This window comes from Morganella psychrotolerans (genome assembly GCF_965118875.1).
In the GTDB taxonomy this organism is placed as follows: Bacteria; Pseudomonadota; Gammaproteobacteria; order Enterobacterales; family Enterobacteriaceae; genus Morganella; species Morganella psychrotolerans_C.
Map to the genome: position 1 here is coordinate 1 of NZ_CBCPJD010000018.1, position 115,343 is coordinate 115,343.

A 115,343-nucleotide genomic window follows, 5' to 3' on the forward strand; every position below is an offset into this window, starting at 1 on the left:
AATAGTGTCTGAATGTTGCATAATAGACTCCTGAACGGGCAGCCCGGAGGCCGCCCGGATGAGGACAAAAAATTAACGGATGGTGTAGCGGATATGGACGATAATATCGCTCAGAGTGAGCAGCAGAGCTTTCTGCTTATCACCTGCCGCCCCCGGGAAGCTCAGGATCAGACTGCCGCTGTTATCCACCGGGATCCCTTCAAACGGCAGCCAGTGGCCGTCATTGAAATCCAGTTGGAACTGACCGCTGTCATTCATCCCGTGGGATACCGCAATGGCTTTGCAGCCGTCCGGCAGTTTCACATCACCGCCGTAACTGAGCACGGCACGCACATCCTGATACGGACCGGCCAGGGCCGGTAAGGTCACACTGATCTGTTTGATACGGCGTGTTTTGCCCAGGCCGGCAGGATAGTCATCTGCAATGTTCAGTGCTTTCAGACTGAACGCGGCATGCAGTTGTTTATCCTTCGTCATTGAGAGCCCGGTTGATGCCGGTGTATCCCCGGAACCACTGCCTTTTAGCAGGTCAGCAATTTTATCTGCCAGGTGCACGTCGTCAGCGCTGTACACTTCCGCCAGGGAAACGGTACGTGTGACTTTCAGTGTACGGTGATTCCATTTCAGCCATGCCTGCTCCATCTCGGTCAGGTTCAGCAGCAGAGACTCCCCGGCCATCAGCCCGGCATTACTGCTTTGCCATGCACCCGGTTTGATGTAGCGGGTAGTCTCTCCGGTCTGCCATGTAAACGCGGCTTCTGCCATCATGCAGCGGGCTGCAGTCAGGTCGTAGAAGCGGTAATAGATGGATGCCAGACGGCCACGCAGCCAGCTGTAGAGTGCTTTGTTGCTGAATTTGCGTTGCAGGAACTCCAGTTGTGCCTGTGTCTGCGCCTGCTGAATTTCCAGATGTTCACGCTGCATGTCTGTTGCCGTGCGGCGCACAATCAGGGCGTCCAGCTGTGCATTAATCTGTCTGACGTCAGATTCGGCACTGTTTTTCTGGATTTCCCATTCCTGACGGCGGCGGCGCCATGCTTCAGACTGGCTGATATTATCGGCGGTGATTTTGGAGGCCGATGCGGCCAGTGCGATACCGGAACCAATCGCTTTCGGAATACCGCCCCAGCGGCTGCCGCCCACAGCCACACCGAAGATATTGGGTGCCATATCAGCAACCGCTTCCGCCATACTGAGTGCCTCAATGGACGTGCTCAGCACAGAAGACGAGAGATACAGATCCATGGTGCGTTTTTCAGCGGCACTGACATTTTCATCATACAGATTGCGATAACTGTCAACGCGGGACTGTGCACCGGTACGGCTCTGCTCCAGCACGTTTTTCTCAGCATCCAGTTCGGCAAGAGTTTGCTCCTGCATGCGCAGGGAAGAGAGCATCAGCTCACCGGCCTGGTTTTGCAGCAATTCACTCATGGCTTCCGCATCCCGGCGCTCAATCAGCCCCTGGAGTGTAGAGCCGAACTGCATCAGTTGCCCGGTCAGCGAACGGGCGCTTTCCAGCGCCTGCGGGAAGCGCATTGCCGGAATGGCGACAGACGGTAAGGTTTTACCACCACCGGACGCAGCGGCGGCGGCACTGAGCAGGGCTGCCGGGTCTGCCGGTGCGGCAAAGATTGGCAGAGAGAGCGGCTGACCATCTATTGACAGGTTATTACGCAGATTAAACAGACGCATTTCCAGAGTCTGCCAGTATCCGAGCAGTTTTTCGTTCTGCTGCGGCAGGAACAATCCGGTCAGTGTATTGGCGGTGCGGGTTTCCGGCAGCAGTCCGCCGCTGCGGATACGGCTGATTTCATCATGGAACTGTTTTGCTTGTGTCTTATCCGCCGCGTCACTCAGTGCCGGGTTACCCCAGCCGTTGCCGATAAGGGTGACTGGTTTATCACCCAGTAAACCGAGTGCCTGCATATACCACATTTTTGCTTCATTAAGGGTATCGCGCTCCAACATGCGGTAAGCACTGTCACCACGGGCAACCAGCAGATCCAGCAGTTTCATCAGGGTGCTGACTTTATAGTGCATCGGGTCATTCTGGGCGACCGCATCCGGGTCAACCGAATCCATCGGATCGGCGTTCCAGGACGTATCTTCTTTCAGCGGACGTACCCGCCAGTCACCGGCACCACTTGCGGCCGGACGCCAGATATAGCTTAACCAGCGGTTGGCTTCGGTAAAGTTCTGCTCCTGCAACAGGCGCATGGCGACCATCATCGGGGTGTAATAAAACAGTTCCCAGAAATAGAGGGCATTGGCGCCGCTGAAGTCCATGGGTTCATCGGGCTGTGACAGGCCGGAGACGGACCCAAGGCCCGGGAACGTGCCGCTTTTATAGCCTTTATCAAGAGTCCAGCCATGCGGATTATTTTTATCGGTTGTGGTACGGTGCAACCGGATCCAGTTTGTGGTTTGTTTCTGGTATTCAGCGTTGAGATATATATTGTCTTTTTCGCCCTGTGCGGCGTCCATTCGCGGAATAAACAGTTTTATCTCTGTATTACCGGCAACACTGAGTGTGCCACTGTAAACCGGAAATTTGTCTGTTCTGGTGAAAATATCACCGTAATAAAGTGTAAATTTCCGGTCAGTGCCGTGAATTTCTTTATTATACGGTTTTAGTGTCAGTGTGACATAGGTACCCTGTCCCGGTTTTGGTTCACGCAGATTCTGGGTTTCCGGTGACAGTACCGCCTCAATCCCGCGGTTGGCACGCTCAATTAACTGGCGGGCAAACAGGGTGTTGAGGCGGGTGCGGTAAACATCCCATTCCATGTATTGGGCGCCGCTTTTATCGGTGTACAGGGAGATAAAACGGGTACTGACTTCGGGGGTTTTTAGCTGCAGGTTATACTCGCAGCTTGCGGACTGGCCTGTCGTAAGTTTAAAGTTGGCTGTAACGGTTAAATTTAGTGTGCTGTTGTTGTTTTCTAAACAATCAGTTACATCAACTATTAATTTTCTGAATGGAAAATTCATAGTTCCGTTATCTGATTCAGGAAATCCCGGAACAGTGATGCCGATATTATTGCCACTGATTGTTTGGATGATATTTTTATTACTGGAAAATCTAAGTGTAATATTATCAGCGGTGGCCGGTGTTATTTTTTTTATCTGCTTATCAATGTCAATTTCTGCGATAGAATCACCCGGATAATGGCGCAACGTATATTTTTTTTGATCTTCAATAAACGTACTGCCTGACTCCACTAAAGTCTCGCCTAACCCGATATATACGTAGCCTAAATCGTCATACTGTTGATGTTCAAAATAAAGCTGCCAATTAGTCTGTTCTTGATTTTCTGCGCGTAATAATGATAAGAGGACATGTTTACTGCTTTCTTCTTCGGCAGGAATAATTAGCGTAGCAGTCGATTTTCTATCTGAGTCTACAATGAATATCAGGGTACATTTTCCATCCGGCATAAGTTTGCCTTTTGGGGTGTATTTAGTATTCTCAGGCATATAAATATCACAGCCTGAATTAACTTTTTTTATGTAATGTTTACGATATGGGTAATTGGTAAACTCAAAAAGCTCAGTAGTATCAACATGAATGTGTACTTCAGGGTTTATGACAAGCTCAAATCTATCCTTGTTTCTGGTAAGGAAGAACTCTCCGGATGAAATCTGAGGATGGAGTCCGTACGCGTTATCTGATGATACACTTGTAAAGCTTGAAGAATAGCTGCCGGTTAATAGCATATTCACCCTGGTAACAGACTCAGTATCTAATTGATGAGTAACGGCAGTTATGACATCCATTATCTCCGGTGAGCTTGCACGGGCCATATTCTGCTGAATACGCAGCCCGAAGAAGTCAGCAGGGGGTGTAACACTTTGCATTTTTTCATTTTCAGGCTGTTTTTTATAGCAGGCAACCGTCAGGGTGTTATCTTCCTGATTGGCGGTGCAGTACAGACCTATTTTCCCCCAGCCGGGGTTGAATTCAGCAGTAACATCATAACTGAACGGTGACGCCCAACTGCCGTCATAGTTAATATGCGTCAGTTTCAGGCTATAGGCAGGAATACCTTTTTCGCTGTCTTTATCTTTTTGTATCTGTTCTTCAATCCATAACAGATAAAGACGTGAGCGGTAAACCACCGGACGGATCATATCCTGATACGGATTCACCGCGCAGGTGATTTTTTTCCAGTCACTCCAGGCGTTGGCAGCAAAACGGCCGTTTTTACATTTACTGTGCTCGGCCTTGCGCCAGTAGTATTTTTTCGGCGTGGTCTGGCTGGTACCGATAAACCAGGTGTTACCCTCATCAATATCAACCGCATCATGATAACCGCTGACCACGGTCAGGTTAGCGACCTGTTCAAAGGCGGTGAGATACTGGCGGAAACCATTTTCCAGGGTATCGCTGTTGAGCTCACTCTGTGAAAGCTGCTCCAGCATGGTGTTCATCATCCCGGTCTGACCAATGCGGAGGGTCGGGTCAATGAAGTTTTCCGGGTAATAGACTAACTGAGATACACCCGCCCAGGTGCTGTAGCGTTTATTATAGGTGTCCCAGTCTTTAAAGAACTGCCGCCCAAGCACGTCGCTTTCCGCTCCCGGTTCATCACCGGCAATGGTGCGGTTGATATAGAGCTGAATACCGGCAATGGCATCCGCCAGCCGCGTGGTGGTGATGGCGGCACTGACTTTGCCGTCAATCAGCAGATTACGCCAGATATCATCACGGTTCGCCAGCGGTTTACCCATGATGCGAACACGGTATTCACCACTGAGGGCTTCACTGCGGCGCGGCTCCGACTGGTTTTGCAGCTGTGCTGTCTGCTGTTCATTCAGACCGGCCTGTAAAAGCCCGGAGAGGGTGGAAAGGTCTGCATAGGAAGGTGTCGCATTTTCAGACACTGTCAGCAGATTGGTGATATCTTTCGGGGTGATATGAAGGATGTCTGCCAAATCCAGCCGTGCCGGCAATGTGGCTAACTGTTGCCATGTAGTCAGCTCAGGTTTCTGCCCGGCCTGTGTCAGTGCCTGGGTAATCACATGCTCTGACAGATTCAGTGCTTTTGCCAGAATGGCGACAGTCAGGGTACCGCTTTGCAGTGCATCCAGTACCGTTCCGGCCTGTTCGCCACAGCGGTTAATCAAATTATGGAAATCACTGATTTCACGCAGTGCGGAAACCGTATCGGCGGACGCACCTTTTGACAGCACCTGAAGTTCGGCAGCACTGAAGGCAAAAGTACGGATAGCCAGCACGCGCTGCGCCAGTGCCTGACACCAGGCGGCGATTTTTTTCTGCTGATCGGCAGACGGTTTTTCTGTGGTGATGAGCGGCCAGATATCGTTTGTCACCGGCACGCTATCAGGGTGGTTATTATCCAGCCAGCGCAGCAGGGCTTCTCCCTGTTCCGGGCTTTCCATCTGCATGGCGGCGGCAATCACCGGCGCTATGGTAGTGCGTAATATATCCGCATCAGTGCTGTCAATGCCGCCGTTACGCAGGGCATCAAGCAGGGAGTTCATCTCTTTGGTCGGTACAGCCGGGGCGTCTGTTGTCAGCAACATAACCAACTGTTCAACAGTGATATTCTGTGCATTCAGCCACTGAGTGGTCTGATACAGGAAGTTAATCAGTTCCCGGCGTATTTCGTCAGTTATCCAATAAATAATGGTTGTTTTGTAAGGTGATATCCGCAGCAGGGCATCCAGTTGTGCGACAGTCAGGTTGTTAACATCCGCCAGCAGTCGCGCCAGATAGATGCAATTTAACTCGGTTAACTGGTTATTAGCTAATTTATCCTTATCAGTCTGGTCATTGATATTAAATATCTGCCATAACCCGGTGTTATCCACGCGGAAAGCCCGTTTCAGTACTTCACGGCGAGGATCTTCAGCATCCGGTTTCATCGGAATACCATTACCGCCTAACGTATAGGTTACACCATTAAGCGGCGGGTTATTAAACAGGTGGTCAAACTGGCTGAGTTGCCCGTCATAGCTGACGGTGCTGATAGATGCTTTGCACAGCATTAACGCGGTTTCAGTATCAATACAGTAGCGATTGCGGTAGTGCAGGGCTTCACAGACGCGATGCAGTATAGTAGCGTCTGAATCTGTGTCTTTCAGTTTCAGGCGGGTTAATGCGCGCTGGGTTTCCAGCGGGGTTAGTCCGGTGGATTTGGCCAGGCGCAGGGTTTTGTTGAGGGTGGCTAGTAAAGGAACGGTTGTTTTGGTGACAGCAAATGTGCTGCGTCCATACCAGCCTACGCTATTATTGGTGTAAACCGAAATGGTGATTTCTGGTATTATTTCAGCATTAATGGTTACCGGGATGCTGTAGTGTTTCCCTTCCTCCATTCTCACTTTACTATCTGAATAAAGATCTTCCGGATATTGAGGTGAGGTTGGTGACAGGATTCCGATATATATACCGTGAGCACTGCTGTCTAAATGACTTATACTAAAATTAATACAAAATTGGTTGTTATTCAGCGGAATAAGGTCAATATATTCGAAAGTCACGTAGCTTGAAGCTTCATTGTGCAGCTTAGTGTGGGTTAATGTATAAAGGATATTACTGCCTGCGTCCTTTGCTTTTATTTTCTGTGTTTTATTTTTTCCGTACAGATTGCGCGTCTCTTTCAGTGATGAACCGGACGGAAAGTTTGATAAATCGATGTAGTCACTAAAATCTATTCCCGTTAATGCCTGAATCTCATCCCTTGGCAGCCCATAATAATTGGCCAGCGCATCAAGGTTCATCAGGCTGTCGGTATCCACCCCCGGGAAGTTTTTCTTCAGCAGTGCTTCTGCTTCTGCCTCACTTAATCCGTCCGTTTTTTCCGTCAGAATCTTATATAATTCCGGTGAAATACCGGCGGCCAGCGCAAGCTGTGCCGCAGATTCTGCACCTTTGCTCAGCACATGGTCCGGTAGTACAAAATCCTGCTGTGCCAGGGCTTCGCGTATTCCCTCAAACGGCGCGTTATACGGTGTGACACCACTGTGGCGGGAGGTTGCCAGGCTTTCATAGTATTTTGTTTTCTCACTCAAACCGGCTTTCGCCATCAGCGCCGTTTCCAGCTGATCATTGGCCAGTGACAGAGTGGAGATTTCTTTATCCAGGTTTTCCTGAGAGAGAACCAGTTTTGCCAGGTCCGGACGGCGTGTGTCCAGGTTATTGATACTGCCTTTCTGATGCAGACCACGGGCTTCACGGTAAAGTTCTGTCAGATAACCGGCCGGGGAAAACATAGAGGAAACTGCACCGGGTGCGGCAAATTCATCCGCGCGCGGCATGATAATGTCATCATAGCCATACGGGATGGCACCGTGATGGCGGGCAACGCCCATCTCTTTTCTCAGCAGCGGGTTGGCGCGGGTCAGTGAACGGGCGGCATACAGAATGTTGTTCTGTTTTTCTTTTATCGCAGCACGGTGAAGCAGTTGCGCTTCTTCCCGTGACAGGCGGCTGCCTGCTTTGTTACGCACTTCAGCAAGGGAAAGCGGCATAAGATCTGCCAGGGTTATCTGTTGGTCGCTGTAATTCAGGTTCAGCTTTTCAAGGGCTCTCGTTACTTTTTCCATTAATGATATACCTTATAAATATGAAATTTACATAACGTTGACTGTTTTATTGAGTTAATATCCTGAAAAATGGCAAATAAGAAGATTTACACCGCAGAGTAATTGTATTTACTCAGAATATATAACTTAATTTCATATTTATCGACTATGGGAAAAGAGTCAAATAAAACCATTAACATGATGTGCTAATTTTGCAATATATTTTTTATTTGTTTGATTTCTAACATATAACTAATTTTATTCCCCATGGTTAATGATAGCTTTGAAGTATGAGTTGCTATTTTAATATGGGTTAAGTTGATGGGTTTTAGATGTATCAGAGAAAGCGCTCTTTGTGTTGAGCGAATATGGGTATTTACATGGTTGAATGAAGTGCTGACAGGATTTTGACGGATGTTGGTGTTGAATTTAATCCCCCGAACACATGGGAATAACCTTATTTTTTCTTTTCATCTTTACTTAGCTTGGCACCAAAACAGATTAGACCAATAGCGAGTATCGTTTCAACGGTGTTACAGATAACTTCGTGGGGTTTATCAAACCATCTCATACCTGCGATAAAGAGCAATATTACGCCGGCGAAGATAAATTTAAATGATTTTTTCTGAAATGGGTTTGGTGTATTTTTAGTCATTAAAGGTCTTTTTCAATAGTATTCATAGGTGTATTTAGTTTTTCTTATCTGTGTAGATTCAAACCCTGAACGAGTACCCATCATTATGTCTGTTAAGCAATTACCATGTGAATCTTTTTCCAGGCACTCAGTCACAGTTGTGTGCTCAAGTTTGCCATTTTCGAATAATTCAATGGTCGTTTTATCTATAAATCCGTTTGCGTCATAGCTATATTTTTTATTGGTTAAATACATATCCATAGGCTTGTTTGATTCACTATCAATAACACTGACTAGTTGTTGAAGAGGATTATAATTGTACTGAAATGATATTTTTGCACCGTAGCTCTTGCCTGTTACGGTATCAATCAATCCATCTTTCCAATTAACAATTGAGGTGGATGATTTTTTATCTGAGTCAGTTGATAATTCACTGCGTACATTGTGTTCATCTTCATCTTCATCTTCATCTTCATCTTCATCTGAATAATATTTATTTATAGTCGTAATATCTTCCTGCTGCTTTATTATTTTTCCTTTTTTATCAAAGGAATAAACATAGATTCCGCTATCGTTGCTGGTGTTGCTAAGCGCCTCAAAGCCAGAAGAAAACGTAATGTGATATGGATTATGACCAGCCAATTCCCCTTTTATAAAGGAAATCACAGGACCTGACGTTGATACCACCCGCTTAGCGGTCCGGTGATAACTAATTAATTTTGTTCCATTATCACGTTTGCCATTTTTATTTTCCGGCATTTCGTGAGTTGCCTGCATGGATTTCACGGGGCCAAAAAGAATATCTTCAGTCATAATATAGGTATTTTGAGCGTTAATACTTCTCTGTTCATCAGTGCATGTTTCGGAGGCTTGTGCATTTGCCATAATAAAAGGGAGTAAAGAGATTAATACTTTATAACTCATAGCGCGAATACCTCAATAATATAAGTTAAGTCTGTACCTAATGTCATTTATACCCTTATTCATTCAAACTACAGGTTCGTTGGCTGCACTCAGATAGCCGGGTCACATAGTTTATCTATGCTCCCCGTCTATCTTCCTTTGCCGCCTGCCTGCATCTTGAATGACGTTGGGTATAGATTATAGTGCAGATAATCCGGGATGTTTTTAACGCCGGAATGAACGTTTCTTTGAGTTGAGAGTCTGTAGCATGTAGAATGCTGGCAATATGTCTGTCAACCAGCAATATAGAGTGTTGGCTTTGTGTCCATATTCGTGTCCAAAGCTAGTTTTATAGGGCATTTTAAAGAAGAATTTTATCTTGAAAACCAACCATATACGAAATTTTTCCATTATTGCTCATATCGATCACGGTAAATCAACGTTATCGGATCGCATTATTCAGATTTGCGGTGGGTTATCCGACCGTGAAATGGAAGCGCAGGTTCTGGACTCGATGGATCTGGAACGCGAACGCGGTATTACGATCAAAGCGCAGAGTGTGACGCTGGATTACACTGCTCAGAACGGTGAAACCTACCAGTTGAATTTCATCGACACCCCGGGCCATGTTGACTTCTCTTATGAAGTTTCCCGCTCACTGGCGGCATGTGAGGGTGCGCTGCTGGTGGTCGATGCCGGGCAGGGTGTTGAAGCGCAAACTCTGGCGAACTGTTATACCGCCATGGAAATGAACCTGGAAGTTGTTCCGGTTCTTAATAAAATTGACCTGCCGGCAGCTGAACCTGAGCGCGTGGCAGAAGAGATTGAAGATATCGTCGGTATTGAAGCGGCAGACGCAGTGCGCTGTTCGGCGAAAACCGGCGTGGGTGTTATCGATGTTATCGAGCGACTGGTGCGTGATATTCCGCCACCAAAGGGTGATCCTGATGCACCATTGCAGGCGCTGATTGTTGACTCCTGGTTTGATAACTATCTCGGCGTGGTGTCACTGGTTCGGATTAAAAACGGCACACTGCGCAAAGGCGATAAAATCAAAGTCATGAGCACCGGTCAGGTCTATAACGCGGATCGTGTGGGTATTTTTACACCAAAACAGGTGGATAAAGATATCCTCAGATGTGGCGAAGCGGGCTGGGTCGTCTGTGCAATTAAAGACATTCTGGGTGCGCCGGTCGGGGATACCTTAACAGGTGCGCGTCAGCCTGCGGAAAAAGCGCTGCCGGGCTTTAAAAAAATCAAGCCACAGGTGTATGCGGGTCTGTTCCCGGTCAGTTCTGATGATTATGAAGCCTTCCGTGATGCACTGGGTAAACTCAGCCTGAATGATGCCTCATTATTCTATGAGCCGGAAAGTTCCACAGCACTGGGCTTTGGTTTCCGCTGTGGCTTCCTTGGTCTTCTGCATATGGAGATTATCCAGGAGCGTCTGGAGCGTGAATATGATCTCGATCTTATCACCACCGCGCCGACCGTTGTGTATGAAGTGCTGACCACCGGCGGGGAAACTATCTATGTTGACAGTCCGTCCAAATTACCGGCACTGAACAATATCGAAGAGCTGCGTGAGCCGATCGCAGAATGTAACATGCTGCTGCCGCAACAGTATCTGGGTAATGTAATCACCCTGTGTATTGAAAAGCGCGGTGTGCAGACCAACATGGTATATCACGGTAATCAGGTTGCGCTGACCTATGAAATTCCGATGGCGGAAGTGGTTCTGGACTTCTTTGATCGTCTGAAATCCACCTCGCGTGGCTATGCGTCACTGGATTATAACTTCAAACGCTTCCAGACATCTGACATGGTTCGTGTTGATATTCTTATCAATAATGAGCGGGTTGATGCGCTGGCACTGATCACGCACCGCGAAAATTCGATGTACCGTGGTCGTGAACTGGTTGAGAAAATGAAGGAGTTAATCCCGCGTCAGCAGTTTGATATCGCGATTCAGGCGGCTATCGGCATGCATATTATTGCTCGTTCAACAGTGAAACAGTTGCGTAAAAACGTCCTGGCAAAATGCTACGGCGGTGACGTCAGCCGTAAGAAAAAACTGTTGCAGAAGCAGAAAGACGGTAAAAAACGCATGAAGCAGGTCGGGAATGTTGAGTTGCCGCAAGAGGCGTTTTTAGCCATTCTCCATGTCGGTAAAGATAATTAATTCATCAGGTTGTAAGGAAATCTAATGGCAAACACCTTTGCGCTGATCCTGACCCTGGCAACATTGGTTACCGGGATTGTCTGGGCAGTGAATAAGTTTAAAATTCAGCCTGCCCGCAAGAAAAAACTGGCGCGCATGGCGGAGTTGACTGAAGGGACAATGGATCAGGCGCACCTTGCCGCGACGGTGGCGAAGCCGACGTGGGTGGAAAGCACCGCATCATTGTTCCCGGTTCTGGCAATTGTTCTGATTGTCCGCTCATTTATTTATGAGCCGTTTCAGATCCCGTCCGGCTCAATGATGCCGACGTTGTTAATCGGCGATTTCATGCTGGTGGAGAAATACGCGTACGGATTAAAAGACCCGATCACGCAAACCACACTGATTAAAACCGGTGAACCAAAGCGCGGTGATATTGCTGTGTTTAAATATCCGGAAGATCCGACGCTGGATTATGTCAAACGCGTGATTGGTCTGCCCGGCGATAAACTGGTATACGACCCGTATACCAAAGAATTACAGATTTATCCTGCGTGTAATAAAGGGCAGGATAACTGCGAAACTCTGCCGGTCACCTACGGTCAGGAATATGAAAGTGAATGGGCAAACCACTGGGAAAAATCCCCGATGGGCGGCGCATTTATGAATGGTTCACGCCAGTTCCCGATTGAAGATGACATGGAAATAGGCTATCGCCGGCAGGCTGAACGCATTGAAAACCTGGGACCGGTGGCTCACCACATTCTGACTGTACCTGAAATCACACCACAGAGTATCGGCGAACAGCGTCTGTTCCGCCAGCCGGGACTGCCGGCGTATACCTGGGTTGTACCGCAGGGGCATTACTTTATGATGGGCGATAACCGTGATAACAGCTCTGACAGCCGCGTCTGGGGATTTGTTCCTGAACAGAACCTGGTCGGCCGTGCGAGTTTCATCTGGTTAAGTCTTGAGAAGCAGGAAGGCGAATGGCCTACAGGCCTGCGCTTCAGCCGTTTCGGACGCATAGAGTAGAAAAACGAGAATTTGCTGAGCATTACTGCGTATCACAGTGTAGAATATGCCCGCTAAATGACTGGCTCTCCGGCAACCGGAGAGCCAGTGCAAACGCAACAGTTTTGTATTACGGTTTTTCCGTCGCTACAGGTCTGTTGCGTGTGCCTTTTATAAACTCCACACTCTTTATTTGGTCGCACATGAACCCGATAGTAATAAACCAGCTGCAACGTAAAATCGGCTATACTTTTACACAACACGATTTATTAATGCAGGCGCTGACACATCGCAGTGCCAGCAGCAAACATAATGAACGCCTGGAGTTTCTGGGTGATTCCATTTTAAGTTTTGTCATTGCCAATGACTTATATCACCGTTTCCCTAAAGTGGATGAAGGCGATATGAGCCGTATGCGCGCTACATTAGTGCGCGGAAATACCCTGGCAGAACTGGCCCGTGAGTTTAATCTCGGCGAATGTCTGCGCCTGGGACCCGGCGAGTTGAAAAGCGGCGGCTGCCGTCGTGAATCAATCCTCGCGGATACCGTCGAAGCACTGATTGGCGGTATTTTTCTCGACAGTGATATTCAGACCGTTGAGAAAATTATTCTCAGCTGGTACGAGTCCCGGCTCAGTGAAATTTATCCGGGCGATAAACAAAAAGATCCGAAAACCCGGTTACAGGAATATTTGCAGGGGCGTCATCTGCCTCTGCCGAATTACCTTGTTGTTCAGGTGAAAGGTGAGGCTCATGATCAGGAGTTCACTATTCACTGCCAGATAAGTGGCGTAGAACAACCGGTTAAAGGTAACGGTTCCAGCCGTCGGAAAGCCGAACAGGCCGCGGCGGAACAAGCATTAATTTTGTTGGAGCTTGAATGAGCGAAGAAAATACCTATTGCGGATTTGTCGCAATAGTCGGACGCCCTAACGTGGGCAAATCCACCTTACTGAACCAGTTACTGGGTCAGAAAGTCTCTATTACCTCGCGTAAACCGCAGACCACGCGGCATCGCATTATGGGGATCGACACACAAGATAATTACCAGATTATCTATGTGGACACCCCGGGGCTGCACATTGAGGAAAAACGGGCAATTAACCGCCTGATGAACCGTGCAGCCAGCAGCTCCCTCGGTGATGTGGAGCTGGTGATTTTTATGGTTGAAGGCACCCACTGGACGCCGGATGATGAGATGGTACTGAATAAAGTCCGCACTCTGCATTGCCCGGTGCTGCTGGCCATCAACAAAGTCGATAATGTGGAAGATAAAAGCAAGCTTCTGCCACACATTGCCTTTTTAAGTCAGCAGATGGATTTCCTCGACGTCGTTCCGCTGAGCGCCGAGAAAAAAATGAACGTGGATACCATCGCGAAAATTGCCCGCAAGCATATTCCGCAGGCACCATTCCATTTCCCGGAAGACTATATTACTGACCGTTCACAGCGCTTTATGGCCTCAGAAATCATCCGTGAAAAACTGATGCGTTTCCTGGGCGATGAACTGCCGTACTCTGTTACTGTTGAAATTGAACGTTTTTTAGTGACAGAAACCGGGTTATTCCATATCAATGCGCTGATCCTTGTTGAGCGTGATGGCCAGAAAAAAATGGTTATCGGCAACAAAGGCAGCCGCATCAAAACGATCGGAACGGAAGCCCGTCACGATATGGAACGCATGTTTGAAGCCAAAGTGCATCTGGAACTGTGGGTGAAAGTCAAAGCCGGCTGGGCAGATGACGAACGCGCACTCCGCAGTCTGGGTTACACTGACGACCTGAAATAATTCAGCGATGGACGGCTGGCAACGCGCCTTTGTGCTTCATAGTCGCCCTTACAGTGAAACCAGTCTGATACTGGATGTGTTCACTGAACAGGAAGGGCGGCAGCGCCTGCTGGCGAAAGGGGCGCGCCGCCGCCGTTCTCATCTGAAAGGGACGTTACAACCGTTTACGCCCCTGCTTATCCGCTGGGGCGGGCGGGGCGAACTGAAAACTCTGCGCGACGCAGATCCCATCTCCCTCGCGTTACCCCTGTCCGGCTCTGTGCTCTACAGCGGATTGTATATCAACGAATTACTCTCCCGCCTGCTGGCAAACGGCGTTATTTACTCCGCACTCTTTTTTGATTATCTGCGCTGCCTTCAATACCTCGCGGCGAGTGAAACCACACCTGAACAGGCACTGCGTCAGTTTGAACTGGCACTGTTGCACCACATCGGCTATGGCGTGGATTTTTTGCACTGCGCAGGCAGCGGGCAGGAAGTATCTGACACCATGACGTACCGCTACCGCGAAGAAAAAGGATTTATCGCAAGCATGGTGGTGGATAACGGCAGTTTTACCGGACGTGAATTGAAAGCCCTTGCCGCAAGGGAGTTTCCGGATGCGGAAACATTACGTGCCGCCAAGCGCTTTACCCGTATCGCTTTAAAACCCTATCTGGGCGGAAAGCCCTTGAAAAGCCGTGAATTATTTCGCCAATTTGTGCGCCCGGCACCGGTTTCGAAAGAAAATAGTCACAGTAGTTCCTCTTCGGTTGAAAAAGGTTAAACTGAACAATAAAAGTTACCCTGAGGATTAAAAAATGAGTGAAGTTTTATTGGGCATAAACATTGACCACATTGCTACTGTCCGTAACGCACGCGGCACCAACTATCCGGACCCGGTTCAGGCGGCATTTATCGCAGAGCAGGCGGGTGCAGAAGGGATCACGGTCCACCTGCGGGAAGATCGCCGCCATATTACGGATCGTGATGTCGAACTTCTCCGACAAACTATTCAGACCCGCATGAATCTGGAAATGGCGGTGACGGATGAAATGGTTGATATCGCGTGTCGTATCAAACCGGTATTTTGCTGTCTGGTGCCGGAAAAACGCCAGGAAGTTACAACTGAAGGCGGGTTGGATGTCGCCGGACAAAAAGAGAAAATCGCACGTGCTGTTAAGCGTTTGACCGAAGCCGGAATTAAAGTTTCTCTGTTTATCGACCCCGATCATACCCAGATTGATGCCGCAGATGATGTTGGCGCACCTTTTATTGAAATTCATACTGGTGCTTACGCTGATGCGGTGACCTCACAGGAAGAAGATAAAGAATTTTTCCGGATAAAAGATGCCGTTGCGTATGCTGCGGGTAAAGGTCTGAGTGTTAATGCCGGACACGGTCTGAACTATCATAATGTTCAGCGTATTGCTGCACTCCCTGCCATTTATGAGCTGAATATCGGTCATGCCATTATTGGTCGTGCAGTATTCAGCGGACTGGCTGCTGCTGTTGCAGAGATGAAAACATTGCTGAGAGAAGCCCGTCGTTAATGGCTATTGTTGGCATTGGTACAGATATTGTTGAAATAAGTCGCATTGAAGCGGTCATCGGGCGTACCGGTGACCGCTTTGCAAAACGTATCCTCAGTGAAGCGGAATGGGATGTTTATTTACAGCACAAACAGCCTGTCCGTTTCCTGGCAAAACGCTTTGCTGTCAAAGAAGCCGCCTCAAAAGCCCTGGGAACAGGGATCCGACAGGGACTGGCGTTTAACCAGTTTGAAGTCAGTAATGATTCGCTGGGAAAGCCGAACCTGACCTTTCTCGGCTATGCCGGGGAACTGGCAGCTGCCCGGGAAGTGACGCACTATCATGTCTCAATTGCGGATGAGCATAACTACGCCTGTGCCACCGTGATCCTCGAAACAAACCCAATTTAATGTAGTGCGCCTGTTTACAGGCGCGCTTACTTAATTAGTTTACCTCTGTCAGATTTTATCTGCGTGATGTATCAACACAAATTTATCCCACAGCATTTCCTGAGTCTCTGTATGCACAGGGTCGATAATAATCGTATTCGTTATCGGGCAAACAGACTGGCAGGTCGGCTTATCATAATGTCCGACACATTCAGTACATAAGTCAGGATTGATTTCATAGATAGAATCACCCATTGAAATTGCGTCGTTAGGGCACTCAGGCTCACACATATCACAATTGATACAACGCTCAGTAATCAGTAACGCCATAGTCGCTATCACCATATAAATCATTTAAAATTCAGCAACTTATATCTTGCACTTATACGTTACTATTAGCCCTTACGTGTAAATATAACCAGTATCAAAACATTGTATTTACCGGCTCAGCAACACAAAATAGCAACACAAGCCTTTACTCCTGCCCTAAAATACCCTGGTTTGTGAGCCGCGCTATAAGTGACTGCAAAATAAGGAGTTTTATGAAACTTTGTGTTACGAATGACCCCGCAGACGCCGGTGAGGCTGATTATATAACCGCGTTATCACGCTGGGAAGCCAGTAAACCCCCCTATACAAGCCGGGACATGAAAATTTGTGTTACTGCTGCTGTCACTATCTTAAATTATCTCAAAAAATCCCGCAGAACGAAGAACGAAGTACGAAAGAGACAATTTTTTGCGGCTCGATTTTAGCCGTGGCGGTAAGGTTACCATTTATGGAGAGTTTTCTGAAGTAATGTGGCTCAACGGGTGTACTTACAAATCCACTTGCTCCTCTGAGCAAGTGGAAAGTCTGAGCGCGAAAATGATACCTGAATTCAGGTTTTCCGGGAACGTAATCACTTCAGGCTCGACGTAATAGTTAATTGAGATTTCTCGTTTCGGACAATGAAGCCGAAAATTTTTGTTCAAATGGCCTATTGAACAGTAAAAAAAATCAAGGATGAAGATAGCTATTAATTGCAATAGAAATTGCCGCAGCAGACGTATCTTTCATGCCATCAATATACAAAATATTTGGATAATGGTTTTTTGTTGTATTATCATATGCACGATATAATTCCCAATTTGCAGTAGTAGCTAACTGAAGGATACTTGACCAGCAACTTATTGCATTTATAGCACTTTGTGTAAGTGTCCATGAAAGTAAGAAATGTCTCCCTGGTGTTTGTTTGTTCATTTTTTCAGTTTGATCGCTGATCATATAGCTTACATCCTCTGTATCGGAATAACTATTATATGTATTAAAATCAGAGTGATAGAAAAACCCTAATCCCTCTTTATTTCCAAGATCTATGTTTTTTCCCTCAAATATTAATAAAACGGATGCCTGTTTGTAGATGAAACTATTTAAATATTTCTCTGTAAGATCTTGTTTTTTATAATTTTCAATACAATAAAGATTCTTGATTGAAGAAAGTTTAGCTATCAATTTATTCCAGTCATCTTTAGTAAAGTCCCAATAATTATTATCTCTGTTTAGAGCGTGTGAAAAGTTCAGAATAATTAATTCCTTGTGTGATGCCGTGAAGGAATTAACTTCATTAATTATCGAACTGATTGATTGACCATTAGCTCCCTGCCATCCTACTGGTGTATTTGTGTTACCATAGTGGCCGGTGTAAAAATCATTCTTGTAAAGAACAGGTCGGACATCAAAGTATCTGGCACCCATTTCTAATTGTTCGAATATTCCTTTATATTGTGTTACCGTATTGCAATGCCTGGCATGTGTAGTGTCGGCGGTATAAAAACTCATTCCTGAGTCATGAGTTCCCGGCATACAAAGTTCTTTTAATTTTGTGTTTTGTACTTGTAATGGGCTATTTTGCATCCAGTCTGAAGCAATTAAGTCACAGCTGGATATATAGCTCCTTTCGATATAGGAAAGTACAAAGTAAACCGTACCATTATGTTCCCAGCCAATTTTACATATAGAGCCTTTGTCATGGCTGGTGGTACTTATATTTTTAAAATGTACCTGTAAGAAAAATTCATTATTCACACATCTGGCCTGGATGGTGAATGACATCGCGTTAGTTGTTCCTTCTAATTCATAAGTTACCTCTCCGGCGTCATTATTTATATCATTACCAAAAGTGGTATTAAATTCAATGTGTGTACCTGCACGTGCTCCTCTGTCGATAATTTCCGGAAACGACCATTCATCCATTTGGTAACTATGTTGATGAATTTTGTACCATTTCGATGTAGTACCATTGATAATTACAAGATTACCGCCGTTAGATGTTTTAGGTGATATTTTAGGTGACATTTTAATTCTCTTTTAGAAGATAAGTAAATAATATAAATTCAAATTAAAATGTACCATAAAAAACTTGAGATGGTTGAATGATTCTTAATATTAATTGAGAAAAATCAACTTTACATAATGTTAGCCTAAAAAACTCTGGTTTAATGAAACGTAAAATATTTATATGTGATTATTTTTTGATGATATTATAACTATATGGATGGATGGTGGGTATTTCATATCGTTATCAATCAGTGAAACAGAAACTTCCTGTGAATTATTAAATCAAAGTAATTGGTATACAATGAAAATATTAACAAGCTAAAGTAAATCATAAATGTGCTGCTAATGCCCTTCTTTGAAAAAGGGACAGTTAATCAGTAATAACTATTTATTTCATTAATATTTCTCTGAGGCACAGATTTAAATAAGAGATTTATATCCGTTCAGTAAATAAGGTGCTAAATGCCAGATCGTATCATTACCGGTAAATTGTACATTCATTTTCAGCAGCATATTTTCTGAAAGACAAAACGGGAAAAAATGATACAGATGCATTGTAAACATAAATACATCACCGGGGTTATCAAATTTTTCCGGATTTAATGTCATTGTCAGAGAAAGACAGCGGTAGGGCTTGCCTTTCATCAATCGATCCTCAAGGGCGGTATTAATATCAGTCAATCCTTCAAGATGCTGATTAATTTGTTTACTGCGTTGCCGGTCATTCTCCTGATATAAAATATAGTCGCTGACCATTTGCTTAACAGATTCAACAGAAGAAAGCATAAATCCATTCGCACTGTAATGAGATAACAGGTTCCAGTAGTATTTGTTATCCGTTATCGGGGGATAGCAGGGTGTGCATGCTGTAATATTTTTAGCTGCAAGCAGATCGGGCAGTAACGGGCTTAAATGACAGATATCACCGGGATTACTCTGTGGGTTATTAATGATACAACGGTAAAAACACCGGAAATGAGGTCCGGGCGGGGTAGTTATCACTTCACCCTGACTATTATAAAAATGTATATAATAATTATTTTTTCCGGTGATCGTTTTATCAATACTGAGCGCATAAAACCAGGCGTCTTTATATTTTGGCAGAAGCCGCGATGATGGAGTGAGATGAGTAACAGAATAAAAATCAGCGACTATACCCCGTTGTTCATCATTATTACCCTGAGTCACTTTGTAACGACCCCGGTAGCCGAGACACAGGCAGAGCCAGATAAATTCAATCAGATCCAGATAACGTTTTGGTTCGCCAAGCAAGCGTTCAATCAGGACAAAGACTTTTCCCCCGCCCCGGGATTCATTATGAAAATGGACCAGTAATGATTTTTTCACCCATCTGTTATCGGTATTCCATCTCAGTCCCAGCGCGGTTTCATCGATGAATGTGCACAATACGTAACGGAATGACACAATGGCGCCCGGCTCATAGCCCTGAGATTGAAGTTGCTGCTCAATCGCCTGAATATCCGTGACAACCTGCGGGTACAACTTCTCCGGGAGCGGGGAACCTGACAAAGTACGCATACGCATCACCATTCCGAGCAACGGTGTGGCGGCATCGATCATCGGGTTAATATTTGCGCCGCGCAGCGGGATCCGGTACTGCTTATTTTCTGCCGGCTGTTGTATATTATGCAGGGTCTGGTTCGCCGGTCATGCATCACCCCCGTTACGGGTGGCCCGGAACTGAATGTCCAGCTCAGGGAAATTACCGGAGACGTGGAATGCAATCGACCCGTTTTGCTGAATTTCCTGCCATGCATTTCCCTGGCGGTCAAGGCGGAGATTGTACAATTTCAGGCGAAAATTCAAAATATTCCAGCAATTCTGATTTCGTTGCGTGGATGATATTAACTTTGATATTTTCACGAAAATCAGTGCGGTCTACCAGCGGCTTCAGTGAGCGCCATGAGGACTCAATTTCCTGAAGCTGATTGTTGTGCAGGATTTCATCCATCTGCACGCTGAGTTTCTTGTCCGGTTCAATGAGCATTTTATCAATCAGCAGCTTATTAATTGGTTCTTCTTTTGAATCTCCGGCAAGAGTATGACTGATAAATGCAGCAACCCCTTGCTTTGCAATATCATAAGCTTCCGTTTCCGGTGTCATCCGGGATTGAGACATAATTTCATCAAGCAGTGATGTTCCGGTATTAACCAGACCGGCTTCCTGTTTTGCATTTACTGTTGCTGTAGACATAACACCATTCCCACCAATTATTTATTACTGACGATATCCAGTTCTTTTAACAGTTGCTCACGGGTCACTTCATTATCCAGCAGAGCCTGAAGTTTTTTCCGGAAAGCAGGAATATTACCGAGCGGACCTTTTAAAGCGACCAGCGCTTCCCGCAACTCAAGCAGTTTATTTAATTCAGGGATCTTCTTGGCAATATTATCCGGTGAGAAGTCACGAAGAGATTTAATATCCAGATTAACCGAAATTTCTGAATCACTTTCTTCTTCGAGATGATTTTTGACGGCAAATGTCAGGTTGATATCGGCATTTTCCATAACTGAATTAAAATTATTCTGATCAATGGAAACCGTTTTGTGTTCTTCAATTGGAGTATCTTCTTCTTTGTTCTTAAAGTCACCAATAAGCAGAAGATTATGAGGAAGTTCAATTTCAGCCCGACTTCCTCCGTCATGAGGGGTGTATTTGATATTAATTCTTTCTTTTGGTGCAACGCTGCCAAGCCTGTTCTTACTCATTGGATATCCTTAATATTACACTTTCGCAAAAAACAGCCACACGCATGTAAATAGTAGATTTCAACATGTCTCTTTTTTTATTAATGTTTTAATTCATATATTTAACTTGGTTATGTAGTTAATGTGTGACTGAATCATTCTATTTTTACATCCGATTTTTGTATGATATCTTATGGCGGAATTTAAGTGGAATAATATAAATAGTGCCGGATAGAACCAATTAATAATGATACATATTGTTAATAATAAGAAGGTAATATGAGAGGGGGAATAAATCAGCAGAAAATCATCATTGAAAATGATAGTGCCAATATAAATGGAACTGTATTAAGCAGACATCTGTTTGCCAAACAGAAAGAAGAAATAGCCTGTTTGGGGGATGCTGTTTATTGCCCGCGATGTGATTCAACCGGTGTTATCACTGAAGGTAGCCCTATGATGAAAATACAAGGAGTTTCCGTAGCACTGGAAGGGCATCATGTGAACTGTGGTTGCTCCGGGGGATGTATACTGGTAGTAAATAATTAGGGCTGTGTGATAAGAAATTAAAATCTATATAAAATAGTAATAACCTGCTGTTGTATTGTGTATTATTTATTATTTATTATTTATTATTTATTATTTATTATTTATTATTTATTATTTATTATTTATTATTTATTATTTGTCTGAATACAATTGTTGTTATTACTTTATACAAACAAGATGATTTTTTGGTGTGACTAATTACCTTTATTTTATAAAGGCAAATGATGTTAATTTGAGGTGGAATATGAGTTCCGGTATTTATACCGTGAGTTGCTTTACTGACGGAACTCCCGGTCTTGCAAGGAACCCTTTGCGTTGCAGAAAAAAATGGGAGATGATGAGAAAATAGTCACTGACAAAAGGTAATATAACTATGTTTCCGGAATATCGTGATTTGATCTCCCATCTGCGCCAGAATAATCTTAACTTTCGTGCGCTTTTTGATAAGCATAATCAACTCGACCATGAAATAGCCCGGTTAGAGCACTCTGACAGGAGAGGCTATGGCGATGAAGTTGTGGAATTAAAGAAACAGAAGTTACGATTGAAAGAGGAAATTCATCAAATCCTCAAAAATCCGCCTGAAGATGAATAAACGCTGTCTGTAGCCATCGGTTAAACCGGTGGTTTTTTTTATGTATCAGTATAAATCGCAGTGAGACGAATTTCCGTTCTGTATTGCCGGTATTGTGCCTCCGGTTTATACCCTTATTCATTCAAGCTGCAGGTTTATTGGCTTCACTCAGCCAGCCTGGTCACATAGTTTATCTATGCTCCCCGGCGGTCAGAGCTTGCCGCCTTCCTGCATCCTGAATGATGTTGGGTATAGTAAAAGGCATAAAATAGCCACCAAAACGGAGACAATATGATCCGCTACCGACTGATGACAAAAGAAGATTGCGCGCAGGTCGCTACATTATTACAGGCTAATGCACAGTCCCGGAAGGGGGGCTTGCTCGGGGAATATCCCCCGGAAAAGGTGAAAAGTATGTTTATGCATTCTCTTCATACGGTTGTTGCAGAAATCGGAAATACCCTTATCGGTGTGCTGTTTAGTTTTTCGCCCGGGGCTGCATCGGTTTCGCCGGTTACACAACAAATATCACGACAGTTTAATGAATTGCTGAAAAATAACTGGTTTTACGGCCCGGTTTGTATTGATGCGGATTATCGCGGCCAGGGCGTTCTTCAGTCTCTTTATAAAACAATGTGTGAGCTGAATAAAGGAAAGCCGGTTGCGTTTATTAATCAGGATAACGTACGGTCTGTTCAGGCACATCTGAAGTCAGGAATGAGAGAGGCGGGCCGGTTTACCTGTGATGGAGTTCCATATTTATTGATGGTTGGCAGTAAATAAGTACATTTCTTTATTAATCGCATATCAATTATTCTGCGGAAACGGTTCGTTTTTTGTAAAAAAGAACCATTTATCTTTTTTTAGTTATCTATTTCTCCTTTTTACGTAGTATTAACTATACTGTTGGAGAAATAACGAATGTCCGCTTTAACATGATTTTCAATTCAAGGAGCTTGTTATGGGGTATTACGAATTAAAGAAATCCACGAAAGATACACCACAGCCGTACTATTTTGTTCTGAAAGCCGGAAACCATGAAATCATTGCAACCAGCGAAATGTATGCCTCAAAGCAGGGTGCATTAAACGGGATTGCATCAATACAGAAAAACGGATCATCTGAGGTTATTAAAGACCTTATCTGATAAGGTTTTATCTTAAATCTATAAGGCTCACGCGGGGTGTTGTTAACCGTGGTGAGCCTTATTTTTTGTATTTTATACCCTTATTCATTCAAACCGCAGGTTCGTTGGCTGCACTCAACCAGCCGGGTCACATAGTTTATCTATGCTCCCCGTCTGATTTCCCTTGCCGCCTTCCTGCATCTTGAATGACGTTGGGTATATATCTGTAGTCATGTGTCCGGAATGATAAAAATCAGGGGATATTAGTACGGCAGAAATATAAGCGCGGTATTCTCTGGCTGAAACACAATGATGGTTGTCTTATATGCAAAAGATTATTGCAGGACTGCCGTTTATAGTGTGATTACAGTTATGATTTCCGGGTTGAATACAATGATTTTACTGTTATTAATATGCGGATGTATTGTCGGGTCGACAACGGTGTTATTTGGTTTCGGTGGCGGTTTTTTTATTGTTCCGCTGCTGTATGCACTGTTAACCACGGGTATTGACAGCAGGACAGGAGACGCAGCAATGCATATTGCTGTGGCGACATCTACCTGCGTTATGATATTCAGTGCATCAATGGCAACTTCCCGTCAGCATCGTGCGGGAATGATTGACTGGTGCCTGGTTCGTCCTCTGATCGGCTATATTTCATCGGGCGCTGTTTTGGGGGCTATATTTGCCATATCGCTGCAAGGTATATGGGTAAAATGGATTTTTATCAGCTATTTGATCATAACGTTGCTTGATAGTTTTTTCCGTCCGGGTTTTATGACACAGGTAGCGGATTCTGCCCGCCCTGTGTCGGAGGGCGTGACGGCAATTACCGGCACAACAATCGGCATTGTTGCTGCATTTTTGGGGGTTGGCGGTAGTGTGATGACCGTTCCGCTGATGCGCAGGCGTGGTGCAAAGATGGCACAGGCAACAGCAATGGCGAATCCGCTATCCCTGCCGATGGCGCTGGCGGGAACCATCACTTACATCGTGATGGCATCGAATGATACTTCGGAGTTTGGTCGCGGTTTTGCTGGTTATGTGGATATTCAGGCGTGTATTTTATTGGTTGCCGGCTCCTGGCTGGGGCAAAAATTAAGCTCGCCGCTAATTGGTCATATTCCTGACAGATTCTATGCCAAATGTTATCTCGGGCTGCTGGTTTTTGTTCTCTTGGTGATGCTCGTTATTTAGAACAATATCGGTAAAATTGGCGATCTGTTACTAAAATACAATAAAGTGGCTTTTTTGCTTTATTATCTGGTTTTGTGATCTATAAGCTTTATTTATATCTTCTGTTGCCTTTAAATAGTTAGCGGGTTCTTTTTTAAGACTCAGGCTATAAAATACTAAGCAAGGTTTACAGGAGGTCTGATCATGATGCCAATCACGAAAAGTACAATGGTATACCCTATTAGTTTCTTCACCTGCATGGCAGTCGTTATCTTTATTATTGCGTTATTGATTAAATAACAAGGTAATACGGATGAAAAACCTCCCGGAAAACGGGAGGTTTTTATATCGCCTTATCAGGCGTTTGAATAACCCATGGATAACAGTTTAATAATGATCAGATCGCGCCCTGTTTGTCCTCTTTAGTTTTTGTACTTTTTTTCCCTTTCTCACTTTTTACTTTAGCGTCATGCTTAATAATCTTTGTGTTATTTTCCGCTTTAGAGGCGGAAATACCGGAGTGTGCTGCTGAAACAGCCGGTGCAGATGTAGATGCCATTGCGCCATAAGAAAGTAAGCTGGCCAGTGTTGCGACAATAATAACAGAACGTTTCATTTTGATATCCTTAGTGTTGGGTTGATACCGGCGTTTGCGGGTATGGATGAAACATATTCCTGTTTTTTTTGCCGCACAACAGAATGTACATAAACAATGATAATATTTTCAATTCTAAATAAAATTGACAAATACTGATGATTTTACATAAGGCAAATAAAGCAAATCATCATAATAAACAACAAGTTAATTTATTTTTTGTAAGATATTAAATGGTTTATAAAATGTTGGTTTTATTTTGTTATGCGTTTTTTTTATTATTAGTAACTTAACTCACTTACTGTCATATATGCCATATTAACTTAAGTTAATTTTAATTTAACTCAAAATATCCGGATTTATAGTAAAAGGATTTATCTCTCACAGCAGAACAGCAGCAGTGTATTTCTGCTGTTCTCTGTATTAATCATTGCGGGTGTTATCTTCTTTTTCTCCTTTAAAACGACCTGATAATACGTCTGATACAAATTGATCCGGTTGTATATCCGGATGATCACACACCCAGGCTTTGACGGACTGTTTTCGGGCAGAAATAAAGCCGGCTAATTCACGGAAAATACGCTTTTCAACATTACACAGTCCGCCTTCTCTCATCTCCATAGGATGGATAAGCACAGCATAACTTTGCGGTAAGAGTTTTTTCCATAACGGGCGGGGAGGGTCCAGTTGTAAAACGGCTTTTTGCAGTGTTTTTACCGCAGAGAGCATATCCCCCACAAGCAGACGACTGGTCGTAAATGGTACTTCAGCTGTTTCTGTCACTTCTCTGTGTGCACAGACATCCCGGATAATCATTTTATTTGGATAAAGCCGGATATAGAGATAAGTTGTATTCATTTTTAGCTTTTTGTGCGCAATTATTCGTAAGTATTATTCTAAATTAGCAGATAAAACAATCAATTGATTTTTCCTGATTCTGTGTCGTCGTGATCATTTTTGATCTTATGATTGACGCTTTTCTGTGCATTGACTACGATATTAATTCATTCAAATGAATTAATTTTTGAGGTCGATAATGAAAACATTACGTTCTGCTATACCGGATAGTTTTTCTTTACAGGAGCGGGATCGCCGCTGGAAGCTGGCACGTGACATCATGCGTCAGCGTAATTTAGATGTTTTGATTGTTTATGGTGACCGGGAATCAGCGGCACCTGCGCCTTTCTGTGTGGATCACTATTTTACCAATGACCGCCTCGGGTCGGTGGTGATTTTTTATCAGGATAATGACCCGATCGTGATGACATTTGCGCCGATGATGATAGCCGACCACATGCAGGCCGCTATGCGGGGAGATAGCCAGTGGTTGTCTCCTGAGCAGATAATGGTCGGGAAAACCGGGCGTAATATCGGCGCATTACTGAAAGAAATTAATGTCCCGGCGACAGCACAAATCGGGGTTATCGGACTTGAGCCATATCCGCCGTTTTATTTTGATGGTGCGATGCCGTTCAATACCGTAACCGGAATTAAAGAAGCTTATCCGCAGGCGGCGATTGTGCCGGTTTACCGGGATTTTTTTGTTCGCGCATCAGTAAAAAGTGAGGAAGAACTGGTACATATCCGCCATGCGGCTGCCATTGGCGAGGCAATGAGTGAAATTATGCGTGTGACAGCAGTGCCGGGTAACAGCGAGGCTGATATTGCTGCGGCAGTGACGGCAACATGCCTTTCTGCGGGCGGCTTCACGGCTGAAATTCTGCTTGGATCAGGGCCTGAATATATCGGTTGGGGACAACCTGCCTGGCAGTATCGTTCTCAGCGTCCACGGGAAATTGAGCGTGGTGATATTGTATTGTCAGAGATTTTTGCACTGTATGGAATGTATGAAACACAGCACCAGGCCGCTGTTGCAGTCGGTAAAATTCATCCGGAACTGGAAAAAGCAGCGCAAGTCGCGCGGGAATGCTATGAAATAGGCGTAAACTATCTGAAAGAGGGCGTGACATTCGGGGAAGTGGTTGATGAGATGGAAAAACCATTACTTGCTTCCGGTGGCTGGCATGTGCATCCACTCATTCACAGCATCAATCCTTACGGGCCAATCGGTTTCGGGACAGCTCCGGGCATTGAATCTCTGCCGCTGGTAAGTCGTTACCGCAAAGTTGAGCGTTTACCAAATCCTGGCCGTGAACTGGTTCTGCAGGCAGGAATGAGCTTTGCATTTGAACCAAACTGCGCCTTTGGCTATCATCTGTGTAACTTAGGCGGCACAGTGATTGTCGGGAAAAACGGCGGGATTGAACTCAACGATAACCCGACCAGGCTGATGCGCGCTGATATCTGACATTCTGATGGGTAATCGCAGTATATGCAAAAAACAAATAAGCACACCACATCATCGGAACACACCAAAGAGAAACTGATACAGACAGGGATCCGCCTGTTTGGGCTCTACGGGCTGAATGGTGTCCGTACCCGGCAGTTGGCGGAGGAAGCGGGTGTTAATCAGTCGGCTATTCCGTATCATTTGGACGGAAAGCAGGGCGTGTATGCCGCGGTTATCCGGAAAATTACAGATGATTTGGCAGCGATGACAAATGCACCGCAGGCTGATGCCGCATTGCAGCAGCTTGCGCAGCAGCCGGGACCGGACAAAGAGTCACTCAGGCGCGTGTTAGTCAGTCTGATGAATGGGTTGGGACAGGCGTTACTGTCGCCGGATCATGCACTGTATGCACAATTGATCCTGCGTGAGCAACTGGAGCAGACTGAGCATTATGATGTTATCTATCATGCATTTATTCTGCCGGTTCACGAACGGCTGACAACCCTTATCCGTCTGGCTGAGCCTGAAAAAGATATGCAGACTGCCATTATTACTGCACATGCACTTATCGGGCAGATTCTGGGATTTGTGGTGGCAAAAAAAGCCTATCTGCGCCGCAGCGGGCTTGAAATGATTAGTGATAATGAACTGCCGCTTATTCTGCACCAGATAACCGGCTTATCCTGTCGTGCGCTGGGACTTTGATGGTAGCGGACTGTCGTGCCGGTTTACGGCACGACAGGTTTGTTTATCACCAACCCGGCACTGCACCGCCGTTAAATAATGTTTCGGCAGCTTTGGCCACTTCAGGTGACTGATAAGATTTAATAAATTTCTGCACATTTTCCGCATCTTTATTATCTTCACGGGTCACAATAATATTGACGTACGGAGACTCTTTATCCTCGATAAAAATACTGTCTTTTACCGGAGATAATCCGGTTTGCTGAAGATAGGTTGTACTGATAATGGCGACGGTGACTTTTGGGTCTTTAATCACCCTTGGTAATTGTGCGCCTTCCAGCTCCATAATATTCAGTTTCAGCGGGTTATCGGTAATATCAAGTGCGGTCGGCAGTAATCCGGTGCCGGATTTTAATTTTATTAATTTCTCTTTTTCCATTAATAATAATGCCCGCCCCAAATTTGTCGGGTCATTTGGCATAGCGACGGTATCTCCGGTTTTTAATTCACTGATATTTTTAATTTTATCGGAATATCCTGCCATTGGAAAAACGAATGTATTCGCGACCGCCACAAGATTATAACCACGGGCATTATTGTCCTGAGCTAAAAACGGACGGTGCTGGAAGACATTAGCATCGAGATCACCATTGGCAGTCGGGTCATTCGGCAGCAGCGAACCACTGAAGCCGACAAGTTCGACATCCAATCCGTATTGTTCTTTTGCCACCTTTTTTGCGACTTCGGCGACATCTTGCTCGGCGCCGTTAATCACGCCAACTTTAATTTTCGACATGTCCGCATCGTTATTATCACATCCGGATAATAAAATGCTCAACGCAATAATAATGCCGGGAAAAAGCCTGAAAGGTCGTTGTTTCATTATGATCACCGTTATGTTTGCTGAATGTATTTATCAGTAAATAGCGGTAAAAAGAGGAAAAGGTCAACGGGGAGGATGATGCAAAAATTTCATCTTGACAAGATAAAAAAAAAGCCCGCAATCCTGCGGGCATAATCACAACATTTCTTCAGGGGTACTCTCTACTTGGATGTGATAACTATACCGTACCAGATGTGTAGTAGTGTCCGGCCTCTTAAAGCTTGTTTAATGTATTATCGTTTTTTGTCAGCAAAGTATGACTAAATGTGACAAAGCCCCTGTTCCGGTATGAAACAGAATAAGAAGGAGAAAAAAGGAATAAGAAATGAAATATAATAACCGGGGATTTAATATTTCATTACAAAATACACGATTATTGACCTGTTCATAAAAGTGTATTCAGATATACTTACTTCATAAGCATCTGTAATATATATTATTCTAATAAATATCCCTTCCCCCCTGTTTACCAGTGAAAAATGGAGTAAACATATGCCGGGTAAGATTTTTTCACCAAAACATAATTCTGTTGAGCGCGTTGCTTTTGATATGGCGCTGGCATTAGCATCAAAAATTGAATCAATCAGAACACCGGAGCAGTTAATGGCAGAGATAGCCGCATTGTATCCGGAGTGCTATGAAGCCGCAGAAAACCACCGTAAGATGGAATACCTCGGCTCTCATGTGAAACTGCATTCAGTCGGACAATACGGTTTCACTAAGTATTAATATCTATAAAACGTCTCTTTACAGAGGCGTTTTATTTTTTCAGCGATTATAAACATTCGTACAGAGATGTTCATTATCTAATTGAATAATTGGTTTTATACGATAATGCAAATGTAATTATGGGAATGTTATGGCATCGTGGGTTATTTAAAACAAAGAGACAGGGGTATAAAAAATAAAATCATGATATTATAGGGTAATGTTAATAAACCCATGAAGGTTGTATGAAAGTAAAATCTTTTTTTATTTATTCCACTATTGTACAAACGGTATTAATCACTCTGATATGGAGTGTCATGTCAGGAGCACTTAGTTATTTTTATGTTCCTAATGCTGATAATGGTTATAGAATACAAAAATTGATTTTATTGAAAAGTTATGCTGAAATATTAAATGATGAAATATTAATGCCTGAGCAGTTTACTATAACATCTAATAAATTATTAGGGTTGTACGTGAACTTGATGACTAATGGATTAGGCAGAGAGTACTCACCTGCCTTTATTGTGAAAAACAAAAAAGGTGATATTTTATATTCAAACAGAACGATTGAAAATACATTAAGTAATGATGCCGATTTAATAGAGGTGAAATACAAGGATCCGAAAAGTTCTCTGGAATTGATAATAAGAGACTCAAAAACAGATGTGAGGGATATTATCGGTGATCCTTTCTGGGATACAGTTATTCCGTTCATGTTAATATTGGGCGTCATGATATCAGCAACTGTTATTTCATCATATATCTGTACCCGTTCATTAAGAAGAGAGTCTCAATATATTGCACACAGGGCTGTAGGTGATTTTGCACCAATTAATCTGGATAACCAGTACTTCGAGATAAAACCTCTGGTAAAAGAAATTAATAAATTATTAAAGCGGGTTGAAGAGGCAACAGCAAAGGAACGGCAACATATAACGGATTCAACACATGAGTTAAGAACACCGATTTCTGCAATAGTTGCACAATTACATATTTTAATGATGACGGATAATGAAAATGAAAAACTAGAAGTAATTAATGAAATGAATGAAACGTTGAAGCGCGTTACGTTGCTTTCGCACCAATTAATTTACTTATCTAAACTTGAAGAAACAAAAGATGTTGCTAAAAAAGATAATGTGGCTGTTTTTAATATTATCAGTAACTCTATTTTGGTTTTGGCATCAAAGGCCAGTTCTAAAAATATAGCTATAACAACAGATATTCCAAAGGATTTTATAATAAAAACAGATGGGGATATTTTGACTCAGATAATCATTAACATTATTGAAAACTCAATTAAATATAGTCAAAAAAATGCAATGATTGAGATTGAATATCAATCATCAAAAAATGAAGTCTCTCTTATTATCAGTGATAATGGGCCGGGTATTCCGGCAGATGTACAGAGCAGAGTGTTTGACCGGTATTACAGAGTAAATAATACAAATGAAAACGGAAGCGGGCTGGGGCTTTATATTGTAACAAAGCTGGCTGCGATGATAGGCGCGGAAATAACTATTGTAAATGGCCTCAATGGTGCCGGTGTGGGCTTTAAAATATCATTTGGTATTGAAAGTTAGTTTTTAGATGTATAGTAAAGTGGCAATCTAACAGGTAGATTGCCATCAGAAATCAGAAGCGATATGTGTAACCTACGGAGGAGAGAAAACCATATTTTTTTTCTGTAAGAGGACTTTTAGCCGCATCGCCAAGCAGATGGTATGCACCAAAACCAAAATTTAAGGATGAATTATCAGTTAATTTGTATTGTAATATACTAAGCGCGCTAACATCTTTAAATCCTGCTGCAGGCGCATATTCGTCAAAATCAGTATTTTCGGACTGAAGTTTAGTGACACCAAAATAGGCCTGATTAAAATCTTTATTTGCCCATGTGGATGCCAGGTTATAGCCAACAGACCAACTGTTATTTAATGGATATATGCCATTTAATCCCATTTCAACTGTTGTTGCATTATTGATTTTTTGTCCGCCATATGTCCTGTTCCGGAGAGCCGTAAGTGATGATAAGTATATTTTACTAATTCCGAAGCTATAATTAATCTCTGCTCCGGCAGCGGCAGATCCTTTGAGTTTACCCATTCCGGCGAAGGTGTCATCTTTCTTACCAAAATACCCGATTTCTTCATCTCTGCCATTAATATAGGTGCCCTGAATTGCCATATTGAACCCCGGAGTATTGCCGGTTTCCCAGCGGATCCCCCCGGTGCCAGCTTCAATATTACCGTACCCTTTACTGTGGTGGGAGTAATTAGCTTCAATGGATGGTGTAGCTTCATATTTTCCGGAACCTTCATATTTTGGTGAAAAATCTGTTCCGATGCCTAATGTAAGCTCATTTGCGCTGGCATGACTACAGCCAAGTATAATTGCAGCAACGATATAAGACAAACGGGAATAAACATTCATAAAACTAAACCTCGTGAAAGTAAGAGGCTTATAATCTAATATAATGATTTTACCAAACCTTACGTATCCGTGAGTTACATTTAATGGAACATTAAGATTCACAATCCGGGCAGAATTATAATGCAACGAAATCAGAGGGGGTGTTATGAAAATACTGCTTGTTGAAGATGATATGTCTTTAGGGAAATCACTGGCAAAAGTGCTTGATCTGCATGGTAACGACACTGTTTGGGTAAGAGATTTATCAAGAGCTTCTGACGCTTTAGGGAGTACGATATTTGACCTGATATTGCTGGATTTATCATTACCTGATGGGTTTGCGACAGGGAGCATAAAAAAATGGAGAGATACAAATATACACACGCCTATTATTGTTCTGACTGCATTTAATGAAGTTCAGATTTTAGTTATGGCACTTGATTTAGGCGCTGATGATTTTATCTCGAAACCTTTTGAGATAGATGTACTGATATCCAGGATACGAACAGTTGTCCGGAGGAGTTGTCATAACAAAGAGAATAAAAACGGAATTATTGTTATAGATGAATTAACATTCAATCCTAATTCACATCAGGCATACCTGGGTAATTACTTGCTTGGGCTATCACCGACAGAATTTACACTTTTGGGTTTATTACTCAAAAATGCCGGAGTACCTGTAAGACGAAGTGAATTGGAAGATATTCTGTACAGCACTGACGCTGATGATGAAACACCTTGCAGTAATTCTTTGGAGGTTCATATTTTCAATTTGAGAAAAAAATTAAATAATAATAAAATAAGAACAAAAAGAAATATTGGCTATCTTTACCTGAAATGAATTTCATCTTATTTTTTCGGGAATAAAATACAAAAACCAAATTAACCAACAAAGTGATAACGCCTCAAACCAGTATGTATTTCCGCTGAATGCAGCCATGGCATCCTCAAATTTATAAAATCCGATAAATCCTGTAAATCCAAGATACCACCGTTTTCTGAATTGCATGTTCCCCCCTGGTTTTTATAGCTTGGTTTATATTTTCAATTAATTATCGGTCACAAACCTTAAATAATCGTTAAGTTAGTGGCGGTAATACAAAAAATCATTATATCCTTATTCATTCAAACCGCAGGTTCGTTGGCTACGGTCAGCCCGCCGGCTATATTTCCCGGGTATTACGGGAGCCATGAACCTGAAGGATATTAACGGGATGGATATCTTGTCGTGCAGAAAATGTACACCATCTTTGATGGTACGTGATATTACCGTAGCAACCCGGTGGAAGAACGGGTTTATCGGATAAACCGCGAACGTCATTACCTATCGTCCTATAGTGCGAATCTTAATGCCATAGTACACTTATTATAGTGAGTATTTTACCAACACTTGACCCGAAACAAAAATATCACGGGTTATTACTCCTATAATTCTCAGCTAACTTCCTTATTGATACCGATGTGATTGTATGGCTGACAAATTGAATCTTAACTGGCCTGAATTTTTAGAAAAATACTGGCAAAAAAAACCGGTTGTATTGAAAAATGCATTTCCTGACTTTGTTGATCCTATCACGCCAGATGAGCTGGCAGGCCTGGCAATGGAGCCTGAAGTTGACAGCCGGCTTGTCAGCCTTGACGACGGGAAATGGCAGGCAAGTCATGGTCCGTTTGAGGACTATAGCGGGTTAGGCGAAACCGGTTGGTCATTGCTGGTACAGGCGGTTAACCATTGGCATATGCCTTCTGCTGAATTGGTGCGGCCATTCCGGGTACTGCCTGAGTGGCGTCTTGATGACCTGATGATTTCGTATTCGGTTCCGGGGGGTGGTGTCGGGCCGCATATTGATAACTATGACGTTTTTATTATTCAGGGAATGGGCCGCCGTCGCTGGCGTGTGGGTGATGCAATACCGATGCGCCAGTTCTGTCCGCATCCGGCATTGCTGCATGTTGACCCGTTTGAGCCAATCATTGATGTCGAAATGTCACCGGGTGATATTCTGTATATCCCACCGGGATTCCCGCACGACGGGTTTACGTTCGAAGATACAATGAACTACTCCGTCGGTTTTCGCGGACCAAACGGGCGTGATTTGCTGAGCAGTTTCGCGGACTATGCGTTGGAAAAAGATTTAGGTGGCGTGCATTACAGTGATCCTGATCTGACAGTGCGTGACAGTGCGGGAGTTGTAGAAGCGCAGGAAATTGAGCGTCTGCGCGCCATGATGGTTGAGATGATAAACCAGCCGGGAGATTTTGAGCAGTGGTTTGGTCGTTTTGCTACCACCGCCCGCCATGAGTTGGATATTGCACCTGCCGAGCCTGAGTATCTGCAGGACGAAGTATTGAGTGCGTTGAATGCCGGTGAACATCTGACCCGCCTGAGCGGCCTGCGCGTAATGCGTATCGGCGATAGCTTCTTTATTAATACAGAAGCCTGGGCTGCCGCAGATGCTAAAGGCGCAGACGTACTATGCCAATTCACCGAACTTGGAATAAACGAATTAGGTGATGCATTACAAAATCCGGCTTTTGTCGCTGAATTAACTGAATTTATCAATCAGGGTTATTGGTACTTCGGGGAATAAAGCGTTTTTTGTCATTGCTACTGTAGTAAAGGTGATCGCTCAGGCGATCACCGAACTTAATAATAAAACAGCTCATGGCAAGCTGCCGGTCTGAAATACTTTATATTTTTTATTGCCTGTCGTTATTACCTGCCTTCATGGTCGGAGTGAACATATCAAAACAGGCAATCATATAATTTAAATTACAGGCTCAATTTTTGCTGAACAATGAGTCAACAAAATGGCCCACCGGTTTCGGTAATAAATCCTGCGGATGATCACCACCGAAAGTTGCCAGACCGCTTTTGCCGTCAATCGTGACAGAAGAAACCGGTTGTCCGCTGACTACTGAAATCACTGTGATTTTTACGGTGACTCTGTCCGGTCTGGCTGACCATTCTGTTGCCCTGTCTTCCCAGTGAAGAATGGAAGAATAAAACACATAATCAGCTTTATTTTGTCTGGCTGACGTCAGTGCCGTCCCATCATCTTCGGGTGTTGCAGCAACCTCAACTTTTATAGTGTGCTTCAGTAACGCTGTTTTTATAATCGTCGCCAACTGTTGACCTGATTTCTTATATGTTGTGTCTCCATAAGATCCATTTTCAGGTAATGAAACATAAATATCACTCATTTTTGGAATTATAACAGTACTATATGAGGCGTCGGGTATTATTTTTGTGCTATCCGCGCAGCCATAAAGAAATATTGTGCTGAGAATAATGGCAATAATTTTTTTCATGTCATCTTCCGCTTATCTAACAAATGAAAAATATAATAGATTCTGATTAGTTATCGGATCTTATCCGGATAACATTATTATTTTTATTCAAATGGTTGTCCTGCATACATATATTGTTATATCTGAACAAAAAACACAATGCATAAGTTCAGCGATCAGGATAGAAATCCTGACTGGCGGTGTAAGCACTTCTTGTTTAACCCAATTTCAGCCAACAGCTCGGAATATCAAAGAACAAAAAATGAATATTATATAAACGTATCCGGAACCATTAGGGCTTCTTGTTTTCTTTTGCTACGTCGCGGGTTGGATAAATAACCAAAAGCCCCGGTAACAATTGTGCAGTGGTTGGATTCATCCCGATTTTGTTGAATATGATAGTATCAATTTACGTTGGAATGGGTCGCAGGCTGATTAACGTTGTTGTTATGAAAGGTTTATTATTGGTTATGCTGAATTTGTACCAGGCACTGGTACGGAGTAGCTGGTGTCCCCTGCAGGAATCGAACCTGCAACTAGCCCTTAGGAGGGGCTTGTTATATCCATTTAACTAAGAGGACTCTGTTTGTATCGTCAGAAAAAAGCGTGCTTATCTTACTCAGTCAGCATGAAATAATCAAATTTTTAGCGTTTACTTGTTCATTTTCAGTACAATAAAAAATATTAAAACGACACCGGTGCAAAATTGCGGGGTGCCGTTCCGTTATAGTACCGGTTATTTTCGGCTCATTTCCTGTGATTTTTCAATTGCGCTGCGCACGCCCGCAATCACTGACCGGCGCAGTCCGGTTTCTTCCAGTTTCGCGACCGCTTCAATAGTGGTGCCGCCCGGGGAGCAGACCATATCTTTCAGGTCACCCGGGTGTTTGCCGGTTTCCAGTACCATTTTAGCGGCACCCATCACTGTTTGCGCTGCAAATTCGTAAGCTTGTTTGCGGGGCATTCCGCCTGCGACGGCAGCATCAGCCATGGCTTCAATAAACATAAAAACGTAGGCGGGGGCTGAGCCACTGACGCCAATTACTGCATCAATTAATGATTCCGGTACTATTTCTGCGCGTCCGAAGCTGCGGCACAGTGACATGACAAGTTCGGTATCTGCTTCCGTTAAAAATTTATTGGGTGTAACGGAGGTCATACCCGCATTAACCAGTGCCGGGGTATTCGGCATCAGGCGAACGATTTTACAGGATGCCGGGACTGCGGCTTCCAGTGTGCTGAGTGTGACACCGGCAGCGATGGAAATAATAATGCTCTCTGTTTTCAGATAAGGTGCAATTTCCTGTAAAATTCCGGTAACAGCATAGGGTTTTACACCAATAAATATAATATCAGATTGTTCTGCGACGGTGGTGGTGTTTGCTGTTCCGTGGACACCGAACTCAGCAGCAACCAGGGCGGTACTGGCCGGGCTGTAATTATGGACGAAAACGGCGTCAGGTGTGAGGATCTGCCCTGAAATCAGTCCGTTCAATATCGCCTTTCCCATATTTCCGCAACCAATAAATCCGACTTTCTTATTCATCATAACCCCTTTATTACCGATGATAACTGACCGGAAAGGCAGGATACCACTCTCTGCCGGTAGGGTAACGCAATAATTTCGGCATCATTTACATACACAAATGTGCTAATACCGGATAATATTGAGTTTATAGATACGTGAAACTGTAAAAAATAACTCACGTTTTGGCATGGAGAAACTTATGAAGTATCAAGTAAGTGGCCTGACACTTGCTACGGTGCTGCTGATTGGCGGATGTGCAAGTTCGGATCAGTCACCGGGAACGCGCAGTGATCCGCTGGAAGGGTTTAACCGCACGATGTTTGATTTCAACTATAATGTGCTGGATCCTTACCTGCTCAGACCAGTTGCAGTTGCCTGGCGTGATTATGTACCTACTCCGGCACGGAACGGTACAATTAATTTCCTCGGAAACCTTGAAGAGCCGGCAAGCATGGTTAACAGCTTTCTTCGTGGCGATGTTTACCAGGGATTCAAGCATTTTAACCGGTTCTTCCTGAATACGGTCTTTGGTCTGGGCGGTCTTATCGATGTCGCATCGATGGCGAACCCGAAACTGGCCAAAGCGGAGCCGGTTCGATTTGGTAATACGTTAGGAAACTATGGTGTCGGTTATGGTCCGTATGTGGTCATTCCGGGCTATGGTGGCTGGACACCGCGCGTAGACGGCGGGGATTGGCTGGATACCACGTATCCGATGCTGAGTTATCTGACTATCTGGATGGGTGTTGGTAAGTGGGCGATTGAAGGGATTGATAACCGCGCACAGTTACTGGATTCTGAAGGCGTTTTACATAACTCCAGTGATCCGTATCTGATGATGCGTGAAGCCTATTTCCAGCGTAATGACTTCCTGGCATCCGGCGGGGAGCTGAAAGCGCAGGTAAACCCGAATGCGGCTGCAATTGCTGATGATTTGGATTCTATCGACGGCGAATAATTGCTTTTACAATTAATCGCAATAAAAAGTTCTGGCTGTTGACCAGAACTTTTTTTATGCATAAAAAACCTGAAAATCAGAACGTATAGTTGAGATTAATACCGTATAACCAGGCTTTACCGGATGAGCTGAACTCATAATTAGGCATCTGCATGTTCGGATTACCCAGCTTGGTGCCGATAGTTTTAAGTTGGTCTTTAGTCAGCAGCGGCTCAGAAATATCGACTTTACGTCCATGCATATAGGCAACACCAACATCCACAGACATATCTTTATTAAAGGCGTAGGTTGAACCAAGGCTAAACCAGATACGATCCTGATCAGGAATAGAAATGGAGCGATTTTCAGCGGGAACAGGGCTGTCATCGAATGCCACACCGCCACGGAATGTCCAGTTATCATCGTGATAATAAGTTGTTCCCAGCGCTACGCGGTACGCATTGCTGAAGCCTTCATGTTTTTCAAACAGAACGTCACCGCTGCCGTTGTCTGTTGCTTTCAGCTCTTTAAAGGTATCCCAGCCTGTATAGGCAAAGGTATAGTGAACCGCCCATTTTGGTGCAACTTTGTGATAGGCTGAGAATTCCCAGATATCCGGCAGGTGGAGATCCAGACTGCCTTTGGTTGAACGATCAAGCAGACCCGGGATATTTTGAGTAAAATCACCGTCTTTAAATTTTACGGTTACTTTTGAACGGTAAGTTAAGCTGAAACGGTTATCTTTATCCAGTTCATATAACATACCGGCATTCCAGCCATAGCCCCAGCCATCACCTTTGAGTTTGGCAAGATTAGAGTTTGCCGGAATTTTTCCCAGTTCAGGTTTGCCGGTAAGATGTGCGGCAACAGATCCTAATTCACCGGTATGGCGTGAAATTTCCGCATCCGCATAAACGGCATTCAGTCCGAGACCGAAACTGAAATTGTCATTCAGGCGATAAGCGCCGGCAAGGTTAAAATTGGCGGTCATCAGGTCAGTTTTACCGGCGATGGCACCTGCCGTGTAGCTATCATTAAACTCAGTTGCCAGGCCAAAGTTTGATGTGGCGGATGCCCCGACAGACCATTTATCATCAACCGGCATAACAAAATGCAGATTCGGCACCACTGCACTCGGGGCAATATCACTGGCATCAGTACTGTTACCTGTGAGAGGGGATTTACCTTTAATATCCACGCCCGGGTTAATGTAAATCGCCCCTGCAGAAAATGAAGGGCGGTCAAATAATGTCATTGCTGCAGGATTACGACTGCCGACGCTGGCATCATCTGCCACGGCACCTTCCCCTGAAAAAGCACGTCCGAGTGCAGAAGTTGAATACTCATTTAATTGAAAACCCGCTGCAAAGGCATTCGATGCTACTAAAGAAACTGCCACTGCCAGTGCTGAACGAGTGAACAGGTTTTTCTGGTTCATGACCAAAACCCTCTTGTTTATTTTGTTTATGTACTACTTTGATAGTCAGAAGTAGCGCTGGATTGTATGTTTGCTTGTGGATATGACAAATCAGACCAGTTGAGAGAGTATAGGATCAGCACATCTGAATGTTATTTTTTTGTACTAAAATAAGCGAATTAAGATGTCAAAATGAGATTCACTTAACATTATTTTAACAAATAAGGGCGTTTTTAGGGCAAAAAATGGCTTTAGCCCGAGTAGATCAAACAATAGATTGAAATTTTATGATTTACTTTGATAAATGGTATGATTCAGCATTGAGATAGTAAGCTATTTTTAACTAACGGGAGATTGAAATGGCTGACGCAAAAAAACTGTGTAGCGCAGAAGAAACCGCCGCATGTTGCTGTGTGGACGTAGGTACTATTATTGATAACGAAAGTTGCACGTCTTCTTTCGAGCGTGTTTTTGCATCAAAAGCAGAAGCAGAAAAAATGCTGGAAACGCTGACAGCCAAAGCTAAAGCAGCAGCTTCTGAGCCTTGCGAAATGCACAGTGAGTTCAAAGATACAGCTGAAGGTGTTGAACTTAAAGCTGATTTTACATTCTGTTGCCAGGCGGAAACGCTGATTTTTGAACTGGGCTTACGTTAATTCGTCAGAAGAATACGTAATCTGAATTCAGGCCTCCGTTGAATACGGGGGCTTTTTTTATACCTGAAATTCAATCGGAGTCTTTAAAAAAAATCATTTCTCTGCGCGGCTTCGCATTTTTTATTAATTTGCATTGCGCAGATGCAACATGATGTTAACAATAATGGCAGGTCAGACCACAGTATGTCGGAATAACCGTTCATAACGTAAGGATAAACGGATGAAACTTGCGCAGGCAGAACGAATTGCAATTATTGACGGATTACGAACGCCGTTTGTAAAACAATCAACGGTTTATCGTGATGTTCCGGCGATTGAGCTGGGTCGCACTGTTGTGCAGGAATTACTTTTCAGGCAATCATTTTCCCCGGAACTTGTTGATCTTGTCGTTTTCGGACAGGTGATACAAATGCCTGCCGCACCCAATATTGCCAGGGAGATTGTTCCCGGGGCCGGACTTGCGGTAACAACAGATGCCTATTCGGTTACCCGTGCCTGCGCCACCAGTTTTCAGGCGATTGCAAGTGCGGCACAGGCTATTCAATGTGGCCAGAATCATATTGCGGTGGCAGGTGGGGCAGATTCCTCGTCTGTTTTACCTATTGGTGTATCCCGCAAGCTCGCCGGGACGTTACTGGATCTCAGCAAAGCCCGCTCTCTTTCACAAAAACTCAGGTTACTGATATCGCTGCGCCCGCGCGATCTCCTGCCTGTCGCTCCGGCGGTGGCAGAGTACTCCACAGGTTTGCGCATGGGCGATACCGCAGAACAGATGGCGAAACGCTACCATATTACCCGTGAAGCCCAGGATGCCTTTGCTCACCGCTCACATCAGGCCGCCACACAGGCATGGGCCTCCGGTGTGCTGCGTGATGAGGTTATGACGGCACGGTTTGCGCCGTTCACACACGTCTGTGAAGAAGATAATACGCTGCGGAAAAATTCACTGGCAGGCAGCTATGCACAACTGAAACCGGCATTTGATAAACGCCACGGCACAGTTACCGCCGCGAACAGTACGCCGCTGACTGACGGTGCGGCTGCGGTACTGATGATGTCTGAGTCCCGTGCACGCGAACTGGGGCTGGTTCCGCTGGGCTTTCTGCGCAGTTATGCGTTCACCGCCGGGAGTATGCGGGAAGATATGCTGCTGGGACCGGCTTATGCCGCGCCTGCCGCATTGACGCGTGCGGGATTGTCATTATCTGATTTGACACTCATTGATATGCATGAAGCATTTTCCGCTCAGGTGCTGGCAAACCTGCAATGTTTTGCCAGCGATGCATTTGCCCGCGAAAAACTCAATCGCTCAAAAGCAATCGGTGAAGTAGATCCGGATAAATTTAATGTACTCGGCGGTTCCATCGCTTACGGTCATCCGTTTGCGGCAACCGGTGCGCGGATGGTCACTCAGACTCTGCGGGAACTGAAACGGCGCGGTGGTGGTTTTGCCATGACAACCGCGTGTGCCGCAGGTGGTCTCGGGGCGGCGATGATCTGGGAAACGGAATAGGCGGAGGGAATAATAATGACTGATTATAATAAAACACGTTCTGATGAAACATCCTCTGCTTTTCATCTGACAGTTCGTCCGGATAATGTCGCGGTGATCACCATGAGTGTACCGGGTGAAAAGGTGAACACCCTGAAAGCAGAATTTGCCGCTCAGTTTGAAGCCATTTTATGTGAAGCACGGCAAATCTCCGGGCTGCGCGGAATGGTCATTATCTCCGGAAAGCCAGGTAATTTTATTGCCGGAGCGGACATTAACATGATTGCCTCGTGTCGGGATGCGGCGCAGGCACAGGCGCTGTCTGCCGCAGGCCAGCAATTATTTGATCTGATCGAAAATTATCCTCTGCCGATTATTGCGGCTATTCACGGTAGCTGCCTCGGTGGCGGGCTGGAGCTGGCAATGGCCTGCCACAGCCGGATTGTGACTGACAGTGATAAAACCCGGCTTGGTCTGCCGGAGGTGCAGTTAGGGCTGTTGCCGGGCTCTGGCGGAACACAGCGGCTGCCGGGGCTGACCGGGCTGATAACGGCACTGGACATGATGCTGACCGGACGACAGTTACGTGCAAAACAGGCATTTAAACTGCGGCTTGCGGATGACATCGTCCCTGAAGATATTTTACTGGAGACGGCGGCCGCAAGGGCATTGTCCGCTCATCCTGCACGGCGGGCTCCGGAATCATTGTGGCAGAAAACTCAGCGGATGAAGGGTGTCCGTTACATTATTCTGCGCATAACCCGTAAAACAGCGCAACGCCTGACTCACGGACACTATCCGGCGGCAGAACAGATTATCAATGTTGTGCAGTGTGGTCTGGATAAAGGGCGGAGAGCAGGATTTCAGGCGGAATCAGCCGCATTCGGCAAACTGGCAGTAACGGCTGTGTCCGGCGCGCTGCGCCATATTTTCTTTGCGGCATCAAAACTGAAAAAAGACGGGGCAGGTGATGCAAAACCGGCAGAGTTACATCATGTGGCTGTTCTGGGCGGCGGACTGATGGGCGCGGGAATCGCGGCAGTCACCCGTCAGCGTACCGGGTTACCTGTCAGGATCAAAGATATTTCACAGGATGGTGTCAGTAAAGCGCTGGCTTTTTTCTGGCAGCACCTGAGTAAACAGGTAAAGCAACAGCGGCTCTCCCCGCGAGAGCGGACACAATTGATGGGGGACATGACCGGCACAACGGATTACCGGGGTTTTCACCGTATTGATTTTGTCACTGAGGCTGTTTTTGAATCTCTGGCGCTGAAACAGCAGATGGTTGCTGAAATTCAGTCCGTCACGCCGCCGGAAACTATTTTTGCCACGAACACATCATCATTACCTGTCCGCGATATTGCTGAAAACGCATTACGACCGGAAAAAATTATCGGGCTGCACTATTTTAGTCCTGTGGAAAAAATGCCGCTGGCAGAAATTATTCCGCATGCGGGAACAGATGCGGTCACGCTGGCAACAACACTGCAACTGGCGCGCAGACAAGGGAAAACCACGATTGTAGTCGGTGATAAAGCCGGGTTTTATGTTAACCGTATCCTTGCCCCCTATATTACAGAGGCGCTGCATTGCCTTATTGAGGGGGAGCCGGTGGAGAAAATTGATAATGCACTGACAAATTTCGGTTTTCCGCTGGGGCCGGTCGCGTTACTGGATGAAGTCGGTATTGATGTCGGGACAAAAATTATGCCGGTGCTGGAGGCGGAGTTTGGTGAACGCTTTGCCTTACCGGCACAGTTGCAGGCAATTTTTCAGGATAACCGGCTCGGTAAGAAAAATGGCCGCGGATTTTATGATTATTCACCACTCCCGTTATGGCGCCGGTTCGGGCGAAAAGCTCCCCGTAAAGCAGATAAACAGATTTACGACTTACTGGGGGCGGCGGCACAAGGACAGCTCACTGCACAGGCGATTGCAGAGCGCTGTGTGATGATGATGCTGAACGAAGCTGTCAGGGTACTGGATGAACAGATTATCCGCTCACCTGCGGACGGGGATATCGGCGCGGTATTTGGTATCGGGTTCCCGCCGTTTTTGGGGGGGCCGTTTTATTATATGGATACATTATCACCACAGGTTGTGGCGGAAAGACTGACGGCGCTTGCAGCCCTTCATGGTGATCGCTTTACACCTTGTGAGGCATTGATGCGACGGGCAGAAGATAATTTACGTTTTTTCTGATGAAGACCGTATTCAGATAAAAATACCGGATATTGATTTTATTTTACTGAGCAGGATCAGCGCAGAATTCGGGTTTATCTCTGTGCTGAATCATTTTAATTATAGTTAATTTAAGGCAGAATGCCTTTGCACCCGAAAACGGGGCAGCAGTAATAATGAAGATAACGATAATGTTAAGCAGTTCATTCTTTGACGTGATGCGGTCCGTGAACTCAGAAACGGTCGTATCCGTCCTGTTCAGACGGTGACGTATGCAAGTTTTGATTATGCGACATGGCGATGCGGCTTTAGCCGCAGCCAGTGATTCAGTCCGGCCCTTAACTGAAAAGGGAATTACAGAGTCCCGTAATATGGCACAGTGGCTTGCCACGCAACATCTGCAAACTGATACTGTGCTGGTCAGCCCTTATCTGAGGGCAGAACAGACACTGACCGAAATCCGCCATGACCTCAGTTTACCAGCAACCGATGAGGTAATGCCGGGTCTGACACCATCGGGTGATGCGCAGATGGTCGCGTCTTATATACAGGTTCTGGCGGAGGAAGGGCATCGTGGCGTGCTGGTTGTTTCTCATCTGCCGCTGGTGGGGTATCTGGTGGCAGCATTGTGTCCGCAGGAAACCGCGCCGATGTTCGCGACATCCTCTGTTGCCTGTATTGAACTGACGGATGGTTGCGGTACATTGTGCTGGCACCGCGCTCCCGGTCAGTTAACCTGATTATTCACGCCGGGCGGTTTCGTCAATTTCGATAAGCAGCAGTAATGCAGCTGTGCCGCCCCATTCCTTTGGTGCCTGATAAAATGCAATAACATCAGGGTGTTGTGCCAGCCACAGCGGTGTCTGTTGCTTCAGAACATGTTTACCGTGCCCGTGCATGATACAGACACAATAGGTATTTTCGCGGCGGGCGGCCGCGACCAGTGCGCCTATTTCCTGCTTCGCCTGAAGCTGTGTTAAACCGTGTAAATCAAGAAACAGTTCCGGTACATAATCACCCCTGCGCAGTTTTTTCAGTTCATACGGACTGGCATTTTCGCGCAGATAGCGGGTCGGGCCGTCCATATCCAGATTCGGGCGGTATTCATCCGAAAAATAAAAACTGGCGTCAATCTGATCCTGCAACAGCCGCTCCGGGGCAATTTTGGTTACATTGGCCCGTGGTTTCGGATGCACCACATTATCCTGCCTGATTTTACGCGTACCGCTGATAGCTTCTTTAAACAACAGCAGGTCATCATCGGTTAAAGGCGGCTTCTTTTTCATAATATCCCATCAGAAATAATTTTCGATAGTGTAACCGATTTCTTTAGTGATGTTGACGTCATCCTTGCAGGTCATGTAATGACGGAGGATCAGGGAGAAAAATTCGTGTGTATTACGCAAGATATGCTGATTTAGCGGCGACTTCGTGGCAAACTATGTCATCAGATATCTTATTTTGGTTTACCCCGCCGGAGGCACTTTTGGATAAAATTTACGTTGATGAAGCCGTTGCCGAGCTTCACACGCTACAGGACATGCTGCGCTGGGCGATGAGCCGCTTTAATGCTGCGAATATCTGGTATGGACACGGAACGGATAATGCCTGGGATGAAGCACTCCAACTGGCGCTGCCGACACTATTTCTGCCTCTTGACCTGCCTGCGGAACTTTACCAGTCCCGGCTGACATCATCTGAGCGCCAACGCATTGTTGAACGGGTGCTGCGCCGTATTACGGAGCGCGTTCCGGTACCTTATCTGACCAATCGCTCCTGGTTTTGCGGGCATGAATTTTATGTGGATGAGCGGGTGCTTATTCCCCGTTCACCGATTGGTGAGCTGATTAACAACCATTTTTCCGGGCTGCTTGATGCTGAACCGGACACCATTTTGGATCTCTGTACCGGCAGCGGTTGTATCGCTATCGCCTGTGCGTATGAATTCCCGGATGCAGAAGTGGATGCCGCAGACATTTCAGCCGATGTGCTGGATGTCACAGAAATGAACATTGAAAATCACGGGTTATCCCATCGCGTGGTGCCGATACGATCAGATCTGTTTAATAATCTGCCGGCAGTGAAATATGACCTGATTGTGACTAATCCGCCGTATGTGGATGCGGAAGATATGAGCGACCTGCCGGATGAATTCCGGGTAGAGCCTGAGCTGGCGCTGGCTGCGGGCAGTGACGGACTGAAACTGGTACGCCGGATACTTGCGAATGCCCCGGATTTTATGTCTGAGGACGCGGTGCTGATTTGTGAAGTTGGTAACAGTCAGGTACATCTGATTGATGAGTTTCCGCAGGTGCCGTTCATCTGGCTCTCTTTCGATAACGGCGGCGATGGCGTATTTATGTTAACTCGTGATCAATTAACAGAACATCATGACGCATTTAAGCTTTTCAAATAGATAATCCTCATGTAGGAATAGACGCATAAAAATAGGTTAAAACCATTCACTTGCACACATTCAGAGACAGGAAAACAGGATGGCCGGAAACAGCATCGGAGAACTTTTTCGCGTAACGACCTTTGGTGAATCACATGGCCCTGCGCTGGGCTGCATTGTTGACGGTGTTCCGCCGGGACTTGCACTGACTGAGGCAGATTTACAGACTGACCTCGATCGCCGCCGTCCGGGAACCTCGCGCTATACCACACAGCGCCGTGAGCCGGATCAGGTCAGAATTCTTTCAGGTGTATTTGACGGAAAAACGACCGGCACCAGTATCGGGCTGCTGATTGAAAATACCGATCAGCGCTCGCAGGATTACGGAGAAATCAAAGATCTTTTCCGTCCCGGACATGCCGATTACACGTATGAGCAAAAGTATGGCTTTCGCGATTATCGCGGCGGCGGACGCTCATCAGCCCGTGAAACGGCAATGCGTGTGGCGGCAGGGGCGATTGCCAAAAAATACCTGAATGAGAAATTCGGTGTGATTGTCCGTGGCTGCCTGACTCAGATGGGGCATATCAAATGTGATATCCGCGACTGGTCACTGGCAGAGCAAAACCCGTTTTTCTGTCCGGATGAACGCCAGTTAGAGGCGCTGGATGAATTACTGCGCGGCCTGAAAAAAGAAGGGGATTCTGTCGGGGCGAAAGTGACCGTTGTGGCAGAGCATGTTCCCGCAGGTCTTGGTGAGCCGGTCTTTGATCGCCTGGATGCAGATTTGGCGCATGCGCTGATGAGTATCAATGCGGTGAAAGGTGTCGAAATCGGAGACGGTTTTGGCGTGGTTAACCTTAAAGGCAGTGAAAACCGGGATGAGATTTATCAGTCCGGGTTTACCAGCAATCATGCAGGCGGTATTCTCGGCGGCATCAGTAGTGGCCAGCCAATCATTGCACATATTGCTCTGAAACCGACATCATCGATTACTGTTCCCGGTAATACGCTGAACCGGCAGGGTGAAGAGGTGACTATGATCACCAAAGGGCGTCATGACCCTTGTGTCGGGATACGTGCTGTGCCGATTGCGGAAGCGATGACAGCGATTGTGCTGCTTGATCACCTTTTGCGTCATCGCGGACAATGTGCGGATGTAACCCCGCCATTACCGGACTGGTCATGATATAACATGTTGTTATCCCGGATACTCACCCGGGATTTTTATTGGCAGGTATAAAATGGAATGGTTTCAGTTCGGGGTTGAAATCTATGTATTGCTGTTTTTTGTTGCACTGATAGCCGGGTTTATTGATGCAATTGCCGGGGGCGGTGGGTTACTGACCATTCCGGCTTTGCTGGCTGTCGGCATTCCGCCGGTACAGGCACTGGCGACCAACAAACTTCAGGCTGTCGGCGGCTCATTTTCTGCCAGTTTTTACTTTATCCGTCGTAAGGCAGTGGATCTCTCCGGGCAGCGGATACCGATAATCATGACGCTGATTGGTGCGGTGATTGGCTCCGGGCTGGTTCAGTTTGTGAACCCTGAATACCTGCGCCAGTTATTGCCTCTGCTGGTTATTGCTATCGGCCTCTATTTCCTGCTGACACCTTCAATTGGCGCAGCAGATCAGAAACAGCGCCTGATGCCGCTGGCTTTCGGCTGCACAGCAGGGATTGGCCTGGGTTTCTATGACGGGGTGTTCGGTCCGGGAGCCGGGTCATTTTATGCGCTGGCATATGTCACGCTGGCGGGATTTAACCTTGCAAAAGCCACGGCGCACGCCAAAGTCCTCAATTTTGCATCAAATGTCGGTTCGCTCTCATTCTTTATTTTCAGTGGTCATGTTATCTGGCTGCTGGGCTTTATTATGCTGGGTGGACAGCTTATCGGTGCACGTCTCGGTGCGCGTATGGTATTGAGCCGCGGACAAAAATTGATCCGTCCGATGCTGGTAACTGTCTCTTTTCTGATGAGCATCAAACTGCTTTATGACAATCACGGCGATACTATAAGTACGTGGCTGTCTCAGCTTTTTCATTAATTTTTAGTGGTTCATATAATCAATGAGTAAACATCATTTTCAGCAATTAATTGACGTTTTTGACGGCGAGTTTTCAGCTGATTTCAATACCCGCCTGGTTAAAGGCGACGAAGAACCTATCTACCTGCCGGCTGACAATAACGTGCCGTATAACCGAATAGTGTTTGCACACGGTTTTTATGCCAGCGGGATCCATGAGATTTCCCACTGGTGCATTGCCGGCAAGGAACGCAGAACACAGGTGGATTTCGGATATTGGTACTGTCCGGACGGGCGTGATGCAAAAACACAATCAGAATTTGAGGTCGTGGAAATAAAACCGCAGGCACTGGACTGGCTGTTTTGTCAGGCAGCGGGTTATCCGTTTAACGTCAGTTGTGACAATCTTGACGGCAATTTCGAGCCTGATCGCGTCAAGTTCAAGCGAATTGTTCACGGGCAGGTCATGGAATATTTTTCACAGAATTTATTACCCCCACGAGCCGCGCGGTTTATTAATGCCCTGCAATCGTTTTACAATACGCCACCGCTGACTGCGGACCAATTTCCATGGCCGGAAGATCCGTTTGCCTGACAAACTGATGTTGCGGACGACTGAACTCTAAGGAATAAACATGCTTGCGGATTATGAAACGCGTATTCTCGCTCAGATTGATGACATGGTTGAACATGCCACTGATGATGAGTTGTTTGCAGGGGGTTATTTACAGGGGCATCTGACCCTGGCGGTAGCGGAACTGGAAAAAAGCGGGGAGCACACTGTTGAGGCGCTGCACGATAAAGTAGAGATGAGCATCCGTCAGGCGATTAAAGCCGGTGAACTGACACCGCCGGATCAGGTACTGGTGCTTGAAACCTGGCAGCGTCTGCTGAAAAATGCACAGGTGCAATATTGACAGAGGCAACAAAATATACTATCCGCCGGGCCAGTCCCGCTGATGTTGCGGCAATGTCTGCGGCGGAGTCCTCTGCCGGACAACTGTTCAGTAGTGTTGCGGGCTACGAATGGATGGCGCAGAGTGAAGGTCACTCTGAATCAGCATTCGGTAAATTTATCATGAACGGTAATGCCTGGGTGGTGACAGACCGGGAAAATAATCCGGCCGGTTTTATCCTTGTATCTAATCTCGGCGCCGGGTTGCATATTGATGAACTGTCTGTTGCCGGTGCACATCAGGGACAGGGGTTAGGACGGCAACTTATTGAGCGGGTGAAGAATGTGGCACTGGCGCGTGGTTGTTCAGCACTGACGCTGACCACGTTCCGTGAGGTTGCATGGAACCGCCCGTATTATGAACGCCTCGGTTTTGAGTTGTGTGATGTCTCCCGGTTACCTGCATTGAAAGCCATTTTACAAAAAGAGGCAGATTACGGGTTACAGCTCAGCGACCGCTGCGCGATGGTGTACCGTTTCTTCTGATCGCAGAAAATAAATAAACTATAGATGTCATCAATTTGAAGAGTGCTTTGCACTCTTTTTTTGTGCCTATTTTTTGTGATCCGGATACGTGTATTTCTGAGATCACCGTCTTTTTTGTTGCAAAAAAGTCAACAACTTTGCGCGATCTTGATAAAATATCATTAAATATTAACTTGTCATTAACATTTATTCTGTCAGAATGAGCCTGTCCCCACAAAAACAGGTATTAAATTATGTTTGAATTACAACCGAAAAATACAGCTCAACAGGCTGTGACTATTTACACGAAGATAGCGGTTGCTGCCGTAGTATTACTGGCACTGTTATTTTCTTTCTGGTTTAAAATTGACGGAATGAGTGTAATTGAAAGAGCAGTCCCTTCAATCGGCATGATTTTATTTAGTGGTTTAATTATTTTTAATGCCAAACGGGAATTAGATTCGCTGTACCGTTCAGAGGAAAAACAGACTGAAAAAGTCATGGCTCTGAATGCCTGATAGTTCGGAAATAGTCCGGAACAGTCGCATTACGCGAATAGTAAAATATAAAGAAGATACGATCACGGGTCATCGGCAGAAATGCAGATGACCCATTTTACGTTAGGGATTACTGATATAGATCAGCTCCGGTTTCCTGTGCAATAAAACCAATAGCAGCCTGTGCTCTGACACTGTTACCGGCTTTATCCAGTGGCGGGGAATACACCGCAACTGCATATTTTCCCGGAACGACAGCCAAAATACCGCCACCAACACCACTTTTCGCCGGTATCCCGACCTGATATAACCATTCACCTGAGCCGTCATATAACCCGGCAATGGCCATTTCTGCCAGCACTTTTCCGGTATTTTCAGTACTCAGAAGCTGTTTTCCGCTGTATGGTGATTTTCCGTGATTGGCGAATACCGCGCCCATCTTAGCAAGATCAACGGTGGTGGCATCGACAGAGCACTGGCGGGTATAGAGATCAACCGCCACATCCGGGTCACCATACAATATGCCGTAAGAGAGCATCAGCCGCGCCAGCGCCTGGTTGTGCTGATTCGTTTCTGATTCTGAGCGATAGACTTCATCATTGATAACCAGGGTATTATCGGCATAGGCTTCCATGTTTTGCATAATCTGCTGCCAGCGGTCATCAGGATTTTCAGCATTGATCAGACTGACCGCACTGATAGCACCTGCATTAACCAGCGGATTTTGCGGACGATCAGGCCGCAATTCAATTGCCAGCCCGGAATTAAACGGCAGCCCTGTGGCATTTGCTCCTAATTTAGTCAGTACAGTTTGTGGTCCCTGCTGATTTAATACGAGGGCGAGTGTGAATATTTTAGACAGGGATTCGAGTGGAAAAAGCGTATCTTTATCTCCCGCACTGTAAATTTTCCCGTCGACAGTAGCGATAACGATAGCGTAATTATCCGGGCTGTATTTTGCCAGAGCCGGAATGTAATCCGCGACAGTGCCGGCTTTTTCTGTTTTAAATTTCTGATATGCTTGCTCAACAATAGTGTCATAGCGGATATTCTCCTGGACAGGATTATTTTTTGCATAGGCTGAACTGAAACAGAGCAGTGAAAATGTAAAGGCAATAACTATTTTATTCTTCATATTATTCTCCGGTTATTATTTCCGGATGAAGCGTAAGGGAATATTAAGTTTTATGTAAATTGATCATTGAGCAAAAGGATGTGCGGATTGCCCGGGAAATGAGTTTTTTTTTGTGGTGAAGAACACAAAACGGGTATTATTTGTGGCGGTGATCAACCTGTTACAGCACTGAAAACCGATTTTTTCAGCAGAAAAAATAATCAATACTGTGATGATAACCAAAAAAACAGATATTTGCATTGCCCTCCCGGTCATCAACTCAGAATCTGTTCTTCTGTTACAGTGCACCTTTGAGCAATTTACGGATATGAAAGCGGTTCGGGTGCAATTCTGCCAGTGTTTCATCATCCAGCGGCAGGGCTTCATCAAAAATCTGTGCCGCGAGCAATTCTGCCGCCAGCGGCGCGGTACATAATCCCCGCGAACCGAGCGCACCGATGATAAATAATTGCGGGATATCCGCAGCGCTGCTGACTGAATCCGGCTTGTGTTTCATCCTTTCGAGTTTTGCATATTGCACCACGAGTTGTGCAAAGTCCGGCACGTTACCGACAACAGGAAGATGATCGCGCACTGTACAGCGGATACCTGTGTGTGCCTCTTTTCCGCTGACATCCACCTCATGAGACCAGCTCACATCCGGCAGGGAATTGATCAGACGCTCTTTGTTGGCGAACTGTTCTTCTTCACTGTATGCGGTTGTGATGTCATTACGCCGGTGACTGGCACCGAGACAGTGCTGCCCGTCTGCCGGGTTCACCGGGGTCAGATAACCTTCATAACACAGCACGGCTTTCAGTTTGGTCATTTCAGGAACGGTCGGCACATGGCTCACCTGACCACGCACCGGTGTTACAGGTAGTGCAGCGGTCTGCGGATATTGTATGATGTGGTGACCATTTGCCAGCACAACCACATCTGCCTGTGCGGTGCTGTTATCGGCAAAACGGATTTGCCAGCCCTGTGCGATCTGCTCCAGATGCTCTGCATTGTGGTTCAGATACAGATGCAAACCTTTTTTTTGTGCGAGAGCCGCAGCGCTGCGGACTAATTCATGCGGGCAGAGCCAGCCACCGGCGGGATAATATAAGCCACCAAAATTAACATCCTGACCTGCAAGCTCACTGAGTTGTTGACGAGACAATTGTTTAAACAGCGTTTCAGGGCGGGGAACAGCCGCAATGGCATTAATTTTTTTACTGTTTTTTTCGTTATACATCAGTTGGATAACGCCGCACCAGTCATGGCTGTATTTCACACCCTGAGCAGACAGCGAATCATAGGTGCGCCGTGCAAACGTAAAGGCGACAGTGAAAAAACGCTCAAGAGGATCGTCCAGACCTGTCAGCAGAGGATAAAGCGCGCCCTGCCGGTTACCTGATGCATTGGTGGCTAATGAGTCATCAGCACAATATAACGAAACATCTGCACCTCTTTGCAGCAGGGCAAGGGCGCTGAGTACACCGGCTATTCCGCCGCCGATAACTGCAATGCACCCGCGGGCGGCTGCGGGGTGGCGATCATGCCAGGGGGTGAGAGAGACTGCGGGTGCGCGGGTATTGATACCGGCAAGACATTCGCGTTTGTGTGCGAAGCCTGTCCGGCGCTCCACATCAAACCCGGCCTGTTGTAAACCCCGGCGAACAAAACCTGCGGCGGTAAAGGTGGCAAATGTTCCGCCCGGGCGGGTGAACCGGGCGATCAGCTCAAACAGTGCCTGCTGCCACATATCGGGATTTTTTGATGGTGCAAAGCCGTCCAGAAACCAGGCATCGATTTTGTTATCCAGCGCGTGGGTGAGAGACGGCAGGAGTGTGTTGATATCGCCCAGCCATAAATCAAGCGTAATTTCACCGTTATCTAAGAAAATCCGGTGGCAACCGGGAACGGCGTGCGGCCACTGAGCGTACAGTTGTAAGGAGAAATCTGCGAATTCCGGCCAGCGCTCATGTGCGGTCTGTAAATCGTCAGGCGTCAGCGGGTATTTTTCAAAACTGATAAAGTGCAACCGCTGCAGCGGGCTGTCCGGGTGTGTGTTACGGAAATGACGAAAGCTCCGGCAGAGGGTCAGAAAATTCAGCCCGGTACCGAATCCGGTTTCTGCCACAGTACAGGTTTGTGTGGTAATCCGGCTGAACCGTGCAGGAAAATCGTTGCCGCTGAGGAACACATAACGGGTTTCCGCCTGTTCGCCCTCGTTTGAAAAATAGACGTCATCAAAATGTTGCGAAACAGGTGTACCCTGTTCATTCAGGGTTAAATGAGCCGTTTCAATTACGTTTTTCTTCACATTCCAGCCTGTATTTTTTGTTCATTTTCCCTGATTTTACTCTGCTTTACGCGGGGTCGCTATGCCGGATGTGACACGGGGCAGGTTCAGTATGTAAAGATGCGAAAAAACATCTGATCGGACTTGTTCAGCGTACAGGTGTAAGCTAAAGTATCGCTAAAATCCCGTAATACATAAATGACAGAGGTAATGAATGAAGCGTGCAGTAATCACTGGTCTGGGGATTATTTCAAGTATTGGTAATAACCAGGAAGAAGTACTGGCTTCTTTGAGAGAAGGTCGTTCCGGGATCACGTTCTCAGAAGAGTTTAAAGAAATGGGAATGCGCAGCCATGTCTGGGGTAATGTCAAACTGGATACTGCCGGTCTCATTGATCGTAAACCTGCCCGTTTCATGAGTGATGCGTCTGTTTACGCCTATCTTTCCATGGAGCAGGCTATTGCAGATTCCGGTCTGACCCCTGAGCAGGTAGGCAGTATCCGTACCGGGGTTGTTGCCGGTTCAGGCGGCGGTTCTCCGCGTAATCAGGTTGCCGGTTCTGACGGTATGCGCGCCAAAGGGCTGCGTGGTGTCGGACCTTATATGGTGCCGCGTGCTATGGCATCCGGTGTGTCTGCAAACCTGGCAACACCGTTTAAAGTTAAAGGTGTTAACTACTCTATCAGTTCCGCCTGTTCAACCTCAGCGCACTGTATTGGTCACGCGGTAGAGCTTATCCAACTGGGTAAACAGGATGTGGTGTTTGCCGGCGGTGGTGAAGAACTGTGCTGGGAAATGAGCTGCGAATTTGACGCAATGGGCGCACTGTCAACCAAATATAACGAAACGCCGGAAAAAGCATCCCGTACTTACGATCAGGATCGTGATGGTTTCGTTATCGCCGGTGGTGGTGGTATGGTCGTGGTGGAAGAGCTGGAACACGCTCTGGCACGCGGCGCGCACATTTATGGTGAGGTTGTCGGTTACGGTGCAACATCGGATGGCGCGGATATGGTTGCTCCATCAGGTGAAGGCGCGGCCCGTTGTATGCAGATGGCAATGCAGGGTCTGGATGCACCGATTGACTACATCAATACACACGGCACATCAACACCGGTGGGTGATACCAAAGAGCTGGAAGCGATTCATGAAGTGTTCGGTGATCATACCCCTGCACTGTCAGCGACCAAAGCGATGACCGGTCACTCTCTGGGGGCTGCGGGTGTTCATGAAGCGATTTACAGCCTGCTGATGCTGGAGCATGGTTTTATCGCACCGAGCATTAACGTGGAAAACCTTGATGAGAAAGCGGTGGGGATGGATATCATCACCAAACCGACTGAGCGCAAGCTGACGACGGTTATGTCGAACAGTTTTGGTTTCGGCGGAACAAACGCAACCTTAGTCATGCGTAAATATCAGGGCTGATTTATCCCCGGATAATTAAAAAATGCCCCGGTTTATTCACCGGGGCATTTTCTTTTGGGGTAAACTCTGTCAGGGTATAGATTGTTATCACGCTGCTACAGAGGTTCTGAATGAAAAAACTGACGCTCGGAGAAATGACTGACGCACAACAAATGCGGGTGAAAACCCGGTTGGGTCAGGAACAAAAAATGCTGGGGCGCCCGTTGACCAACGGGGAGCTGAATAAAGTTAAAGATCAGATTATCACTGAGATCTCAAAAGAGGTTGAAGCTGCAGCCACTAAAGTCAGAGCACAAAAACGTAAAGAAAAAATTAAACCGGGCGGCGGGGATGAAACCTACAGCTGGTCAGCCAAAACCCATTCGCGCGGACTTCGCTGAACGGTAATATCTGTGCGGTTCTGAAACCTTCCTGACCGCCGGTTCTTACTTTTATTACTATACCCAACGTCATTCAAGATGCAGGCAACGAACCTGCAGTTTGAATGAATGAGGGTATATAACCGCCTTTCCGGCGGTTTTTCCGTCAATTCCCCTTGTTTTATTATATTTCGCCGCCGCTGCGGCAATAACACCAACCAAATCTGTCTTTATGCCTTATCCAATGTGATACACACCTGCTCAATTTTAGTTTTGATCACAAAATTCTCCGGGATTACAGTGCAAAACCCGGGCAAAAGCTAGTTTTTTGTCCGCTGTTTATTTGGATAAAAGGAATAGGTTATGGCTTACCGATATGAAAACACCACACCGTGTCGTTACCGGATGGGTCGGGGATAATGTATGGTTTAATCATGGCAGGTATTGGTTTCGTCATTGATGATGAATTTGTAGAAAAAGCCAACCAATTTTTGGGGATCTGATTTACAGGGCCGGGTATGCCTATTTTATTAGCAGCCTTTTTATAATACGGGTCAAAATAAAAATAATTGTAATTGGAATAGATAATAAAAAAGTACTGCAACTGTATATTGCAAGTAATCCCATTTTCCCGGGAGTATCTATAAAAAAACCATTATTCCAAAACTTTCTTGTAGTGAATTTTAAAAAAAAAGCATTCAACACACCATTTAGCAAATGGATACAATATGAAACCAGTGGAAATAATAACTAAAAGAGTCGTTTTATATTTAAACTCATCGCCCCATGATAGATATAAAAGTCAAAAACTAATAACCCATTCCCAACACATATTTTGAATATAATATTTTTTAGTCATTAAATATGATCCTGTGCTCCTGATTGACGGGTATGTTAGCACAATGGTAAATGAGAACGGGAATCAATATTGTTTTTGGTTTATCACTTTGTGATCAAAACGTAAAAATGCAAAGCAGGCGCGTCCCGGGCAGACGCGCTTGTGCTTACAGAGGGGTATTTACAGAGGTTGTTTTTTTAGTTTTTCGGCGCAAAACCTGCGTCAGTGGTGTGCGCAGGCGCTGGGCGAGGATCACGCCAATCAGTACCACGCCGCCGCCGATAATATGATAACTGTGCAGTTCCTCTTTCAGGAAGACGGCTGCGATAATTGCCGTCAATATCGGTGCCAGATTCATAAATATGGATGCTGCATTTGCCCCTAACCGGGTCACACCGAGGATCCACAGAAGCGGTGCAAAAATGGAGGCAGCAATCCCTGCATAAAGAACCAATCCGATATTGTCAGCAGTCAGTGCCACATTATCCGCACTCAGGAAAACCGGGATAAGCAGGATCACACCAAACACAATCTGCATATAAATTGAGTGAATACCAGGCAACGGAACAGACCAGCGTTTTGCCAGTACACCATAGAGGGCATACGCGAGCCCTGCCACAAACATCAGCAGTTCCCCCCGGCCCAGACCATGAGTCAGCAGCTCTGCCGGATTTCCCTTGCTGACAAGCCAGGTTAGCCCGCTCAGCGATAAAATGGTTCCGAGTGCGATGCCGATAGTCGGCGCAATGCGCAGCACAGGGATACTCAAAATAACGGTCAGCAGGGGGATTAGTGAGTTGATAATTCCCATAAATGTGGCGCTGACCGTATACGCGGCATAGTAGGCGAGGCTCTGATAAAACCCCATACCCAGCAGACCAAGAATAAACAGTTTCCATACATGCTGTTTTATCACAGCACGCTGTCGCCAGACGGGCAGGAGAAGAAACGGTGTCAGTAAAATCAGCGCCAGTGCCCAGCGGTAAAAGGAGATGGCTCCGGGATCAATGGCTCCGGCTGCAAGTTTACTCACAACCGAATTTATTGACCAGATTAATACAGCCCCCAGGGGGAAAAGCAGGTTTTTCATCAGTGAACTCATTTTATTTATCAGGCAGGTGCGCTAGTGTAATATGTCTTAATTATTATATATAACGATATCCCGCCAATTTATAGAGAGGATCTGACAAGATGACTAAGAAGTCAGATATAGCATCACTGGGACTGAAAGACCCGGTAACATTAATCTGCCGTCACGAACAATTCTATTCAGAAACTGAGTTTGCAATTCACCGGCACGCCTTCGGGCAACTACTGTATGTTGCCAGCGGCGTGATGGATATGATTGTCGCAGGACAGCGCTATCTGGCTCCGGCGGGGTTTTGTATCTGGATACCGCAGGGCACTGAGCATGCCAGTTATAACAAAGCCTGTGTCTCTTTCAAAATTATTGATATCTCTCCGCAATGGGCGCCGGTACTGCCGGATACTGCATGCGTGATAGAAATGACGCCGGTATTCAGTGCAGTGATGCAGGATTTTTTCAGACGGACAATCCGTGAACCGCAAACCGATGCAGACAAGCGTCTGGCACAGGTACTGACGGATCAACTGATGATTTCCCGTTGTCAGCCGACCTATCTGCCGGGTACGGATGATAAGCTGCTTGCGCCGGTTCTCAGCGCGCTGGAGAAGGATCCTGCGGATAACGCCTCTCTGGCGCAATGGGCGGTACGCTGCTTTACCTCTGAGCGTACCTTGTCACGGCGCTGTCAGAAGAAACTGGGAATGTCATTCAGTGAATGGCGTCAGCGCCTGCGTTTTTTGCGGGCAGTGGCATTATTGCAGGAGGGGCGGAGTGTGCAGAATGTGGCGCTGGATGTCGGTTACAGTTCTTCTTCGGCTTTTATTGCGATGTTTTCTCAATTAGCCGGGGTTACACCGGAACGTTTTCGCCAGCAGCGGACGTTGCAGGATTAATTGCTCTCTTTAGCAACAATCAGTGCGCGGGGCGTAGGTTTTATCACGCAGAAGTGGCAAAATAGCGGCCATCCGTTTTAATTTCGGTTGTGCCGCCGTGCTGAACACGTTTCGCCGGCCGCCGACAGTATAAAGGTGAAGCCCGTGAAAATCGTTACAGATGAAAATATGCCTTACGCCGACGCCCTTTTTTCCCGTATGGGAGAAGTGAAAGCGGTCCCCGGACGTCCGTTACCGGATGGTGTTCTGGATGATGCCGATGCGCTGATGGTGCGCTCAATCACAAAGGTCAATGCAGAATTACTGCAAAACTCACCGGTAAAATTTGTCGGCACGGCGACTGCCGGTTTTGACCATGTGGATAAAGCCTGGCTGGAGCAGAACAATATTGGTTTTTCTTCCGCACCGGGCTGCAATGCCATTGCGGTAGTTGAGTATGTTTTTTCTGCGCTGATGCTGCTGGCGGAGCGTGATGGTTTTCAGCTGACGGATAAAACTGTCGGGATTGTCGGCGCCGGGAATGTCGGCGGTCGTCTGGCAAAACGCCTGGAAGTGCTCGGGGTCAAAACTCTGTTATGTGACCCACCGCGTGCGGATAACGGAGATGCCGGTGAATTTTATGATATCGACACCCTGGTGGCACAGGCGGATATTCTCACGTTCCATACTCCGTTGAATAAATCAGGTGATTACATTACATTGCACCTGATGAATGAAGCCCGTCTGAACGCGATGAAAGATAACAGTATTCTGATCAACGCCAGCCGCGGACCGGTGGTGGATAACAGCGCACTGCTGGCAGTGCTTGCAGGCGGTAAACCGCTGAGTGTTATCCTCGATGTCTGGGAGCCGGAACCGGCACTGTCTGCTGAACTGCTCTCGCTGGTTGATATCGGCACGCCTCACATTGCAGGTTATACTCTGGAAGGTAAAGCGCGCGGCACTACTCAGGTGTTTGAAGCCTGGTCTGAATTTATCGGGCAGCCGCAAAACGTATCACTGACAGAGCTGTTACCTGCGCCGGAATTCGGCTCCATAACTCTCTCAGGTAAAGTAACGCAAAGTATTCTCAAACGTTTAATGCATCTGGTTTATGATGTACGCCGTGATGATGCACCGCTGCGCGCCGTTGCCACCATTGAGGGTGAGTTTGATAAACTGCGTAAATTCTATCCGGATCGCCGCGAATGGTCATCACTGACGGTTATCTGTGATGATGCACAGAGCGCTGCACTGTTATCCGGCCTTGGTTTTACCGCGCAATACTGCGGGTAATTAACTGATTATTAAGAATATATACCATTAATTTTTGACTGTGCGGCGGCTTCGCTGTGCAGTATTTGTTTTGGAGACAACTATGTCAGAAGGCTGGAATATTGCTGTATTAGGTGCGACCGGTGCTGTCGGCAGCGCCCTTGTTACTCTGCTGGAAGAGCGTGAATTTCCGGTCGGTGAGCTTTTCTTATTAGCCGGTGAGCGCAGTGCGGGCGAAACTGTCCGCATGAACAGCAAAAGTTATCTGGTGACCGATGCCCGTGATTTTGACTGGTCACAGGTGCAACTGGCGTTCTTTGTGGCGGGACAGGATGCAACCACCGCATATTATGAAGCTGCAACTGAAAATGGCTGTATTGTGATAGACAGCAGCGGTCTGTTTGCGCTGGAGCCGGATGTACCGTTAGTGGTGCCGTCGGTGAACCCGCAGGCATTAAGCGAATACCGCAACCGCAATCTGATTGCGCTGGCAGACAGCAGTGTCAGTCAGTTGCTCACCGCTATCCGCCCGCTGGTGGAGAGCGCCGGGTTGTCGCGCATTAATCTGACTAACTTATTATCTGTTTCCCGCTTTGGTAAAAGAGCGGTGCAGGAACTGGCAGGGGAAAGCGCGAAATTACTTAACGGTATTCCGCCGGAAGGCGGACGTTTCGGCAAACAGCTTGCATTTAATATGCTGCCGTTACTGACAGATGAACAGGGCAGTGTGGCAGAAGAACGCCGCATTGTGGAAGAAACCCGCAAAGTATTACAGGATGCAGGGCTGCCAATCAGTGTGACTTGTGTGCAGTCGCCGGTGTTCTACGGCAACGGGCAGGTGGTTCAGCTGGAAACATTGCGCCCGCTCGGCAGTGATGAAGCGCGGGATGAACTGGAGCGCGCGGGAGATATTCAGTTATCGGATGAGCAGGATTATCCTACTCAGGTAACTGATGCTTCCGGTAATCATTTCCTGAATATAGGTTGCCTGCGTAATGATTACGGTATCCCTGAGATCCTGCATTTCTGGTCTGTTGCGGATAACGTGCAGTTCGGCGGCGCACTGATGGCAATTGAAATTGCCGAATGTCTGACGCAGGAGCAGTTTTACTGATGACTGACGCAATTTCACCGCCGGACGCGGTAAAAATGACCATTGCGCTGGGCATTGAATATGACGGCAGCCGGTATTTCGGCTGGCAGCGGCAATTAGACGTGGTAAGCGTCCAGGCGCGGCTGGAGCAGGCAATATCAAAGATAGCAAATGAACCGATCGCCGTAATTTGTGCGGGCAGGACGGATACCGCGGTGCATTCCACCGGTCAGGTGGTGCATTTTCATACTGCATCTGTGCGTAAAGATGCCGCCTGGACAATGGGTGTTAATACCCATTTGCCGTCAGACATTGCGGTGCGCTGGGTAAAAACTGTACCGGAGAACTTTCATGCCCGTTTCAGTGCAACGGCGCGGCGCTACCGGTATATTATATTTAATCACCGTTGTCGTCCGGCTGTCCTCGGGAACGGCATTACACACATTCATTATCCGCTGGATGAAACCCGGATGCATGCGGCGGCACAGAGCCTGCTGGGGGAGCATGATTTCACTTCCTTCCGCGCAGTGCAGTGCCAGTCAAAAAGTCCGTGGCGTAAGATGATCCATGCGAATGTCTTCCGGGTGGGGCAGTATGTGATTGTGGATATTAAAGCAAATGCGTTTTTGCATCACATGGTGCGCAATATTGTCGGCACCCTGCTGGAGATCGGCCGGGGCAATCAGGAAATTACCCGGGTATCAGAACTGCTGGCGCTCAAAGATCGCGCCAAAGCCCCGGCAACAGCGCCGGCGAACGGGTTGTATCTGGTCCGTGTTGACTATCCTGCGGAATTTGCATTGCCGTCACCGGTTATGGGACCGCTGTTTTTAGCTGATTAATTTTAGGTTTGTATCACCGGGTGATAACGAACGGGGAAAATGATGGAATTTTTTAACCACATTGTGGATATTGCAAAGTTCTTAATTGATTTTATTCTGCATATTGATTTGCATATGCAGGAGCTGGTGGCGCAGTACGGGATCTGGGTCTATGCTATTTTATTCCTTATTCTGTTCTGTGAAACCGGTCTTGTGGTCACGCCGTTTCTGCCGGGGGATTCGCTGTTATTTGTGGCGGGAACACTGGCGGCACTGCCGTCAAACGACCTCAATATCCATATCATGGTACTGCTGATGATCACCGCGGCTATTATTGGTGATGCCGTAAATTACACCATCGGGCACTTTTTCGGTGAACGGTTGTTCCGCAATCCGGACTCGAAAATTTTCCGCCGCAGTTACCTGAACAAAACCCATGCTTTCTTTGAGACGCATGGCGGTAAGGCTATCGTTCTTGCGCGATTTGTACCGATCGTGCGGACATTTGCCCCGTTTGTTGCAGGAATGAGTAAAATGTCATATCGCCATTTCGCCATGTTTAATGTGATTGGTGCGGTGGTGTGGGTTGTTTTATTTGCATATGCCGGTTATATCTTCGGGGAAACCGAAATTGTGCAGAAGAACTTGAAATTACTCATCGTGGCGATTATTTTTATCTCCATATTACCCGGTATCATCGAGGTCTGGCGTCACCGCCGGGCGGCGAAAAAAGCACAGAAACGTGATGATGCCTGAGTGGTCTGCGCACTTTTTTATCCACAGTGCGTAAGCAATGTGGTTTAATGGCAAACAATAATTACACTGGCTGAGCCAGATTTCAGACGGAAAGGTCATTAATGAGCTGGATTGAAAAAATTCTGAATAAGACCCCAATTAACCAGAACCGTAAGGCAAGCATTCCTGAAGGTGTCTGGACTAAATGTGACAGTTGTGGTCAGGTGCTCTACCGGCAGGAAGTAGAGCGCAATCTCGGGGTGTGCCCTAAGTGTGACCATCACATGCGGATTTCGGCACGCAATCGCCTGGAAACGTTCCTGGATGAAGGCAGCACAACGGAGCTCGGAACGGATCTTGAACCGAAAGATATTCTGAAATTCCGTGATTCCAAAAAATATAAAGATCGTTTAGTGTCCGCGCAAAAAACCACCGGCGAAAAAGAAGCGCTGATTGTGATGAAAGGGACACTGAAAACCATGCCGATCGTGGCGGCTGCATTTGAGTTTGCGTTTATCGGCGGCTCTATGTCTTCTGTTGTCGGTGCGCGTTTTGTTCGTGCAGTTGAACAGGCGCTGGAAGATAACTGTCCGCTGGTATGTTTCTCCGCGAGCGGCGGTGCCCGTATGCAGGAAGCACTGATGTCGCTGATGCAGATGGCGAAAACCAGTGCGGCACTGGCGAAATTACAGGAACGCGGACTTGCGTATATCTCTGTGCTGACAGACCCGACTATGGGCGGTGTTTCTGCCAGCCTGGCGATGCTGGGTGATATCAATATCGGTGAACCGAAAGCCCTGATTGGCTTTGCCGGTCCGCGTGTTATTGAGCAGACTGTGCGTGAGAAATTACCACCGGGATTCCAGCGCAGCGAATTTCTGCTGGAAAAAGGCGCGATTGATATGATTGTCCGCCGTCCTGACATGCGCGATACCATTGCTGAAATTTTGTCAAAACTAACAAACTATCAGTTCCCCTGTGAAGAGGGTGAAATTGAGATCCTGATCGCAGACGAACCTGATACCGCTTTATTTTCTGAAACAACAGCTGACGTTAAAAAACGAGATGTCAAAAAACGCGATGTCTGATAAGCAAGAGAAACTGACGGCCGCGTCATCATTGCTGACGTGGCTTTCTTATCTGGGTGACCTGCATTCGCAGGTTATTGATATGGGACTGGAACGCGTCGGTGCGGTGGCAGATATCATGAATCTGCGTTATCCCGCCCCGAAAGTCATTACCGTCTCCGGAACCAACGGCAAAGGCACCACCTGCCACACGCTTGAATCCATCTTTCTCGCGGCCGGGTTGCGGGTCGGGGTGTACAGTTCTCCGCATCTGATCAATTACACTGAACGCGTCCGTATTCAGGGGGAAAACCCTTCTGAAGCTGATTTCTGCCGTGTTTTCGCTGATATTGACGCACAGCGCGGTGATATCACACTGACCTATTTTGAAGCGGGCACGCTGGCAGCATTGCAGTTATTCCGCGAAGCCAATCTTGATGTGGTTATCCTCGAAGTCGGCCTTGGCGGGCGTCTGGATGCCACTAATATTGTGGATTCGCATATTACCGCGATCACCAGTATCGCGCTGGATCATACCGACTGGCTGGGTGCTGACCGCGAGCATATCGCCCGTGAAAAAGCCGGTATTTTCCGTCCGCACTGTGTGGCGGTGATTGGCGAGCCCGATGCACCGTACACTATTGCCGATGTGGCAAACAAGCTGGAAACGTCAATGTTCTGCCGTGCGGATGACTGGTCATATATAGAGCAGGGCGACCACTGGACATGGCAGTGTGAGGATGAAACCCTGACAAATCTGCCGTTGCCGAATGTCCCGCTGGCAAATGCCGCAACCGCACTGGCGGTTATTCACAACCTGCGTCAGGTGAAAGATAAAACCGGGCGGGCAATCAGTCGTGAGGCGATTGATGCCGGTCTGCGTCAGGCACAACTGCCGGGCCGCTTCCAGATTGTGTCACAGCACCCGCTGACGGTGTTGGATGTGGCTCATAATCCGCATGCGGCAGGATATCTGGTATCAAAACTGGCACAATTGCCGCGCACGGCACACACACGTGTCCGGGCGGTGGTGGGAATGCTGGGAGACAAAGATATTAAAGGCACCCTCACGGTGCTGAGTGAGCAGGTGACAGACTGGTATTTTGCCCCGCTGACCGAGTTACGCGGCGCACCTGCAGAACAGCTTGCTGAGCATATTCCCGGCGCACAATTATTTGCCGGTGTGGAAAGCGCATGGGCACAGGCGCACCTGGATGCAGATGCCGGCGACATCATTGTGGTATGTGGATCATTCCATACTGTCGCGCATGTTATGGACGTTTTATCATCAGAGGAAGGTGCGGGTGGCCAGTAAATTTCAGAATCGCTTAGTCGGAACAATTATCCTGGTTGCGGTGGGCGTGATTGTCCTGCCGGTACTGCTGGATGGCGATAAGAAATATAACGAAGACCAGTTCGCCTCCATCCCGCTTATCCCGAAAGAGGGGGAGCAGGATGAGATTGATGCGGTAAATCCGATTAATCAGACCATGCCGTCAATGCCGTCGGAAGGCGCGTCGAGTGCGATGATAACGGAAGCGGCACAGACCGGCGACAGTGTACCGGCTGATGTGACAAGCTCTGGTACCACGTCGAATGTTCCGCCGGGCGTTGAGCCTCTGCCGCCGGTTGTGGTGCAGGAAAAACCACCGGAGCCAAAACCGGAACCAAAACCGGAACCAAAACCGGAACCAAAACCAGAGCCAAAACCTGAACCTAAGCCGGAAAAAACACCTCAGGGACAGGCATGGGTGGTTCAGCTCGGTGCATTATCCAATGCCCGCCGGGTGGAAGAAATTGTCGCCACACTGCGGCTGTCGGGTTATCAGGTGTATACTGTACCGCGCGGGAAAGTTACCCTGATTATGGTCGGACCGTCGGCATCAAAAGCACAGTTAGAGTCCTCATTAGGCGAGCTGAAACAGCTCAGTGAACTCAGTGGTGAAGTCAGGGCATATAAACCTTAGTAAATTTAATGGATTAGCGGTATCCGTTAATAAAAACAGTTAACTCTTTGCGGCGATTATAATTTTTTATTTCGCCGCAATTTATTTTCTGATAGTGCAAAAATCCGTTACGCAAACGTTTTCGTTTTCTGTTAGAATGCGCCCGTCACTGATGCCGGGCCATCAATTTGGATAGTGATATGGTTTGGATTGATTACGCAATTATTGCAGTTATTGCATTCTCGGCATTAGTCAGCCTGGTTCGTGGTTTCGTTCGTGAAGCCTTATCGTTAGTGACCTGGGTCTGCGCGTTTTATGTGGCCAGCGAGTTTTTCCCGTTGCTGGCGGACTATTTCACGCGTTTTGATGATCCGTTAGTCCGCAACGGTATCGCGATTGCTATCTTGTTTGTCGCGACACTTATTGTCGGCTCGGTGATTAACCATGTTATTGGTTCACTGGTCCGCACGACAGGCTTATCAGGCACAGATCGTGTTCTCGGGGTCTGTTTTGGTGCTCTGCGCGGGGTGCTGATCGTGGCGGCAATATTATTCTTCCTCGACAGCTTCACGCAGATGAGTCAGAGCAGCGACTGGCAGCAGTCACAACTCATTCCCCAATTCAGTCATGTTATCAGGTGGTTCTTTGACTACCTTCAGAATGCGTCCAGTTTCCTGCCGGAGAACTTTCCTTCTCCGCCCGGCTGATGAGGAAAAACTACATGTGTGGTATTGTTGGGATCGTTGGTTTTACACAGGTCAATCAATCAATCTATGATGCGCTCACGGTGTTACAGCACCGGGGTCAGGACGCAGCCGGTATCGCAACCATTGACAGTAACAATGGTTTCCGGCTCCGTAAAGCCAACGGACTGGTGAAAGATGTTTTTGAAACCCGCCACATGCTGCGTTTGCAGGGAACACTCGGGATAGGGCATGTCCGCTACCCGACAGCCGGCAGCTCCAGTGCATCAGAAGCACAGCCTTTCTATGTAAACTCGCCTTTCGGCATCACCCTGGCGCATAACGGGAATCTGACTAACGCACACACGCTGAAACGTCAGTTATTTGAAACAGCCCGCCGTCATGTGAATACCACCTCAGACTCTGAAATCCTGCTCAATGTACTGGCGTATGAACTGGATCGCTTTGACGGACATCCGTTAGAGCCGGATAATATTTTTGCCGCTGTTGGTGCCATGCACAGCAAAATCCGTGGCGCTTACGCCTGTGTTGCGCTGATTATCGGGCACGGACTTCTGGCTTTCCGTGACCCTAACGGAATACGTCCGCTGGTACTCGGAAAACGCGCGCTGAGCGACGGGCGTGAAGAGTACATGGTTGCTTCTGAAAGTGTCGCGCTTGATACCCTCGGTTTTGAATTCCTGCGGGATGTGGCGCCAGGTGAAGCTGTGTATATCACAGAAACCGGGCAGCTCTATACCCGCCAGTGCGCGGCAAATCCGTCACTGACGCCGTGCTTGTTTGAATTTGTTTATTTTGCCCGTCCGGATTCCGTTATTGATAAAGTATCGGTCTATAACGCCCGCCTGCGCATGGGGCAGAAACTCGGGGAAAAAATCGCCCGCGAGTGGGATGACCTGGATATCGATGTGGTGATCCCCATCCCTGAAACCTCCATCGACAGCGCACTGGAAATCGCCCATATCCTGAAAAAACCGTACCGCCAGGGGTTTGTAAAAAACCGCTATGTGGGGCGGACATTTATCATGCCGGGTCAGCAGGAGCGGAAAAAATCAGTGCGCCGCAAGCTTAATGCCAACCGGACAGAGTTCCGTGGTAAAAACGTCCTGCTGGTGGATGACTCAATTGTGCGTGGCACCACATCAGAACAGATTGTGGAACTGGCCCGTGAAGCAGGTGCGAAGAAGGTCTATTTTGCTTCTGCGGCACCGGAAGTGCGCTTCCCGAATGTCTACGGTATCGATATGCCTAACGCCAATGAGTTAATTGCACATGGTCGTGAAACGGAAGAGATCCGAAAACTGATTGGTGCGGACGCACTGATTTTCCAGGATCTGGAAGACCTTGTCGCTGCGGTCCGCGAAGAAAATCCGGATATCCGTGTCCTTGAGGCATCGGTGTTTGACGGTATCTATGTCACAAAAGATATAGACCAGGATTATCTCGATTATGTGGAAAACCTGCGTAAGGATGACGAATTAAAGTTGCGTGATCATACCGACATTGAGAACCTTGAGATATATAATGAGGGTTAATCTCTTTTTTGGCGGGTGATGTGATGAAAAAACTGATTGTGGGACTGACTGGCGCAAGTGGTGCTGTCTATGGCGTGCGTTTATTGCAGATCCTGCAAGATGTGCCGGATATTGAAACACACCTGATTATCAGTCAGGCGGCGCGGCAGACACTGGCGCTGGAAACCACATACAGCCTGCGTGATGTACAGGCGCTGGCTGATGTCGTTCACGATGAGCGTGATATTGCCGCAAGTATCTCATCCGGCTCGGTCAGAACCAAAGGTATGGTGATTTTGCCGTGCTCGGTGAAAACCTTATCAGGCATTGTGCACAGTTATACGGACACCCTGGTGACCCGTGCGGCGGATGTGGTGCTCAAAGAGGGGCGCAAGCTGGTACTGTGTGTACGGGAGACGCCGCTGCATCTCGGGCATCTGCGGCTGATGACGCAGGCGGCTGAAATGGGCGCGGTCATTATGCCGCCGATGCCGGCGTTTTATCACCAGCCACAGACGGTTCAGGATATTATCGACCAAACCGTCAACCGCGTGCTCGATCAGTTTGATATTGACTTGCCACAGGACTTATTCACCCGCTGGAGCGGGGCAAAAACCCCGCGCGGCACACTATAAATCGTCAGGTTACCCCGGCTGGCAGTCGTCAGCCGGGCTTTCCAGTAAGTCCCGTAACGCATCTTCAAGATTAATAAACTGACAGGTAAATCCTGCCGTTTCCAGCCGCTCAGGCAGGGCATTTTGTCCGCCCAGAACCAATACGGCGGCTTCGCCCAGTAACGCTTTAATCACAAACGCAGGTACCCGCAGCAGGTGCGGACGGTGAAGAACCTGCGCCAGTACAGCGGAAAATTGTTCATTGTGGCACGGATAAGGCGCGGTCATATTAAAGGTGCCGTTCATGGCATCATTATCCAGCAGAAACAGGATGGCACTGACCATATCACGGATGTGGATCCACGGCATATACTGACGCCCGTTACCCACAGGCCCGCCCAGCCCGGCACGGTATAACGGCAGCATTTTTGCCAGCGCACCGCCTTCGGGAGAGAGAACAATACCGGTACGTATCAGACAAACCCGGGTTTTATCACTTTGCGCCCAGAGCGCGAGGGATTCCCAGCGGGCGCAGAGTGTATGGGTAAATTCCGGATGCGGCTCCTCTGCTTCCGTCACAACCGCCTGCCCCTGATCGCCGTACCAGCCAACAGCAGAGCCGGAAAGAAATACAGACGGCGGCGTATCACTGGCATTAATCAGTGTGGTGAGCTGTTCTGTTATCTTCCAGCGACTCTCGCACAGCCGTTCTTTCTGTTCTTTGCTCCAGCGTTTGTCCGCTATAGGTTCACCGGCAAGATTAATAACAGCATCAATATCATTAAGATGCGTTAATCCGGCAAGAGAGTTGAGGTGCTGTGCAGCAGAACAAAAGCGGGAATAGACTTTTTGTGGCGAACGGCTGAGCACCACCACGTGATGTTTACGGGCGATAAGCGCCTGTACCAGCGGTGTACCTATAAGTCCTGTACCACCTGTTATCAGGATACGCATAGTCACTCCTTATGCCCGGGTCTTCTCTGACTATAGCAGCAATTGCGGGCGGGATATGTGATCGGGGAGGAATAAGGGTATAAGACTCCGGGATTACGTTTGCGCTCAAATCAATCATAGAACCGCTATCAATTCTTGATATACTGCTGCAATGACCATAATGGCACACTATCATTACCAGTTTAGTATACAAAAGCAGTATAAACCCAATGTCATTCAGGATGCAGCCAACGAACCTGCAGTTTGAATGAATAAGGGTATAAGATGAGCGCGGATAATACAGATAATACATCAGTCAGGGCATATCACTGATAAAACAGAAGCAGCGGCTGTGACAATCACATATTGCTGATAAAAAAGATAAGGTTAGGGGATGGGACAAGTCGGTAATAGCGATATTGAGTGGGTGGATGTGGTTGATGAAAATAATGATGTCATCGGCCAGTCAACCCGCGATCAGATGCGGGCAGAAAATCTGCGTCACCGGGCAACCTACATTGTTGTGCATGATGGCATGGGCAACATTCTGGTTCAGCGCCGGACGCAGAGTAAAGATTTTTATCCCGGATTGCTGGATGCCACCGCAGGCGGCGTGGTTCAGCAAGGCGAAAATATGCTGGATTCAGCCCGCCGCGAAGCAGAAGAGGAACTGGGCATTGCCGGTGTTCCGTTTGCAGAGCACGGTGTGTTTTATTATGAAGAGCCTGTTTGCCGCGTCTGGGGCGGATTATTCAGTTGTGTGACTCACGGGCCGTTTGCTTTGCAGGAGTGTGAAGTCGCTCAGGTTATCTGGCTGACACCGGCTGAAATCACGGCCCGGTGTGACGAATTCACACCTGATTCACTGAAAGCGCTGTCGCTTTGGCTAACCCGTAACAATCAGGTGAGCTATATTGCCGGTGATCGGGTAAAACCAGTCGCACCTGAGCCGGAAGCCATCCGGGAAATGCCGGCAGAATCCATACCGGAAACACCGGTGGAAACCTCTGCTGCTGAAATGAGCAGTGAAAACGAATAAAAAAGAATAAAAATTGGAGAAGCCTGCAATATGCAGGCTTTTTTATATTTAAAATGATTAAAACAAAATGTCGCCGATTTATATATCCGGCAACAGAATAAAAAGCTATTCTTATTAATATAGATTATATGTTTTCCATTTCTGACTTTTGTTTTTTTCCTGTAGAATACCGCGCTGAATATCATCAAAAAAATATATCAACACATTATATATTTTACTTATTAATCGCGTTATTTTTCTGGTGTCAAAACAGGTCTGGTTGAATACAAATTAATTGTAATATCTGCGTATTGATGGTTGTTAAGTGGTTTTTTCTGCTGTTTTATTCATCTCCGGGAAATATTATCGGTAGCTGAAGATATAATGTAAAAGACGATAAGAATCATCCCATAATTAATGTTTGTTCCATGACAGGATATAACGTAAACGAGAGTAACATGAAAAATAAATTATTAAGCTGGTTGTTGTTATTACCTCTGGTGCTCACGGCGTACGGTGCATTCCAATATTGGCGGATGAGTGAGGAATATCAGGCATATCAGTATGTACTGGAAGAGAAAGAAGATCTGCAACGTCTGATTGCCGATGATCCGGATACACAAATAACCTATGAGGACGGCGAAACGGCGTCTGCCGGTGAACAATTAGGAATGATTAACCGCGAGCTGAATAAATACAGCAGCGAAATTATGCTGATAGTGGCGCGTGTCGGCGTCAGTAAAGCAACCATGATAACGGGTATTCTCTCTCTGATATTCGGTGGTATGGCGATTTATTTGTGTATAAGCAGCGGACGCCGGGCCAGGCGCTCCCGCGATGAATTACTGATTGTCTTCGCCCGTTGTCGCAAACAGTTACCGTTTATTCTGACCGGGCAGATGACGCTGGTCGGTCTGAGTATTCTTTGTGCTTTAGTTTATGAAGGCATGTGGTTTGCCGGTAATTTTGAGATGAACGGCGGCGGGGTGAAGATGATGATCTTTATCCTGATCAGTATTCTGCTTATCGCAAGTTACATTATCAAAGGGCTGTTCAAGCTGCGTAAAAGCTTTGCCATGTTCCGCAGTGAGCCGTCTTCTGTTATCGGGCATGCCGTTAGTCGTGATGAAGCTCCGGGTCTCTGGCAGTGGGTGGATGAAACCGCCGGGAAGGTCGGTACGGCGTCTCCGGATCATATCATTGTGGGTATGACTGAGTGCTTTTATGTGACATCACATGCTATCTGCCTGAATGAGACGCAGCAGATTGAAGGCAAAACCCTGTATTTTCCGCTGCTCTATTCCGCGCTGCTTAACCGGGAAGAAGCAACGGCGGTCATTGGTCATGAACTGGGGCATTTCACCGGGGAAGACACCACATACAGCCTGAACTTTGCGCCGATTTACGCGGGAATGAGCCAGAGTATTTCTCTGGTGGCTGATGAGGTACAGGATGTATACAGTCAGGTGATTATGAGCCCGTCAGTGTATCTGGGGCTCTTTTTCCTGGAGCAATTTGATTTTGCGGTCAGCCACTGGAGCCGTATCCGTGAGCTGGAAGCAGACAAAGCAGGGGCTGCTGTCAGTTCCCCTGCGGCGGTATCCGGCTCATTGCTGCGTATTTCGGCGGTCAGTGAGGTTATTTATGAAACACTGGCTGAGTTATATGACGGCACATTACAGACTGATGATCTGCTGCCGGTTGTAATGAACCGCCTGCGTGAGCGCGGCGTTCCGGCGGCTGAGGCCTTTCTGGATGACGCAACGACTCACCCGAGTGATACTCACCCGCAGACCCGAGCCAGGATTGAAGCCCTGTCTCAGGAGATTGATACTGAACTGCTGGCGGCAGCCTCCCGAGAAGTGCAGGCGCAGGATTATGAGAATATTTCTGATCTCTTTACGGATGCCAAAGCTATTTCCATGATGCTGACCGCCTCGCTGTCGAATGAGGCAACGGACTATAATGTGCAGCGCACTGAAGTTCTGGAAACGCTGCTGAATGAATCAACGGCTGCTGATGAAGTCGTGATTGGCGAGCGGCGTAAAACCTTCCGGACAATGTTTATTCTCGGGGCGCTTACCGCAGCAGGAATGGGGATTGCAGCTGCGAAAATGGGGATCAGCAACCTGCTTGATTCCGCTGCGGTTTATGGCGGCGGATTTTTATTATTGTTCTGGGGCGTGGCTTTTATGTACCGCAACCGGGGCAAAGTACCGCTGTTTTCCTTTCGTCACGGGCAACTGGTCAGTGATAATCTGGCACAAGCCTATCCGTTGCACTACATCGTGGACTATGACCTCAGTGAAACATCAGGAATGGTGACGGTCACACTGCATGTGGCTGATAGCGCACCGGCACCGGTTATGGCGGGGAAAAACCGCTTCTTTAAATTTGATGCGAAAAAACAGAAGTTGCTGATCATGATGGGAGGTGTCCGGCTCTGGGAGGGGAAAACGCTGTCATTACAGGAACTCTCTGAGCTTATCCACGAACAGTTACAAACAGCCCATGCGCGGCATGAGTTGCATAGATAATTATATATTAGGAAAATATTTTTATATTAAAAACCTCCGCAAGGAGGTTTTTTTAATTAAAACACTTTTGTTTATTTATTGCTGAATTAATTAAGTTTTAAGTATGTCGTGATAATTAATAACAATTACAACCTCCGTCTGAATGAGTAGACTTTGTTTCGGAGGTAAGAAATGCAAAAAATTGATATTGCTAAATTAAATACGATCAGAGAACTTAAAATAAGCACGTCCACCCTTGTTGATATTATGGATGGGTTTAAAACCGGCAGTGTATTAAGTTACAAACTAACATCATTTAATCGCCGTGATTATTACCTGGCGGCACAAGCTTATACCGTTCAATGGAAAATTGTCCGTAAAGGAAGCAGTATTCTGGCACCGTCAGAATCGACCTGGGAGCAGGTGCGTGATTTTCTGGTGCCGGAAGTCTGTGACGCAGAGAATATGGTGTATGTCGCGGGCAGCGGAGAGTGTATCCGCGACGCGGCATTAGCGGGCGGCATGAGCTGTACCTATTTCGAAAAACTCGGATTTGAAGGTGTGATATTAGGCGGGGCTGTCAGGGACGGGCAAGATCTTAATGCGCTCTCTATTCCGGTGATCGCCACAAATTTAACACCGACAGATACCCAGGGCGCTTATTATATATCTGAGACCGGCGGTTCATGTCAGATAGAACAAACAACCGTTCATACCGGTGATTTAATTGTCGCAGATATTAATGGTGTGGTTATTGTTCCTTATGGATTTATTGATTCGGTTTTAAATAAAGCACTTGAAATTACCGATATTGAAAATGACATGCTGATAAAAATACAGAATGGTGAACGGCTTCCTGATTTAATCAGTCAAACCGGAAGAATATAATTATCTGAAGGAGAGTTATTATGTTAACAATTCATACACTCGGTCCGAACGGAACTAATTGTGAGAAAGCGGCACATTACTGGTTAAGTGAAAATAACATAAAAGGCAATGTGAAATTATATAAAACACTGGAAAAAGCGGTTGAAGCAGTAAAGTGTGATAATGACGGTGTATTACTTGGCTGCATTGTTTATCCGGATTTACATAATATTGTTTTTCAGAATCTGTTATCGCTGGAATTAACAGCCTGCTTTGTACTGGATACACATAATATGTTATTTGCCAGCCGTCATACTGATTATAACGATATCCGACATGTCGGGTCGCACCCGGCACCGCAGGATCTGTTTAATGCTTTACCGTTGTTGAATAAAGATGTCAGAAAGTCACTGTTTACCTCAAACAGTGAGGCCGGCGTGCAATGTGCGCATGGTGTTGTTGATGCCTGTATTACCACACTCAGTGCGGCACAAAAATACCATCTGCATATTTTACATGATTTCGGACCGGTTCCGATGGGCTTTTCTATTCATGCCCCTAAATAACATTTCTCTTGTTTAATTTTATTAAATTTAATTTACTACTTCAGCAGGAGCACATTATGGGCTTAATACCGGCAGGTGAACTGATTTCGTATGATATGGATTTAATCCGCAAAGAGGGTGAAGAGAGTAAGGCACTGGCAAAATTTATTCATGGTACGGCGTTTACCATGACGTTCTGGACCTTTAAAACCGGCGCTGTTATCCCGGAACACAGGCATGAACATGAAACGCTGACGACTGTTTTATCGGGTTCGCTGCGCCTGGTTGTTGATGGCGAAACCATGATCCTGCGTGCCGGTGATTCAGGTCTTGTTCCGTCGTGGGCAACCCATGAAGCCGAGGTACTTGAAGCCTCTGAAGTGATCGATGTGTATACCCCGGTGCGTGAGGATTATGTTGCGCGTCAGACAGGAAAATTTGAAACTTACCTGGCGACATCACAAGATCGTACATAACTATTTCAGGAGCTTTCAGGTGATAAAAAAACAGGACGGGCTGCTGGAATGGACGCCTTCCTCATGGATGCAATTTCCGGCTCAGCAGCAGCCGGATTACCCGGAGCCGGAGTCAGTCCGGTATGTTGAGCAACAGCTACAGGCAGCGCCACCGCTGGTATCTGCCTCTGAGATACAATCACTGACCCGGGCATTAAAGCAGGTCAGTGACGGACAGGGGTTTATTCTGCAATGCGGTGACTGCGCTGAAGCATTTTCGCAATGCCGTGAGGATGTACTCAGCGCCTGGACCGACACGGTATCACATATGACCGGGCTTCTGCACAGCGGATTATCGCAGCCGGTATTGAAAATCGGGCGTATTGCCGGTCAGTATGCCAAGCCACGCAGCAGTCCGGATGAGGTGCGCAATGGTATTTCACTGCCAAGCTATCGCGGGGATATTATTAATGGCCACGAATTTTCTGTGGCAGAGCGGATACCTGATCCGCAAAGGATGCTGGGTGCCTATTATCGTGCGGCGGTCACTCTGAACGCACTGCATAATAACAGCGCCTGTTCATCATCCGCGGATACAGCATTTGATCCCTTCTATGTCAGTCATGAGGCACTGCTATTGCCTTATGACAGCGCACTGACCCGTCTGAATCCGGCGGATAAGTTATGGTATAACGGCGCGGCACATACAGTTTGGCTGGGGGATCGCACCAGTGAGCCATCTGAGGCGCATGTGGAATATCTGCGGGGAATAGCGAACCCTGTGGGCATAAAATGCGGACCGTCGATGACGGCAGAAAAACTGGGCGAATTATTACAACGACTTAATCCGCAAAACAAATCCGGCAAAATTATGCTGATTGTCAGGCTGGGTGTGGCTCATATACGGGAAAAACTGCCTCTGTTATTACAGGCGGTGGCAAGACTGAAAAGTCCGGCTATCTGGCTGACAGATCCGATGCACGGTAACACCCGCAGCACGGCAGAAGGTCTGAAAACCCGTGATTTTTCCACTGTGTGTGAAGAAGTTCATCTCTTTATGCAGATTTTACGGGCACAGGGTGTTCATTCCGGCGGTCTGCATCTGGAAATGACCGGGCGTGATGTGACAGAGTGTACCGGTGGATTGCAGCAGATTGCGGATGACGATGTTGGCGGGCGGTATGAATCATTGTGTGATCCGCGACTGAACGGTTCTCAGTCGGCAGAGCTGGCGGGGCTGACAGGTCAGTTCTGATAATTTAATGCGACAGATAAAAAAATCCCGGCAGAGTTTCTCCTGCCGGGATTTGAGACTAAAATTTATTTTTTAGCGTCGTTCTGTGCTGCCTGAATAGCAGTTAGTGCGATGGTATAAGCAATATCGTCAACTAACGCACCGCGTGACAGGTCATTAACCGGTTTACGCATGCCTTGCAGCATCGGTCCGATAGATACCAGGTCTGCTGAACGCTGAACCGCTTTATACGTGGTGTTACCGGTGTTCAGGTCAGGGAAGATGAAGACGTTTGCTCGGCCTGCAACCGGTGAATTCGGCGCTTTGGTTTTAGCAACGTCAGCCATCACAGCGGCGTCATACTGCAACGGACCATCGATGCACAGGTCAGGACGTTTTTCCTGAGCAATGCGGGTCGCTTCGCGGACTTTCTCAACATCATCACCCTGACCGGATGTGCCGGTAGAGTAAGAGATCATCGCAACGCGCGGGTCGATACCGAACAGTTTCACTGAGTCAGCGGACTGAATGGCAATCTCAGCAAGCTGTTCAGGATTCGGATCCGGGTTAATTGCACAGTCACCATAGACCAGCACTTCTTCCGGCATCAGCATGAAGAACACAGATGAAACCAGTGAGCTGCCCGGTGCTGTTTTGATTAACTGTAACGGCGGACGAATAGTATTCGCTGTGGTGTGAACCGCACCGGATACCAGACCGTCTACTTTATCCTGTTCCAGCATCAGTGTACCGAGAACCACGTTATCCTGTAACTGCTCGCGGGCAACGACTTCTGTCATGCCTTTGCTCTTACGCAGCTCAACCAGACGCGGAACATACAGTTCGCGGATGTCTTTCGGATCAACCAGCTCAATACCTGCACCCAGTTCAACGCCCTGTGCTGCTGCAACACGGCGGATTTCTTCCGGGTCACCTAACAGTACGCAGGTTGCCAGACCGCGTTCAGCGCAGATTGCAGCGGCTTTAACGGTACGTGGCTCATCACCTTCAGGCAGAACAACACGTTTTTTCGCTTTACGTGCCAGTTCAGTTAACAGGTAACGGAATGCCGGAGGCGACAGACGGTTCGGACGCTCAGAGTCAGCAACCAGGGAATCGATCCATTTGGTATCGATATGGCCGGCAACATAGTTCTGAACCAGTTCAATACGTTCACGGTCGTCAGCAGGGACTTCCAGGCTGAAACTTTGCAGATTCAGCGAGGTCTGCCAGGTGTTGCTGTTGACAGTGAAGATTGGCAGGCCGGTTTCGAAAGCACGTTCGCACAGTTTCGCGATGCTGTCGTCGATTTTATAACCGCCGGTCAGCAGAATAGCGCCGATTTCCACGCCGTTCATCGCTGCCAGGCAGGCAGAAACCAGTACGTCAGGACGATCAGCTGACGTTACCAGCAGGGAGCCCGGACGGAAGTGCTCCAGCATATGAGGAATGCTGCGCGCACAGAAGGTCACAGATTTAACGCGGCGGGTTTTGATATCGCCTTCGTTAACAATTTTTGCGCCTAAGTGGTTCGCCATATCGATTGCACGGGTGGCAATCAGGTCAAAATTCCATGGCACACAGCCGACAACCGGCAGTGGCAGGGATTTCAGGTCGTCTGCGCTCAGGTGCGCGATAACCGCTTTGGACGAGTCATCAAAGATTTCTGACAGGTCAGGGCGGGTACGGCCTTGTTCATCAACCGGTGCATTTACTTTATTGACGATCACACCGGCAATGCTGGTGTTCTTATGACCACCAAATTCATTACGGATAAGTTCCAGACGCTCTTTCACTTCTGCCGCGGTATCATTACCCGGTGCAGTTACGAATACGATTTCCGCGCCCAGGGTCTGAGCGATATCGTAGTTCAGTGATTGTGCGTGAGGATAGTTGCGGGTCGGAACCAGACCTTCGATCAGGATAACTTCTGCACCCTGAGTGTGGTCGTGGTAACGGGCAACAATTTCTTCCATCAGGATATCTTTTTTGTCGCTGGTCAACATGGATTCAACATAATCCATATCCAGCGGCTCTGCCATTTTCAGGGAAGAGTGAGCGCGTAAGATATTGGTGGTCTGATCTTCAGTACCGGCATGGCGTGGTTGCGCGATAGGTTTGAAGAAGCTCAGGCTGACGCCTTTTTGTTCCATTGAGCGGACAACCCCGAGGCTGACGCTGCTTAAACCGACACTGGTGCCGGTAGGAATGAGGATAATAGTACGGGACACATGAACCTCTTATTTTTTCACAATTCGGTGTTCAAAATAAATCCGCCGGCGGGCGCCGGCGGAGAGCAAAGATTATGCAGTCAGACGCGCGGCGTCTTGTGCAATGACTAACTCTTCGTTAGTCGGGATAACCAGTGCGATGCTGCTGTCATCGGTTGTTATCTTACCTGCATTACCGAAACGGGCAGCCAGGTTACGTTCGTGGTCCAGTTTAAAGCCGAGCAGAGCCAGTTTATCTAAAGTGTGCTCGCGGACCATCGCAGCATTCTCACCGATACCGCCGGTGAAGATGATAGCATCCAGACGACCTTCCATCAGCGTTGCATAGCCACCCACGTATTTCGCCAGACGGTGACAAAATACATTCATTGCGCGGGTTGCATCAGCTTTTTTACCGTAGTTTTCTTCAACATAACGGCAGTCACTGGTGACTTCAGTCAGACCCTGCAGACCAGATTCTTTAGTCAGCATAGTATTGATAGCATCAACACTCATACCCATTGAATCATGCAGATGGAAAATGATAGCCGGGTCGATATCGCCGGAGCGCGTACCCATTACCAGACCTTCCAGCGGAGTCAGACCCATAGAAGTATCAACACATTCGCCGTTAACGATAGCAGCAACAGAACCACCGTTACCTAAGTGACAGGTAATGACGTTCAGTTCTTCAACCGGTTTGTTCAGCATTTTAGCGGCTTCACGGCTCACGAAATAGTGGCTTGTACCGTGGAAACCATAGCGGCGGATACCGTGCTCTTTGTACAGGTTGTACGGCAGGGCATACAGATACGCTTCTTCAGGCATAGTCTGATGGAAAGCCGTATCGAAAACGCCGACGTTTTTATCAGCCAGGTGCGGGAACGCTTGAAGCGCTTCTTCAACGCCTAACAGGTTAGCCGGGTTGTGCAGCGGAGCAAAGGCAGAACACTCTTCCATTGCTTTGATAACTTCGTCAGTGACGATAACAGAGTGAGCAAATTTCTCACCACCGTGAACCAGACGGTGACCGATAGCACCGATCTGTGCAGACAGCTCAGGTTTGGCACCCATGATATCTTTCACGATGAAACGCAGCGCTTCGCTGTGTGCAGCACCTGCGCCCAGCTGTGCTTCGTGTTTAGCACCATCCATTTTCCACTTGATACGTGCTTCCGGCAGGTTAAAACACTCCGCCAGACCCGTCAGATATTCATCACCGGATGTAGGGTCAATGATTGCAAATTTCAGTGAAGAACTACCGCAGTTAAGTACGAGTACCAGCTTACTTGACATGGAATTACCTATAATCGTGTTGTGGATAAGTCTTATGTATTAAGACAGTGGTTAAAATGTAATCTATCTAAGCGTAGCGCATTATTTCAGCGCTGTTCATGATTAACATCATGCAAATTTTATATCGGACGATAAAACATTGTTATAATACGTTGTCTGACATGTTAATGCGTAAAAAAACACATTTTGCCCTTGAAAAAGATGGCGTCAGACAAAATAATTACTACAGGATTATTTCACCGTGATTAAACGGGCGTAGCATACCCGCAGATGACAGCAAATTCAAAATATACTTAATCCTACAAAAATATTTTGACTGTTTGTAGCCATATTTTAATTATTATGTTTTTTATTGATTGAGGTCATAATGCCTATGAATGCATCGGAAAAGCAGGGCTTATTCCGTTCTTTGCGCCTTGGTCAGCGCTACGCCACACTCTGGCCTGTGGTAAAGCAGCTTGCACCGGTTTTCCCGGAGAACCGTGTTATTAAAGCGACCCGCTTTGGTATCCGTTTTATGCCGCCTGTAGCTGTATTTACCCTGACCTGGCAGATAGCCCTCGGCGGAGCCTTAGGTCCCGCTATTGCGACAGCTCTTTTTGCCTGTTCTTTACCGTTGCAGGGACTATGGTGGTTAGGACGGCGTGCCGCCACTCCGTTGCCTGCCGGTCTGCTGAACTGGTTTTATGAAATCCGCGAGAAATTCAGTGAAGCCGGTATTACGATTGCCCCTGTGGAAGGAACGCCGGACTATATGGCGCTGGCAGAATTACTCAAACGTGCCTTTAAGCAATTAGATAACTCATTTCTGGATGATTTATAAAAACCCGTCATTTCCCGGTCTTTCATTTATTAATCGATTCAGCTATGTGTTTTCAGGCATTTACTGACCAGGGATAAATACCTGTTTAAAATTCCCCGCCGGGATCAAAAAAGGGGTGCATTTCACTATCTTATAGAATTGAGTAATGCGATGATTCCGACATACACCGGATTACCTTTTCAGGAGATACACCATGGAAATGAATAACGCCCAACGCCTTATCCTCTCTAACCAATATAAAATGATGGCAATGATGGATCCGGATAATGCCGAGCGTTACCGCCGCCAGCAGACTATTATTGAACGCGGTTTCGGGTTACAGATGCGTGAATTGGATCGTGATTTCGGTGAATTACCGGAAGATATCTGCCGCCGTGTGATCGACATGATGGAAATGTACCATGCACTGCGTATCTCCTTTGATAACCTGAAAAACGCGGCAGATATTGATGCGCGCCGTATTCACTTCTTAGGGTTCGATGCGGCGACTGAAGCCCGCTATTTAAGTTATGTCCGTTTCCTTGTGAATACTGAAGGGCGTTATACGCACTTTGACAGCGGCAGCCACGGTTTTAACTCCCAGACACCAATGTGGGATAAATATGTCCGCATGCTGGGTGCATGGCATGGCTGCCCGCGTCAGTATCACCTGAGCGAAGTGGAAATTAATCAGGTACTGAACGCCTGATTTTAGCTGATCCCTTACTTTATCCGCACTCTGAGAGGCACAAATGGCATTGACTGCAAAAGGCTTTCTGTTTGATCTGGATGGTACACTGGCCGATTCTCTGCATGTGGTTGAGCGCGCCTGGCTGGCATTTGCCCGCCGGATCGGGGCGGACGAAGAAGAAGTGAAGCAGTTTATTCACGGAAAACCGGCGGTGGAGTCTATCCGCCATTTTCTGCCGGATGCGGATAGTGCAGAAATTGCCGCGCACCTGGCGTGGGTAACAGAGCAGGAAATCCGCGAAAGCGATGAAGTGACGGATTTACCCGGCGCAAAAGCGTTGTTATTGCGCCTGCAATTTCTTGGTATTCCCTGGGCGATAGTCACTTCCGGTACTGTGGCGATTGCGCGTCCCCGCCATACCGCGGCCGGTTTAGCGGAGCCGGACGCCTGGGTGACCGCCGATAATATTACCCGCGGTAAGCCGCATCCGGAGCCTTATCTGCTCGGGGCGGAAAAACTGGGGCTGGCACCGCAGGACTGTTTTGTTTTTGAAGATGCCACCGCCGGGCTGTTATCCGGTCTTGATGCCGGATGTAAAGTCATTGCTGTGCATGTGCCGCCCGGAACACCGCGCACAGATGAACTGGCGCTGCAGGTGAATTCACTGACGCAAGTACAGGTGGATAAAGCAGCGGACGGCTCTGTTACGCTGACCTGCCTGCCGGGCTGAACAATACCCGGCATCAGACTCCGCACTAATTGTGTGTGAAAGCGCGGGGTTGGTGCATTGACAAAAAAAACTGTGAGACAGGATGTTGGCTGTCCGGGCATTGACGAAAGAGGTCGTTGGTGAATACGGAACTTGCTTGGGTATTAACCCTGCTTTTTATTGCCATTATTTTATTCACCACCAACAAAGTCCGGATGGATGTTGTGGCGTTGCTGGTGATCATCGCATTCGTACTCAGTGGTACGCTTACCTTAACTGAAGCCGTTGCCGGCTTTAGTGATCCCAATATTCTGCTGATCGCCGCCCTGTTTGTCATCGGGGAGGGATTAGTGCGCACCGGTGTTGCCTACCAGATGGGCGACTGGCTGGTGCGCGTTGCCGGCTCCGGTGAAACAAAACTGCTGGTCTTTCTGATGGTGAGTGTGGCGGGGTTGGGCGCGTTTATGAGCTCAACCGGTGTGGTCGCTATTTTTATCCCTGTGGTGCTGAGTGTTTCTGCCCGTATGAAAATTTCCCCCTCCCGGCTGATGATGCCGCTCGGCTTTGCCGGGCTTATCAGCGGAATGATGACACTGGTTGCCACGCCGCCGAATATGGTGGTGAACAGTGTTCTGGAAACAGAAGGGATCAAAGGTTTTAATTTCTTCTCAATTACCCCGATCGGCGTACTGGTTTTACTCGCGGGTATCGCTTATATGCTGGTTGCCCGGCACTGGCTGGGCAGTAACCAGCCGGAAAAAGCAGGTGAGGGTGTGCAGCGCACATTTCGTGATCTTATCCGCGATTACAAACTGAGCGGACGCGCCCGGCGTCTGGCCGTCCGCAACGGCTCACCGCTTATCGGTAAAACACTCGATGAACTCCATCTGCGCACCCGTTACGGTGCCAATATTGTGGGGATCGAGCGTTGGCGGCACTTTCGCCGCGTGATGGTCGGTGCAACCGGTGGTATGGAACTGCGTGACCGTGATGTTCTGCTGATTGATATGTCCGCCGGTGATACAGATTTGCGTGAGTTCTGTGCCGAGCAAATGCTGGAGCCGATGATCCTGCGCGGTGAATATTTCTCGGAGCAGGCACGTAATGTGGGAATGGCGGAAGTCTCCCTGAATCCGGAAAGTGAATTAATCGGTAAAGGTCTGCGCGATATCGGGTTTCGTACCCGTTACGGACTGAATGTACTCGGGGTGCGCCGCGAAGGAAAAGCTCTCAGCGGCAATATTGTGGATGAGCCTCTGCAACTGGGGGATATTCTGCTGGTGGTCGGTGACTGGAAACTTATCCGCATACTTGCCACCAAGCGTCGTCACTTTATTGTCCTCAACCTTGCCGCAGAGGTTGAAACAGTGGTTCCGGCAGCGTCACAGGCACCGCATGCCCTGTTTTGTCTGGCGCTGATGGTGGCAATGATGGTGACAAATGAGATCCCGAATTTCATTGCGGCACTGATAGCCTGCCTGCTGATGGGGAAATTCCGCTGTATTGATATGGAGAGCGCATACCGCTGCATACACTGGCCGAGTATTATTTTGATCGTCGGGATGATGCCGTTTGCCCTGGCATTACAAAAAACCGGCGGGATCACGCTGATAGTTAAAGGGCTGATGGATGTGGCGGGGAACATGGGACCGCATGTAATGCTGACAGCCTTGTTTATATTGTGTGCCACCATAGGGTTGTTTATTTCGAATACGGCAACAGCCGTGCTGATGGCGCCGATTGCTATTCAGGCGGCGTATGAAATGCAGGTTTCACCCCTGCCGTTTGCGATGGTGGTGGGCGTCGCGGCTTCAGCCGCCTTTATGACACCGGTTTCTTCGCCGGTAAATACGCTGATACTTGGTCCCGGGCATTATACATTCAGGGATTTTGTCAAAATAGGGGTGCCGTTTACCTTTGTGGTGATGCTTATCAGTATTGCGGTTATCCCGTTACTGTTCCCGTTCTGACGGTGTTCCCTGATGTGCCCGCAGGGAACTCCGGATTACTGACTTATTTCATCCAGTGACAGACTGAATCCCGGGATAAACACCTCGCGGAAATAGTCCATTTCCGGACTGCGGCGCTCTTCCAGCGTCTTTTCCAGCCGGGCTTTCGCCAGATTAAATTCGGTATTACCGGCACCAATCTCTTCCAGACATTTCAGATATGCACACAGCGCATCAGCCTGTTTGACAATCGCGGCATCGTCTTCTGAATGTGCATCTTCATCGAGGATCGGGGCAAAATCGGCCTGTAATTCTTCCGGGATCATGGCCAGCAATTTTTTCTGCGCCATCCGCTCAATTTTTTTGTATTCATGTGCAATCTGCGGATTGTAATACTTAATCGGTGTCGGCAGGTCGCCGGTGATCACTTCACTGGCATCATGATACATCGCCAGCATGGCAATTTTTTCCGGGTTAAGCGAGCCACCGAATTTGCGGTTCTTAATCACAGCAAGTGCGTGCGCGACAAACGCAACCTGAAGGCTGTGCTCTGACACATTCTCAGCGATAACATTGCGCATCAGCGGCCAGCGGGTGATTAGTTTCAGACGTGAAAGGTGGGCAAAAAAGTAACTCATAAACAGCATTCCTGACAGCAGCATGATAAAAGTAATATTAGTTATTCTGCGGTGTTCCGGACGGGATGTATACCCTTATTCATTCAAACTGCAGGTTTGTTGGCTGCATCCTGAATGACGTTGGGTATGAATAAAAACGGCCTCCTGTGAGGAAGCCGTTTTACAAACCGGTAAACAGATTACTGACGGTAGTGGGAGAGAAAACGCCCGAATTTACTGATAGCCTGCTCCAGCTCATCTTCTCGCGGCAGTGTCACAATACGGAAGTGATTCGGCTCCGGCCAGTTAAAGGCGGTTCCCTGAACCAGCAATACTTTTTCCTGTAACAGCAGGTCGAGGATCATTTTCTGGTCATCGTGGATATTAAAGCGTTTGGCATCAAATTTAGGGAACATATAAAGTGCGCCCATCGGTTTCACGCAGGAGCAGCCCGGGATTTGGTTAATCAGTTCCCATGCTTTGTTACGCTGCTCATACAGACGACCGCCCGGCTGGATAAATTCGTTGATGCTCTGATAGCCGCCGATTGCGGTCTGAATGGCGTGTTGCATCGGGACATTCGCGCACAGACGCATGGATGCAAGCATTTCCAGGCCTTCAATATAGCCTTTTGCGTGTTTTTTCGGTCCGTTCAGTACCATCCAGCCCTGACGGAAACCAGCGACACGGTAGGTTTTTGACAGTCCGTTAAAGGTCACAGTCAGTAAATCCGGAGCCATTGCTGCGATAGAATGGTGAACGGCATCGTCATACAGAATTTTGTCGTAAATTTCATCGGCAAAAATAATCAGGTCATTTTGCCGCGCAATTTCGACAATCTCCTGTAACAAATCTTTACTGTAGACAGCCCCGGTCGGGTTATTCGGGTTAATCACCACAATGCCGCGGGTACGCGGGGTGATTTTCTTTTTGATATCGTCGATATCCGGCATCCAGCCCTGTTCTTCGTCACACATATAGTGAACAGCATTACCACCGGAAAGTGCTACAGCCCCCGTCCACAGCGGGTAATCCGGTGCAGGAACCAGCATTTCATCTCCGTTGTTCAGCAGCGCCTGCATGGATTGAACAATAAGCTCTGAGACACCATTGCCGATGTAAACATCTTCAACGGTCATGTCGCGCATATCACGTTCCTGGTAGAACTGGACAATGGCTTTACGGGCGGAGTACAGACCTTTGGAATCACTGTAGCCCTGTGAGCTCGGCAGGTTGCGGATCACATCAACCAGGATTTCATCCGGTGCATCAAAACCAAACGGCGCCGGGTTACCGATATTCAGTTTGAGAACTTTCTGGCCTTCCTCTTCGAGACGTTTAGCCTCCTTGAGCACAGGCCCGCGAATGTCATAACAGACATTATCGAGTTTGTCGGATTTTCTTATTATATTCATCTGTTCAGGACCTTAGCGCGTAAATGTTCCCTTATTCATTCAAACGGCAGGTTCGTTGGCGGAACGACGCCCACCTGCCTGCACCTTGAATGACGTTGGGTATAATAGGTGTTTTATCAGGAAAAACCTGTGATAAACCACTGTACTCCTCCCGTCCGGCCTTTTGAAGATGGTAAATAGCTTTTGGTTAAAAACAACAGGTTTTGTTTGGGAAAGGATTAGAAGTGGTTATAAGTATCGGCTATGTTGGAATTGTGTGTTGGTATTCGTGGTAAATTCAGAGTGTTTCACTGCGGGGTGGTGGGTGTATCCGGCTTTGTAAAGTTATCTGTGGGAAAATCATAATTAGTAAAGTAATACAGTGTTTTTACTAAATAGTCAGCAGTTGTTGAAATTGTATAATCTTTTCTTATATATTAAATGCTGATGTAGCTAATGATTAGTAGTATAACTAACATGGTTTATCTGCATTAGTGGATTTTCAGAGTATTTGACCTTAAATTTGCCTAAATAAATGGTTTATATTGCATGTATACTTATACACAGCATGGATTTTTAGCGTTTACAAATTGTTTCATTTCGTAATATTAAGAAAATAATGTTGTAATATACGGAAACATAGTGTGTTTGTATACAGGTAGTGATGGCTTAGTTCACCGTAACCTGCAGGAGGGTTACTCACAGTTACGTAGTTTTGTTAGTGTTAGTTATGTTTTACTCCACCCTGAGGTATAGGGTAATGTCTTCGTTGGCGATGCTCTTTTTCACGCCAATAAACACCAGGTAGTATTAAAAATCAAAATTAGTGAAGAAAAAAAAATGATAAATTCAAACCGTCCAGTGTTAAATCTTGACCTCGACCTGCTGCGGACCTTTGTTGCAGTAGCCGATCTGAACACCTTCGCGGCAGCGGCGGCGGCAGTATGCCGTACCCAGTCAGCTGTCAGTCAGCAAATGCAGCGCCTGGAGCAACTTGTCGGACGCGAACTGTTTGCCCGCCACGGTCGTAATAAATTACTGACCGATCACGGGTTACAACTTTTGGGTTATGCCCGGCAAATTCTGCGGGCAAATGATGATGCAACCGCATCACTGGCCTACAATGATGCAGAAGGGGAGTTACGCATCGGTGCATCCGATGATTCCGTTGACTCACTGCTGCCTTTTTTACTCAACCGGATTGCCTCGGTTTATCCGCGTATGGCTGTTGATGTCCGTATTAAACGCAGTCAGTATATTGAAGGTATGCTGGATAACCATGAAATCGACCTCGCACTGACGACTGCGCGGATTGCTCATCACCCGCGTACCGCATTGCGTACCGCACCGGTGCTCTGGCACTGTGCGCCTGATTTTCAGTTACAGGCCAATGAGCCGATCCCGTTAGTGGTTATGGATGAAACCAACCCGTTCCGTCAACTGGCGGCAGAAACGCTGGATGAGGCGGGTGTACCATGGCGCGTGGCGTATGAAGCCGCGTCGCTGTCTGCTGTACGTGCAGCGGTCAATGCGGAAGTCGGGATAACGGCACGTCCGCTTGAAATGCAGAATGCGGATCTGCGTATCCTGAGTGTCAGCGAAGGCCTGCCGCGCTTACCGGAGATTCAGTACTGGTTATACCGCAATAGTGATGAACAGAGTGAGTCTGTGCTCACAGTTTACCAGGCTATCGAAAACAAAAAAACACCGTATGCTGTTACACCGGCTGAAGATGATAAGTCCTCTGCGGAGTAATCATCATCTGACGTGAAACTGACATAATTTGTGACAGTCGGACACGAAGCCGGGGGATATTTTCCCCCGGCTTTTTTGTATGCTCTTCCTGCGCAACTCTCTGCGGAAAATAGCATCATACAAATGTTAACAGCATCACGGCATGTTCTGCTTTTTGATGTGATTTTAAGCGCGGCATCGCAGTTTTATTTACTTGTTTGTTACAATGTTAACAAAACACACTTTCTGTAATTGCTAAAATTAACAGCTCTGATTACATAACAGAGAAACTTTGTTAAAAACCTGACTAATTTTGTCGGGTTTTACGAAATGAGTAAAAATTAAACATTTGTTAAATAATTTTCCATCAAAGTGTGATTGAGATCAAAAATATTGACCCTGTTTACCGGTGGAAAGACAGGTTTTTCCTGAGATAATGGAATGGTAAAAGCGATGTATCAGTTAATATAATAAAGTTAATTTTCAATTTAGTTACTTACTGACACGTTTTAGCGATAAAGTCGCACGGCGTGTTAAGTTAATGTGATTGCAATGTGACTAAACTGAGTGAGCGGGGAACAAAAAAAACGGGTCATCCGTCTTTTTCATCACGATATGTGCTGTGTCCGTCCCGGTATTGTTCCTTTCGTGTGTCGCTGTGGTGCTGTATGCAGGTACGGCAGGCAACACCACCTTTTGATGAGTAAGCAATGAGTATGTCAACAGCCACTGAAGTCCTGGCCCATAACTGGGCATTTGCGGTGTATCTTTTAGGTGCTCTCGGGTTATGTGCATTTATGTTGCTGGGTGCCCGTTATCTGGGCGGCCGCGCCAAAGCCCGTGCAAAACATCTTCCTTACGAATCCGGTATTGATTCTGTCGGCAGTGCAAGACTGCGTATGTCGGCAAAATTTTACCTGGTCGCCATGTTTTTCGTCATCTTCGACGTTGAAGCTTTATATCTGTTCGCCTGGTCTGTTGCTGTCAGAGAAGCGGGCTGGATTGGCTTTATCGAAGCGGCAATCTTTATTTTGGTGTTGTTGGCAGGGCTTTTCTATCTGGCGCGTATTGGTGCGCTGGACTGGACTCCTGCACGCTCCCGCCGTGAGGTGAAACACCCGAGCGTCGTCAGCAAAATCAACAACAATCAACCGTAGTTAATAGTGAGGCACAAGATGGATTATACGCTCACCCGCATCGATCCAAACGGTGAGAATAACCGTTACCCCCTGCAAACGCAAGAGACTACAGGCGATCCTCTGGATCAGCATGTTCACCGCAGCGTGTACATGGGGAAACTCGATCATGCATTACACGACATGGTGAACTGGGGACGCAAAAATTCCCTGTGGCCGTTTAATTTCGGTCTTTCCTGTTGTTATGTCGAAATGGTGACATCTTTTACGGCTGTGCATGATGTGGCGCGTTTTGGTGCGGAAGTGCTGCGTGCGTCTCCGCGTCAGGCTGATTTCATGGTGGTTGCAGGAACGTGTTTCACCAAAATGGCCCCGGTTATTCAGCGTTTGTATGACCAGATGTTAGAACCTAAATGGGTTATTTCCATGGGCGCCTGTGCAAACTCCGGCGGTATGTATGACATTTACTCTGTCGTGCAGGGTGTTGATAAATTTATCCCGGTTGATGTCTATATCCCGGGCTGCCCGCCGCGTCCTGAAGCCTATATGCAGGCACTGATGCTGTTGCAGGAATCCATCGGAAAAGAGCGCCGCCCTCTGTCGTGGGTGGTGGGTGATCAGGGCGTTTACCGTGCCAATATGCAGTCAGAAAAAGAACGAAAACGCGGTGAACGGATTGCGGTGACAAACCTGCGCTCCCCGGACGAAATTTAAGGCTTTCGGGCCACCGGACACAATCTTGCAATGTGTTGTGTCCATTGAACCCTGAACAACTGTTGTGGTGAAGAATGATGACAGAAGATAATACGCAGACCGGACAGCGTCCCGCGTGGCACACTCATGATTACCTGGATGACCCGGTAGTAGAGGAACTGCGCCGCAAGTTCGGACCTGACGCCTTTACGGTTCAGCCGACACGAACCGGGATGCCGGTTGTCTGGGTGAAGCGTGAACAGCTCACGCAGGTGATGTTTTACCTGAAATCACTGCCGAAACCGTATGTAATGCTGTTCGATTTGCACGGCATGGATGAGCGCCAGCGCACACACCGCGAGGGCTTGCCGGCCGCGGATTATTCCGTTTTCTATCACCTGATTTCCATTGAGCGTAACCGCGACATCATGCTCAAAGTGGCGCTGAGTGAAAACGATTTACACATTCCGACCGTGATCCCTGCTTTCCCGAATGCCAATTGGTATGAGCGCGAAACCTGGGAAATGTTCGGTATTATTATCGATGGTCACCCGAACCTGCGCCGCATCATGATGCCGACGACCTGGGAAGGGCACCCGCTGCGTAAAGATTATCCGGCGCGTGCAACGGAATTTGATCCGTTTGTCCTGACCAAACAGAAAGAAGATCTGGAAATGGAGGCGCTGACCTTCAAACCGGAAGAGTGGGGAATGAAGCGCGGTAACGAGAACGAGGACTTTATGTTCCTGAACCTCGGCCCGAATCACCCGTCTTCCCATGGTGCGTTCCGGATTATCTTACAGCTCGACGGCGAAGAGATTGTCGACTGCGTTCCCGATATCGGCTATCACCATCGTGGTGCGGAAAAAATGGGCGAGCGCCAGTCATGGCACAGTTACATTCCGTACACTGACCGTATCGAGTACCTCGGCGGCTGTGTCAACGAAATGCCGTATGTGCTGGCGGTGGAAAAACTCGCGGGGATTGAAGTGCCTGAGCGCGTCAATGTTATCCGCGTGATGCTCTCCGAGTTGTTCCGCATCAACAGCCATCTGCTGTACATCAGTACCTTTATTCAGGATACCGGGGCTATGACACCGGTCTTCTTTGCGTTTACTGATCGCCAGAAAATCTATGATGTGGTGGAAGCTATCACCGGTTTTCGTATGCATCCGGCATGGTTCCGGATCGGTGGTGTGGCGCATGACCTGCCGAAAGGCTGGGAGCGTCTGCTGCGCGATTTCCTCGACTGGATGCCGAAACGCCTGGAATCCTACGTCACGGCGGCGCTGAAAAACTCCATCCTGAAAGGGCGCTCTATTGGTGTTGCAGCCTATAATGCCAAAGAAGCACTTGAGTGGGGTGTGACCGGTGCCGGTTTGCGTGCAACCGGTATCGAATTTGATGTGCGTAAGTGGCGTCCGTATTCAGGTTATGAAAACTTTGACTTTGACATCCCGGTTGCTGCCAATGGCGACAGCTATGACCGTGTGATGCTGAAAGTGGAAGAAGTCCGTCAGAGCCTGCGCATTCTGGAACAATGTTATAAAAATATGCCGGAAGGGCCGTTTAAAGCAGATCACCCGCTGACCACGCCGCCGCCGAAAGAGCGCACCCTGCAACACATTGAAACCATGATTAACCATTTCCTCCAGGTGTCATGGGGTCCGGTAATGCCGGCGAACGAATCCTTCCAGATGGTTGAAGCCACCAAAGGGATCAACAGCTATTACCTGACCAGTGACGGCAGCACCATGAGTTACCGTACCCGTATCCGTACACCAAGTTACGCCCATTTGCAGCAGATCCCGTCAGTGATCAGCGGCAGTTTGGTGTCTGACCTGATTGTGTACCTCGGGAGTATCGATTTCGTAATGTCGGATGTGGATCGCTGATTATGCAAGAACTGAACCCTGAAGCAAAAAAAACACTGCAAGGTGCCGTGAATGTGGCACAACCTGCAGGAAAACAAGCTGATTTTGTGCTCAGTGAAAAAGAGCGCACAGAAATTGAAGCGGAAAAGCATCATTACGAAGATCCGCGCGCAGCCTCGATTGAAGCTCTGAAAATAGTACAGAAACACAGGGGCTGGGTGGAAGACGGCGCCATTTACGCAATCAGTGACGTTCTCGGTATTCCTGCGAGTGATATTGAAGGTGTGGCGACATTCTACAGCCAGATTTTCCGCCAGCCGGTCGGGCGCCATGTGATCCGTTACTGTGACAGCGTGGTGTGCCACATCACCGGTTATCAGGGGATCAAGGCCGCACTGGAGCGCAAATTAAATATTCAGCCGGGACAGACAACCACGGACGGCCGCTTCACGCTGCTGCCGACCTGTTGCCTGGGGAACTGTGACAAGGGGCCGACCATGATGGTTGATGAAGATACCCACAGTCACGTCACCCCGGAGGCTATTGAAACGTTACTGGAGCAGTATCCATGACAGTGAAAACGGTTTGCCGTACGGCGGAAACGCATCCGCTTACCTGGCGGCTGCGTGACGACCACCAGCCTGTATGGTTGGATGAATACCGCAGCAAAAATGGTTACGCAGGCGCAGAGCGCGCACTGAAAGGCATGGCACCGGATGAGATAGTCAATCTTGTCAAAGACGCGGGTCTGAAGGGTCGCGGCGGTGCGGGCTTCTCCACAGGTCTGAAGTGGAGCCTGATGCCGAAAGACGAAAGCATGAATATCCGCTATCTGCTGTGTAATGCCGACGAAATGGAGCCGGGAACGTATAAAGACCGGTTACTGATGGAAGAACTGCCGCACCTGCTGGTGGAAGGCATGCTGATCAGCGCCTTTGCCCTGAAAGCATACCGTGGTTATATTTTCCTGCGCGGTGAATACATTAAAGCGGCGAAACATCTGCGCCATGCAATCGAAGAAGCGAAAGCCGCCGGGCTGCTGGGGAAAAATATCCTCGGCACCGGGTTTGATTTCGAATTATTTGTCCACACCGGTGCCGGGCGTTATATCTGCGGGGAAGAAACCGCACTGATTAACTCCCTCGAAGGCCGCCGTGCCAATCCGCGCTCCAAACCACCTTTCCCGGCAAGTTCCGGTGCCTGGGGTAAACCGACCTGTGTAAACAACGTCGAAACCCTGTGCAACGTCCCGGCTATCCTTGCCCACGGCAAAGAGTGGTACACCGGGCTGAGCGAAGGCAAAAGTGCGGATGCAGGCACCAAACTGATGGGCTTTTCCGGTCGTGTGAAAAATCCGGGTTTATGGGAACTGCCATTCGGCACAACCGCCCGTGAGATCCTGGAAGACTACGCCGGAGGCATGCGTGACGGATTAACCCTGAAAGCCTGGCAGCCGGGCGGGGCAGGAACGGATTTTCTGACACAGGATCATCTTGATTTACCGATGGATTTTGAACATATCGGCAAAGCCGGCAGCCGTCTCGGGACAGCGCTTGCGATGGCGGTAGATAATGAAATCAACATGGTGTCACTGACCCGTAACCTCGAAGAATTTTTTGCCCGTGAATCCTGCGGCTGGTGTACACCGTGCCGTGACGGACTGCCATGGAGTGTGAAAATTCTGCGCGCAATAGAAAAAGGGGAAGGGCAGCCGGGAGACATTGAGACATTAGAGCAATTATGTCGTTTCCTCGGTCCCGGTAAAACCTTCTGCGCACACGCGCCGGGCGCGGTAGAGCCGTTACAGAGTGCAATCAAATATTTCCGTGATGAATTTGAAGCAGGGATTGTACAGCCGGTTTACGGCAACGTGCAGACCATCGCCGGGATCCAGCCGAACCTGCTGAAACAGCGTTGGTGATCCCTTACGGATTTTCGTTTAACGCCTGCAATGCAGGCCTTTTGGAAGCATGCTGACTATGGCTACAATATATGTAGACGGCAAAGAATATGAAGTCGACGGGGCAGATAACCTGTTACACGCCTGTCTCTCCCTCGGGCTTGATATTCCCTACTTTTGCTGGCATCCGGCGCTGGGAAGCGTCGGTGCTTGCCGCCAGTGCGCGGTAAAGCAGTATCAGAATGCCGATGACACACGTGGTCGTCTGGTAATGTCGTGTATGACACCGGCTCAGGATGGTACTTTCATTTCTATTGATGATGAAGAAGCCAGACAGTTCCGGCAAAGCGTGGTGGAGTGGCTGATGGTCAACCATCCGCATGATTGTCCTGTCTGTGAAGAGGGCGGTAACTGCCATCTTCAGGATATGACCGTTATGACCGGGCACTCCATGCGCAAATACCGTTTCACAAAACGCACCCATCAGAATCAGGATCTGGGGCCGTTTGTTGCACATGAAATGAACCGCTGTATTGCCTGTTACCGTTGTGTCCGTTACTACAAAGATTATGCGGACGGCACTGATCTCGGGGTGTATGGCGCGCACGATAACGTCTATTTTGGTCGTCCGGAAAGCGGGACACTGGAAAGCGAATTTTCCGGTAATCTGGTCGAAGTATGTCCGACCGGCGTTTTCACAGATAAAACCCACTCTGAGCGCTACAACCGTAAATGGGATATGCAGTTTGCGCCGAGCGTCTGCCAGCAGTGCAGTGTCGGCTGTAATATCAGTCCGGGTGAGCGCTACGGTGAATTACGCCGCATCGAAAACCGCTATAACGGTACCATTAACCAGTATTTCCTCTGCGACAAAGGTCGTTTCGGCTACGGTTATGTCAACCGCAAAGACAGACCGCGTCAGCCGCAGCAGCGCCGTGGTGATTCCTGGATTGCTATTAACGCAGAGCAGGCCGCTCATGGTGCTGCGGATATTCTGCGTCAGGCAAACCGGACTATCGGTATCGGCTCGCCGCGTGCAAGTGTGGAAAGTAACTTTGCGCTGCGTGAACTGGTCGGCACAGAAAATTTCTTCAGCGGACTGTCAGGTGCTGAGCAGCGTCGTCTTGAGATGATGCTGGAAATTCTGCAACAGGGCGGCGTGTATACCCCGTCACTGCGTGAGATAGAAGGCTATGACGCTGTGTTTATTCTGGGTGAAGATTTAACCCAGACGGCAGCGCGTGTGGCACTTTCTGTCCGTCAGGCAGTAAAAGGCAAAGCACGGGAAATGGCCGCCGCACAGAAAGTCGCGGACTGGCAGATTGCTGCTATCCAGAATATCGGGCAGCGCGCGAAACACCCGTTGTTTGTCACTAACGTTGATACAACCCGTCTGGATGATGTTGCCGCGCTGCATTACAACGCGCCGGTTGACGATCAGGCGCGGCTCGGTTTTGCTGTCGCTCACGCGATTGATAACACCGCACCGGTAGTCAATGATTTATCGCCTGAGCTGAAAGCACAGGCAGAGATGATTGCGCTGGCACTGAGTACGGCTAAAAAACCACTGATTATCAGCGGCAGCAATGCCGGCAGTGATGCGGTGATTCAGGCGGCCGCTAACGTGGCATGGGCGCTGAAAGACAAAGGTGTGCAGGTCGGTCTGACATTTGTCGGCGCAGAGGCAAACAGCTTCGGCGTGGCAATGCTTGAGGCTCAGCCGCTGGACAGCGCATTGGCTCTGTTAGCGGATGGCAGCGCAGATACCGCTATTGTGATGGAGAACGATCTCTATCGCCACGGCGACAAAGCGGTGATTGACCACGCGCTGGATAAAGTCACAAATCTGATTGTGCTGGATCATCAGCACACAGCGATTATGGCGAAAGCCTCTCTGGTACTCTCCGCATCAAGCTTTGCAGAAAGTGACGGTACGCTTATCAACCATGAAGGCCGCGCACAGCGTTTTTATCAGGTGTATGAGCCGTCATTCTACGACAAACACATCATCATGCATGAGAGCTGGCGCTGGCTGGCAGACCTGCAAAGTGAAATGAATGAGCAGGGCTGTGACTGGTCGCAGCTTGATCATGTGATTGACGCCTGTATTGAGAAACTGCCGCAACTGGCAGGTATCAAAGATGCCGCACCGGATGCCACTTTCCGTATCCGTGGTCAGAAACTGGCGCGTGAACCGCACCGTTACAGCGGACGCACCTCTATGCTGGCAGATATCAGTGTGCATGAGCAGCGTCAGCCGCAGGACATTGACTCTCCGTTTGCGTTCTCGATGGAAGGGAACAACAGCCCGGTTGCACCGCGTCAGCAAATTCCGTTTGCCTGGGCGCCGGGATGGAACTCACCGCAGGCATGGAATAAATTCCAGGCGGAAGTTGGTGGACATCTGCGCTTCGGCGACCCCGGTGTGCGGTTGTTCAGTGAAAAAGATGGCGGTATGGACTACTTCGATACTGTTCCGGCGGCATTTGTGCCACAGCAGGATGTATGGACAGTAGCGCCGTATTATCACCTGTTCGGTAGTGAAGAGTTATCCCAGCGCGCGCCGGTCATTCAGGAACGGATGACGGATGCCTATGTGATGCTGAGTGCGCAGGATGCACAACAGCTGAATGTGGCAGAAGGGCAGTCACTGACTATCAGACTGACAGACAGCAACAGCACACTTGCGCTGCCGGTTCGCATCAGCACGCAACTTGGTGCCGGACAGATTGGCCTGCCGTTAGGCATGCCGGGAATTTCGCCGGCGCTGGCGGGTGCGGTGGTTAATGTACAGGAGGTGGCACAATGAGCAGCTGGTTTACACCTGAATTAATTGATGTGCTGCTGAGCATCCTGAAAGCTGTGGTGATCCTGCTGGTGGTTGTTACCTGCGGGGCCTTTATGAGCTTCGGGGAGCGCCGCCTGCTGGGACTGTTCCAGAACCGCTACGGACCAAACCGTGTGGGCTGGGGCGGATCACTGCAATTAGTGGCGGACATGATCAAAATGTTCTTTAAAGAGGACTGGACGCCGAAATTTGCTGACCGCTTCATCTTCACCTTAGCTCCGATGGTTGCATTTACCGCGCTGTTGCTGGCGTTTGCGATTGTCCCGGTCAGTCCGTCATGGGTGGTGGCTGATCTCAATATCGGGATCCTGTTCTTTCTGATGCTGGCAGGACTGGCGGTTTATGCGGTGCTGTTTGCCGGATGGGCGAGTAACAACAAATACTCACTGCTCGGGGCAATGCGTGCATCTGCGCAGACAGTCAGTTATGAAGTGTTTCTCGGATTGTCTGTGCTGGGTGTGGTGGCGCAGGCGGGGTCATTTAATCTGCTGGATATTGTGAATTCCCAGGCCTCTTTGTGGAACGTGGTTCCGCAGATCCTCGGCTTTATCACCTTTGCGATAGCGGGTGTGGCGGTGTGTCACCGTCATCCGTTTGACCAGCCGGAAGCGGAGCAGGAACTGGCGGACGGGTATCACCTTGAATATTCCGGGATGAAATTCGGTCTGTTCTTTGTCGGGGAATATATCGGGATCGTAACCGTTTCCGCCCTGATTGTGACCCTGTTTTTCGGGGGCTGGCACGGACCTTTCCTGCCGCCGTTCATCTGGTTTGCACTGAAAACCGCCTTTTTTATGATGATGTTTATCCTGATCCGCGCTTCGCTGCCGCGTCCGCGTTATGACCAGGTAATGTCATTCGGCTGGAAAGTGTGTCTGCCGCTGACGCTGATTAACCTGCTGGTGACAGCAGCCGTTATCTTGATTGCTCAATAGGGGAGCCGGACCATGACATTGAAAGAGTTAGTGGTTGGTTTCGCCACCCAGGTACGCAGTATTTGGATGATAGGCCTCCACGCCTTCCACAAACGCGAAACTCAGATGTACCCGGAAGAGCCGGTTTATCTGCCGCCCCGTTACCGCGGACGAATTGTGCTTACGCGCGATCCGGACGGAGAAGAGCGCTGTGTTGCCTGTAACTTATGCGCGGCGGTCTGCCCGGTGGGCTGTATCTCACTGCAAAAAGCCGAGCATGAAGACGGCCGCTGGTATCCGGAATTTTTCCGTATTAACTTCTCCCGCTGCATTTTCTGCGGTCTGTGTGAAGAGGCGTGCCCGACGACCGCCATTCAGCTGACGCCGGATTTTGAAATGGGTGAATTTAAACGTCAGGATCTGGTGTATGAGAAAGATGATTTACTGATCTCAGGTCCCGGTAAATATCCGGAATATAACTTCTATCACAAAACCGGTATGGCGGTTGCAGGCAAAGCCAAAGGCGAAGCCGACAATGAAGCCAAACCGATTGATGTGAAAAGTCTGTTGCCATAAGAGGAGCGGAAAAATGGAAATAACCTTTTATGTCGCCGGGCTGATTGCCATTCTGGCAACACTGTGTGTTATCACGCAAACCAATCCGGTGCATGCTTTACTGTATCTGATAACCTCACTGCTGGCGCTGTCTGCCGTGTTCTTTTCCCTCGGCGCGTACTTTGCCGGTGCGCTGGAAATCATTGTCTACGCGGGTGCCATTATGGTGCTGTTCGTGTTCGTGGTGATGATGCTCAATCTGGGGCGCGCGGTGGTTGACCAGGAACGCAAATGGCTGTCACCGTCTGTCTGGATGGGGCCGGGTCTGCTCTCTGCGGTCCTGCTGGGTGTGATGATTTATGGTATCCGCACACTGAAAGACAATGGTATTGCCGGCGACGTTGTTACGGCGAAACAGGTCGGTATCAGTCTGTTCGGTCCGTATGTTCTGGTGGTTGAACTGGCGTCCTTCCTGCTGCTGGCGGGGCTGGTGGTCGCGTATCATATCGGGCGCGATGAAAAAGCGGGCGGTGATTTGGTCAGTCAGCGCAACACGGAGGAAAAAGTATGATCCCTCTTCATCATGGATTAATTCTCGCGGCGGTGCTCTTTATCCTCGGGTTTACCTGTTTGGTTATCCGCCGCAATCTGTTGTTTATGCTGATTGGTCTGGAAATAATGATTAACGCGGCTGCGCTGGCATTTGTTGTCGGCGGAAGCTACTGGAATCAGCCGGACGGGCAGGTGATGTATATCCTTGCCATCAGCCTGGCGGCGGCGGAAGCGAGTATCGGGCTGGCATTGTTGCTGCAATTGCATCGTCAGCGTCAGGATCTTGATATTGATAAAGTCAGTGAGATGCGCGGATGAACTTACTCTTTTTAACCATTTTGCTGCCGCTGATTGGCTTTTTGTTATTAGCCTTTTCACGCGGACGCTGGTCAGAAAATGTGTCTGCCATAATCGGTACCGGCTCTGTCGGGCTGGCAGCACTTACGGCTCTGTGGGCGGGGATGGATTTCCTTGCCAACGGCGGCGGTTTGTATGAACAAACACTCTGGACGTGGATGAGCGCGGGTGATTTCGTCATTCCTGTTACCCTGGTTCTGGACGGATTATCACTCACTATGCTGGGTGTGGTCACCGGCGTCGGTTTTCTTATCCACATGTATGCTTCCTGGTATATGCGGGGTGAAGAGGGCTATTCGCGCTTCTTTGCGTACACTAACCTGTTTATCGCCAGTATGGTGATACTGGTACTGGCAGATAACATGCTGCTGATGTACCTGGGCTGGGAAGGGGTGGGGCTGTGCAGCTATCTGCTGATCGGCTTCTATTACACCAATCCGGCAAATGGCGCTGCGGCAATGAAAGCCTTTATCGTCACGCGTATCGGTGATGTGTTCCTGGCAATCGGCATGTTTATCCTGTGGGACAAACTCGGTACCCTGAGCTTCCGTGAACTGGCGGTGCTGGCTCCTCAGCACTTTGAAGCCGGCTCTCAGATTATCTTCTGGGCGACACTTATGATCCTCGGTGGTGCGGTCGGTAAATCGGCACAATTGCCGTTACAAACCTGGCTTGCTGATGCGATGGCAGGTCCGACGCCGGTTTCAGCACTGATCCACGCCGCGACCATGGTAACCGCAGGTGTGTATCTGATTGCCCGCAGCCATGAACTGTTCCTGTTATCACCGGAAGTACTGCATTTAGTCGGCGTTGTCGGTGCTGTTACGTTAGTGATGGCGGGCTTTGCCGCACTGGTTCAGACAGATATCAAGCGTGTCCTTGCTTATTCGACCATGAGTCAGATTGGTTATATGTTTCTGGCGCTGGGCGTACAGGCGTGGGATGCCGCTATTTTCCATCTGATGACCCATGCATTCTTTAAAGCCCTGTTATTCCTGGCGTCCGGCTCGGTTATCCTCGCCTGCCACCATGAACAGAACATCTTTAAGATGGGCGGACTGCGGAAAAAAATTCCGTTTGTGTATATCTGCTTCCTGGTTGGTGGTGCCGCGCTTGCTGCTCTGCCAATTATTACCGCCGGTTTCTACAGTAAAGATGAAATTCTGTGGGGTGCGGTAGCACAGGGTCAGAATCCGTTGTTTATCGCCGGATTGGTCGGTGCCTTTATGACATCGCTGTACACCTTCCGTATGATTTTCATCGTGTTCCACGGTAAAGAGCATACACAGGCGCACACAGTGAAAGGCTTTACCCATACCTTCCCGTTACTGGTACTGGTTATCTTATCCACGGCGGCGGGGGCATTTATTCCGCAGCCGTTGCACGGGGTCTTCCCGGCAGAAACCATTATCAATACAGCGGCGGACAAAACCACGACAGAAATCACCTCAGGTATTGTGGCTGTTGCCGGTATTTTACTGGCTGCTGCTCTCTGGCTGGGTCGCCGCACGCTGGTGACGGCAATCGCGAACTCGGCACCGGGGCGTTTCTTCTCCGCCTGGTGGTTCCGCGCATGGGGCTTTGACGCCCTGTATGACGTGATTTTTGTTAAGCCGTTTAAAGCGGTGGGCTGGTTGCTGCAAAGTGATCCGCTCAACAGTCTGATGAATCTTCCGGCTGTGTTCGCGCGCTGGAGTAACAAAGGACTGAGCCTGAGTGAAAACGGGCAGGTTCGCTGGTATATCGCCTCTATGGGGCTGGGTGCAGTGCTGGTACTCGCTCTGCTGCTTTTGGTTTAAATAAGGGACACACTGCGCCATGCTATTACCCTGGCTGATTTTAATTCCCTTCATCGGAGGTCTGCTGTGCTGGCAGACCGAGCGCTTCGGCACTAAGTTGCCGCGTTGGATAGCGCTGCTGACGATGGGGATCACGTTACTTCTTGCTCTGTATCTGTGGATACAGGGGAATTACAGCTTAATTAACCCGAAAGGTATCCCTGACTGGCAGTCAGAGTATTTCCTGTCATGGATACCCCGCTTCGGCATCAATATCCACCTGGCACTGGATGGTTTATCACTGCTGATGGTGGTGCTGACCGCACTTCTTGGTTTGCTGGCTATCCTCTGTTCGTGGGGTGAAAATCAGCCGTATCAGGGCTTCTTCCATCTGAACCTGCTGTGGATTTTAGGCGGGGTGATGGGGGTGTTCCTGGCAATGGATCTTTTCCTGTTCTTCTTCTTCTGGGAAATGATGCTGGTGCCGATGTACTTCCTGATAGCACTCTGGGGACACAGCGGCTCTGACGGTAAAACCCGTATTGGTGCGGCAACGAAATTTTTCATCTACACCCAGTCCAGTGGTCTGGTGATGCTGATTTCTATTATGGCGCTGGCGATTGTGCACTTTAACGCGACGGGTCAGTGGAGCTTCGGTTATGAAGATCTGCTGAATACGCCGATGAGCTATGGTGTGCAGTATCTGCTGATGCTGGGCTTCTTTATCGCCTTTGCGGTCAAAATGCCGGTAGTGCCGTTACACGGCTGGCTGCCGGATGCACACAGCCAGGCACCGACTGCCGGCTCTGTTGACCTCGCCGGTATTCTGCTGAAAACAGCAGCCTATGGTCTGCTGCGTTTTGCACTGCCGCTGTTCCCGCAGGCGTCTGCGGATTTCACCCCCATTGCAATGTGGCTGGGTGTTATCGGGATCTTCTACGGCGCATGGATGGCGTTTAAACAAACGGATATCAAACGCCTTATCGCGTACACCAGTGTGTCGCACATGGGCTTTGTCCTGATCGCGATTTACTCGGCAAGCATGCTGGCGTATCAGGGAGCGGTGGTGCAGATGATTGCTCATGGTCTTTCTGCTGCGGGTCTGTTTATCCTGTGTGGTCAGCTTTATGAGCGTCTGGGCACCCGTGATATGCGCCAGATGGGCGGGCTGTGGAAACGGATTAAATATCTGCCTGCGCTCTCCCTGTTCTTTGCGGTGGCAACACTCGGGATGCCGGGCACCGGTAACTTCGTTGGTGAATTTATGATCCTGTTCGGCAGCTTTGGCAGCTACACACTGATCACGGTAATTTCATCGGCGGGACTGGTTTTTGCTTCCGTATACGCGCTGTGGATGATGCAGCAGGTGTATTACGGCGAAGCTAAATCGGATAAACCTATTGCAGGCATGAATCTGCGTGAAATCTCTATCGTGATGTTATTAGTGGTATTGCTGGTTATTCTGGGTGTTTACCCGCAACCGGTTCTGGATACCTCTTCGGCCGCGATGGCGAATATTCAGCAGTGGTATTCTGCTTCTATTTCAACTACAGGGTTGTAATTCGCCATGACAATAACTCCTCAACAACTGATCGCACTCTTACCACTGCTGATCGTCGGGTTGACAGTGGTGGTTGTGATGCTGTCCATTGCGTGGCGACGCGATCACTTTATCAATGCCACTCTGACTGTCGTTGGTCTGAACCTTGCGCTGGTGTCTTTGTATTTCACGGCACAGCAGCCGGCAATGGATGTTACGCCGCTGGTACATATTGACGGCTACAGCATGTTTTACACCGGGCTTATCCTGATTTCGTCACTGGCAACCTCGACGTTTGCGTATTCGTGGCTGAAAACGTATCCGGATAACAAAGAAGAGTTCTACCTGCTGGTTTTGATTGCCACACTCGGCGGTATTTTGCTCGCGGGTGCGGATCATCTGGCGTCTTTCTTTATCGGGATTGAACTGCTGACACTGCCGCTGTTCGGGCTTATCGGCTACGCGCGGCAACAGAAGCGTTCGCTGGAAGCAGCAATCAAGTACATGCTGATGTCTGCGGCGGCATCGTCTTTCCTGCTGTTCGGGATGGCGCTGCTGTACGCGGAGTCCGGTGATCTCTCTTTTGCCGGACTGGGACGCAGCCTGGCAGACAGTCAGCTTCATCAGCCGCTGATCCTTGTGGGTCTGGGAATGATGATTGTCGGTATCGGCTTTAAACTATCGCTGTTCCCATTCCAGTTATGGACGCCGGATGTTTACCAGGGCGCACCTGCCCCGGTATCTACGTTTCTGGCAACCGCCGGTAAAATCGGGATTTTTGCCGCGGTTCTGCGCCTGCTGGCGCTGGCACCGATGGCAGATTCAGACACGCTGCGTATTGTGCTGACCGTGATTGCGATTGCGTCAATTCTGTTTGGTAACCTGATGGCTATCACCCAAAACAGTATCAAACGGATGCTGGGCTATTCGTCTGTCGCGCATATGGGTTATCTGCTGGTGGCGTTTATCGCGATTAATGACCCGAAACTGGCAGAAGAAACCGCAGGGATTTACCTGGCCGGTTATCTGTTTGCCAGCCTGGGTGCATTTGGTGTGGTCAGTCTGATGTCCAGTCCGTACAGCGGGCCGGATGCTGATTCACTTCACGCATACCGTGGTCTGTTCTGGCGCAAGCCGATACTGGCCGCCGTGATGACAGTTATGATGCTTTCCCTGGCAGGGATCCCGATGACCTTCGGGTTTATCGGTAAATTCTATGTTGTGGCAACGGCTGTGAATGCGCAACTGTGGTGGCTGACCGCTGCTGTTGTTCTCGGCAGTGCAATAGGTCTGTATTATTATCTGCGCATGATGGTGAGCCTCTATATCCGTGGTTCACAAACACCGGCACGTATTGCACCATCTGACTGGGCAATGAGTGCGGGCGGTATTGTGGTTCTGCTCTCCGCCATTGTGGTGGTGGCTTTCGGTCTCTGGCCGCAGCCATTTATTACCCTGGTCGGTCATGCGGTATTAGCGTACTAATCCCGGAAACCTGATCAAACAGTAAAAAAGCCCGGCGCTGTCTGTACAGCGGCGGGCTTTGTTTTATGCAATACCGGTGAACGCGGAAAAATAGCGGCGGTGGGCAAGGATAATAGTATCCAGTCCGGGCAGCGGGACTGATTTACTGACATACGGTTCATAGTGCTGAACGCTCTGCAACCAGAACAGCAGCACGGCATTGACCCCGGTATCGAATTCACTCAGTTGCGGAAGCAGTACTAACGCATTACTGATTTCATGGGCCTGGTCTTTTATCTGTTGTAACTCATTTTTCAGTTTTCGGATAACTCCGTGGAGATCATAAATGCGTTGGCTGAGAATAGTGCGGGTTTCAACTAACTGAATATAACTCAGTCCTTCGGATAAGGTATTTATAATAGAGGAAATAACGCGGTACAACTCATTGAGAATAAGGCGTTCAGAAGAGGACAACTGTACATTTTTCAGTTGATCGGTCGTCGGTAATGTTGTCGAACCAAAGAGAGACTGAATTCCCCGCTGATGGATAATTTCCTCAGACTGAATAATGATGGCCAGTTTTTCCTCCCAATAGGATTTATCGTTGACAAATTTATCAATATTCGGCAATGCATTTTCAATTGTCCGGTTAAGGTATGATTGGTAATGAAGTAAATTCCCTTGTAATAACGGGATAGCAGATACGTCATATTCTGCATTAAATTGTTTATTAATACTGTTTACCGAGTGATTGACAGCATTAATTTGCCCGATTAAAAATTCATAGATTTGTTTTTCATGCGGGGCAGCATGAGGATTTGATCCCGCATCAGATGAAATGCTCTGAAATAAATTTTCCAGGTCAAAACTGTATAACTGAGAATAAATCGTGGTGGATTCAGCGGATACCGCATTCAGGATACGGGTCTGCCAGCGCTTTATTTTATGAATTTGTGAATGTAAATTAACGGTCGGCAGCGATAAGGTTTCTATTCCGAAATTAATATTATTAATAACGTGTTTAATTTGCACCAACGTGATTTTTTCAGGAATAAGGTCAGAATTCATCATCATATTCTCCTGTTAAGCGGCTAATATAGCAGTATCAAAAATTGCGAGGAGTTCTTTTGAATATCCGCGCACACGCTGCCAGGGCAGTGTGACTTTTTTCAGCTGTAATGAAAATTGCAAAAGGCTGTATGCATTATTTATCTGCATAAAGGTATTCAGGGATTCGGTGACTTCTGTCAGCATGACCTGCCACATAAAATCGAGATGATCGACTGCAATATGCGCATCTGAAAAATAACCATCCAGCGTACTGAGTTCTTTATCCAGTTTAATGATCAGTTTTTGTATCGCCTGCTGGGCAATTACTTTTTCCTGTAGCTCTGCAACCTCGTCGATCAGTATGTTTTTACGCCGCCGCACCTGTTCTGCGCGGTAACCAAAAATGGTGCCGGTGATAATCAGACCAATGATACCGCCGACCAAACCTGAGAATGACAGTTTTACAAATTGGCTGTATTCCCGTTTGAGGATCTCTATTTCATCATTTTTCATCCTGATTTCAGACATAATTTCGTCAGTTTTTTCACTACTCTGGCTTTTAAGTAATTTTTTCTGTTTACGTTTTACCTCATACATCAGTGACGGAATTTCATTATCAGTTTCATCCAGTCCGCCAATCAGTTCCAGGCGAAACCGGCCGATAATATTTTTCACACGCTGTGTTTTTTTTCTTTCATCAATAATATCTTCTTTCATTGCTGCTAATATTTTTACCAGTTCTCCGGCGATAATACGGTCCTGTTTTTTGTACGTGATACTTTTTAATTTTTCAGATGATGCATCCTGTAAGGTTATTTTTGCCTGAGTGATAATCGGCATTTCATTTATGGCACTTAATATATAATTGCCGGTAGTGGTGATATTGAACCCGGCGATCTCCAGGTCAATAGCCTGCTGTTTGGTTGCTGATTCCACCAGCTCCCAGCTCAGCGCATGCTGATGAATATGCTTAAACAGGGTTTGTATATTATGTGGCTCGAAGCCGGCAAGTTCAGTTTCACGATAGCCGATAAAATCAATAACATCCTCTTGTTCACACGGAAGTGTCAGCCCGTAATTGATATAGCGTTTAATTTGTACTAAATCATCATGGGTAAATATTCCTGCGGAACGGAATGTATTATCTTCCTCATTAAGAAGCAGCTTTAATGTTGCTGGTGCAACTTCATTTGCAGGAATAATCCTGTCAATGGCGATTGTTTGTGTGTGCATAAATATCCCCTTGTTATGAGATACATAAATCCGGGTGGATGTGGCCGAAATAACATCGGTTTCAGCATTAATTGCTTAAAAACGGGTGACATTACAACGATAAAAAAAAGGGATGGTTTTAATAATTTTTATCTCACCGTATAATCACCGTGACCCGCGTGTCTGACATATCCGGAGTAAGCAGTGATTCTTTTTTCTGATTTTATTTCTCAGGTTTGTGCTGAAATAACCCATAACAAAAATGAAACTAATGGTATTTATCAGTATGCCGTGACGCTGCCCCCTGCTTTACAGGCAGCGCTGCCGGTGACGGACTGGCCGGGCTGGCTGAACGGACAGGAGTGCTATCCGCAATTTTACTGGCAGCACCGCGACGGAACGGATACTGCGGCGGTGTGCGGTGAATTATGCCGATTTACTCATATCAATGAGGCGCAGTCGGTACTTGATACATTGCCGGAGCAGAGCAATATCCGGATCTGGGGGCTGAACAGTTGGCAGTTTGATGCCATTTCCCCGACACCGGAGCAGGGAACCGGCGGCAGTTATCTGTTTATTCCGCGCGCGGAACTGCGCTGTGTGCATGGCAATATTCAGTTTCTGGTCAATATTGACAGCCGCCGTCCGGCGGAAGAAACAGTGACCTTTCTGCGTTCACTGCGCGGTAATGTTATCCCGCCGGTTCTTGAAACAACGGTGATCAGTGCAGAGCATCAGCCTGATAAAGCCGGATGGATGCGGTTGGTCCGTGAGGCGGTGACCGCCATTTCAGGCGGTCTGATGGAAAAAGTGGTTACCGCGCGCAAAACCGTGCTCAAACTATCCTCACCGGTGCGCCCGCTGGCGTTTATGCAGGCGAGCCGGGACTGCAATCACCACTGCTATCACTATATGCTGGCGACCGCGCCGGATAATGCTTTTATGGCATCCCCGCCGGAGCGGCTCTATCTCCGAACCGGCGCGCAGCTTTGCACTGAAGCCCTGGCAGGTACTGTGGAGGGAGATCCGGATGATGCCCGTGCAGAAGCCGCCGCGCGATGGCTTCTGGCTGATAAAAAAAATGTACATGAAAATAGTGTGGTAGTTGATGATATTTGTCAGCGGCTGTTTGGTGCAGTAAATACACTGAAAGTGAGTGACGCTACCGTTATCCGTTTGCGCAAAGTTCAGCACCTTTACCGGACTATCTCTGCCACATTATATGCCCCCCGTGACAGCGATTGTTTACAGCGGCTTCAGCCGACGGCGGCGGTTGCCGGGCTTCCGCGTACCGCCGCACTGGCATTTTTACGCAAAAATGAACCTTTTGAACGCAATTGGTATGCGGGCAGCGGCGGCTGGTGCAGTCCGTCACAAAGCGAATTTGCCGTCTCACTGCGCTGCGCACAAATTCATGGCAGTCAAATAGATTTGTATGCCGGAGCCGGTATTGTTGCGGGCTCTGATCCGCAGGCGGAATGGAACGAAATAGAAAATAAAGCGGCAGGGCTGCGGACATTGCTGGAGGGTGAATGATGTCAAACAGTGCATTAAACCGGCGTTGGGCGGAGGTGATTTTAGAGGCGCTGAGCCGGCACGGCCTGCGTCATGTCTGCATTGCACCGGGCTCCCGGTCAACACCGCTGACACTGGCTGCGGCGGCAAACGATAAATTTGTCTGCCATACCCATTTTGATGAGCGCGGGCTCGGACATCTTGCGCTGGGACTGGCGAAAAGCACGCGGATGCCGGTGGCAGTGATTGTTACCTCCGGTACGGCGGTGGCGAATCTTTATCCGGCGCTGATTGAAGCCGGACTGACCGGCGAACGGGTCATTTTTCTGACCGCCGATCGTCCGCCGGAACTGATTGACTGCGGCGCAAATCAGGCTATCCGCCAGTCCACGATTTTTTCTTCTCATCCGTCTGCCACACTCGCTCTTCCGCGCCCGACCTTTGAGATAACGCCTGCCTGGCTTGTCTCCTCACTGGATGACATCATGAACCGCCTGCAACATGGTGCGGTGCATATTAACTGTCCGTTTGCCGAACCGCTGTATGATGATGACGGGATCACCGGCAAAGAGTGGCAGTCGCAGCTCGGTAACTGGTGGCAGAGTGATAAACCCTGGTTGCAGCAGACCCGCTGCACCCCTGTTATCAGTGTCGATGACTGGTTTTTCTGGCGGCAGAAGAAAGGTGTCATTATTGCCGGGCGCATGCAGGCCGGTGAGGGAAAACAGTTGCGGCAGTGGGCGGACAGCCTCGGCTGGCCTCTGATAAGCGACGTGCTTTCCCAGACCGGGCAATCGCTGCCGCATGCTGACCTCTGGCTGGCATCTGCGCGTTACCGCGAAGTACTCGCACAGGCAGATGTCATTATTCAGTTCGGCTCAAGTCTGACCGGTAAACGCCTGTTGCAGTGGCAGGCCGCCTGCACACCGCCTGAGTTCTGGATAATTGATACTATTCCCGGGCGCCTGGACCCGGCAAATCACCGGGGTCGTAAATTTGACTGTTCTGTGGGTGAATGGCTGGATGACCATCCGGCACAGAGCCGCACACCATGGGCGCTGCAACTGACCGGATGGACACAGGCGTTGAGCGCACATGTCACTGAAACGCTTAGTGAGGGTTGGGGCGAGGCACAGATAGCCCGCCGCCTTAATGAGCTGTTACCGCTGCAGGGCATTTTATTTGCCGGAAACAGCCTGATTGTGCGGCTGATTGATGCGTTTGCACAGTTACCGTGCGGCTATCCGGTTTACAGTAACCGTGGCGCGAGCGGTATTGACGGGCTGATCTCCACGGCCGCCGGTGTTCAGCGCGGCAGTGCAAAACCGACACTTGCGGTCATCGGGGATATCTCCGCGCTTTATGATTTAAATAGTCTGGCGCTGCTGCGTCATACCAACGGACCCTTTGTATTGCTGATCGTCAATAATAACGGCGGGCAGATTTTTTCTATGTTGCCGACACCGGAGCAGGAACGGCAAAAATTCTACTGTATGCCGCAATCGGTCAGTTTTGCTGCTGCTGCGCAGATGTTCGGTCTTAATTACAGTGCGCCGGCAGATTGGACATCGCTGACGGAGGCACTGAAAAAAGCCTGGTCTCAGCACTGTGCGACCGTAATTGAAGTGGTGACAGACGGGGACACCGGCGCGCGCTGTCTTCAGCAACTCGTCATTGAGACAGCACAATGACGGTGCTTGCTTCGCGCAAATTCTCTGCACAAAACGGTATACAAAAAACGGGTCCCTGGCTGATCTGGCTTCATGGACTGTGGGGATGCAAAGAAGAGTGGCAGCCGATCATGAATAATGCAGGGGATTATCCGTCACTGGTGATTGACCTGCCCGGACACGGGGAGTCCGTTTCTTTCCGTGCGGAAAATTTTGAACAGGTAAATCAGCTGATTAACGCCACACTTACTGCAAACGGTATTGATGATTACTGGCTGATTGGCTACTCCCTGGGCGGACGGCTGGCAATGTACCATGCTGCGTCCGGCAAGCCTGCCGGTTTGCGCGGGCTGATTATCGAAGCGGGAAACCCCGGGCTTGCCACCGCGGATGAACGCAATGCCCGCCTCCGGCATGATAATCACCTGGCGCAGCAGTTACGTGAGCGCCCGCTGGCAGACTTCCTGTATGACTGGTATCGTCAGGGGGTATTTGCGGATCTCAGTGAGGCTCAGCGGCAGCAACGGGTAGCGCAGCATTTGCATCACAATGCATTTGCGATTGCAGATATGCTGTCTGACACCTCGCTGGGGCACCAGCCGGACCTGGCTGATATTCTGAAACAACTTACCGTCCCGCTGTTGTATATTTGCGGTGAACGGGATACAAAATTCTGCGCCATCGCGCGCGCGCACCAATTTACGTTACGGACAATCCCGGATGCCGGGCATAATACCCATCAGGCAAACCCTGCTGTATTTGCACAGGCAATCCGGACATTTTTATTATTACATTCTGTTTAAAGGAACTCACCGTTATGATGTACCCGAGCGAAGAGCAGCTTTGTGCCCCGGTTGAATGGGTTGATTGCACCGGCGATTATAAAGATATTCTTTTTCATAAATCGAAAGACGGTATCGCTAAAATTACCATTAACCGTCCTGAAGTCCGCAACGCCTTTCGCCCGTTAACGGTCAAAGAGATGATCAGTGCGCTGGCGAATGCCCGCTATGATGACGGGATAGGCACTATTATCTTTACCGGACAGGGTGAAAAAGCGTTCTGTGCGGGCGGTGACCAGAAAATTCGCGGCGATTACGGCGGCTATCAGGATGACACCGGTGTTCATCATCTGAACGTGCTGGACTTACAGCGCGATATCCGTACCTGTCCTAAACCGGTTGTCGCGATGGTGGCGGGGTATTCTATCGGCGGCGGACATGTGCTGCATATGATGTGTGACCTGACGATTGCGGCTGATAATGCGGTGTTTGGTCAGACCGGACCAAAAGTCGGATCATTTGACGGCGGCTGGGGTGCGGCGTATATGGCGCGGATTGTCGGGCAGAAAAAAGCCCGCGAGATCTGGTTCCTCTGCCGTCAGTACAGCGCGCAGGAAGCCCTGGATATGGGACTGGTCAATACGGTTGTGCCTTACGCGGATCTGGAAAAAGAAACCGTGCGCTGGTGCCGTGAAATGCTGGAAAACAGCCCGATGGCACTGCGCTGCCTGAAAGCGGCACTGAATGCGGACTGTGACGGACAGGCCGGGTTACAAGAGCTGGCGGGTAATGCCACCATGCTGTTCTATATGACCGACGAAGGTCAGGAAGGACGTAACGCATTTAATGAAAAACGTGCGCCGGACTTCTCTAAATTTAAACGTAATCCGTAATGCGCAGCGCGACTTTATACCGGTTCAGCCTGCCGATGGAGGCAGGCGTTATTCTGCGCAATCAGCGCCTGAAAACCAGGGACGGACTGCTGGTCTGTCTGCGGGAAGCCGGACGCGAAGGCCGGGGGGAGATCTCCCCTCTGCCGGAATTCAGTCACGAATCATTGGATGATGCATTGTCTGCCGCGCAGGCGTGGATAGCGGACTGGTGCAGCGGTTCAGACCCGGTTGAAAGCACACTGCCGAGTGTGGCTTTCGGCATGAGCTGTGCGCTGGCAGAGCTGGACGGTACATTACCAGAGGCATTCAGCACCCGTAAAGCACCACTGTGCACCGGCGACCCGGATGACCTGATCCTGGCGCTGGATGCCATGGATGGTGATAAAATTGCCAAGGTCAAAGTCGGGCTGTATGAAGCGGTGCGTGACGGCATGGTGGTCAATCTGCTGCTGGAAGCGGTGCCGGATCTGCGTCTGCGTCTGGATGCCAATCGCAGCTGGACCCGCGTAAAAGCAGACGGTTTTGCGAAATATGTGGCACCGGAACATCGCGCCCGCATTGATTTTCTCGAAGAACCCTGCAAAACCCCTGCTGAATCATTAGATTACGCACAGGATACCGGTATTGCGATTGCCTGGGATGAATCTGTGCGGGAGCCGGGATTTGTGGTTCAGGCACAACCGGGTGTGGCGGCGATTGTTATCAAACCCACACTGACCGGCAGCATCACGCGCTGCCGTGAACTGATTGATGCGGCACACTGCGCCGGTTTGCAGGCGGTAATCAGCTCCTCTGTTGAAAGCAGTTTCGGGCTGACACAACTTGCCCGTCTTGCCGGATGGCTGACACCGGACACCCTTCCGGGGCTGGATACACTGTCCCTGATGCAGTCTCAGTTGGTTCGCCCCTGGCCGGACAGTCCGTTACCGCTTATTACTGAAGATGAATTAACCGTCACAGGACAATGGTAATGCCGACAGCAGAATGGCCGTGGGTTTCCCGCGCCTCGCAGACGCCGCAGAATATTGCGCTGCGTTGCGGGGTAATGTCTCTGACATGGGCTGAATTAGTCCTGCGCATTGATGCGCGGGCAGCGGGGTTTTATCAGCAGGGTGTGCGTGAAAGCAACTGTGTGGTGCTGCGCGGCAAAAACAGCCCGGAGCTGGTCATTGATTTTCTGGCATTGCTGCGCTGTGGTGCGGTAATCCTGACACTCAACCCGGCATTGCCGCACACACAACTGACGGCGCTTATCGCCTCTCTCGGGGCTGATTTTATCTGCGACCGGCATCCGGATGCCGATATTGTCCCCGGAGTGAAATCACTGGATACGGCGTTGACCGGCAGATCGCCGCCGGATGTTATTGCGCATCCGAAACGCCTGGCAACCCTGACGCTGACCTCCGGTTCGACCGGATTGCCTAAAGCTATCGCGCATCGTCCGGTCGCGCATTTTGCCAGTGCGCAAAGTGTGGTTTCCCTGCTTAACTATCAGGTAGATGATAGCTGGTTATTATCCCTGCCGCTTTATCATGTCTCCGGACAGGGTATTCTCTGGCGCTGGCTGTTGCAGGGCGGGCAGATGGTATTACGGGCAGAAGGCGAAACGCTGGCGCAGTCTCTGCGCGGGTGCAGCCATGCGTCCCTGGTGCCAACTCAGCTCTGGCGGCTGTTGCAGTCACCGGATACACTGCCGCCGCTGCGCGATGTCCTGCTTGGCGGTGCGGCGATTCCGGTTACTCTGACAGATGCTGCGCAAGCCCGCGGGATCCGCTGCTGGTGCGGTTACGGTATGACAGAGTTCGCGTCAACGGTCTGCGCAAAACGGGCAGACGGCAAACCGGGTGTCGGTGAGCCGCTTTCCGGTAAAGCTGTCCGTCTGGATGATGCACAGCAAATCTGGCTTAAAGGTGACAGTTTTGCCGCCGGGATCTGGCTGGATGGCGGATTGCACACCTTGCCGTCAGAAGAGGGCTGGTATCCTACCCGTGATAAAGGGCACTGGCAGGAAGGCGAACTGGTCATTGACGGGCGTCTGGATAACCTTTTCAGCTGCGGCGGCGAGAATGTTCAGCCGGAGATTATTGAAAAGCACCTGATGCGGCATCCGCTGATAGCCGAATGCTATGTTGTGCCGGTGGCCAGTGCGGAATTTGGCGCATCCCCGGTTTTTCTGATCCGCAATTACGCGCAATGGACAGCAGCGCAGCAGCAGCAGTTATGTGATTGGTGTCGTACTGAACTGGCACCGTTTATGCGCCCGGCCGCCTGTTATGATTTACCCCCGGCTGAGGCAGGCAGTGGTATAAAACGTGCGCGTGCGCTATTAATACAGCTTGCGCAATCACGTTTCAATGCCATGTGATTTTTTATAAAAAAAGCCATTGCAGGTATATCTGCAACGGCTTTTACTATCATATAACCCGCTTATTTCTTCAGTTTTGCCATTGCGGCTTCCACACCGGCACCATATCCGGGATGAACCTGTTTAAACAGATCAATCTGACGGGCTTGTGTTTGTGGCGCTGCCTGAATCAGCTCCCCGGCGATACGGGCAAACATACGCTGATGCTCGGCATCGCTGAGTAATTCATACAGTGCACGCGGCTGGCTGAAGTAATCCGTATCTTCGCGGTGGTTCCAGTGATCTGCGGCACCTTCAAGTGACAATGGAGGCTCGCTGAAATCCGGCTGTTCCTGAAAAAGTCCGGCACTGTTCGGCTCATAGGTTTCACTGTTGCCGCTGTTACCATCGATACGCATAGCGCCGTCGCGATGATAATTATGGAATGGGCAGCGCGGCTTATTAACCGGGATCTGGCTATGGTTCACACCTAAACGATAACGCTGTGTATCGCCGTAGGAGAACAAGCGCCCCTGCAGCATTTTGTCCGGTGAGAAACCAATTCCCGGTACTACGTTGGCGGGGTTAAATGCAGCCTGCTCGACATCAGAGAAATAATTCTCCGGGTTGCGGTTCAGTTCGTAATAGCCGACATCCATCAGCGGATAATCCGCATGCGGCCAGACTTTGGTTAAATCAAACGGGTTATACGGCACTTTTGCTGCATCCGTTTCCGGCATAATCTGGATTTGCAGGTTCCAGCGCGGATAATCCCCGTTTTCGATTGCATCATAAAGGTCGCGCTGTGAACTCTCGCGATCTTTACCGATTAACTGTTCAGCTTCATCATCCATCAGGTTGGCAATTCCCTGCTGGCAACGGAAGTGAAATTTTACCCAGAAACGTTCATTGTCACTGTTGATAAAGCTGTAGGTATGGCTGCCGAAGCCGTGCATGTGGCGAAAACTCTGCGGAAGTCCGCGATCACTGACATCAATAGTTAACTGGTGCAGCGATTCAGGCAGATGTGAGAAAAAATCCCATTTATACGCCATATTGCGCAGATTAGTGCGTGGATCCCGTTTGACAACGTGGTTCAGATCCGGGAATTTCAGCGGGTCACGCAGGTAGAATACCGGGGTATTATTACCCACCATATCCCAGTTACCTTCTTCCGTATAAAATTTCAGCGCAAATCCGCGGATATCGCGCTCTGCATCAGCGGCACCACGTTCACCGGCAACGGTTGAGTAGCGGGCAAACATATCCGTTTTTTTGCCGACTTGAGAAAACAGTTTAGCGCGGGTGAAACGGGTGATATCGTGCGTGACGGTAAATGTACCAAATGCACCGGAGCCTTTGGCATGCATACGGCGTTCAGGGATCACTTCGCGGTCGAAATGCGCCAGTTTTTCAAGAAACCAGACATCCTGTAATAACATCGGTCCGCGTTTTCCGGCGGTTATCACATTATTATTATCAACAACGGGTGCGCCCGCCGCTGTGGTTAATCCTTTCTTTTTCATCACATATCTCCAGTCGGTAAAATAAACAAACAAGCTGAGATGCAGAAACTAGCGCGATGTACACAATCAGCAGTGTGGTTAGTCAGAAATTTTGCGCAACATTATTGTTTTTATCTGAATTTTTGACTTGGTATAAAATATAGCACTGTAAGAAAAAGAATGTGTCGATTTGATAGATTGGCTTAACCTATTGGTCGTGGGTATAGATAACTTTACATAAATAGTAAATTATTAACTTTCAAATGGTTAGCATTTCAGAGAAAATGTTCAGAACCTTGTCTGAATTTAATGTGGTGGCATAATGAAAAAATATATGGCGGCTGCGGCTGCATCACTGATGTTTGTTGCTGGTGCGGCAAATGCGGTATCAATGAGTATGCAGGCCGGTAAGAACTATACCGATATGAATGTTGGTTTTGGCAACCCGAATGCCGGTTTATCGTTTGATGGTAACTGGGCGCGCAGTGATCATGCGGGTCAGCTCGGCGGTGCCAGAGCTAAATTTGCCTTTCCGTTAGGTCCTGTCTCTGCCAGTGTCGGCGGGAAAGCACTGTATCTGGACCCGGATTCCGGCAAAAAAGGACTGGCAGTTGCACCCGGCGTGGGTGTGGCATGGAGTATTATGCCGTCACTGAGTGTTTACGGTGAATATTACGGTGCGCCGTCAGCACTGGTATCCGGTAACGATTCATATAAAGAAGCGAATGTGGGTGCTAACTGGACAGTTTTTGCACCGCTGAGTGTGAATGCCGGTTATCGTAAAATTGAAGTGGAATCAAATAACGGTCATGAAAACCGGATTGCCGATGGCGCATACCTGGGTGCCGGGCTGAGTTTCTGATTATTTATACCCTTATTCATTCAAACTACAGGTTCGTTGACTGCATCCGGAATGACGTTGGGTATATTCTTAACTCAGAATAAATAAAAACCCGTTCACTTAGAAGTGAACGGGTTTTTTAATACGGATAATTCAGGGTTATTACGCGTGGCGTTCGCCAATCGGTAAAATGGTCCGGCCGTATTGTTCGTTCAGAACTTCAGCCATGGCCAGATAGAATGCGACCGCACCACACAGTATCCCTTCATAACCGGCAAATTTCAGTATTGCTGCATTACCGGTGGCATTCCCGATAACGAGTAAAGCAAACAAAATAACCAGTAAGAAAAATACCGCGCTCAGCGCAATGTTCGCCTTCAGTGTGGCAATAAACATAAAGAAAGAGAAAATACCCCACAACGCCAGATAAACAGCCAGGAATTCATGGCTGGTTTCAACGCCGAATCCCATTGACGGCATAACCATGATGCCGACAAGACTTATCCAGAAAAAACCGTAAGAGGTAAATGCAGTCGCGCCGAATGTATTTCCTTTCTTAAACTCAAAAATACCTGCAATTATCTGTGCTATTCCGCCGTAGAAAATTCCCATGCTCAGGATAACGGATGCCATCGGGAAAAATCCTGCGTTGTGAACATTCAGCAAGATAGTTGTCATACCAAATCCCAGTAAGCCTAACGGGCCGGGATTCGCAATACGAGTAGAGCTCATATAACCTCAATCAGATAAATAAAAGAGAGACACACTATTCAAAGGCGCGAATCATAATGGGAAATACGGGGGAATACAACTATAAAAAACTGGTATCAGCAGCGATAATGTTAATTATTAATATTTTGTAAAACAAGATGTCTTGTTTACGACAGATTTGTTTAAAAATGTGGCAGTTCCTGTCTGGTCCGGACCTTTTCAGGTGAATGTAAGATATTAACCCTCAGAATGAGTATTCTAAATAAGATTAAGCAAAATTGCGGGGTGTTTATTTATTATATAACGCAGGAAAATAATAAAAAAATGAAGACAATGAAATAATATCGTAAATAAAATGGTGCTATCCATCAATTCCGGGGTTGAAGAATAAAGTAAATAATACGTATATTTCTTTTATTGATTACTGGTTAATACTTATGATAATAATGGGTGTAAATACTGAAAATCTACACTAAATGTTAAGTAATAAAGTGAATCTCTGCTTGTTGAAGAAGTATTGATATTTTATATGATTAATATAGCCATAAGTGAGTACGGCACAGAGGTCTGCATTCATTAAGATAATCATAATATAGTCTGTTATTGGGTCGGAGAAATTTTTATAAATTTATGTATATTGGTGGCGAAAAAGTATATATC

General features: G+C 48.1%; 101 protein-coding genes, 1 tRNA gene and 3 pseudogenes. 74 read left to right on the forward strand and 31 right to left on the reverse strand.

From position 1 onward, the window contains the following. Positions 1 to 72 precede the first annotated feature (72 nt). The 3 genes from ACMHKJ_RS15790 to ACMHKJ_RS15800 form a co-directional block, all read right to left on the reverse strand. Positions 73 to 7,572: a Tc toxin subunit A-related protein gene (locus tag ACMHKJ_RS15790; protein ID WP_413495376.1), complete on the reverse strand. Its 7,500-nt coding sequence runs from the start codon at positions 7,570 to 7,572 to the stop codon at positions 73 to 75. A 436-nt stretch (positions 7,573 to 8,008) separates the two neighbouring features. Then, complete coding sequence (locus ACMHKJ_RS15795; RefSeq protein WP_413495378.1) at positions 8,009 to 8,206, reverse strand: hypothetical protein; 198 nt, start codon at positions 8,204 to 8,206, stop codon at positions 8,009 to 8,011. A gap of 12 nt (positions 8,207 to 8,218) precedes the next feature. Continuing rightward, a complete protein-coding gene (locus tag ACMHKJ_RS15800) occupies positions 8,219 to 9,109 on the reverse strand; it encodes a hypothetical protein (RefSeq protein WP_413495380.1) in 891 nt (296 codons plus the stop codon). 358 nt (positions 9,110 to 9,467) lie between these two features. Between ACMHKJ_RS15800 and lepA the strand changes: the two genes are divergently transcribed. The 7 genes from lepA to acpS all read left to right on the forward strand — a co-directional run bounded on the left by lepA (position 9,468) and on the right by acpS (position 15,973). Further along, entirely contained in the window at positions 9,468 to 11,270 is a 1,803-nt protein-coding gene (gene lepA / locus ACMHKJ_RS15805; RefSeq protein WP_413495382.1) for a translation elongation factor 4, read from the forward strand. Between the two features lie 24 nt (positions 11,271 to 11,294). Beyond that, positions 11,295 to 12,284: a signal peptidase I gene (lepB, locus tag ACMHKJ_RS15810; RefSeq protein WP_413495384.1), complete on the forward strand. Its 990-nt coding sequence runs from the start codon at positions 11,295 to 11,297 to the stop codon at positions 12,282 to 12,284. A gap of 182 nt (positions 12,285 to 12,466) precedes the next feature. Beyond that, positions 12,467 to 13,147: a ribonuclease III gene (rnc, locus tag ACMHKJ_RS15815; RefSeq protein WP_413495548.1), complete on the forward strand. Its 681-nt coding sequence runs from the start codon at positions 12,467 to 12,469 to the stop codon at positions 13,145 to 13,147. After that, positions 13,144 to 14,052, forward strand: coding sequence for a GTPase Era (gene era, locus ACMHKJ_RS15820; protein WP_413495386.1), 909 nt, complete (start codon positions 13,144 to 13,146; stop codon positions 14,050 to 14,052). Before rnc ends, era begins: the two co-directional genes overlap by 4 nt. 7 nt (positions 14,053 to 14,059) lie before the next feature. After that, complete coding sequence (recO, locus tag ACMHKJ_RS15825; protein WP_413495388.1) at positions 14,060 to 14,818, forward strand: DNA repair protein RecO; 759 nt, start codon at positions 14,060 to 14,062, stop codon at positions 14,816 to 14,818. Positions 14,819 to 14,852: 34 nt separating this feature from the next. Then, positions 14,853 to 15,584 carry a pyridoxine 5'-phosphate synthase gene (gene pdxJ, locus ACMHKJ_RS15830; protein ID WP_413495390.1) on the forward strand — a complete coding sequence of 244 codons (732 nt, stop codon included), beginning with the start codon at positions 14,853 to 14,855 and terminating at the stop codon, positions 15,582 to 15,584. Further along, positions 15,584 to 15,973, forward strand: a complete 390-nt coding sequence (gene acpS, locus ACMHKJ_RS15835; protein WP_413495392.1) for a holo-ACP synthase — start codon at positions 15,584 to 15,586, stop codon at positions 15,971 to 15,973. The genes pdxJ and acpS overlap by 1 nt, the downstream gene beginning before the upstream one ends. A 48-nt stretch (positions 15,974 to 16,021) precedes the next feature. Here the strand turns inward: acpS and ACMHKJ_RS15840 are convergent, their stop codons facing one another. The 7 genes and pseudogenes from ACMHKJ_RS15840 to tssB all read right to left on the reverse strand — a co-directional run bounded on the left by ACMHKJ_RS15840 (position 16,022) and on the right by tssB (position 21,001). Next, positions 16,022 to 16,282: a YfhL family 4Fe-4S dicluster ferredoxin gene (locus ACMHKJ_RS15840; protein ID WP_413495394.1), complete on the reverse strand. Its 261-nt coding sequence runs from the start codon at positions 16,280 to 16,282 to the stop codon at positions 16,022 to 16,024. Positions 16,283 to 16,951: 669 nt separating this feature from the next. Further along, complete coding sequence (locus tag ACMHKJ_RS15845; protein WP_413495396.1) at positions 16,952 to 18,289, reverse strand: PI-PLC domain-containing protein; 1,338 nt, start codon at positions 18,287 to 18,289, stop codon at positions 16,952 to 16,954. 402 nt (positions 18,290 to 18,691) lie between these two features. Further along, positions 18,692 to 19,459 (reverse strand): type VI secretion system baseplate subunit TssF, encoded by a 768-nt coding sequence (locus tag ACMHKJ_RS15850; RefSeq protein WP_413495550.1) that lies wholly within the window; start codon positions 19,457 to 19,459, stop codon positions 18,692 to 18,694. Continuing rightward, positions 19,436 to 19,924 (reverse strand): annotated as a pseudogene (gene icmH / locus ACMHKJ_RS15855) (type IVB secretion system protein IcmH/DotU); the annotation flags it as partial. The pseudogene icmH and the gene ACMHKJ_RS15850, both read right to left, overlap by 24 nt. A gap of 15 nt (positions 19,925 to 19,939) precedes the next feature. Continuing rightward, positions 19,940 to 20,065, reverse strand: a pseudogene (gene tssK / locus ACMHKJ_RS15860) (type VI secretion system baseplate subunit TssK); the annotation flags it as partial. Between the two features lie 4 nt (positions 20,066 to 20,069). Then, positions 20,070 to 20,486, reverse strand: a pseudogene (locus ACMHKJ_RS15865) (type VI secretion system contractile sheath domain-containing protein); the annotation flags it as partial. Positions 20,487 to 20,503: 17 nt separating this feature from the next. Beyond that, positions 20,504 to 21,001 carry a type VI secretion system contractile sheath small subunit gene (gene tssB / locus ACMHKJ_RS15870; protein ID WP_413495398.1) on the reverse strand — a complete coding sequence of 166 codons (498 nt, stop codon included), beginning with the start codon at positions 20,999 to 21,001 and terminating at the stop codon, positions 20,504 to 20,506. Positions 21,002 to 21,259: 258 nt separating this feature from the next. Here tssB and ACMHKJ_RS15875 point away from each other — a divergent pair, with 258 nt between their 5' ends. The 5 genes from ACMHKJ_RS15875 (at position 21,260) to ACMHKJ_RS15895 (ending at position 24,426) form a co-directional block, all read left to right on the forward strand. Next, complete coding sequence (locus tag ACMHKJ_RS15875; protein ID WP_413495400.1) at positions 21,260 to 21,529, forward strand: PAAR domain-containing protein; 270 nt, start codon at positions 21,260 to 21,262, stop codon at positions 21,527 to 21,529. 373 nt (positions 21,530 to 21,902) lie between these two features. Continuing rightward, the gene (locus tag ACMHKJ_RS15880; protein WP_413495402.1) at positions 21,903 to 22,124 is read left to right on the forward strand and encodes a DUF465 domain-containing protein; all 222 of its coding nucleotides are present in this window, start codon (positions 21,903 to 21,905) and stop codon (positions 22,122 to 22,124) included. A 270-nt stretch (positions 22,125 to 22,394) separates the two neighbouring features. After that, positions 22,395 to 22,886, forward strand: a complete 492-nt coding sequence (locus ACMHKJ_RS15885) for a GNAT family N-acetyltransferase (protein ID WP_413495404.1) — start codon at positions 22,395 to 22,397, stop codon at positions 22,884 to 22,886. A 178-nt stretch (positions 22,887 to 23,064) separates the two neighbouring features. Continuing rightward, complete coding sequence (locus ACMHKJ_RS15890) at positions 23,065 to 23,250, forward strand: YegP family protein (RefSeq protein ID WP_067398520.1); 186 nt, start codon at positions 23,065 to 23,067, stop codon at positions 23,248 to 23,250. Between the two features lie 372 nt (positions 23,251 to 23,622). After that, positions 23,623 to 24,426, forward strand: coding sequence for a sulfite exporter TauE/SafE family protein (locus tag ACMHKJ_RS15895; protein ID WP_413495406.1), 804 nt, complete (start codon positions 23,623 to 23,625; stop codon positions 24,424 to 24,426). 376 nt (positions 24,427 to 24,802) lie between these two features. On the opposite strand, the gene ACMHKJ_RS15900 is transcribed toward ACMHKJ_RS15895, so the two are convergent. Both ACMHKJ_RS15900 and ACMHKJ_RS15905 read right to left on the reverse strand, forming a co-directional pair. Then, positions 24,803 to 25,021, reverse strand: a complete 219-nt coding sequence (locus ACMHKJ_RS15900) for a hypothetical protein (RefSeq protein ID WP_413495408.1) — start codon at positions 25,019 to 25,021, stop codon at positions 24,803 to 24,805. Between the two features lie 402 nt (positions 25,022 to 25,423). Beyond that, a complete protein-coding gene (locus ACMHKJ_RS15905) occupies positions 25,424 to 25,858 on the reverse strand; it encodes a hypothetical protein (protein ID WP_413495410.1) in 435 nt (144 codons plus the stop codon). A gap of 178 nt (positions 25,859 to 26,036) precedes the next feature. Here ACMHKJ_RS15905 and ACMHKJ_RS15910 point away from each other — a divergent pair, with 178 nt between their 5' ends. Beyond that, complete coding sequence (locus ACMHKJ_RS15910) at positions 26,037 to 27,308, forward strand: M24 family metallopeptidase (RefSeq protein ID WP_413495412.1); 1,272 nt, start codon at positions 26,037 to 26,039, stop codon at positions 27,306 to 27,308. A 24-nt stretch (positions 27,309 to 27,332) separates the two neighbouring features. Then, the gene (locus ACMHKJ_RS15915; protein WP_413495414.1) at positions 27,333 to 27,995 is read left to right on the forward strand and encodes a CerR family C-terminal domain-containing protein; all 663 of its coding nucleotides are present in this window, start codon (positions 27,333 to 27,335) and stop codon (positions 27,993 to 27,995) included. Positions 27,996 to 28,041: 46 nt separating this feature from the next. On the opposite strand, the gene nlpA is transcribed toward ACMHKJ_RS15915, so the two are convergent. Next, complete coding sequence (gene nlpA, locus ACMHKJ_RS15920) at positions 28,042 to 28,857, reverse strand: lipoprotein NlpA (RefSeq protein WP_413495416.1); 816 nt, start codon at positions 28,855 to 28,857, stop codon at positions 28,042 to 28,044. Positions 28,858 to 29,349: 492 nt separating this feature from the next. On the opposite strand from nlpA, the gene ACMHKJ_RS15925 reads away from it, so the two are divergent. Both ACMHKJ_RS15925 and ACMHKJ_RS15930 read left to right on the forward strand, forming a co-directional pair. Continuing rightward, positions 29,350 to 29,586, forward strand: coding sequence for a hypothetical protein (locus ACMHKJ_RS15925; protein ID WP_413495418.1), 237 nt, complete (start codon positions 29,350 to 29,352; stop codon positions 29,584 to 29,586). A gap of 224 nt (positions 29,587 to 29,810) precedes the next feature. After that, a complete protein-coding gene (locus ACMHKJ_RS15930) occupies positions 29,811 to 31,151 on the forward strand; it encodes a sensor histidine kinase (protein ID WP_413495420.1) in 1,341 nt (446 codons plus the stop codon). A gap of 52 nt (positions 31,152 to 31,203) precedes the next feature. On the opposite strand, the gene ACMHKJ_RS15935 is transcribed toward ACMHKJ_RS15930, so the two are convergent. Next, positions 31,204 to 32,001: a MipA/OmpV family protein gene (locus ACMHKJ_RS15935; protein WP_413495422.1), complete on the reverse strand. Its 798-nt coding sequence runs from the start codon at positions 31,999 to 32,001 to the stop codon at positions 31,204 to 31,206. Positions 32,002 to 32,146: 145 nt separating this feature from the next. Here ACMHKJ_RS15935 and ACMHKJ_RS15940 point away from each other — a divergent pair, with 145 nt between their 5' ends. Continuing rightward, positions 32,147 to 32,821 (forward strand): response regulator transcription factor, encoded by a 675-nt coding sequence (locus tag ACMHKJ_RS15940; protein WP_413495424.1) that lies wholly within the window; start codon positions 32,147 to 32,149, stop codon positions 32,819 to 32,821. A 628-nt stretch (positions 32,822 to 33,449) separates the two neighbouring features. Then, a complete protein-coding gene (locus ACMHKJ_RS15945) occupies positions 33,450 to 34,571 on the forward strand; it encodes a ribosomal protein uL16 3-hydroxylase (protein ID WP_413495426.1) in 1,122 nt (373 codons plus the stop codon). A 190-nt stretch (positions 34,572 to 34,761) separates the two neighbouring features. Here the strand turns inward: ACMHKJ_RS15945 and ACMHKJ_RS15950 are convergent, their stop codons facing one another. The 3 genes from ACMHKJ_RS15950 to proC all read right to left on the reverse strand — a co-directional run bounded on the left by ACMHKJ_RS15950 (position 34,762) and on the right by proC (position 36,817). Then, a complete protein-coding gene (locus tag ACMHKJ_RS15950; RefSeq protein WP_413495428.1) occupies positions 34,762 to 35,292 on the reverse strand; it encodes a DUF4823 domain-containing protein in 531 nt (176 codons plus the stop codon). 485 nt (positions 35,293 to 35,777) lie between these two features. Further along, positions 35,778 to 35,852 (reverse strand) — tRNA-Arg (locus ACMHKJ_RS15955). Between the two features lie 155 nt (positions 35,853 to 36,007). Further along, complete coding sequence (gene proC / locus ACMHKJ_RS15960; protein WP_413495552.1) at positions 36,008 to 36,817, reverse strand: pyrroline-5-carboxylate reductase; 810 nt, start codon at positions 36,815 to 36,817, stop codon at positions 36,008 to 36,010. A 181-nt stretch (positions 36,818 to 36,998) separates the two neighbouring features. Here proC and mlaA point away from each other — a divergent pair, with 181 nt between their 5' ends. Next, positions 36,999 to 37,757, forward strand: coding sequence for a phospholipid-binding lipoprotein MlaA (gene mlaA, locus ACMHKJ_RS15965; protein WP_413495430.1), 759 nt, complete (start codon positions 36,999 to 37,001; stop codon positions 37,755 to 37,757). Positions 37,758 to 37,833: 76 nt separating this feature from the next. Here mlaA and fadL read toward each other — a convergent pair whose 3' ends face one another. Continuing rightward, complete coding sequence (gene fadL, locus ACMHKJ_RS15970; RefSeq protein ID WP_413495432.1) at positions 37,834 to 39,174, reverse strand: long-chain fatty acid transporter FadL; 1,341 nt, start codon at positions 39,172 to 39,174, stop codon at positions 37,834 to 37,836. A 338-nt stretch (positions 39,175 to 39,512) separates the two neighbouring features. On the opposite strand from fadL, the gene ACMHKJ_RS15975 reads away from it, so the two are divergent. The 4 genes from ACMHKJ_RS15975 (at position 39,513) to sixA (ending at position 44,222) form a co-directional block, all read left to right on the forward strand. Then, complete coding sequence (locus tag ACMHKJ_RS15975) at positions 39,513 to 39,809, forward strand: YfcZ/YiiS family protein (RefSeq protein ID WP_413495434.1); 297 nt, start codon at positions 39,513 to 39,515, stop codon at positions 39,807 to 39,809. A gap of 220 nt (positions 39,810 to 40,029) precedes the next feature. Then, the gene (gene fadI, locus ACMHKJ_RS15980; RefSeq protein WP_413495436.1) at positions 40,030 to 41,322 is read left to right on the forward strand and encodes an acetyl-CoA C-acyltransferase FadI; all 1,293 of its coding nucleotides are present in this window, start codon (positions 40,030 to 40,032) and stop codon (positions 41,320 to 41,322) included. A 15-nt stretch (positions 41,323 to 41,337) separates the two neighbouring features. Beyond that, the gene (fadJ, locus tag ACMHKJ_RS15985; RefSeq protein WP_413495438.1) at positions 41,338 to 43,503 is read left to right on the forward strand and encodes a fatty acid oxidation complex subunit alpha FadJ; all 2,166 of its coding nucleotides are present in this window, start codon (positions 41,338 to 41,340) and stop codon (positions 43,501 to 43,503) included. Positions 43,504 to 43,754: 251 nt separating this feature from the next. Continuing rightward, positions 43,755 to 44,222: a phosphohistidine phosphatase SixA gene (gene sixA / locus ACMHKJ_RS15990; RefSeq protein WP_413495440.1), complete on the forward strand. Its 468-nt coding sequence runs from the start codon at positions 43,755 to 43,757 to the stop codon at positions 44,220 to 44,222. On the opposite strand, the gene smrB is transcribed toward sixA, so the two are convergent. Continuing rightward, the gene (gene smrB, locus ACMHKJ_RS15995; protein WP_067363573.1) at positions 44,223 to 44,768 is read right to left on the reverse strand and encodes an endonuclease SmrB; all 546 of its coding nucleotides are present in this window, start codon (positions 44,766 to 44,768) and stop codon (positions 44,223 to 44,225) included. 200 nt (positions 44,769 to 44,968) lie between these two features. Between smrB and prmB the strand changes: the two genes are divergently transcribed. The 7 genes from prmB to ACMHKJ_RS16030 all read left to right on the forward strand — a co-directional run bounded on the left by prmB (position 44,969) and on the right by ACMHKJ_RS16030 (position 49,842). Continuing rightward, positions 44,969 to 45,898, forward strand: coding sequence for a 50S ribosomal protein L3 N(5)-glutamine methyltransferase (gene prmB, locus ACMHKJ_RS16000; protein WP_067364821.1), 930 nt, complete (start codon positions 44,969 to 44,971; stop codon positions 45,896 to 45,898). A 79-nt stretch (positions 45,899 to 45,977) separates the two neighbouring features. Then, complete coding sequence (gene aroC, locus ACMHKJ_RS16005; RefSeq protein ID WP_413495443.1) at positions 45,978 to 47,066, forward strand: chorismate synthase; 1,089 nt, start codon at positions 45,978 to 45,980, stop codon at positions 47,064 to 47,066. Between the two features lie 55 nt (positions 47,067 to 47,121). Further along, entirely contained in the window at positions 47,122 to 47,925 is an 804-nt protein-coding gene (locus ACMHKJ_RS16010; RefSeq protein WP_413495445.1) for a sulfite exporter TauE/SafE family protein, read from the forward strand. 22 nt (positions 47,926 to 47,947) lie between these two features. Next, the gene (locus ACMHKJ_RS16015; protein WP_413495447.1) at positions 47,948 to 48,499 is read left to right on the forward strand and encodes an elongation factor P hydroxylase; all 552 of its coding nucleotides are present in this window, start codon (positions 47,948 to 47,950) and stop codon (positions 48,497 to 48,499) included. A gap of 40 nt (positions 48,500 to 48,539) precedes the next feature. Next, on the forward strand, positions 48,540 to 48,821 hold the full coding sequence (locus tag ACMHKJ_RS16020) for a YfcL family protein (RefSeq protein WP_413495449.1): 282 nt from the start codon (positions 48,540 to 48,542) through the stop codon (positions 48,819 to 48,821). After that, positions 48,818 to 49,345, forward strand: coding sequence for a GNAT family N-acetyltransferase (locus tag ACMHKJ_RS16025; protein WP_413495451.1), 528 nt, complete (start codon positions 48,818 to 48,820; stop codon positions 49,343 to 49,345). The genes ACMHKJ_RS16020 and ACMHKJ_RS16025 overlap by 4 nt, the downstream gene beginning before the upstream one ends. Positions 49,346 to 49,578: 233 nt before the next feature. Then, entirely contained in the window at positions 49,579 to 49,842 is a 264-nt protein-coding gene (locus ACMHKJ_RS16030) for a hypothetical protein (RefSeq protein WP_413495453.1), read from the forward strand. A gap of 109 nt (positions 49,843 to 49,951) precedes the next feature. Here ACMHKJ_RS16030 and glsA read toward each other — a convergent pair whose 3' ends face one another. Next, positions 49,952 to 50,956, reverse strand: coding sequence for a glutaminase A (gene glsA / locus ACMHKJ_RS16035; RefSeq protein WP_413495455.1), 1,005 nt, complete (start codon positions 50,954 to 50,956; stop codon positions 49,952 to 49,954). 277 nt (positions 50,957 to 51,233) lie between these two features. Next, positions 51,234 to 53,246, reverse strand: a complete 2,013-nt coding sequence (mnmC, locus tag ACMHKJ_RS16040) for a bifunctional tRNA (5-methylaminomethyl-2-thiouridine)(34)-methyltransferase MnmC2/FAD-dependent 5-carboxymethylaminomethyl-2-thiouridine(34) oxidoreductase MnmC1 (RefSeq protein ID WP_413495457.1) — start codon at positions 53,244 to 53,246, stop codon at positions 51,234 to 51,236. 193 nt (positions 53,247 to 53,439) lie between these two features. Between mnmC and fabB the strand changes: the two genes are divergently transcribed. Both fabB and ACMHKJ_RS16050 read left to right on the forward strand, forming a co-directional pair. After that, positions 53,440 to 54,654: a beta-ketoacyl-ACP synthase I gene (gene fabB / locus ACMHKJ_RS16045; protein WP_413495459.1), complete on the forward strand. Its 1,215-nt coding sequence runs from the start codon at positions 53,440 to 53,442 to the stop codon at positions 54,652 to 54,654. Between the two features lie 110 nt (positions 54,655 to 54,764). Beyond that, positions 54,765 to 55,034: a YjbD family protein gene (locus ACMHKJ_RS16050; RefSeq protein WP_413495461.1), complete on the forward strand. Its 270-nt coding sequence runs from the start codon at positions 54,765 to 54,767 to the stop codon at positions 55,032 to 55,034. 983 nt (positions 55,035 to 56,017) lie between these two features. Here ACMHKJ_RS16050 and ACMHKJ_RS16055 read toward each other — a convergent pair. Continuing rightward, entirely contained in the window at positions 56,018 to 56,941 is a 924-nt protein-coding gene (locus tag ACMHKJ_RS16055) for a DMT family transporter (protein WP_413495463.1), read from the reverse strand. Between the two features lie 101 nt (positions 56,942 to 57,042). Here ACMHKJ_RS16055 and ACMHKJ_RS16060 point away from each other — a divergent pair, with 101 nt between their 5' ends. From ACMHKJ_RS16060 to ACMHKJ_RS16110, 11 genes are all read left to right on the forward strand, one after another. Further along, complete coding sequence (locus tag ACMHKJ_RS16060; protein ID WP_413495465.1) at positions 57,043 to 57,831, forward strand: helix-turn-helix domain-containing protein; 789 nt, start codon at positions 57,043 to 57,045, stop codon at positions 57,829 to 57,831. Between the two features lie 144 nt (positions 57,832 to 57,975). Further along, positions 57,976 to 59,106: a 4-phosphoerythronate dehydrogenase PdxB gene (gene pdxB, locus ACMHKJ_RS16065; protein ID WP_413495467.1), complete on the forward strand. Its 1,131-nt coding sequence runs from the start codon at positions 57,976 to 57,978 to the stop codon at positions 59,104 to 59,106. A gap of 82 nt (positions 59,107 to 59,188) precedes the next feature. After that, on the forward strand, positions 59,189 to 60,199 hold the full coding sequence (locus ACMHKJ_RS16070) for an aspartate-semialdehyde dehydrogenase (protein WP_413495469.1): 1,011 nt from the start codon (positions 59,189 to 59,191) through the stop codon (positions 60,197 to 60,199). Further along, positions 60,199 to 61,020: a tRNA pseudouridine(38-40) synthase TruA gene (gene truA / locus ACMHKJ_RS16075; RefSeq protein WP_413495471.1), complete on the forward strand. Its 822-nt coding sequence runs from the start codon at positions 60,199 to 60,201 to the stop codon at positions 61,018 to 61,020. Before ACMHKJ_RS16070 ends, truA begins: the two co-directional genes overlap by 1 nt. A 42-nt stretch (positions 61,021 to 61,062) precedes the next feature. Beyond that, entirely contained in the window at positions 61,063 to 61,755 is a 693-nt protein-coding gene (locus tag ACMHKJ_RS16080) for a DedA family protein (RefSeq protein WP_413495554.1), read from the forward strand. Between the two features lie 101 nt (positions 61,756 to 61,856). After that, a complete protein-coding gene (accD, locus tag ACMHKJ_RS16085) occupies positions 61,857 to 62,822 on the forward strand; it encodes an acetyl-CoA carboxylase, carboxyltransferase subunit beta (RefSeq protein WP_413495473.1) in 966 nt (321 codons plus the stop codon). Further along, positions 62,815 to 64,116 carry a bifunctional tetrahydrofolate synthase/dihydrofolate synthase gene (gene folC, locus ACMHKJ_RS16090; protein ID WP_413495475.1) on the forward strand — a complete coding sequence of 434 codons (1,302 nt, stop codon included), beginning with the start codon at positions 62,815 to 62,817 and terminating at the stop codon, positions 64,114 to 64,116. Before accD ends, folC begins: the two co-directional genes overlap by 8 nt. Next, positions 64,106 to 64,768 (forward strand): cell division protein DedD, encoded by a 663-nt coding sequence (gene dedD / locus ACMHKJ_RS16095; protein ID WP_413495477.1) that lies wholly within the window; start codon positions 64,106 to 64,108, stop codon positions 64,766 to 64,768. The genes folC and dedD overlap by 11 nt, the downstream gene beginning before the upstream one ends. A 179-nt stretch (positions 64,769 to 64,947) precedes the next feature. Continuing rightward, positions 64,948 to 65,454, forward strand: a complete 507-nt coding sequence (gene cvpA, locus ACMHKJ_RS16100) for a colicin V production protein (RefSeq protein WP_067363513.1) — start codon at positions 64,948 to 64,950, stop codon at positions 65,452 to 65,454. A gap of 14 nt (positions 65,455 to 65,468) precedes the next feature. Further along, positions 65,469 to 66,986: an amidophosphoribosyltransferase gene (gene purF / locus ACMHKJ_RS16105; RefSeq protein ID WP_067363510.1), complete on the forward strand. Its 1,518-nt coding sequence runs from the start codon at positions 65,469 to 65,471 to the stop codon at positions 66,984 to 66,986. Positions 66,987 to 67,009: 23 nt separating this feature from the next. Next, positions 67,010 to 67,600, forward strand: coding sequence for a UbiX family flavin prenyltransferase (locus tag ACMHKJ_RS16110; RefSeq protein ID WP_413495480.1), 591 nt, complete (start codon positions 67,010 to 67,012; stop codon positions 67,598 to 67,600). Between the two features lie 9 nt (positions 67,601 to 67,609). On the opposite strand, the gene ACMHKJ_RS16115 is transcribed toward ACMHKJ_RS16110, so the two are convergent. After that, positions 67,610 to 68,533 carry a TIGR01777 family oxidoreductase gene (locus ACMHKJ_RS16115; protein ID WP_413495482.1) on the reverse strand — a complete coding sequence of 308 codons (924 nt, stop codon included), beginning with the start codon at positions 68,531 to 68,533 and terminating at the stop codon, positions 67,610 to 67,612. A gap of 373 nt (positions 68,534 to 68,906) precedes the next feature. On the opposite strand from ACMHKJ_RS16115, the gene yfcD reads away from it, so the two are divergent. The 6 genes from yfcD to ACMHKJ_RS16145 all read left to right on the forward strand — a co-directional run bounded on the left by yfcD (position 68,907) and on the right by ACMHKJ_RS16145 (position 75,168). Next, the gene (gene yfcD / locus ACMHKJ_RS16120) at positions 68,907 to 69,551 is read left to right on the forward strand and encodes an NUDIX hydrolase YfcD (RefSeq protein ID WP_413495484.1); all 645 of its coding nucleotides are present in this window, start codon (positions 68,907 to 68,909) and stop codon (positions 69,549 to 69,551) included. A 437-nt stretch (positions 69,552 to 69,988) separates the two neighbouring features. Beyond that, positions 69,989 to 72,067: a M48 family metallopeptidase gene (locus tag ACMHKJ_RS16125; RefSeq protein WP_413495486.1), complete on the forward strand. Its 2,079-nt coding sequence runs from the start codon at positions 69,989 to 69,991 to the stop codon at positions 72,065 to 72,067. 171 nt (positions 72,068 to 72,238) lie between these two features. Beyond that, on the forward strand, positions 72,239 to 72,934 hold the full coding sequence (locus ACMHKJ_RS16130; RefSeq protein ID WP_413495488.1) for an RraA family protein: 696 nt from the start codon (positions 72,239 to 72,241) through the stop codon (positions 72,932 to 72,934). Between the two features lie 20 nt (positions 72,935 to 72,954). Then, on the forward strand, positions 72,955 to 73,479 hold the full coding sequence (locus tag ACMHKJ_RS16135) for a prephenate dehydratase domain-containing protein (RefSeq protein WP_413495490.1): 525 nt from the start codon (positions 72,955 to 72,957) through the stop codon (positions 73,477 to 73,479). Positions 73,480 to 73,535: 56 nt separating this feature from the next. Then, positions 73,536 to 73,934 carry a cupin domain-containing protein gene (locus ACMHKJ_RS16140; protein WP_413495492.1) on the forward strand — a complete coding sequence of 133 codons (399 nt, stop codon included), beginning with the start codon at positions 73,536 to 73,538 and terminating at the stop codon, positions 73,932 to 73,934. 19 nt (positions 73,935 to 73,953) lie between these two features. Next, positions 73,954 to 75,168, forward strand: a complete 1,215-nt coding sequence (locus ACMHKJ_RS16145) for a 3-deoxy-7-phosphoheptulonate synthase class II (protein WP_413495494.1) — start codon at positions 73,954 to 73,956, stop codon at positions 75,166 to 75,168. Positions 75,169 to 75,233: 65 nt separating this feature from the next. On the opposite strand, the gene pta is transcribed toward ACMHKJ_RS16145, so the two are convergent. After that, positions 75,234 to 77,378, reverse strand: coding sequence for a phosphate acetyltransferase (gene pta, locus ACMHKJ_RS16150; RefSeq protein ID WP_413495496.1), 2,145 nt, complete (start codon positions 77,376 to 77,378; stop codon positions 75,234 to 75,236). A 72-nt stretch (positions 77,379 to 77,450) separates the two neighbouring features. After that, positions 77,451 to 78,653 carry an acetate kinase gene (locus ACMHKJ_RS16155; protein ID WP_413495498.1) on the reverse strand — a complete coding sequence of 401 codons (1,203 nt, stop codon included), beginning with the start codon at positions 78,651 to 78,653 and terminating at the stop codon, positions 77,451 to 77,453. A gap of 373 nt (positions 78,654 to 79,026) precedes the next feature. Here ACMHKJ_RS16155 and yfbV point away from each other — a divergent pair, with 373 nt between their 5' ends. The 4 genes from yfbV to ACMHKJ_RS16175 all read left to right on the forward strand — a co-directional run bounded on the left by yfbV (position 79,027) and on the right by ACMHKJ_RS16175 (position 82,825). After that, positions 79,027 to 79,476 carry a terminus macrodomain insulation protein YfbV gene (yfbV, locus tag ACMHKJ_RS16160; protein ID WP_413495500.1) on the forward strand — a complete coding sequence of 150 codons (450 nt, stop codon included), beginning with the start codon at positions 79,027 to 79,029 and terminating at the stop codon, positions 79,474 to 79,476. A gap of 193 nt (positions 79,477 to 79,669) precedes the next feature. Further along, the gene (locus ACMHKJ_RS16165; RefSeq protein WP_067363481.1) at positions 79,670 to 80,164 is read left to right on the forward strand and encodes a YfbU family protein; all 495 of its coding nucleotides are present in this window, start codon (positions 79,670 to 79,672) and stop codon (positions 80,162 to 80,164) included. 43 nt (positions 80,165 to 80,207) lie between these two features. Beyond that, positions 80,208 to 80,876, forward strand: coding sequence for a sugar phosphatase (locus tag ACMHKJ_RS16170; RefSeq protein ID WP_413495503.1), 669 nt, complete (start codon positions 80,208 to 80,210; stop codon positions 80,874 to 80,876). 119 nt (positions 80,877 to 80,995) lie between these two features. Continuing rightward, entirely contained in the window at positions 80,996 to 82,825 is a 1,830-nt protein-coding gene (locus ACMHKJ_RS16175; RefSeq protein ID WP_413495505.1) for an SLC13 family permease, read from the forward strand. Between the two features lie 35 nt (positions 82,826 to 82,860). Here the strand turns inward: ACMHKJ_RS16175 and yfbR are convergent, their stop codons facing one another. After that, a complete protein-coding gene (yfbR, locus tag ACMHKJ_RS16180) occupies positions 82,861 to 83,442 on the reverse strand; it encodes a 5'-deoxynucleotidase (protein ID WP_413495507.1) in 582 nt (193 codons plus the stop codon). Positions 83,443 to 83,621: 179 nt separating this feature from the next. Further along, positions 83,622 to 84,836 (reverse strand): pyridoxal phosphate-dependent aminotransferase, encoded by a 1,215-nt coding sequence (locus tag ACMHKJ_RS16185; RefSeq protein WP_067363474.1) that lies wholly within the window; start codon positions 84,834 to 84,836, stop codon positions 83,622 to 83,624. 819 nt (positions 84,837 to 85,655) lie between these two features. Between ACMHKJ_RS16185 and hexA the strand changes: the two genes are divergently transcribed. The 14 genes from hexA (at position 85,656) to nuoN (ending at position 102,181) form a co-directional block, all read left to right on the forward strand. Beyond that, on the forward strand, positions 85,656 to 86,570 hold the full coding sequence (gene hexA, locus ACMHKJ_RS16190; protein ID WP_413495509.1) for a transcriptional regulator HexA: 915 nt from the start codon (positions 85,656 to 85,658) through the stop codon (positions 86,568 to 86,570). A gap of 689 nt (positions 86,571 to 87,259) precedes the next feature. Further along, positions 87,260 to 87,706 (forward strand): NADH-quinone oxidoreductase subunit A, encoded by a 447-nt coding sequence (locus tag ACMHKJ_RS16195; protein WP_067363471.1) that lies wholly within the window; start codon positions 87,260 to 87,262, stop codon positions 87,704 to 87,706. Between the two features lie 18 nt (positions 87,707 to 87,724). Then, entirely contained in the window at positions 87,725 to 88,399 is a 675-nt protein-coding gene (locus ACMHKJ_RS16200) for a NuoB/complex I 20 kDa subunit family protein (RefSeq protein ID WP_413495511.1), read from the forward strand. Positions 88,400 to 88,476: 77 nt separating this feature from the next. Next, on the forward strand, positions 88,477 to 90,273 hold the full coding sequence (nuoC, locus tag ACMHKJ_RS16205; protein WP_413495556.1) for an NADH-quinone oxidoreductase subunit C/D: 1,797 nt from the start codon (positions 88,477 to 88,479) through the stop codon (positions 90,271 to 90,273). Positions 90,274 to 90,275: 2 nt separating this feature from the next. Beyond that, entirely contained in the window at positions 90,276 to 90,824 is a 549-nt protein-coding gene (nuoE, locus tag ACMHKJ_RS16210) for an NADH-quinone oxidoreductase subunit NuoE (protein WP_413495513.1), read from the forward strand. Further along, positions 90,821 to 92,173 carry an NADH-quinone oxidoreductase subunit NuoF gene (nuoF, locus tag ACMHKJ_RS16215; protein WP_413495515.1) on the forward strand — a complete coding sequence of 451 codons (1,353 nt, stop codon included), beginning with the start codon at positions 90,821 to 90,823 and terminating at the stop codon, positions 92,171 to 92,173. The genes nuoE and nuoF overlap by 4 nt, the downstream gene beginning before the upstream one ends. A gap of 58 nt (positions 92,174 to 92,231) precedes the next feature. After that, positions 92,232 to 94,961 carry an NADH-quinone oxidoreductase subunit NuoG gene (gene nuoG / locus ACMHKJ_RS16220; RefSeq protein WP_413495517.1) on the forward strand — a complete coding sequence of 910 codons (2,730 nt, stop codon included), beginning with the start codon at positions 92,232 to 92,234 and terminating at the stop codon, positions 94,959 to 94,961. Next, the gene (nuoH, locus tag ACMHKJ_RS16225; protein ID WP_067363456.1) at positions 94,958 to 95,935 is read left to right on the forward strand and encodes an NADH-quinone oxidoreductase subunit NuoH; all 978 of its coding nucleotides are present in this window, start codon (positions 94,958 to 94,960) and stop codon (positions 95,933 to 95,935) included. Before nuoG ends, nuoH begins: the two co-directional genes overlap by 4 nt. Before the next feature lie 12 nt (positions 95,936 to 95,947). Next, positions 95,948 to 96,490 carry an NADH-quinone oxidoreductase subunit NuoI gene (nuoI, locus tag ACMHKJ_RS16230; protein ID WP_067363451.1) on the forward strand — a complete coding sequence of 181 codons (543 nt, stop codon included), beginning with the start codon at positions 95,948 to 95,950 and terminating at the stop codon, positions 96,488 to 96,490. A 13-nt stretch (positions 96,491 to 96,503) separates the two neighbouring features. Then, positions 96,504 to 97,040, forward strand: a complete 537-nt coding sequence (gene nuoJ, locus ACMHKJ_RS16235; RefSeq protein WP_413495519.1) for an NADH-quinone oxidoreductase subunit J — start codon at positions 96,504 to 96,506, stop codon at positions 97,038 to 97,040. Then, on the forward strand, positions 97,037 to 97,339 hold the full coding sequence (nuoK, locus tag ACMHKJ_RS16240) for an NADH-quinone oxidoreductase subunit NuoK (RefSeq protein ID WP_067363445.1): 303 nt from the start codon (positions 97,037 to 97,039) through the stop codon (positions 97,337 to 97,339). Before nuoJ ends, nuoK begins: the two co-directional genes overlap by 4 nt. Next, positions 97,336 to 99,177: an NADH-quinone oxidoreductase subunit L gene (gene nuoL / locus ACMHKJ_RS16245; protein WP_413495521.1), complete on the forward strand. Its 1,842-nt coding sequence runs from the start codon at positions 97,336 to 97,338 to the stop codon at positions 99,175 to 99,177. Before nuoK ends, nuoL begins: the two co-directional genes overlap by 4 nt. 19 nt (positions 99,178 to 99,196) lie before the next feature. Further along, positions 99,197 to 100,717 carry an NADH-quinone oxidoreductase subunit M gene (gene nuoM / locus ACMHKJ_RS16250; RefSeq protein WP_413495523.1) on the forward strand — a complete coding sequence of 507 codons (1,521 nt, stop codon included), beginning with the start codon at positions 99,197 to 99,199 and terminating at the stop codon, positions 100,715 to 100,717. 6 nt (positions 100,718 to 100,723) lie between these two features. Beyond that, positions 100,724 to 102,181, forward strand: coding sequence for an NADH-quinone oxidoreductase subunit NuoN (gene nuoN, locus ACMHKJ_RS16255; RefSeq protein WP_413495525.1), 1,458 nt, complete (start codon positions 100,724 to 100,726; stop codon positions 102,179 to 102,181). A 63-nt stretch (positions 102,182 to 102,244) separates the two neighbouring features. On the opposite strand, the gene ACMHKJ_RS16260 is transcribed toward nuoN, so the two are convergent. Then, complete coding sequence (locus tag ACMHKJ_RS16260) at positions 102,245 to 103,234, reverse strand: alpha-xenorhabdolysin family binary toxin subunit B (RefSeq protein WP_413495527.1); 990 nt, start codon at positions 103,232 to 103,234, stop codon at positions 102,245 to 102,247. Between the two features lie 9 nt (positions 103,235 to 103,243). Continuing rightward, entirely contained in the window at positions 103,244 to 104,443 is a 1,200-nt protein-coding gene (locus tag ACMHKJ_RS16265) for an alpha-xenorhabdolysin family binary toxin subunit A (RefSeq protein ID WP_413495528.1), read from the reverse strand. Between the two features lie 183 nt (positions 104,444 to 104,626). Between ACMHKJ_RS16265 and ACMHKJ_RS16270 the strand changes: the two genes are divergently transcribed. The 6 genes from ACMHKJ_RS16270 to menE are packed head-to-tail and all read left to right on the forward strand — an operon-like array spanning position 104,627 to position 111,647. Then, positions 104,627 to 105,958 (forward strand): isochorismate synthase, encoded by a 1,332-nt coding sequence (locus ACMHKJ_RS16270; RefSeq protein WP_413495529.1) that lies wholly within the window; start codon positions 104,627 to 104,629, stop codon positions 105,956 to 105,958. Further along, complete coding sequence (gene menD / locus ACMHKJ_RS16275; protein WP_413495558.1) at positions 105,958 to 107,628, forward strand: 2-succinyl-5-enolpyruvyl-6-hydroxy-3-cyclohexene-1-carboxylic-acid synthase; 1,671 nt, start codon at positions 105,958 to 105,960, stop codon at positions 107,626 to 107,628. Before ACMHKJ_RS16270 ends, menD begins: the two co-directional genes overlap by 1 nt. After that, positions 107,625 to 108,410, forward strand: a complete 786-nt coding sequence (menH, locus tag ACMHKJ_RS16280; RefSeq protein WP_413495531.1) for a 2-succinyl-6-hydroxy-2,4-cyclohexadiene-1-carboxylate synthase — start codon at positions 107,625 to 107,627, stop codon at positions 108,408 to 108,410. The genes menD and menH overlap by 4 nt, the downstream gene beginning before the upstream one ends. 14 nt (positions 108,411 to 108,424) lie before the next feature. Next, the gene (gene menB / locus ACMHKJ_RS16285; RefSeq protein ID WP_067363426.1) at positions 108,425 to 109,282 is read left to right on the forward strand and encodes a 1,4-dihydroxy-2-naphthoyl-CoA synthase; all 858 of its coding nucleotides are present in this window, start codon (positions 108,425 to 108,427) and stop codon (positions 109,280 to 109,282) included. After that, complete coding sequence (gene menC / locus ACMHKJ_RS16290) at positions 109,282 to 110,253, forward strand: o-succinylbenzoate synthase (RefSeq protein WP_413495533.1); 972 nt, start codon at positions 109,282 to 109,284, stop codon at positions 110,251 to 110,253. The genes menB and menC overlap by 1 nt, the downstream gene beginning before the upstream one ends. Then, a complete protein-coding gene (gene menE, locus ACMHKJ_RS16295; RefSeq protein WP_413495534.1) occupies positions 110,253 to 111,647 on the forward strand; it encodes an o-succinylbenzoate--CoA ligase in 1,395 nt (464 codons plus the stop codon). Before menC ends, menE begins: the two co-directional genes overlap by 1 nt. Before the next feature lie 62 nt (positions 111,648 to 111,709). On the opposite strand, the gene ACMHKJ_RS16300 is transcribed toward menE, so the two are convergent. Continuing rightward, positions 111,710 to 113,152, reverse strand: coding sequence for a catalase (locus ACMHKJ_RS16300; RefSeq protein ID WP_413495536.1), 1,443 nt, complete (start codon positions 113,150 to 113,152; stop codon positions 111,710 to 111,712). Between the two features lie 301 nt (positions 113,153 to 113,453). Here ACMHKJ_RS16300 and ACMHKJ_RS16305 point away from each other — a divergent pair, with 301 nt between their 5' ends. Continuing rightward, a complete protein-coding gene (locus ACMHKJ_RS16305; RefSeq protein ID WP_413495538.1) occupies positions 113,454 to 113,993 on the forward strand; it encodes a YfaZ family outer membrane protein in 540 nt (179 codons plus the stop codon). A gap of 141 nt (positions 113,994 to 114,134) precedes the next feature. On the opposite strand, the gene satP is transcribed toward ACMHKJ_RS16305, so the two are convergent. Then, on the reverse strand, positions 114,135 to 114,704 hold the full coding sequence (gene satP / locus ACMHKJ_RS16310; protein WP_413495540.1) for an acetate uptake transporter: 570 nt from the start codon (positions 114,702 to 114,704) through the stop codon (positions 114,135 to 114,137). Between the last annotated feature and the right edge of the window lie 639 nt (positions 114,705 to 115,343).

Excerpts from the sequence above, each read along its gene's own strand:
- fabB (WP_413495459.1), top strand. The coding sequence starts at position 53,440 with ATGAAGCGTGCAGTAATCACTGGTCTGGGGATTATTTCAAGTATTGGT.
- menE (WP_413495534.1), top strand. The coding sequence starts at position 110,253 with ATGCCGACAGCAGAATGGCCGTGGGTTTCCCGCGCCTCGCAGACGCCG.
- sixA (WP_413495440.1), top strand. The coding sequence starts at position 43,755 with ATGCAAGTTTTGATTATGCGACATGGCGATGCGGCTTTAGCCGCAGCC.
- nlpA (WP_413495416.1), bottom strand. The coding sequence starts at position 28,857 with ATGAAACAACGACCTTTCAGGCTTTTTCCCGGCATTATTATTGCGTTG.
- ACMHKJ_RS15975 (WP_413495434.1), top strand. The coding sequence starts at position 39,513 with ATGGCTGACGCAAAAAAACTGTGTAGCGCAGAAGAAACCGCCGCATGT.
- nuoN (WP_413495525.1), top strand. The coding sequence starts at position 100,724 with ATGACAATAACTCCTCAACAACTGATCGCACTCTTACCACTGCTGATC.
- ACMHKJ_RS15925 (WP_413495418.1), top strand. The coding sequence starts at position 29,350 with ATGCCGGGTAAGATTTTTTCACCAAAACATAATTCTGTTGAGCGCGTT.
- ACMHKJ_RS15790 (WP_413495376.1), bottom strand. The coding sequence starts at position 7,572 with ATGGAAAAAGTAACGAGAGCCCTTGAAAAGCTGAACCTGAATTACAGC.
- nuoI (WP_067363451.1), top strand. The coding sequence starts at position 95,948 with ATGACATTGAAAGAGTTAGTGGTTGGTTTCGCCACCCAGGTACGCAGT.
- yfcD (WP_413495484.1), top strand. The coding sequence starts at position 68,907 with ATGGGACAAGTCGGTAATAGCGATATTGAGTGGGTGGATGTGGTTGAT.
- menB (WP_067363426.1), top strand. The coding sequence starts at position 108,425 with ATGATGTACCCGAGCGAAGAGCAGCTTTGTGCCCCGGTTGAATGGGTT.
- ACMHKJ_RS15890 (WP_067398520.1), top strand. The coding sequence starts at position 23,065 with ATGGGGTATTACGAATTAAAGAAATCCACGAAAGATACACCACAGCCG.
- ACMHKJ_RS15905 (WP_413495410.1), bottom strand. The coding sequence starts at position 25,858 with ATGAATACAACTTATCTCTATATCCGGCTTTATCCAAATAAAATGATT.
- proC (WP_413495552.1), bottom strand. The coding sequence starts at position 36,817 with ATGAATAAGAAAGTCGGATTTATTGGTTGCGGAAATATGGGAAAGGCG.
- acpS (WP_413495392.1), top strand. The coding sequence starts at position 15,584 with ATGGCTATTGTTGGCATTGGTACAGATATTGTTGAAATAAGTCGCATT.
- cvpA (WP_067363513.1), top strand. The coding sequence starts at position 64,948 with ATGGTTTGGATTGATTACGCAATTATTGCAGTTATTGCATTCTCGGCA.
- ACMHKJ_RS15895 (WP_413495406.1), top strand. The coding sequence starts at position 23,623 with ATGATTTTACTGTTATTAATATGCGGATGTATTGTCGGGTCGACAACG.
- yfbV (WP_413495500.1), top strand. The coding sequence starts at position 79,027 with ATGAATGCATCGGAAAAGCAGGGCTTATTCCGTTCTTTGCGCCTTGGT.
- accD (WP_413495473.1), top strand. The coding sequence starts at position 61,857 with ATGAGCTGGATTGAAAAAATTCTGAATAAGACCCCAATTAACCAGAAC.
- ACMHKJ_RS16015 (WP_413495447.1), top strand. The coding sequence starts at position 47,948 with ATGAGTAAACATCATTTTCAGCAATTAATTGACGTTTTTGACGGCGAG.
- nuoK (WP_067363445.1), top strand. The coding sequence starts at position 97,037 with ATGATCCCTCTTCATCATGGATTAATTCTCGCGGCGGTGCTCTTTATC.
- nuoE (WP_413495513.1), top strand. The coding sequence starts at position 90,276 with ATGCAAGAACTGAACCCTGAAGCAAAAAAAACACTGCAAGGTGCCGTG.
- ACMHKJ_RS16170 (WP_413495503.1), top strand. The coding sequence starts at position 80,208 with ATGGCATTGACTGCAAAAGGCTTTCTGTTTGATCTGGATGGTACACTG.
- ACMHKJ_RS15880 (WP_413495402.1), top strand. The coding sequence starts at position 21,903 with ATGTTTCCGGAATATCGTGATTTGATCTCCCATCTGCGCCAGAATAAT.
- ACMHKJ_RS15795 (WP_413495378.1), bottom strand. The coding sequence starts at position 8,206 with ATGACTAAAAATACACCAAACCCATTTCAGAAAAAATCATTTAAATTT.
- ACMHKJ_RS16070 (WP_413495469.1), top strand. The coding sequence starts at position 59,189 with ATGTCAGAAGGCTGGAATATTGCTGTATTAGGTGCGACCGGTGCTGTC.
- menH (WP_413495531.1), top strand. The coding sequence starts at position 107,625 with ATGACGGTGCTTGCTTCGCGCAAATTCTCTGCACAAAACGGTATACAA.
- tssB (WP_413495398.1), bottom strand. The coding sequence starts at position 21,001 with ATGAGTAAGAACAGGCTTGGCAGCGTTGCACCAAAAGAAAGAATTAAT.
- folC (WP_413495475.1), top strand. The coding sequence starts at position 62,815 with ATGTCTGATAAGCAAGAGAAACTGACGGCCGCGTCATCATTGCTGACG.
- nuoM (WP_413495523.1), top strand. The coding sequence starts at position 99,197 with ATGCTATTACCCTGGCTGATTTTAATTCCCTTCATCGGAGGTCTGCTG.
- ACMHKJ_RS15885 (WP_413495404.1), top strand. The coding sequence starts at position 22,395 with ATGATCCGCTACCGACTGATGACAAAAGAAGATTGCGCGCAGGTCGCT.
- satP (WP_413495540.1), bottom strand. The coding sequence starts at position 114,704 with ATGAGCTCTACTCGTATTGCGAATCCCGGCCCGTTAGGCTTACTGGGA.
- ACMHKJ_RS15930 (WP_413495420.1), top strand. The coding sequence starts at position 29,811 with ATGAAAGTAAAATCTTTTTTTATTTATTCCACTATTGTACAAACGGTA.
- ACMHKJ_RS16055 (WP_413495463.1), bottom strand. The coding sequence starts at position 56,941 with ATGAAAAACCTGCTTTTCCCCCTGGGGGCTGTATTAATCTGGTCAATA.
- fadJ (WP_413495438.1), top strand. The coding sequence starts at position 41,338 with ATGACTGATTATAATAAAACACGTTCTGATGAAACATCCTCTGCTTTT.
- era (WP_413495386.1), top strand. The coding sequence starts at position 13,144 with ATGAGCGAAGAAAATACCTATTGCGGATTTGTCGCAATAGTCGGACGC.
- purF (WP_067363510.1), top strand. The coding sequence starts at position 65,469 with ATGTGTGGTATTGTTGGGATCGTTGGTTTTACACAGGTCAATCAATCA.
- ACMHKJ_RS16125 (WP_413495486.1), top strand. The coding sequence starts at position 69,989 with ATGAAAAATAAATTATTAAGCTGGTTGTTGTTATTACCTCTGGTGCTC.
- ACMHKJ_RS15845 (WP_413495396.1), bottom strand. The coding sequence starts at position 18,289 with ATGTCACCTAAAATATCACCTAAAACATCTAACGGCGGTAATCTTGTA.
- ACMHKJ_RS16265 (WP_413495528.1), bottom strand. The coding sequence starts at position 104,443 with ATGCACACACAAACAATCGCCATTGACAGGATTATTCCTGCAAATGAA.
- nuoH (WP_067363456.1), top strand. The coding sequence starts at position 94,958 with ATGAGCAGCTGGTTTACACCTGAATTAATTGATGTGCTGCTGAGCATC.
- ACMHKJ_RS16130 (WP_413495488.1), top strand. The coding sequence starts at position 72,239 with ATGCAAAAAATTGATATTGCTAAATTAAATACGATCAGAGAACTTAAA.
- nuoL (WP_413495521.1), top strand. The coding sequence starts at position 97,336 with ATGAACTTACTCTTTTTAACCATTTTGCTGCCGCTGATTGGCTTTTTG.
- ACMHKJ_RS15940 (WP_413495424.1), top strand. The coding sequence starts at position 32,147 with ATGAAAATACTGCTTGTTGAAGATGATATGTCTTTAGGGAAATCACTG.
- ACMHKJ_RS15950 (WP_413495428.1), bottom strand. The coding sequence starts at position 35,292 with ATGAAAAAAATTATTGCCATTATTCTCAGCACAATATTTCTTTATGGC.
- ACMHKJ_RS16115 (WP_413495482.1), bottom strand. The coding sequence starts at position 68,533 with ATGCGTATCCTGATAACAGGTGGTACAGGACTTATAGGTACACCGCTG.
- lepB (WP_413495384.1), top strand. The coding sequence starts at position 11,295 with ATGGCAAACACCTTTGCGCTGATCCTGACCCTGGCAACATTGGTTACC.
- ACMHKJ_RS15800 (WP_413495380.1), bottom strand. The coding sequence starts at position 9,109 with ATGAGTTATAAAGTATTAATCTCTTTACTCCCTTTTATTATGGCAAAT.
- smrB (WP_067363573.1), bottom strand. The coding sequence starts at position 44,768 with ATGAAAAAGAAGCCGCCTTTAACCGATGATGACCTGCTGTTGTTTAAA.
- ACMHKJ_RS16155 (WP_413495498.1), bottom strand. The coding sequence starts at position 78,653 with ATGTCAAGTAAGCTGGTACTCGTACTTAACTGCGGTAGTTCTTCACTG.
- fadL (WP_413495432.1), bottom strand. The coding sequence starts at position 39,174 with ATGAACCAGAAAAACCTGTTCACTCGTTCAGCACTGGCAGTGGCAGTT.
- ACMHKJ_RS16260 (WP_413495527.1), bottom strand. The coding sequence starts at position 103,234 with ATGATGATGAATTCTGACCTTATTCCTGAAAAAATCACGTTGGTGCAA.
- ACMHKJ_RS16030 (WP_413495453.1), top strand. The coding sequence starts at position 49,579 with ATGTTTGAATTACAACCGAAAAATACAGCTCAACAGGCTGTGACTATT.
- ACMHKJ_RS16010 (WP_413495445.1), top strand. The coding sequence starts at position 47,122 with ATGGAATGGTTTCAGTTCGGGGTTGAAATCTATGTATTGCTGTTTTTT.
- ACMHKJ_RS16060 (WP_413495465.1), top strand. The coding sequence starts at position 57,043 with ATGACTAAGAAGTCAGATATAGCATCACTGGGACTGAAAGACCCGGTA.
- ACMHKJ_RS16195 (WP_067363471.1), top strand. The coding sequence starts at position 87,260 with ATGAGTATGTCAACAGCCACTGAAGTCCTGGCCCATAACTGGGCATTT.
- ACMHKJ_RS16200 (WP_413495511.1), top strand. The coding sequence starts at position 87,725 with ATGGATTATACGCTCACCCGCATCGATCCAAACGGTGAGAATAACCGT.
- pdxJ (WP_413495390.1), top strand. The coding sequence starts at position 14,853 with ATGAGTGAAGTTTTATTGGGCATAAACATTGACCACATTGCTACTGTC.
- nuoF (WP_413495515.1), top strand. The coding sequence starts at position 90,821 with ATGACAGTGAAAACGGTTTGCCGTACGGCGGAAACGCATCCGCTTACC.
- ACMHKJ_RS16080 (WP_413495554.1), top strand. The coding sequence starts at position 61,063 with ATGGAATTTTTTAACCACATTGTGGATATTGCAAAGTTCTTAATTGAT.
- yfbR (WP_413495507.1), bottom strand. The coding sequence starts at position 83,442 with ATGAGTTACTTTTTTGCCCACCTTTCACGTCTGAAACTAATCACCCGC.
- ACMHKJ_RS16135 (WP_413495490.1), top strand. The coding sequence starts at position 72,955 with ATGTTAACAATTCATACACTCGGTCCGAACGGAACTAATTGTGAGAAA.
- ACMHKJ_RS16165 (WP_067363481.1), top strand. The coding sequence starts at position 79,670 with ATGGAAATGAATAACGCCCAACGCCTTATCCTCTCTAACCAATATAAA.
- hexA (WP_413495509.1), top strand. The coding sequence starts at position 85,656 with ATGATAAATTCAAACCGTCCAGTGTTAAATCTTGACCTCGACCTGCTG.
- ACMHKJ_RS15915 (WP_413495414.1), top strand. The coding sequence starts at position 27,333 with ATGCAAAAAACAAATAAGCACACCACATCATCGGAACACACCAAAGAG.
- ACMHKJ_RS15900 (WP_413495408.1), bottom strand. The coding sequence starts at position 25,021 with ATGAAACGTTCTGTTATTATTGTCGCAACACTGGCCAGCTTACTTTCT.
- glsA (WP_413495455.1), bottom strand. The coding sequence starts at position 50,956 with ATGAAGAATAAAATAGTTATTGCCTTTACATTTTCACTGCTCTGTTTC.
- ACMHKJ_RS16020 (WP_413495449.1), top strand. The coding sequence starts at position 48,540 with ATGCTTGCGGATTATGAAACGCGTATTCTCGCTCAGATTGATGACATG.
- menC (WP_413495533.1), top strand. The coding sequence starts at position 109,282 with ATGCGCAGCGCGACTTTATACCGGTTCAGCCTGCCGATGGAGGCAGGC.
- nuoJ (WP_413495519.1), top strand. The coding sequence starts at position 96,504 with ATGGAAATAACCTTTTATGTCGCCGGGCTGATTGCCATTCTGGCAACA.
- ACMHKJ_RS15935 (WP_413495422.1), bottom strand. The coding sequence starts at position 32,001 with ATGAATGTTTATTCCCGTTTGTCTTATATCGTTGCTGCAATTATACTT.
- aroC (WP_413495443.1), top strand. The coding sequence starts at position 45,978 with ATGGCCGGAAACAGCATCGGAGAACTTTTTCGCGTAACGACCTTTGGT.
- mlaA (WP_413495430.1), top strand. The coding sequence starts at position 36,999 with ATGAAGTATCAAGTAAGTGGCCTGACACTTGCTACGGTGCTGCTGATT.
- recO (WP_413495388.1), top strand. The coding sequence starts at position 14,060 with ATGGACGGCTGGCAACGCGCCTTTGTGCTTCATAGTCGCCCTTACAGT.
- ACMHKJ_RS16110 (WP_413495480.1), top strand. The coding sequence starts at position 67,010 with ATGAAAAAACTGATTGTGGGACTGACTGGCGCAAGTGGTGCTGTCTAT.
- menD (WP_413495558.1), top strand. The coding sequence starts at position 105,958 with ATGTCAAACAGTGCATTAAACCGGCGTTGGGCGGAGGTGATTTTAGAG.
- ACMHKJ_RS16305 (WP_413495538.1), top strand. The coding sequence starts at position 113,454 with ATGAAAAAATATATGGCGGCTGCGGCTGCATCACTGATGTTTGTTGCT.
- fadI (WP_413495436.1), top strand. The coding sequence starts at position 40,030 with ATGAAACTTGCGCAGGCAGAACGAATTGCAATTATTGACGGATTACGA.
- nuoC (WP_413495556.1), top strand. The coding sequence starts at position 88,477 with ATGACAGAAGATAATACGCAGACCGGACAGCGTCCCGCGTGGCACACT.
- ACMHKJ_RS16185 (WP_067363474.1), bottom strand. The coding sequence starts at position 84,836 with ATGAATATAATAAGAAAATCCGACAAACTCGATAATGTCTGTTATGAC.
- ACMHKJ_RS15840 (WP_413495394.1), bottom strand. The coding sequence starts at position 16,282 with ATGGCGTTACTGATTACTGAGCGTTGTATCAATTGTGATATGTGTGAG.
- ACMHKJ_RS16050 (WP_413495461.1), top strand. The coding sequence starts at position 54,765 with ATGAAAAAACTGACGCTCGGAGAAATGACTGACGCACAACAAATGCGG.
- ACMHKJ_RS15910 (WP_413495412.1), top strand. The coding sequence starts at position 26,037 with ATGAAAACATTACGTTCTGCTATACCGGATAGTTTTTCTTTACAGGAG.
- nuoG (WP_413495517.1), top strand. The coding sequence starts at position 92,232 with ATGGCTACAATATATGTAGACGGCAAAGAATATGAAGTCGACGGGGCA.
- ACMHKJ_RS15875 (WP_413495400.1), top strand. The coding sequence starts at position 21,260 with ATGAGAGGGGGAATAAATCAGCAGAAAATCATCATTGAAAATGATAGT.
- ACMHKJ_RS15945 (WP_413495426.1), top strand. The coding sequence starts at position 33,450 with ATGGCTGACAAATTGAATCTTAACTGGCCTGAATTTTTAGAAAAATAC.
- ACMHKJ_RS16140 (WP_413495492.1), top strand. The coding sequence starts at position 73,536 with ATGGGCTTAATACCGGCAGGTGAACTGATTTCGTATGATATGGATTTA.
- rnc (WP_413495548.1), top strand. The coding sequence starts at position 12,467 with ATGAACCCGATAGTAATAAACCAGCTGCAACGTAAAATCGGCTATACT.
- ACMHKJ_RS16300 (WP_413495536.1), bottom strand. The coding sequence starts at position 113,152 with ATGAAAAAGAAAGGATTAACCACAGCGGCGGGCGCACCCGTTGTTGAT.
- truA (WP_413495471.1), top strand. The coding sequence starts at position 60,199 with ATGACTGACGCAATTTCACCGCCGGACGCGGTAAAAATGACCATTGCG.